Annotated in this window: 98 protein-coding genes and 2 pseudogenes (1 of these 100 cut by a window edge); 43 read left to right on the top strand and 57 right to left on the bottom strand. The window is 75.3% G+C overall.

Annotation, left to right across the window (positions count from 1 at the left end; genetic code table 11):
* A partial coding sequence (locus F1544_RS01865) for an MFS transporter (RefSeq protein ID WP_167581288.1) occupies nucleotides 1-1007 on the top strand: 1007 nt, incomplete at its 5' end.
* A 19-nt stretch (nucleotides 1008-1026) separates the two neighbouring features.
* Here F1544_RS01865 and F1544_RS01860 read toward each other — a convergent pair.
* From F1544_RS01860 to F1544_RS01830, 7 genes are all read right to left on the bottom strand, one after another.
* Entirely contained in the window at nucleotides 1027-1692 is a 666-nt protein-coding gene (locus F1544_RS01860; RefSeq protein ID WP_167581286.1) for an SPFH domain-containing protein, read from the bottom strand.
* Between the two features lie 323 nt (nucleotides 1693-2015).
* Complete coding sequence (locus tag F1544_RS01855; RefSeq protein ID WP_167581434.1) at nucleotides 2016-2963, bottom strand: DHH family phosphoesterase; 948 nt, start codon at nucleotides 2961-2963, stop codon at nucleotides 2016-2018.
* Between the two features lie 153 nt (nucleotides 2964-3116).
* A complete protein-coding gene (locus F1544_RS01850) occupies nucleotides 3117-5165 on the bottom strand; it encodes an alkaline phosphatase (protein ID WP_167581284.1) in 2049 nt (682 codons plus the stop codon).
* Nucleotides 5166-5377: 212 nt separating this feature from the next.
* Nucleotides 5378-6040, bottom strand: coding sequence for a GntR family transcriptional regulator (locus F1544_RS01845; RefSeq protein ID WP_208971057.1), 663 nt, complete (start codon nucleotides 6038-6040; stop codon nucleotides 5378-5380).
* Nucleotides 6041-6129: 89 nt separating this feature from the next.
* Nucleotides 6130-6552: an RbsD/FucU family protein gene (locus F1544_RS01840; protein WP_167581282.1), complete on the bottom strand. Its 423-nt coding sequence runs from the start codon at nucleotides 6550-6552 to the stop codon at nucleotides 6130-6132.
* Nucleotides 6543-7481: an amidohydrolase family protein gene (locus tag F1544_RS01835; RefSeq protein ID WP_208971056.1), complete on the bottom strand. Its 939-nt coding sequence runs from the start codon at nucleotides 7479-7481 to the stop codon at nucleotides 6543-6545. The genes F1544_RS01840 and F1544_RS01835 overlap by 10 nt, the downstream gene beginning before the upstream one ends.
* Entirely contained in the window at nucleotides 7471-8790 is a 1320-nt protein-coding gene (locus tag F1544_RS01830) for an L-fuconate dehydratase (RefSeq protein ID WP_167581280.1), read from the bottom strand. Before F1544_RS01830 ends, F1544_RS01835 begins: the two co-directional genes overlap by 11 nt.
* Before the next feature lie 243 nt (nucleotides 8791-9033).
* On the opposite strand from F1544_RS01830, the gene F1544_RS01825 reads away from it, so the two are divergent.
* Nucleotides 9034-9786, top strand: coding sequence for a FadR/GntR family transcriptional regulator (locus F1544_RS01825; RefSeq protein ID WP_208971055.1), 753 nt, complete (start codon nucleotides 9034-9036; stop codon nucleotides 9784-9786).
* A gap of 53 nt (nucleotides 9787-9839) precedes the next feature.
* Here F1544_RS01825 and F1544_RS01820 read toward each other — a convergent pair whose 3' ends face one another.
* From F1544_RS01820 to F1544_RS01805, 4 genes are all read right to left on the bottom strand, one after another.
* On the bottom strand, nucleotides 9840-10490 hold the full coding sequence (locus tag F1544_RS01820) for a FadR/GntR family transcriptional regulator (protein WP_244307716.1): 651 nt from the start codon (nucleotides 10488-10490) through the stop codon (nucleotides 9840-9842).
* Between the two features lie 113 nt (nucleotides 10491-10603).
* Nucleotides 10604-11491: a carbohydrate ABC transporter permease gene (locus tag F1544_RS01815; RefSeq protein ID WP_208971054.1), complete on the bottom strand. Its 888-nt coding sequence runs from the start codon at nucleotides 11489-11491 to the stop codon at nucleotides 10604-10606.
* Nucleotide 11492: 1 nt separating this feature from the next.
* A complete protein-coding gene (locus F1544_RS01810) occupies nucleotides 11493-12437 on the bottom strand; it encodes a carbohydrate ABC transporter permease (RefSeq protein WP_208971053.1) in 945 nt (314 codons plus the stop codon).
* Nucleotides 12438-12465: 28 nt separating this feature from the next.
* Entirely contained in the window at nucleotides 12466-13728 is a 1263-nt protein-coding gene (locus F1544_RS01805; RefSeq protein ID WP_167581274.1) for an ABC transporter substrate-binding protein, read from the bottom strand.
* A 395-nt stretch (nucleotides 13729-14123) separates the two neighbouring features.
* Between F1544_RS01805 and F1544_RS01800 the strand changes: the two genes are divergently transcribed.
* Nucleotides 14124-16106: an alpha-L-fucosidase gene (locus tag F1544_RS01800; protein ID WP_167581272.1), complete on the top strand. Its 1983-nt coding sequence runs from the start codon at nucleotides 14124-14126 to the stop codon at nucleotides 16104-16106.
* Between the two features lie 20 nt (nucleotides 16107-16126).
* On the opposite strand, the gene F1544_RS01795 is transcribed toward F1544_RS01800, so the two are convergent.
* Both F1544_RS01795 and F1544_RS01790 read right to left on the bottom strand, forming a co-directional pair.
* Nucleotides 16127-16288: a hypothetical protein gene (locus tag F1544_RS01795; RefSeq protein WP_167581270.1), complete on the bottom strand. Its 162-nt coding sequence runs from the start codon at nucleotides 16286-16288 to the stop codon at nucleotides 16127-16129.
* A 38-nt stretch (nucleotides 16289-16326) separates the two neighbouring features.
* Complete coding sequence (locus F1544_RS01790; protein ID WP_167581268.1) at nucleotides 16327-17370, bottom strand: NAD(P)-dependent alcohol dehydrogenase; 1044 nt, start codon at nucleotides 17368-17370, stop codon at nucleotides 16327-16329.
* 107 nt (nucleotides 17371-17477) lie between these two features.
* Between F1544_RS01790 and F1544_RS01785 the strand changes: the two genes are divergently transcribed.
* Both F1544_RS01785 and F1544_RS01780 read left to right on the top strand, forming a co-directional pair.
* Nucleotides 17478-18053 carry a TetR/AcrR family transcriptional regulator gene (locus F1544_RS01785; protein ID WP_167581266.1) on the top strand — a complete coding sequence of 192 codons (576 nt, stop codon included), beginning with the start codon at nucleotides 17478-17480 and terminating at the stop codon, nucleotides 18051-18053.
* Nucleotides 18054-18242: 189 nt separating this feature from the next.
* Nucleotides 18243-18686 (top strand): hypothetical protein, encoded by a 444-nt coding sequence (locus F1544_RS01780; protein ID WP_167581264.1) that lies wholly within the window; start codon nucleotides 18243-18245, stop codon nucleotides 18684-18686.
* A gap of 10 nt (nucleotides 18687-18696) precedes the next feature.
* Here F1544_RS01780 and F1544_RS01775 read toward each other — a convergent pair whose 3' ends face one another.
* Nucleotides 18697-19992 (bottom strand): HNH endonuclease signature motif containing protein, encoded by a 1296-nt coding sequence (locus tag F1544_RS01775; protein ID WP_167581262.1) that lies wholly within the window; start codon nucleotides 19990-19992, stop codon nucleotides 18697-18699.
* Nucleotides 19993-20108: 116 nt separating this feature from the next.
* Here F1544_RS01775 and F1544_RS01770 point away from each other — a divergent pair, with 116 nt between their 5' ends.
* Nucleotides 20109-20795, top strand: coding sequence for an ATP-binding protein (locus F1544_RS01770; RefSeq protein WP_208971052.1), 687 nt, complete (start codon nucleotides 20109-20111; stop codon nucleotides 20793-20795).
* Here the strand turns inward: F1544_RS01770 and mnhG are convergent.
* Genes mnhG through F1544_RS01740 form a run of 6 tightly spaced genes read right to left on the bottom strand, consistent with a single transcriptional unit; the run spans nucleotide 20780 to nucleotide 26932 of the window.
* Nucleotides 20780-21154: a monovalent cation/H(+) antiporter subunit G gene (gene mnhG / locus F1544_RS01765; protein WP_167581260.1), complete on the bottom strand. Its 375-nt coding sequence runs from the start codon at nucleotides 21152-21154 to the stop codon at nucleotides 20780-20782. The two genes, F1544_RS01770 and mnhG, sit on opposite strands and share 16 nt — an antisense overlap.
* Entirely contained in the window at nucleotides 21151-21414 is a 264-nt protein-coding gene (locus tag F1544_RS01760) for an MrpF/PhaF family protein (RefSeq protein WP_167581258.1), read from the bottom strand. The genes mnhG and F1544_RS01760 overlap by 4 nt, the downstream gene beginning before the upstream one ends.
* Nucleotides 21411-22007 carry a Na+/H+ antiporter subunit E gene (locus F1544_RS01755; protein ID WP_167581256.1) on the bottom strand — a complete coding sequence of 199 codons (597 nt, stop codon included), beginning with the start codon at nucleotides 22005-22007 and terminating at the stop codon, nucleotides 21411-21413. Before F1544_RS01755 ends, F1544_RS01760 begins: the two co-directional genes overlap by 4 nt.
* Nucleotides 22004-23617: a Na+/H+ antiporter subunit D gene (locus F1544_RS01750; RefSeq protein WP_308469826.1), complete on the bottom strand. Its 1614-nt coding sequence runs from the start codon at nucleotides 23615-23617 to the stop codon at nucleotides 22004-22006. Before F1544_RS01750 ends, F1544_RS01755 begins: the two co-directional genes overlap by 4 nt.
* Nucleotides 23610-24104: a Na(+)/H(+) antiporter subunit C gene (locus F1544_RS01745; protein ID WP_167581255.1), complete on the bottom strand. Its 495-nt coding sequence runs from the start codon at nucleotides 24102-24104 to the stop codon at nucleotides 23610-23612. The genes F1544_RS01750 and F1544_RS01745 overlap by 8 nt, the downstream gene beginning before the upstream one ends.
* Nucleotides 24101-26932 carry a Na+/H+ antiporter subunit A gene (locus F1544_RS01740; protein WP_167581253.1) on the bottom strand — a complete coding sequence of 944 codons (2832 nt, stop codon included), beginning with the start codon at nucleotides 26930-26932 and terminating at the stop codon, nucleotides 24101-24103. The genes F1544_RS01745 and F1544_RS01740 overlap by 4 nt, the downstream gene beginning before the upstream one ends.
* Nucleotides 26933-27028: 96 nt before the next feature.
* Here F1544_RS01740 and F1544_RS26040 point away from each other — a divergent pair, with 96 nt between their 5' ends.
* Entirely contained in the window at nucleotides 27029-27466 is a 438-nt protein-coding gene (locus tag F1544_RS26040; protein ID WP_208971051.1) for a helix-turn-helix domain-containing protein, read from the top strand.
* Between the two features lie 4 nt (nucleotides 27467-27470).
* Here the strand turns inward: F1544_RS26040 and F1544_RS01730 are convergent, their stop codons facing one another.
* The 6 genes from F1544_RS01730 to F1544_RS01705 all read right to left on the bottom strand — a co-directional run bounded on the left by F1544_RS01730 (nucleotide 27471) and on the right by F1544_RS01705 (nucleotide 32304).
* Nucleotides 27471-28475, bottom strand: a complete 1005-nt coding sequence (locus F1544_RS01730; RefSeq protein WP_167581251.1) for an aldo/keto reductase — start codon at nucleotides 28473-28475, stop codon at nucleotides 27471-27473.
* Nucleotides 28476-28492: 17 nt separating this feature from the next.
* The gene (locus F1544_RS01725; RefSeq protein WP_167581249.1) at nucleotides 28493-29245 is read right to left on the bottom strand and encodes an SDR family NAD(P)-dependent oxidoreductase; all 753 of its coding nucleotides are present in this window, start codon (nucleotides 29243-29245) and stop codon (nucleotides 28493-28495) included.
* Nucleotides 29242-30090 (bottom strand): fumarylacetoacetate hydrolase family protein, encoded by an 849-nt coding sequence (locus tag F1544_RS01720; protein WP_167581247.1) that lies wholly within the window; start codon nucleotides 30088-30090, stop codon nucleotides 29242-29244. Before F1544_RS01720 ends, F1544_RS01725 begins: the two co-directional genes overlap by 4 nt.
* A gap of 67 nt (nucleotides 30091-30157) precedes the next feature.
* The gene (locus F1544_RS01715; protein ID WP_308469825.1) at nucleotides 30158-30931 is read right to left on the bottom strand and encodes an SDR family oxidoreductase; all 774 of its coding nucleotides are present in this window, start codon (nucleotides 30929-30931) and stop codon (nucleotides 30158-30160) included.
* Nucleotides 30924-31964: a zinc-dependent alcohol dehydrogenase gene (locus tag F1544_RS01710; RefSeq protein WP_167581245.1), complete on the bottom strand. Its 1041-nt coding sequence runs from the start codon at nucleotides 31962-31964 to the stop codon at nucleotides 30924-30926. The genes F1544_RS01715 and F1544_RS01710 overlap by 8 nt, the downstream gene beginning before the upstream one ends.
* Before the next feature lie 91 nt (nucleotides 31965-32055).
* Complete coding sequence (locus F1544_RS01705) at nucleotides 32056-32304, bottom strand: hypothetical protein (RefSeq protein WP_167581243.1); 249 nt, start codon at nucleotides 32302-32304, stop codon at nucleotides 32056-32058.
* Nucleotides 32305-32539: 235 nt separating this feature from the next.
* Here F1544_RS01705 and kdpF point away from each other — a divergent pair, with 235 nt between their 5' ends.
* The 13 genes from kdpF (at nucleotide 32540) to F1544_RS01640 (ending at nucleotide 49472) form a co-directional block, all read left to right on the top strand.
* A complete protein-coding gene (gene kdpF, locus F1544_RS26035; protein ID WP_167581241.1) occupies nucleotides 32540-32629 on the top strand; it encodes a K(+)-transporting ATPase subunit F in 90 nt (29 codons plus the stop codon).
* A 33-nt stretch (nucleotides 32630-32662) separates the two neighbouring features.
* Nucleotides 32663-34324 (top strand): potassium-transporting ATPase subunit KdpA, encoded by a 1662-nt coding sequence (kdpA, locus tag F1544_RS01695; protein WP_167581409.1) that lies wholly within the window; start codon nucleotides 32663-32665, stop codon nucleotides 34322-34324.
* Complete coding sequence (gene kdpB, locus F1544_RS01690; RefSeq protein ID WP_167581239.1) at nucleotides 34321-36444, top strand: potassium-transporting ATPase subunit KdpB; 2124 nt, start codon at nucleotides 34321-34323, stop codon at nucleotides 36442-36444. Before kdpA ends, kdpB begins: the two co-directional genes overlap by 4 nt.
* Nucleotide 36445: 1 nt before the next feature.
* A complete protein-coding gene (gene kdpC / locus F1544_RS01685; RefSeq protein ID WP_167581237.1) occupies nucleotides 36446-37099 on the top strand; it encodes a potassium-transporting ATPase subunit KdpC in 654 nt (217 codons plus the stop codon).
* A 15-nt stretch (nucleotides 37100-37114) separates the two neighbouring features.
* Complete coding sequence (locus tag F1544_RS01680; RefSeq protein WP_308469823.1) at nucleotides 37115-39727, top strand: DUF4118 domain-containing protein; 2613 nt, start codon at nucleotides 37115-37117, stop codon at nucleotides 39725-39727.
* 55 nt (nucleotides 39728-39782) lie between these two features.
* Nucleotides 39783-40934, top strand: coding sequence for a magnesium and cobalt transport protein CorA (locus F1544_RS01675; RefSeq protein ID WP_167581235.1), 1152 nt, complete (start codon nucleotides 39783-39785; stop codon nucleotides 40932-40934).
* 103 nt (nucleotides 40935-41037) lie between these two features.
* On the top strand, nucleotides 41038-42972 hold the full coding sequence (locus F1544_RS01670; RefSeq protein WP_167581233.1) for a putative bifunctional diguanylate cyclase/phosphodiesterase: 1935 nt from the start codon (nucleotides 41038-41040) through the stop codon (nucleotides 42970-42972).
* Nucleotides 42973-43097: 125 nt separating this feature from the next.
* On the top strand, nucleotides 43098-43712 hold the full coding sequence (locus F1544_RS01665; RefSeq protein WP_167581231.1) for a DUF4956 domain-containing protein: 615 nt from the start codon (nucleotides 43098-43100) through the stop codon (nucleotides 43710-43712).
* Nucleotides 43709-44491, top strand: coding sequence for a polyphosphate polymerase domain-containing protein (locus F1544_RS01660; RefSeq protein WP_167581229.1), 783 nt, complete (start codon nucleotides 43709-43711; stop codon nucleotides 44489-44491). The genes F1544_RS01665 and F1544_RS01660 overlap by 4 nt, the downstream gene beginning before the upstream one ends.
* Complete coding sequence (locus F1544_RS01655) at nucleotides 44488-46038, top strand: carbohydrate-binding domain-containing protein (protein ID WP_167581227.1); 1551 nt, start codon at nucleotides 44488-44490, stop codon at nucleotides 46036-46038. Before F1544_RS01660 ends, F1544_RS01655 begins: the two co-directional genes overlap by 4 nt.
* Before the next feature lie 65 nt (nucleotides 46039-46103).
* On the top strand, nucleotides 46104-47606 hold the full coding sequence (locus F1544_RS01650) for an MptA/MptB family glycosyltransferase (protein ID WP_167581225.1): 1503 nt from the start codon (nucleotides 46104-46106) through the stop codon (nucleotides 47604-47606).
* Nucleotides 47607-47694: 88 nt separating this feature from the next.
* Nucleotides 47695-48054 (top strand): winged helix-turn-helix transcriptional regulator, encoded by a 360-nt coding sequence (locus F1544_RS25115; protein WP_167581406.1) that lies wholly within the window; start codon nucleotides 47695-47697, stop codon nucleotides 48052-48054.
* On the top strand, nucleotides 48051-49472 hold the full coding sequence (locus F1544_RS01640) for an MFS transporter (protein WP_208971050.1): 1422 nt from the start codon (nucleotides 48051-48053) through the stop codon (nucleotides 49470-49472). The genes F1544_RS25115 and F1544_RS01640 overlap by 4 nt, the downstream gene beginning before the upstream one ends.
* A 3-nt stretch (nucleotides 49473-49475) precedes the next feature.
* Here the strand turns inward: F1544_RS01640 and ligD are convergent, their stop codons facing one another.
* Genes ligD through F1544_RS01625 form a run of 3 tightly spaced genes read right to left on the bottom strand, consistent with a single transcriptional unit; the run spans nucleotide 49476 to nucleotide 52559 of the window.
* On the bottom strand, nucleotides 49476-50705 hold the full coding sequence (ligD, locus tag F1544_RS01635) for a non-homologous end-joining DNA ligase (RefSeq protein ID WP_167581223.1): 1230 nt from the start codon (nucleotides 50703-50705) through the stop codon (nucleotides 49476-49478).
* 19 nt (nucleotides 50706-50724) lie between these two features.
* Nucleotides 50725-51480: a ThuA domain-containing protein gene (locus F1544_RS01630; protein ID WP_167581221.1), complete on the bottom strand. Its 756-nt coding sequence runs from the start codon at nucleotides 51478-51480 to the stop codon at nucleotides 50725-50727.
* Nucleotides 51477-52559: a Gfo/Idh/MocA family protein gene (locus tag F1544_RS01625; RefSeq protein WP_167581219.1), complete on the bottom strand. Its 1083-nt coding sequence runs from the start codon at nucleotides 52557-52559 to the stop codon at nucleotides 51477-51479. Before F1544_RS01625 ends, F1544_RS01630 begins: the two co-directional genes overlap by 4 nt.
* Before the next feature lie 132 nt (nucleotides 52560-52691).
* Here F1544_RS01625 and F1544_RS01620 point away from each other — a divergent pair, with 132 nt between their 5' ends.
* The 5 genes from F1544_RS01620 to F1544_RS26015 all read left to right on the top strand — a co-directional run bounded on the left by F1544_RS01620 (nucleotide 52692) and on the right by F1544_RS26015 (nucleotide 58067).
* Entirely contained in the window at nucleotides 52692-52928 is a 237-nt protein-coding gene (locus F1544_RS01620) for a hypothetical protein (protein ID WP_167581217.1), read from the top strand.
* Nucleotides 52925-54910 (top strand): APC family permease, encoded by a 1986-nt coding sequence (locus tag F1544_RS26030; protein WP_167581215.1) that lies wholly within the window; start codon nucleotides 52925-52927, stop codon nucleotides 54908-54910. The genes F1544_RS01620 and F1544_RS26030 overlap by 4 nt, the downstream gene beginning before the upstream one ends.
* Before the next feature lie 65 nt (nucleotides 54911-54975).
* The gene (locus F1544_RS26025) at nucleotides 54976-55794 is read left to right on the top strand and encodes an IclR family transcriptional regulator (protein ID WP_208971049.1); all 819 of its coding nucleotides are present in this window, start codon (nucleotides 54976-54978) and stop codon (nucleotides 55792-55794) included.
* A gap of 24 nt (nucleotides 55795-55818) precedes the next feature.
* Complete coding sequence (locus F1544_RS26020) at nucleotides 55819-56808, top strand: PDR/VanB family oxidoreductase (protein WP_208971048.1); 990 nt, start codon at nucleotides 55819-55821, stop codon at nucleotides 56806-56808.
* A 26-nt stretch (nucleotides 56809-56834) separates the two neighbouring features.
* Nucleotides 56835-58067 carry a cytochrome P450 gene (locus tag F1544_RS26015; RefSeq protein WP_167581211.1) on the top strand — a complete coding sequence of 411 codons (1233 nt, stop codon included), beginning with the start codon at nucleotides 56835-56837 and terminating at the stop codon, nucleotides 58065-58067.
* Nucleotides 58068-58106: 39 nt separating this feature from the next.
* On the opposite strand, the gene F1544_RS01595 is transcribed toward F1544_RS26015, so the two are convergent.
* A complete protein-coding gene (locus tag F1544_RS01595; protein WP_167581209.1) occupies nucleotides 58107-58694 on the bottom strand; it encodes a TetR/AcrR family transcriptional regulator in 588 nt (195 codons plus the stop codon).
* 222 nt (nucleotides 58695-58916) lie between these two features.
* Between F1544_RS01595 and F1544_RS01590 the strand changes: the two genes are divergently transcribed.
* Nucleotides 58917-62066 (top strand): MMPL family transporter, encoded by a 3150-nt coding sequence (locus F1544_RS01590; RefSeq protein ID WP_167581207.1) that lies wholly within the window; start codon nucleotides 58917-58919, stop codon nucleotides 62064-62066.
* Between the two features lie 10 nt (nucleotides 62067-62076).
* On the opposite strand, the gene F1544_RS26010 is transcribed toward F1544_RS01590, so the two are convergent.
* Nucleotides 62077-63114 (bottom strand): GGDEF domain-containing protein, encoded by a 1038-nt coding sequence (locus F1544_RS26010; RefSeq protein WP_308469821.1) that lies wholly within the window; start codon nucleotides 63112-63114, stop codon nucleotides 62077-62079.
* Between the two features lie 150 nt (nucleotides 63115-63264).
* Nucleotides 63265-65634 carry an MFS transporter gene (locus tag F1544_RS01580; protein WP_167581205.1) on the bottom strand — a complete coding sequence of 790 codons (2370 nt, stop codon included), beginning with the start codon at nucleotides 65632-65634 and terminating at the stop codon, nucleotides 63265-63267.
* A gap of 38 nt (nucleotides 65635-65672) precedes the next feature.
* On the opposite strand from F1544_RS01580, the gene F1544_RS26005 reads away from it, so the two are divergent.
* Nucleotides 65673-66428, top strand: a complete 756-nt coding sequence (locus F1544_RS26005; protein WP_208971047.1) for a TetR/AcrR family transcriptional regulator — start codon at nucleotides 65673-65675, stop codon at nucleotides 66426-66428.
* Between the two features lie 51 nt (nucleotides 66429-66479).
* Here the strand turns inward: F1544_RS26005 and F1544_RS01570 are convergent, their stop codons facing one another.
* Nucleotides 66480-67052 carry a helix-turn-helix domain-containing protein gene (locus F1544_RS01570; protein WP_167581391.1) on the bottom strand — a complete coding sequence of 191 codons (573 nt, stop codon included), beginning with the start codon at nucleotides 67050-67052 and terminating at the stop codon, nucleotides 66480-66482.
* A 118-nt stretch (nucleotides 67053-67170) separates the two neighbouring features.
* Between F1544_RS01570 and F1544_RS01565 the strand changes: the two genes are divergently transcribed.
* The gene (locus tag F1544_RS01565; RefSeq protein WP_167581203.1) at nucleotides 67171-68325 is read left to right on the top strand and encodes an SDR family oxidoreductase; all 1155 of its coding nucleotides are present in this window, start codon (nucleotides 67171-67173) and stop codon (nucleotides 68323-68325) included.
* A 229-nt stretch (nucleotides 68326-68554) separates the two neighbouring features.
* A complete protein-coding gene (locus F1544_RS01560) occupies nucleotides 68555-68905 on the top strand; it encodes a manganese efflux pump MntP (RefSeq protein WP_167581201.1) in 351 nt (116 codons plus the stop codon).
* Between the two features lie 2 nt (nucleotides 68906-68907).
* On the opposite strand, the gene F1544_RS01555 is transcribed toward F1544_RS01560, so the two are convergent.
* Nucleotides 68908-70368, bottom strand: a complete 1461-nt coding sequence (locus tag F1544_RS01555; RefSeq protein WP_208971046.1) for an ATP-binding protein — start codon at nucleotides 70366-70368, stop codon at nucleotides 68908-68910.
* Nucleotides 70365-71042 carry a response regulator transcription factor gene (locus F1544_RS01550; protein ID WP_167581199.1) on the bottom strand — a complete coding sequence of 226 codons (678 nt, stop codon included), beginning with the start codon at nucleotides 71040-71042 and terminating at the stop codon, nucleotides 70365-70367. The genes F1544_RS01555 and F1544_RS01550 overlap by 4 nt, the downstream gene beginning before the upstream one ends.
* Before the next feature lie 66 nt (nucleotides 71043-71108).
* Between F1544_RS01550 and F1544_RS01545 the strand changes: the two genes are divergently transcribed.
* From F1544_RS01545 to F1544_RS23770, 6 genes are read left to right on the top strand one after another with little or no spacing between them, the layout of a single operon-like run.
* A complete protein-coding gene (locus tag F1544_RS01545) occupies nucleotides 71109-72110 on the top strand; it encodes an ABC transporter ATP-binding protein (RefSeq protein WP_167581197.1) in 1002 nt (333 codons plus the stop codon).
* Nucleotides 72107-72997 (top strand): ABC transporter permease, encoded by an 891-nt coding sequence (locus F1544_RS01540; protein WP_167581195.1) that lies wholly within the window; start codon nucleotides 72107-72109, stop codon nucleotides 72995-72997. The genes F1544_RS01545 and F1544_RS01540 overlap by 4 nt, the downstream gene beginning before the upstream one ends.
* A gap of 2 nt (nucleotides 72998-72999) precedes the next feature.
* Nucleotides 73000-73458: a hypothetical protein gene (locus F1544_RS01535; protein ID WP_167581193.1), complete on the top strand. Its 459-nt coding sequence runs from the start codon at nucleotides 73000-73002 to the stop codon at nucleotides 73456-73458.
* A 38-nt stretch (nucleotides 73459-73496) separates the two neighbouring features.
* Entirely contained in the window at nucleotides 73497-74303 is an 807-nt protein-coding gene (locus tag F1544_RS01530; RefSeq protein WP_167581191.1) for a COG4705 family protein, read from the top strand.
* Complete coding sequence (locus F1544_RS01525; protein WP_167581189.1) at nucleotides 74300-74908, top strand: DedA family protein; 609 nt, start codon at nucleotides 74300-74302, stop codon at nucleotides 74906-74908. The genes F1544_RS01530 and F1544_RS01525 overlap by 4 nt, the downstream gene beginning before the upstream one ends.
* 54 nt (nucleotides 74909-74962) lie before the next feature.
* On the top strand, nucleotides 74963-75682 hold the full coding sequence (locus tag F1544_RS23770) for a M15 family metallopeptidase (RefSeq protein WP_244307595.1): 720 nt from the start codon (nucleotides 74963-74965) through the stop codon (nucleotides 75680-75682).
* Nucleotides 75683-75751: 69 nt separating this feature from the next.
* Here F1544_RS23770 and F1544_RS23765 read toward each other — a convergent pair.
* Both F1544_RS23765 and F1544_RS01515 read right to left on the bottom strand, forming a co-directional pair.
* Nucleotides 75752-76951 (bottom strand): annotated as a pseudogene (locus F1544_RS23765) (putative bifunctional diguanylate cyclase/phosphodiesterase); the annotation flags it as partial.
* 554 nt (nucleotides 76952-77505) lie between these two features.
* A complete protein-coding gene (locus F1544_RS01515; protein ID WP_308469819.1) occupies nucleotides 77506-78654 on the bottom strand; it encodes an ROK family protein in 1149 nt (382 codons plus the stop codon).
* A 70-nt stretch (nucleotides 78655-78724) separates the two neighbouring features.
* Between F1544_RS01515 and F1544_RS01510 the strand changes: the two genes are divergently transcribed.
* Nucleotides 78725-79966, top strand: a complete 1242-nt coding sequence (locus tag F1544_RS01510; protein ID WP_308469818.1) for an MFS transporter — start codon at nucleotides 78725-78727, stop codon at nucleotides 79964-79966.
* Here F1544_RS01510 and F1544_RS01505 read toward each other — a convergent pair.
* The 6 genes from F1544_RS01505 to F1544_RS01480 all read right to left on the bottom strand — a co-directional run bounded on the left by F1544_RS01505 (nucleotide 79950) and on the right by F1544_RS01480 (nucleotide 86491).
* Nucleotides 79950-80540: a TetR family transcriptional regulator gene (locus F1544_RS01505; RefSeq protein ID WP_167581181.1), complete on the bottom strand. Its 591-nt coding sequence runs from the start codon at nucleotides 80538-80540 to the stop codon at nucleotides 79950-79952. The genes F1544_RS01510 and F1544_RS01505 overlap by 17 nt on opposite strands.
* Before the next feature lie 31 nt (nucleotides 80541-80571).
* Nucleotides 80572-81831: a family 1 glycosylhydrolase gene (locus F1544_RS01500; RefSeq protein ID WP_167581179.1), complete on the bottom strand. Its 1260-nt coding sequence runs from the start codon at nucleotides 81829-81831 to the stop codon at nucleotides 80572-80574.
* 43 nt (nucleotides 81832-81874) lie between these two features.
* Nucleotides 81875-83188: an MFS transporter gene (locus F1544_RS01495; RefSeq protein ID WP_167581177.1), complete on the bottom strand. Its 1314-nt coding sequence runs from the start codon at nucleotides 83186-83188 to the stop codon at nucleotides 81875-81877.
* A gap of 233 nt (nucleotides 83189-83421) precedes the next feature.
* Entirely contained in the window at nucleotides 83422-85128 is a 1707-nt protein-coding gene (locus F1544_RS01490) for an MDR family MFS transporter (protein ID WP_167581175.1), read from the bottom strand.
* Nucleotides 85125-85802, bottom strand: a complete 678-nt coding sequence (locus F1544_RS01485) for a TetR/AcrR family transcriptional regulator (RefSeq protein ID WP_167581173.1) — start codon at nucleotides 85800-85802, stop codon at nucleotides 85125-85127. The genes F1544_RS01490 and F1544_RS01485 overlap by 4 nt, the downstream gene beginning before the upstream one ends.
* 137 nt (nucleotides 85803-85939) lie before the next feature.
* Entirely contained in the window at nucleotides 85940-86491 is a 552-nt protein-coding gene (locus F1544_RS01480) for an NAD(P)H-dependent oxidoreductase (RefSeq protein WP_244307689.1), read from the bottom strand.
* A 206-nt stretch (nucleotides 86492-86697) separates the two neighbouring features.
* Here F1544_RS01480 and F1544_RS01475 point away from each other — a divergent pair, with 206 nt between their 5' ends.
* The 3 genes from F1544_RS01475 (at nucleotide 86698) to F1544_RS01465 (ending at nucleotide 90535) form a co-directional block, all read left to right on the top strand.
* Nucleotides 86698-87180 (top strand): Fur family transcriptional regulator, encoded by a 483-nt coding sequence (locus F1544_RS01475; RefSeq protein WP_167581170.1) that lies wholly within the window; start codon nucleotides 86698-86700, stop codon nucleotides 87178-87180.
* Complete coding sequence (katG, locus tag F1544_RS01470) at nucleotides 87177-89393, top strand: catalase/peroxidase HPI (protein WP_167581168.1); 2217 nt, start codon at nucleotides 87177-87179, stop codon at nucleotides 89391-89393. The genes F1544_RS01475 and katG overlap by 4 nt, the downstream gene beginning before the upstream one ends.
* Nucleotides 89394-89506: 113 nt before the next feature.
* Entirely contained in the window at nucleotides 89507-90535 is a 1029-nt protein-coding gene (locus F1544_RS01465; RefSeq protein WP_167581166.1) for an AAA family ATPase, read from the top strand.
* 19 nt (nucleotides 90536-90554) lie between these two features.
* Here the strand turns inward: F1544_RS01465 and F1544_RS01460 are convergent, their stop codons facing one another.
* The 3 genes from F1544_RS01460 to F1544_RS01450 all read right to left on the bottom strand — a co-directional run bounded on the left by F1544_RS01460 (nucleotide 90555) and on the right by F1544_RS01450 (nucleotide 93196).
* Complete coding sequence (locus F1544_RS01460) at nucleotides 90555-91523, bottom strand: aldo/keto reductase (RefSeq protein ID WP_208971043.1); 969 nt, start codon at nucleotides 91521-91523, stop codon at nucleotides 90555-90557.
* 52 nt (nucleotides 91524-91575) lie between these two features.
* Nucleotides 91576-92451 (bottom strand): LLM class flavin-dependent oxidoreductase, encoded by an 876-nt coding sequence (locus F1544_RS01455; RefSeq protein ID WP_167581164.1) that lies wholly within the window; start codon nucleotides 92449-92451, stop codon nucleotides 91576-91578.
* Nucleotides 92452-92515: 64 nt separating this feature from the next.
* On the bottom strand, nucleotides 92516-93196 hold the full coding sequence (locus F1544_RS01450; protein WP_167581162.1) for an NADPH-dependent F420 reductase: 681 nt from the start codon (nucleotides 93194-93196) through the stop codon (nucleotides 92516-92518).
* A 138-nt stretch (nucleotides 93197-93334) separates the two neighbouring features.
* Between F1544_RS01450 and F1544_RS01445 the strand changes: the two genes are divergently transcribed.
* The gene (locus F1544_RS01445; RefSeq protein ID WP_167581160.1) at nucleotides 93335-94171 is read left to right on the top strand and encodes an alpha/beta fold hydrolase; all 837 of its coding nucleotides are present in this window, start codon (nucleotides 93335-93337) and stop codon (nucleotides 94169-94171) included.
* Nucleotides 94164-94760, top strand: a complete 597-nt coding sequence (locus F1544_RS01440) for a TetR-like C-terminal domain-containing protein (protein ID WP_167581158.1) — start codon at nucleotides 94164-94166, stop codon at nucleotides 94758-94760. The genes F1544_RS01445 and F1544_RS01440 overlap by 8 nt, the downstream gene beginning before the upstream one ends.
* A gap of 17 nt (nucleotides 94761-94777) precedes the next feature.
* Here F1544_RS01440 and F1544_RS01435 read toward each other — a convergent pair whose 3' ends face one another.
* From F1544_RS01435 to F1544_RS01390, 10 genes are all read right to left on the bottom strand, one after another.
* Nucleotides 94778-95635: a carbon-nitrogen hydrolase family protein gene (locus F1544_RS01435; RefSeq protein WP_167581156.1), complete on the bottom strand. Its 858-nt coding sequence runs from the start codon at nucleotides 95633-95635 to the stop codon at nucleotides 94778-94780.
* Nucleotide 95636: 1 nt separating this feature from the next.
* Complete coding sequence (locus tag F1544_RS01430; RefSeq protein ID WP_167581154.1) at nucleotides 95637-96776, bottom strand: MSMEG_0565 family glycosyltransferase; 1140 nt, start codon at nucleotides 96774-96776, stop codon at nucleotides 95637-95639.
* A gap of 2 nt (nucleotides 96777-96778) precedes the next feature.
* Nucleotides 96779-98104 (bottom strand): MSMEG_0569 family flavin-dependent oxidoreductase, encoded by a 1326-nt coding sequence (locus F1544_RS01425; protein ID WP_167581152.1) that lies wholly within the window; start codon nucleotides 98102-98104, stop codon nucleotides 96779-96781.
* 25 nt (nucleotides 98105-98129) lie between these two features.
* Nucleotides 98130-98429, bottom strand: coding sequence for an MSMEG_0570 family nitrogen starvation response protein (locus F1544_RS01420; RefSeq protein ID WP_167581150.1), 300 nt, complete (start codon nucleotides 98427-98429; stop codon nucleotides 98130-98132).
* Nucleotides 98422-99318, bottom strand: coding sequence for a carbon-nitrogen hydrolase family protein (locus F1544_RS01415; protein WP_244307593.1), 897 nt, complete (start codon nucleotides 99316-99318; stop codon nucleotides 98422-98424). The genes F1544_RS01420 and F1544_RS01415 overlap by 8 nt, the downstream gene beginning before the upstream one ends.
* Nucleotides 99315-100739, bottom strand: coding sequence for an MSMEG_0567/sll0787 family protein (locus F1544_RS01410; RefSeq protein WP_167581146.1), 1425 nt, complete (start codon nucleotides 100737-100739; stop codon nucleotides 99315-99317). Before F1544_RS01410 ends, F1544_RS01415 begins: the two co-directional genes overlap by 4 nt.
* Nucleotides 100739-101839, bottom strand: a complete 1101-nt coding sequence (locus F1544_RS01405; RefSeq protein WP_167581144.1) for an MSMEG_0568 family radical SAM protein — start codon at nucleotides 101837-101839, stop codon at nucleotides 100739-100741. The genes F1544_RS01410 and F1544_RS01405 overlap by 1 nt, the downstream gene beginning before the upstream one ends.
* Nucleotides 101840-101871: 32 nt before the next feature.
* Nucleotides 101872-102426: an MSMEG_0572/Sll0783 family nitrogen starvation response protein gene (locus tag F1544_RS23760; protein ID WP_308469817.1), complete on the bottom strand. Its 555-nt coding sequence runs from the start codon at nucleotides 102424-102426 to the stop codon at nucleotides 101872-101874.
* The gene (locus tag F1544_RS01395) at nucleotides 102423-103319 is read right to left on the bottom strand and encodes an amidohydrolase family protein (RefSeq protein WP_308469816.1); all 897 of its coding nucleotides are present in this window, start codon (nucleotides 103317-103319) and stop codon (nucleotides 102423-102425) included. Before F1544_RS01395 ends, F1544_RS23760 begins: the two co-directional genes overlap by 4 nt.
* A gap of 121 nt (nucleotides 103320-103440) precedes the next feature.
* Entirely contained in the window at nucleotides 103441-104610 is a 1170-nt protein-coding gene (locus tag F1544_RS01390) for an FAD-dependent oxidoreductase (protein ID WP_167581142.1), read from the bottom strand.
* Between the two features lie 94 nt (nucleotides 104611-104704).
* On the opposite strand from F1544_RS01390, the gene F1544_RS01385 reads away from it, so the two are divergent.
* Nucleotides 104705-105661, top strand: coding sequence for a helix-turn-helix transcriptional regulator (locus F1544_RS01385; RefSeq protein WP_167581140.1), 957 nt, complete (start codon nucleotides 104705-104707; stop codon nucleotides 105659-105661).
* Nucleotides 105662-105716: 55 nt separating this feature from the next.
* Here F1544_RS01385 and F1544_RS01380 read toward each other — a convergent pair whose 3' ends face one another.
* A complete protein-coding gene (locus F1544_RS01380) occupies nucleotides 105717-106649 on the bottom strand; it encodes an NADP-dependent oxidoreductase (RefSeq protein ID WP_167581138.1) in 933 nt (310 codons plus the stop codon).
* 224 nt (nucleotides 106650-106873) lie between these two features.
* Here F1544_RS01380 and F1544_RS26775 point away from each other — a divergent pair.
* Nucleotides 106874-107544: pseudogene (locus tag F1544_RS26775) on the top strand (MmyB family transcriptional regulator); it runs 185 nt beyond the window's last position.

Below are 107544 nucleotides of genomic sequence, written 5' to 3'. Positions count from 1 at the left end.
CGGGCGCGCTGGTCGCCCGGGTCGGCGAGCGCCGCGCGATGCTCGCCGCGGGCGCCACGAGCGCGGTCGCCCTGGCCGCGGCCGGGCTGGCCCCGTCCGTGCTCCTGCTGGCGTGCGCCGTGGTGGTCGTGGGCCTCGGCTCGGCCGTGTGGGCGCTCGCCCGGCAGTCCTACCTGACCGCGGCCGCCCCGCCGCACCTGCGGGCCCGCGCCCTCTCCACCCTCGGCGGGGTCGGGCGCATCGGTGCGTTCGCGGGCCCCTTCGCGGGGGCCGCCGGCAGCCACCTGGGCGGGACCCGCGGCGCCTACGCGGTGGCCGTCGTCGCCGTGGCGCTCGCGGCCGGGGCGCTGCTCGCCCTGCCCGAACCGGCCGCCGTGGACCACGACGTCGTCCCCGGCCCGGCCCCCACGCTGCGCACCGTGGTGCGCGAGCACCGGCGGGTCCTGCTGACCCTGGGGGTGGCGGCCCTGACGGTGCAGGCGGTCCGGCAGTCGCGCCAGACCGTGCTGCCGCTGTGGTGCGAGCACCTGGGCCTGGACGCGACCGCCACCAGCCTCGTCGCCGGGGTGTCGGGCGCCGTGGACATGCTGCTCTTCTACCCGGCCGGCTCGGTCATGGACCGCTTCGGGCGCCGGGCCGTCGCGGTGCCGTCGCTGCTGGTGCTCGCGGCCGCGCACGCCGTGCTGCCGCTGGCCCAGTCCCTCGGCGCCGTCCTCGCGGTGGGCGTCCTCATGGGCTTCGGCAACGGCATGGGCGCGGGCCTCGTCATGACCCTCGGCGCGGACGCGTCCCCGCCGGGCGGGCGGGCGGTGTTCCTCGGCGCGTGGCGGCTCGTGACCGACGCCGGGGTCGCGGCGGGTCCGCTGCTCGTGGGGGCGCTCGCCGCGGCCGCCTCGCTCGCCGCGGCGTCGGGCGGGGTGGCGCTGCTGGCGGTGGCCGGCGCGGCGGGGCTGCTGCGCTTCGTCCCCCGCCGCGCCGGACCGCACGACCCGCGACCGTCCTCCTGACCGGCTGCCGCGCAGACGCTCAGGCGGCCGGGCCGCCGACGTGCAGGACGACCTGACCGCCGTGCTCGACGGCGGTCTGGACCGTGCGCAGCTGCAGCAGCGCCGGGTTCTCCGCCAAGGCCCGGGTGCCGTTGGCGAGGGCCCGCAGCGCCGCCGTCTCGCCGCGCGCCCGCTCGAGGCGGGCCGCGCTCTCGAGCCGGGCGACCGCCGTCTCCAGCAGGGCCCGGCGGACCTCGCCGGGGACGCCGAGGTCGCGCAGCGACACCTCGAGCACCTCGGTGCCCAGGCGCAGCGCGGCGGCCGCGACCACCGGGGTCAGGGCCGCGGTCGCGTCGGCGCGCTGCGCGAGCACGTCGGCGAGGGGCCGGGCCGCGATCCAGTCGCGGGCCGCGAGCTGGGCGGCGAGGCGCAGCTCGTCGCCCGGGGCCGTCGACACCTGCAGGTGCGCGACGGGGTCGGTGACGCGCGAGCGGACGACGACGGAGAACCGGACGCCCGGGACGTCGGCGGCCGCGGCCTCCTGCCCCGCGAGGAGCAGGACCTGCTCGCGCACGTCGACCGTCGTGGTGGTGCGCCGGTGCCGGCGTCCGGGCAGCCGGTGCCGGCCGGCGGCCAGGACGGCGACGACGGAGCCGTCGACGCCGACCACGAGCCGCGTGCCCTCGGACACGGTGGCGGAAGCCATCAGGGGTCACCCTCCTCGTGCGCTGCGGAACGCCCCGGGCGGCAGCGGAGACGACCGCCACCACCCCACCGGGCGGACGGGGACCACCGCTGGTGCGTGGTGGCCCGCTGGTCCGTCCCGGTGTGCGCGGGTGGCGGCGGCCGTCGGAGAGGGAGTCGAACCCCAGCGTCCGCAGCGCTGTGCCGGTGAGGCGTCGCTCCCGCCGATGCGCGGGACGCGGCCGGCGACGCCGGTGCGCCGCTGGCGGGAGCGGTCCCGAGCATGACCGGCCGGCGGCCCGTCACGCCAGCGGGTTTCCTCCGTCCGGGCGCAGGGGACCCCGCTCAGCGCGGGGTGCGCAGCGCCTCGACGACCGCCGTGAGCGTCTCCTCGGCCTGCAGGTGCGGGACCTGGCAGGTCCCGGCGGCCAGGTGCCCGCCGCCGCCGTAGCCCAGGCACACCGCGCCCACGTCGACGGGGGAGGTGCGGTCGACGATGGACTTGCCGATGGCCAGCACGGTGTTCTGCTTCGCCTTGCCCCACAGCACGTGCACCGACACGCGGGCCTCGGGGTAGAGCGCGTAGACGAGGAACCGGTTGCCGGCGTGGATGACCTCCTCCTCGCGCAGGTCGAGGACGACGACGTCGCCGTGCACCGTGGTGACGCGCTGCAGCTGGGCGCGGAACAGCTCGGCCTGGGCGCGGTACAGCTCGACGCGCTCGGCGACGTCGGGCAGGGCGAGGATCTCCTCGACGTCCTGGTGCTCGGCGCACGCCTCGATGAGCTGCATCATCAGCTGGTAGTTCGAGATGCGGAAGTCGCGGAACCGGCCGAGGCCCGTGCGGCTGTCCATGAGGAAGTTCAGCAGCGTCCAGCCGGTCGGCTCCAGGACCTCGGAGACGTCGTAGGCCGCGGAGTCCGCCTGGTCCACCGCGCGCATGAGCTCGTCGGACACCTTCGGGAAGGCCGCGGCGCCGCCGTAGTGGTCGAAGACGACGCGGGCGGCCGACGGGGCGTCGCCGATGATGACGTGGTTCGCGGCCGTCCCACCGGTGCGGAGCGTCTCGGAGTGGTGGTGGTCGAAGACCAGGTGGGCCTGCGGCGCGTACGGCAGGTTCGTGAGGATGTCGCGGTCGGTGATCTCGACCGTCCCGTCCTGGACGTCCTTGGGGTGCACGAAGGAGATCTCGTCGATCAGGCCGAGCTGGCGCAGCAGGACGGCGCAGACCAGGCCGTCGAAGTCGCTGCGCGTGACCAGGCGGTGCGTCGCGGGGGCGTCCAGGGGCGTCATGACAGCGTTCACCCCGGTCCCATCGGCGAGCGGGGCCCCACTCCTGAGCCCTCGAGGGTGCCGTCCTGACGTGGACGTGCCCGGGAGCGCGGCGGCGCTCCCGGGCACGTCCCGGTCGGGATCCCTCAGGCGGGGTCCCTCAGGCGGGACCCGTCAGGCGGAGGCGGGGGCGGCGGCCGGTGCGGCCGCGGTGCCCTCGAGCGCCGTCAGGTCCATCTGCGCGACGCCCGCCGCGCGGAACTGCGGGACGCGCAGCTGGATCGCGTCCATGATCGCGTGGAACACCTGCGTGTTGTCCAGCACGCCGCCGAAGCCGGCGGACCCCGGGCCCGAGGCCACGAGCGCGACGTCCTCGACGGTGTGCACGCAGTTGGTCTCGTCCAGCGGCAGGTTGCCGATCTGGACGACGGAACCCGGGTCGCGCTTCGGGTTCACCACGGCGAGGCCGGTGGTGGCGTCCGCGAGGGCGGGCTGCGCCAGCACGGTGTTGTGCACGAAGTCGTCGGCGTGGTCGGGGTGGTTGGACCAGCCGAAGAACAGCTGCACGTCGGGGTTCGGGTCGTCGGGGAACCCGTCGCCGTTGCTGTCGACGTAGGTCGGGAACCCGGCGTCGGCGTAGACCCCGTTGGCCTCGCGGGCCGGGTCGTCGGTCTTCCGGCGGTCGTGCGTGCCGGCGATGCTCATGGCGTGGTTGTGGTCGGCGGTGACGACGATCAGGGTGTCGCCGCGCTTCGCCGCCCACGCCTTGGCCGCGCCCACGGCCTGGTCGAACTCGATGGTGTCGTACAGGGCGCGGGGCCCGTCGAGCGGGTGCTCGGACTTGTCGATCGAGGCGCCCTCGACCATGAGGAAGAACGGCTCGTCCTTGGCCTCGAGGACCTTCAGCGCCGCCTTCGTCATCTCCACCAGACCCGGCTGGTCGGGGAAGTCGCCCAGGACCTCGGGGTTCGGGGTCACCTGGCGGTCCAGGTACACGTTGAGGTTGCCGGTGTGGAACGACCCCAGCAGCTTCTCGGGGGTCCCCTTCGCCAGCACGGCCTCGAGCTCGGTGCGGGTGCCCGCGTAGGAGAACCCCTGCGCCTTGAACTCCTGCACCAGGTCGCGCTCGTCCTTGCGCTTGGAACCCTTGACCGACTTCGGCAGCAGGGTGGCGCGGCCACCGCCGAGGATCACGTCGGCCTGCTGCTCGGGCCGCAGCGCCTGGTCCATGATGTCGACGTAGGAGGAGCGCAGCCGGGTGTGGGCGAAGACGCCCGCGGGGGTCGCGTCCTGGATCTCCGCGGTGGTGACGATGCCGATCGCCATGCCGGCGGCGCGCTTGAGGATCTCCGCCATCGTCTCGACGTGCGGGTGCTTCGCCGGGTCGGGGTCGTTGCCCGCGTAGACGCCGAGCGCGTTGACGGCGGACTTGTGGCCCGTCATGTAGGCGGACATCGAGTTCGCCGAGTCGGTGGCGATCGAGTCGGACCCGGAGGTCGTGACGATCGCGCGGTGGTCCATGCGGTCCATCTCGAGGAGCCCGTCGTACTTGCCCTCGGTGATGCCCTTGGACAGGATCCGCGCGCCCGTGATGGCGGCCTGGCCCATGCCGTCGCCCAGGAAGAAGATGACGTTGCGGGCCTTCTTGCCCTTGGCCTTCGCGACGACGACCTCGTGCGCCACCGAGGCCTTGGCCGTCCCGCGGGCGGAGCTCACCTCGGCGGAGATGGTGAACGTCCCGGCCTCGGGGTAGGCGAGCCCGGGGTAGGTGACCTCGACGCTGGTGGGGGTGGTGCTGGTGCGCAGGGGCGCCGGGCTCAGCAGCGGCACCGGGCCGTGCTTGCCCGCGACGCGCAGCAGGATCCGCGTGGTCTCGGGGTCGACGCCCGTGGCCTCGATGCGCAGGTCGAACTTCGCGCCGGCCTGGAACTTCGCGCGGGCGATGGGGAGGATCCGCACCGCGGTGGTCGTGGTCGCCGTCGCGGCGGCGTTGACGATCCGGCGGCCGGTGAAGGCGTGGGGGTCGCGGTGGTTCAGGACGCTGACGGCCGGGGCGGTGACCGTCGGCGCGGCGGACGCGGACCGCAGCCCGGAACCCCAGACGACGGCGGTGGCCAGGCCGCCGAGGCCCGTGCCCAGGACGCCGCGGCGGGAGAAGCCCCGCCCCTTGGTCGCGTCGCGGGTCTCGTCGCGGCCCTCGTCAGGGCGTCGTTCGTTGCTCACGTGTCTACCTCTCGCTGGTCCGCTGGCCCGGCGCGGCCCCGGCGGGGCGGGCGCGGGCCCTGCTGCGGCACAGGCTGGCAGCGCCGTCGGCCCAGCGGGACAACGGTGGGCGAGCGCCCGGCCACGATCCGGGGTCCTCCCGGTGAACGCGACCGGGAGGACCGGTGAGCGGTGGGTCGAGCGGCGGACCAGGCGGTGGATCAGGCGGTGGATCAGGCGCCCGCGGAGCCCACGCGCCCCTCGGCGTGGCGGCCGAACGCGGCCGCCGCTGCGTCGGCGTCCCCGGCGGCGAGGACGGCCACCAGGTCCTCGTGCCAGCCCACCGCCTCGACCAGGCGCCCGACGCTGAACGGGTCGCCCAGCACCTGCAGGACGTACAGGCTCGACTCCAGCTGCGACCACGCGCGCAGCAGGAACGGGTTCCCGCCGAGCTCCACGACCGCGCGGTGGAAGGCGAGGTCCGCCTCGCGCACGGCGACCGGGTCGTCGCGGCGGGCGGCCCGGTCCATCTCGGCGACGACGGCCGCCAGGCGGTCCCGGGCCGCCGGGTCGAACGCCTCGACGGCCTCCCGCGCGGCCAGCTCCTCCAGCGCCACCCGCACGCGCCGCGCCGCGCGGGCGTCCTCGGCGGAGACCTCCGCGACCGTGCTGCCCCGGCGCGCGACGGAGTTCACGAGGCCCTCGTGGTGCAGCTGGCGGATCGCCTCGCGCACCGGGGCCTGGCTCACGCCGAGGCGGCGGGCGATCTCGGACTCGACCAGCCGCTCGCCCGGGGCGAGCTCCCCGGCGACGATCGAGGCGCGCAGCCGGCGGTGCACCTGCTCCGAGAGCAGCCCGGAGGAGGGGTCCACGGGTGGGGCAGCGTTCCCGGACACGGGTTCCCTCGACCTCCTCGGCGTTCCCCGGCGCGGCGGCGGGGAGCCCACCCACCGTACCGAGCCGGCCCCCGCCCCGGCGGGGCCGCTCAGCCGAGCCGGCGGACGCCGATGGTGAGCAGCAGGTTCGCGTACTGCCGGACGTCGGCCGTGACCACGGCGACGGCCAGGTCACCGGCCCGCGCCTGGTCGTAGAAGGCGAAGCGGTCCACCTCCTCCAGCGGCACGGCGCCGAGCGCGCGCCGGTGCGCCCCGAGCGCCTCGGGCTCCGGGTCGCCCACCGGGGGGACCATGACGGTCGCGGCCTCCACGGGCACGGCGCGCAGCAGGACGTCCAGCACGGTCGAGACGTCCAGCAGCCCGGGCGCCAGGTTCAGGTGCACCACCTCGGCGTGCGGGCCGACGGCCGTGCTCGCGGGGTAGTGCCCGTCCGCCAGGAGGATCCGCCCGCCGTGGCCGGCGCCGGCCAGCGCGGACAGCAGACCCGGGTGCAGGAGTTCGGTCAGGAGCACGGGACCTCCGCGGTCGTGGGGGTGGTGGGGGTGCGGGCGCGCAGCCCGTAGGTGCGCACCGCGGTGGCGCGGAGCACGTCGTCGAGCTCGCCGGGGGAAAGGCCCGCGAGCAGCCGGCCGGCCGCCGCGGCCCAGCGCGCCCAGCCGCCCGCGGCGACGCAGACGGGCCAGTCGGAGCCGAACGCCACGCGCGCGGGGCCGAAGGCGTCGAGGACCACCTCGGCGGCCGGGCGCAGCACCTCGTCGTCCCAGTGCTGCGGATCGGCCTCGCTGACCAGGCCGGACAGCTTGCAGTGCACCTGCTCCGAGGCCGCCAGGGCGCGCAGGTCGCGCTCCCAGCCGCCCAGGGAGGTCTCGCGCAGCGCGGGCTTGCCGGCGTGGTCGAGCACCAGCGGGACGTGCGGAGCGAGGCGGGCGAGCTCCGCGGCGGCGGCCAGCTGGTGGGGGCGGACGAGGACGTCGTAGCGCAGGCCGCGCGCCGCGACCTCGTCGAGGCCGCGGCGCACGTCGTCGCGCAGCAGCCAGCGGGGGTCGGCCTCGCCCTGCACCAGGTGCCGGACGCCGACGAGCAGGTCGCCGCCCGGCAGGGCGGCCAGGCGGTCGAGCTCGTCGCCCACGCCCGGGGCGGTGAGGTCGGCCCAGCCGACGACCCCGAGGACGAGGTCGTCGCCGGCCGCGGTGGCCAGCAGCTCCTCCGTCTCCCCCGTCGAGGGCAGGCACTGCACGACGACCGTGCCGCCCACGGGACGGCCCAGCACCCCGCCTGCGGCGTCCACGCGCAGGTCGGCGGTCGAGAACGACCGCCGCAGCACCTCCAGGCCGGGTTCGGCGAGCCACCCCTGGTCGCGGACGGCGAGGTCCCAGAGGTGGTGGTGGGCGTCCACCACCACCCCGGGGGCGAGGGGCCCCGCCCCCGCGTCAGGCGCCACGCGCCGACCAGACCGGCCCGTCGGGGTAGGAGTACTCGTCGAGCGACTTCTCGTGCATCTGCGCGCTCAGCCCGGGGCTGGTCGGCGCCAGGTAGTGGCCGTCCTTGATGCGCACGGGTTCGAGGAAGTGCTCGTGCAGGTGGTCGACGAACTCGACGACGCGGTCCTCCGTCGTCCCCGAGACGGCCACGAAGTCGAACATCGACAGGTGCTGGACCATCTCGCAGAGGCCCACGCCCCCGGCGTGCGGGCACACGGGGACGCCGAACTTGGCGGCCAGCAGCAGGATCGCGATGTTCTCGTTGATCCCCGCGACCCGGGCCGAGTCGATCTGCACGACGTCGACGGCCTGCGCCTGCAGGAGCTGCTTGAACACGACGCGGTTGGCGACGTGCTCGCCCGTGGCCACCTTGACCGGGGCGATCTCGCGGCGGATCGCGGCGTGGCCGAGGATGTCGTCCGGCGACGTGGGCTCCTCGATCCAGTACGGGTCGTAGGGCGCGAGCCGCTTCATCCACGCGACGGCCGGGGCCACGTCCCAGCGCTGGTTCGCGTCCACGGCGATGCGGATGTCCGGCCCGACCGCCTCGCGGGCCAGCCGCAGGCGGCGGACGTCGTCCTCGACGTCGGCGCCGACCTTGAGCTTGATCTGGGTGAACCCCTCCGCGACGGCCTCGCGGGCCAGGCGCTGCAGCTTCTCGTCGGAGTAGCCGAGCCAACCCGGGCTCGTCGTGTAGGCCGGGTAGCCCTTGCGGCGCAGCAGCTCCGCGCGCTCGGCCCGCCCCGGTTCCGCCCGGCGCAGGATCTCCAGGGCCTCCTCGGGGGTGAGGGCGTCGCTCAGCCAGCGGAAATCGACGACCGCGACGAGCTCCTCGGGCGTGAGGTCGGACAGGAACTGCCAGACCGGCTTGCCGGCCCGCTTGGCGGCCAGGTCCCACGCCGCGTTCACGACGGCCCCGATCGCCATGTGCATGGCGCCCTTCTCGGGCCCGAGCCAGCGCAGCTGCGGGTCGTGCACCAGCCGGCGCGAGAACCCGCCCAGGTCGCCGCACACGTCCGCGAGGTCGAGGCCGACGACGAAGCCGGCCAGCGAGGCGATCGCCGCGGCCTGCACGTCGTTGCCGCGGCCGGTGGTGAACGCGAGGGCGTGGCCCTCGTGGCCGTCGCCCGCGTCGGTGCGCAGGACGACGTAGGCCGCCGAGTAGTCGGGTTCGGGGTTCATGGCGTCGGAACCGTCGAGGTGCTCGGACGTCGGGAAGCGGACGTCACGGACCTCCAGCGCGGTGATCCGTGTGCCTGGTGCGTGCATGGGGTGACTCCTGGGGGACCGGGGTGGCGCACGACGGTGGGCGCGGACGGTGCGGCGGGCGCCCGCGGTCGGGTCGCCGCAGCGCACCTCACGCTAACGGGGCAGACATCTGCTGTCTATCGGCGGCCCCCCTCCGCTGCCTACGATGGCGGAGGTGCCGGGGCCCGGGGACTCCTCCGGGGCGGTGCCGCGGTGCCGCGCCGGCAGGCCGGGTTCCGCACCAGGACGAGCCGGGGAGGCGACGTGGCGGCACCGCTGATCGACGCGGCGATCGAGAACATCCGGCAGCTCATCGCCTCCGGGGCGCTGCGACCGGGGGAGCGGCTGCCGTCGGAGGGCGACCTCAGCCAGCAGCTCGGGGTCTCGCGCAGCAGCACCCGCGAAGCCGTCCGCGCGCTCGTCTCGGCGCGCGTGCTCGACGTCCGCCGCGGCGACGGCACGTTCGTCACGAGCCTCACGCCGGAACTCCTGCTCGAGGGCATCGGCGTCGCCGTGGAACTCATGCAGGAGGACGCGGTCCTGCAGCTCGTCGAGACGCGCCGGGTCATCGAGCCGCAGGTCACGGCGCTGGCGGCCGCCCGGGCGAGCGCCGAGCAGCTGGCGGAGATCCACCACCACCTGACCCTGATGCGCTCGGCGACGGACTACCAGGAGCTCGTCACGCACGACAACGACTTCCACGCGAGCGTCGCGCACGCGGCCGGCAACCCGACCCTGGCGGCGATCCTCATCGGCATCTCCAGCCCGACGGTGCGCACCCGGGTCTGGCGGGGTCTCGTCGACACCGACGCGGACCAGCAGACCGTCGCGGAGCACGCCGCCATCTACGACGCGATCGCCGCGCACGACACCGCGATGGCCGCCGCGGCCGCCCTCGTCCACGTCGGCACGACCGAGGCCTGGGTGCGCCGCGTCGCCGGGGCGGCCGAGGAGGAGGAGGCCGCCGAGGTCAGCCTGGTCCCGGACGTGGCCGCGGGGGCGACCGCCGCGTCCTGACCGCGGACCGTCCTGGCGTGCGGAACCGGACGGAGCAGACGTCTGGCCTCTGATCACGAGGCTTCCGCCGTCCCGGCCGCCGAGGCGAGCCACGACTCGACGCCCGCGACGTGCAGGACGGCGGCGGCGCGGGCCCGCTCCGGGTCGCCCGCCTCCACGGCCTCGAGGATCGTGCGGTGCTCCACGAGGGTGCGGTCCAGGTTGTGGCCGTCGCTGAGGCCGCGCCACACGCGCAGGCGCACGGTCGGGGCAGACAGCCCGTCCAGCAGCGAGGCCAGCACGGGGTTCCCGGACGCGTCGGCCAGCCGGCGGTGGAAGTGCAGGTCCTCGTCCACGAGCTGGGCCACGGTGGTGCAGCGGACGCTGCGGTCGCAGCTGGCCCGCAGGTCGTGCAGCAGCGCCGGGCTGCGTCGCGCCGCGGCCAGCGCGGTCGCCTCCGGCTCCAGCACCCGCCGCACGGCGACGACGTCGAGCAGGGTGTCGTCGCGCTGCAGGTCGACCACGAGGCTGAGGGCGTCCAGCAGCATCGCCGGGCCGAGGCTGGAGACGTAGGTGCCGTCGCCCTGCCGGGTCTGCAGCACCCGCAGGAAGCACAGGGCCCGCACCGCCTCGCGCAGCGACGTCCGGCTCAGCCCGAGGTCGGCGGCGAGGTCGGCCTCCGGGGGCAGCCGGTCCCCGGGGTGCAGCCGACCGTCGAGGATCATGGCCTTGAGCTGGTCGATGGCCGAGGAGGTCACCGTGCCCCGTCCGCGGTGCCGCGGGCGCGCGGCAGCTGAGACGGCCGGTGCTGCGGCCACCTGTCCAGTGGCCGCCGGCATCAGCGGCCTCCCAGCCCCGACAGCGCGATCCCGCGGACCAGGTACTTCTGCAGGGCCAGGACCAGCAGGATCGTCGGGGCCATCGAGATGGTGGCGGCCGCCATGAGCAGCTGCCACTCCTGCCCGTTCTGCCCGAGGAAGAGGTTCAGGCCGAGGGGGACGGTGGTCGTCGAGACGTCGTTGGTGACGATCAGCGGCCAGAGGAAGCTGTTCCAGTAGTTGATGAAGGTGAAGACCGCGAGGACGGCGAAGGCCGGCGCCGTGACCGGCGCGATGACGCTGCGCAGGATCCGCCAGTGGCCGCAGCCGTCGATCTTGGCCGCCTCCTCCAGCTCCATGGGCACGGTGAGGAAGAACTGCCGCAGCAGGAAGGTCCCGAAGGCCGTGAACGCCCACGGCAGGATGAGCGCCTGGAACGTGTTCACCCAGCCGAGCTTCTGCATGATGAGGAACATCGGGACGACCACGACCTCCTGGGGGACCATGAGCGTGCCCAGGTAGAGGAAGAAGATCCCGTCGCGGAAGCGGAAGCGCAGCCGGGAGAAGGCGTACGCCGACAGCGCCGAGGTCGTCAGGGTGATGAGGGTGCCGAGCGTGGCCACCACCATCGTGTTGAGCAGGAAGCGGCCGAAGGGCAGGTAGTCGAGGGCGTCGGAGAAGTTGCCGAACAGCAGCGCGTCGCCGAAGGGGCGCGGTGGCGTCGAGAACACCTCGCCACCGGCCTTGAGCGCCGTGAGGACCATCCAGATCAGCGGCGAGAGGAAGAGCAGCGCCACGACCGTCAGGAGCGCCTGGGAGACCCACCGCGGGCGGCTGCGCCGGGGGGCGGTCGCGGGTGCCGGGTCGTCGGTCGCCGGGGGCAGGGCGCCGGAGCGGGCGCTGGCCACGTCACTGGTCATAGTGCACCCACTTCTTCTGGGCGAGGAACTGCAGCCCGGTGATGAACATGATGATGACGAAGAGGACCCAGGCCACCGCCGACGCGAAGCCCAGCCGGAAGAACTGGAAGCCCGACTGGTACAGGTACATGACGAGCGTCGTGGTGCTCGAGCCCGGGCCGCCGCCGGTCAGGACGTAGGCCTGCGTGAACACCTGGAACGAGGAGATGAGCGTGAGGACGGTCGCGAAGAAGATGGACGGGGACAGCAGCGGCAGCACGATGCTGAAGAACTGCCGCACCGTCCCGGCCCCGTCGATGGAGGCCGCCTCGGTCAGGCTGGGCGGCACCGCGTCCATCGCCGCCGAGAAGACGAGCAGGTTGTAGCCGAAGCCCTGCCACACCGACATCATCACGACCGCGGGCAGCGCCCACGACGTCGAGCCGAGGAAGTTGGGCGCCCCGACCCCGAAGAGCGACTTCATGGTCGAGTCGATGAGCCCGTTGGGGGTGAGCAGCAGGCTGAAGACGACCGCGTTGCCGACGATCGGGGTGACGGCCGGCACGAAGAACACGACCCGGTAGAAGCGGCGGCCCTTGATGCGCGGGGAGATCCAGGCGGCCAGGCCGAGCGACAGGACGATGTTGATCGGCACGTACAGCACGACGAAGACCAGGGTGTTGACCAGCGCCGTGCGGAACGTGGTGTCGCTGAGGAGCTCGGAGTAGTTGCCGAACCCCAGGAAGCTGGGCGAGCCCAGCACCGGCCAGTCGAAGAAGCTCATGGCCAGCGAGGCGAAGACGGGGAACAGCGTGAACGCGAGGAACCCGATGGCCCCGGGCGTCAGGAAGGGGATGGCGGACCTGCCGTCGCCCTTGCGGTAGCCGTGGGAGGGACCGCCGCGCGCGGTCGCGGTCGTGTCACCCCCCACGACGATGGGTGCGGTCACCGCCACGACGTCCTCCTCCCCGCCGGCCCGTGCGTCACTTGCTCTGCGCCTGCACGCGGCTCACCAGGTCGGCGACCGTGCTGTCCCCGTTGAACGCCGACACCGCGTAGCGGCTGAAGGTGTCGTTCACCTGGGTCCACTTCGCCGTCGTGCGGAAGGGCACGGAGTTCTCGATCGAGAAGTCCATGACGTCCTTCGCGCTCTGCAGCTGGTTGCCCTCGTACCAGGCGGTCTGCTGGGCGGTGCGCGACGGGAACGCGCGGCCCTGGGTGCCGAGGTAGGTCTCGGCCTCGACGCCGGTCAGGACGGCGACGGCCTTCTTGGCCCGCTCCGGGTCCTTGCAGGACGTCGAGACGCCGAAGCCCGAGCCGGCGGTCACCGTCTTGGAGCCCGAGGCGCCGGCCGGCATCGGGGCGATGCCGACCTCGAACTTCGCCGTGGCGCGGGCGTTGATGAGGCTCCAGGGGCCGTCGATCGTCATCGCGGCGTTGCCGGACAGGAACTGGTTGGTCGCGGCCGCGGAGCTGTTGGCCGAGGGGACGGGGGCGGCCACCTTCTCCTTGGTGATCAGGTCCGCGTACCACTGCAGCGTCTGCTTCCACGCGTCGTTGTCCACGTCCAGGTCGCCGGCGTCGTTCACCGCCGCGACGCCGTTCTGGCTGAGCACCCACGGCACGACGCCGTCGATCACGCTGCCCGCGTTGTACCCGTAGAAGCTGTCCTTGGTCAGCGCCTTGGCCGCCGTCATGAAGTCGTCCTGCGTCCAGCCGATCGCGGGCTCGGGCAGGCCGGCCGCCTGGAACGCCGTGCGGTTGTAGAAGATGACCGAGGGGCCGAAGTCGTAGGGCAGCGCGACGAGCTTGCCGTCGACCTTCATGCCGTCGTAGATCTTGCTGTCGAACTCGGAGCCGTCGACGCCCATGGCGGCGAGGCTGTCGTCGAGCGGGACGAGCAGCTGCTGGAACTGCGGGGTGCGCTGGGCCTGCATGCCGACGATGTCGGCGGACTTGCCGCTCGCGGCCTGCGAGGTGAGCTTCGTCCAGAAGTCGTTGAACGTGCTGGTCTGGAACGTGATCTTCGTGGTGGGGTCGGCCTTGGTGACCAGGTCGCCGACGTACTTCCACGCGTCGGCCTCGGCGTTGGAGCCGGACCACATGTACCAGGTGAGGGCGCCGTCCGAGGACGAACCGCCGCTGTCGCTGCCCCCGCACGCGGCCAGGGCGAGCGCGGCGGCCGAGGCGCCGGTCATGCCGAGGAGCCGGCGGCGGCTGAAGGCGGAACTGCTGGAGACGGACATCTCGCTCCTCGATGACGTCGTTGTCATCCGCCCCCGGACGACCGGGGCGCGGCGGCCTGAGGCTGAGCACCTCAGATGTCAGAGTGGACCACCGGCGCGAGGAGCTGTCAACGATCTGCCGGTGCCGTTCCCCCGGCTCAGGAGCAGGCCGCTGAGAGCGTGGTCACCTTCCTGGACGAGACCTGCTGCGGCGCAACGATTCATCGAGTCCAAGCCCTCTCGTGTCGATCCCCCTGGTCACGGTCTGGTCGCGGACGGCGGCCGACGCTTGCGCCGCCGCGTGCCCGGGATGTTGGATGGAGTCATCGGAGGTCTGGGCGCTGCTGCCCTCGACCTCCCGCCCGGCGGCCGCCGCCCGCGCCGGGCCCGCCGACCGAAACCCCGTGAGGCCCGCCGTGCCAGACCCGACCACCGCCTTCCCGCGCCGCACCGTCCACCTGGACTTCCACAACGGGCCGCTGATCCCGGACATCGGCGCCGACTTCGACCCCGCGACCTTCGCGCAGCCGTTCGTCGACGCGGCCGTCGACAGCGTCACGGTGTTCGCCAAGTGCCACCACGGCCACCTCTACTACGACACCGCCCGTCCCGAGCGGCACCCCGGTCTCGCGCCCGACCTCGACCTGCTCGCGGGGCAGGTCGAGGCGCTGCACGCGGCCGGGATCCGGGCGCCGATCTACCTCAGCGTCCAGGTGGACGAGTGGGCCGCGCGGGAGCACCCCGGGTGGGTGGCGCTGGACGACGAGCAGCGCATGGTCAAGCGAGGCGGCTCCGCCTACACCGCCGGCTGGCACGTGCTGGACATGTCGAGCCCCTACGCTGACCACCTCGCCGAGCAGATCGAGGCGGTCGTGCGGCGGTTCGCGCCCGTCGACGGCGTCTTCCTGGACATGTGCTGGGACCAGCCGAGCAGTTCCCGGTGGGCGCACGACGGGATGCGGCGGGCCGGGCTCGAGCCGACGGACGCCCGCGACCGCGCGAGGTACGCGCGCCGCAACGCCCTGGAGTACATGCGCCGCTACCGCGACCTCGTCGAGAAGGCCCTGCCCGACGACGCCGTCCAGGGGGTCTGGTTCAACTCCCGGCCGAAGACGAACCTGGCCGAGGAGCACCGCCTCCTGCGCCACGTCGAGGTGGAGGGGTTGCCGACCGGCGGGTGGGGCTACACGTACCTGCCCTACGTCGCGCGCTTCGTCCGGCCGCTCGGCCTGCCGACGCTCAGCCACACCGGCCGCTTCCACGAGAGCTGGGGCGACAACGGGGGCTTCAAGCCGCAGGCCGCGATGGACTACGAGTGCAGCCAGATCCTGTCGCTGGGCCTGACCAACGGCGTGGGTGACGTCCTGCCGCCGCGCGGGGTCCCGTCACCGGCCGCCTACCAGCGGATCGGGCACGCGTTCCGCCACGTGCGCGACTGCGAGCCGTTCGTGGCCGGTGGTGTCGCCGTCGCCGAGGTCGCGCTCCTCGTCGACCCGGAGCTGGGCGACGCGCCCGGCCCGAGCGGCACGGGTGCGGTCCGCGCCCTGCAGCAGCTGCGCCAGCAGTTCGACGTGGTCCCGCCGTCGTCGGACCTGTCGGCGTACCGCGTGGTCGTCGTGGGGGAGAGCACCGTCGTCACGCCGCAGGTGCGGGAGGCGCTCGAGGCCTTCCACGCCGGGGGCGGCGCGGTCGTGCTCGTCGGGGCGGCGCTGCGCGGCAGCGACGGCGAGCCCGCGCTGGCGAACCTCCCGGTGGACCTGCACGGCCCGTCGGAGCACCCGGTCGTGTTCGTGCACCGCGACGGTCCCTGGGCCGACGGGCTGCAGGCCGACGTGGTGCTGCCCGTGCGCCCGGAGCGCGCGACCGCCCGGCCCGGCGCGCAGGTCCTCGCGACGGTGGCGCTGCCGTACGTGGACCGGAACTGGGACACGTTCAGCGGGCACGCGTACGCGCCCGTGGGTGCCGTCACCGACGACGTCCTCGTGGCCGTCGGCGACCGCCTCGTCGCGGTCGCGGCGAACCTCCTCGAGGCGTTCGCGGCGCACGGCCACGAGCAGCACCGCGAACTCCTCGGCGAGGCGCTGGACGCCGTGCTCCCGGACCCGCTGGTGCGCGCGGGCGGCCCCCGCCACCTGGAGACGACGGTGGTGCGCGCGCCGTCGGCCACGGTGGTCCACCTGCTGAGCTACGTGTCCTCGCGCGAGACGCCGGAGCTCGACCTGGTGCACGACGCGTTCCCGCTCGTCGGGGTCGAGGTGTCGCTGCGCACCGGGTCCCGGCCCTCCCGGGTCCACCTGGAGCCGGCCGGCGAGGAGCTGGACGTCACGTGGGCCGACGGCCGGGCGAGCGTGCGGGTCACCACGACGGACGGGCACGCGATGGTCGTCGTCGACGACTGATGCGGCGCCCGCCGCAGGAGTCAGCCCGCGTTGCGCAGCAGGAAGTCCTGGTCGGGGTCGCGCCCCATCGTCGGGTCGGCGGGGGGCAGGGGGTCGTGGCTCTCGACCGTGTCCTCGAGGCGGATCCCCGCCGGCAGGGTCCGGAAGCGGCTGCGCGGGTCGGCGGTGCTCGCGGCGTCCATCCCGGCAGTGTCCTCCCGGGCCGCCGCGAGCGCAGCCCTCACGGGCGGGGCAGGTCGGAGAGGTCGAGGACGAAGCGGTAGCGCACGTCGCCCCGCCCGAGGCGCTCGAGGGCCGTGCCCACCTGCGCCGAGGGCAGCGCCTCGACGTCGGCGGTGCTGCCGTGCAGACCGCAGAAGTCGAGGAGCTCCTGCGTGTGGCGGGTGCCGCCGCTGCCCGCGGAGGCCAGGGACTTGCGGCCGACGAGCAGGTCGAGGGTCTCCACGGTGACCGGCCCGAGGTGCCCCAGGGAGCAGAGCGTGCCGTCGAGGGCGAGCACGCGCAGGAGCGGTGCGAGGTCGTGCGGCGCGGAGACGCAGTCGAGGACGAGGTCGCACGACCCCGCGGCCGCGGCCATGGCGTCGGCGTCGGTGGAGACGACGGTGCGGTGGGCGCCCAGGGCGGTCGCGTCGGCCGCCTTCGCGGGGGTGGTGGTGAACACCGTCACCTCGGCCCCGAGGGCGACGGCGAGCTTGACGGCGAGGTGCCCGAGCCCGCCGAGGCCGACGACACCCACGCGGGTCCCCGGCCCGGCTCCCCAGCGCTGCAGCGGTTCCCAGACGGTGATGCCCGCGCACAGCAGGGGCGCGACGCCCGCCGGGTCGAGGTGGGCGGGGCGGTGGTGGACGAAGCGGTCGCGGACCACGTGCTCGGTGGACCAGGCGCCGTCCGTGGTCGTCCCGTCGTGGCGGTCGCGGCCGCCGTAGGTGAGGGTCGGGAACTCCCGGCAGTAGTTCTCCTGCCCCGCGCCGCACATGTCGCACTCCCCGCAGGAGTCGACGATGTTGCCGACCGCGACGGCGTCCCCGACCGCGAAGCCGGACACCGCGCGGCCGACCGCGCTGACGTGGCCCACGAACTCGTGGCCCGGGACCAGCGGGAACGCGCCGCCGGCGTCGTGGAGGGCGTGCAGGTCGCTGTGGCACACGCCGCAGTGGCTGACGGCGACCGCCACGTCGTCGTCGCGCAGCTCCCGCCGCGTGATCGGCGTCGGGTGGAGCGGGGCGTCGGCGGCGTCGGCCTGGTAGGCGGTCGCGGTGCGCATGGTGGCTCCAGGGTCTCGGAGACGAAGCAACAGACTGGTTGGTAGTGACCGTACGCGGGGATCCGCTATGGAGCAACCAACCGGTCGGTCGTCGCTAGGCTGACCCGGTGCGGGATGCGGCGGCGACGCGGAGACGACTGCTGGACGCGGCGACCGACGAGTTCGCGGCCCACGGGATCGCGGGCGCGCGCGTGGACCGGATCGCGGCCGCCGCCCGGTCGAACAAGGCGCAGATGTACGGGTTCTTCGGCAGCAAGGACGGCCTCTTCGACGCCGTGCTGGCCGAGCACTTCGACCTCATCGTCAACGCGGCCCCGCTGGACGGCGCGGACCTGCCGGGCTACGCGACCGCGCTCTACGACGCCTACCTCGAGCACCCCGAGGTGGTGCGCCTCGCCACGTGGGCCCGGCTCGAGCGGCACCCGAGCGGCGACCTGTTCGCCGACGGTGTCGACCACAGCGCCCCCAAGGTGGCGACGGTCGCCGCCGCGCAGCAGGCCGGTCACGTCGACGCGAGCCTCGACCCCGCCGACGTGCTGTCGCTCGTCGTGGCCATGGCGATGACCTGGAGCCCGGCCAGCATCCTCATCGCCGCCGGCGCGCAGGACCCGGAGGCGGTGCACGAGCGGCGCCGCCGCGGGCTCGCGACCGCCGTGCGCCGGGCGCTCGTGGCCTCGGACTGAGACAGCGCCACCCGGATCAGCCGGCCGTCGACGCCCAGCCCAGGGCGCGGACCACGGCCCGCGCGACGTCCGCGGCGGTGTCACCCGGGCGACGGGGACGACGACGTCCCCGATGCCCGCCGCGTCGAGGATCCCGTCCAGCTCGCCGCTGCGCCGCAGGTGCCAGTCGAGGCCCGCGGGGTCGTCCGCGTGCCGCCGCTGCAGGCGCGCCGCGACGGTCGCCAGGTCGACGCGCAGGCGGCACACCGTGAGGGGAACGCCCAGGACTTCCTCGTACCGCGCCCGGACGGACGGGTCCTCGAGCACGTCCGCGAGGACGAGGCGCTCGGCGCCGGCGGCCCGGTGGTGGCGCGCGACGTCGCGCAGGTTCCTCAGCGCCAGTTCCAGGTGGAACGGGTCGCCGTCCGGGCTGGGCCACGCGCTGCGCAGGGCGTCGACGTCGATCACCGCGTGCGGGACGCGGTCGTGGCGGAGCAGGTCCGCGACCGCCCAGGCCGTCGTGGTCTTGCCGGAACCCACCGTGCCGGTGATGAGGACGGCGGCCTGAGCGGTCGGCGGGCGGTTCGGCACGACGGGACGCTACCGAAGGGCGCTGGTCGACGTGGAGGGTCCGGTGGTCGCGCCCCGGCCTAGGAGCCGCAGGTCAGTAGGGCGGTGGGTCGGTGTTCGTGTCGTAGGTGTGACCGGTGGGTGAGGTCCACCGCCAGCCGCGCGTGGGCAGGGGTTCGACCTGCCAGCGGGTGTGGGTCTTGAGGCGGTGGTGGTGCCGGCACTCCGGCGCCAGGTTCTCCACCGTCGTGGGTCCGCCCCGCGCGTGAGGCATCACGTGGTCCAGGTCGCAGTTCTGCGCTGGTCGGGTGCAGCCGGGGAAGATGCAGGTCGAGTCACGGGCTCGAACCCTGCGAGCGGTGGCCGCTGACGGTTTGTAGGTGCGGGGTCCGACGTCCACGACGTTCCCGGCCGGGTCGGTGAGGATCCGCCGCCAGGTCCCGCAGGCCGCGAGGTCGCGGGCGACCTCCGCGGGAACGCTGAGCGCGAGAGTAGGGGTGACGACCTCGGAAGGTTCGTCGTCCAGGCCGAGCAGGGTGGTGGCCGCGACGGTGACGTTGACGTGCATCGACGGGGAGGTTCCGCTGCCGGCTTTGAGGTCGAGGAGGGCGTCGACCCGCCGGGCGGCGTGGGAGCGGCCCTCGCCGTCGATGCCGCGGGGGTTCTCCGGGTTGGTGGCGTCGGCGCAGCCGGTCAGGAACGCGTCGAGCCGCAGTGCCTCGGTCAGGGGGAGCGGTCCGGACAGGTGCGCGGTGAGCCCGTCGTCGCAGACGTCGATGCGGACGAACTGACCCGCTTCGCGCGTCACTCTCGTGCGCAGGGTGTGTCGCGAGGAGAGCCGGGCCAGCGTCCGGCGCAGGCGGCGTCGGAGTTGCCGCACGGACAGGTCCTCGGGACCGGTGAGGCAGGTCTTCTCCAGCTCCGCGCGGGCCCGGCGCAGCGCGTCGTCGGCGTAGAGCGGGTCCTGGTCGTTCCCGTCGCCGTCGACGACTCGTTCCGCAAGCAGCTCGCTGGTGGCCAGGACGGCCTTCACGTGTCCGATGTGCAGGTCGCCCGCGGCGTAGGCCTCGAGCGTCGCGGGCAGCTCCTCGGTCAGGGTGCGGGCGGTGGAGATGCGCTGCGCGGCGGTGGCGTCCGCGATGCGCAGGGCCGCGCAGAGTTCGGAGGCGAGGACCTGCTCCCCGGTGAGCTGTACGAGATCGGTCTCGTCGGCCGCAGCGAGACCGGGGTGCTCTGCGACGCGCCGCTGCCTTAGTTCCTCCACGGCTCGCAACCCGAGCGCGTCGAGGCGGCAGCGTTCGCGGTCGAGGGTGATCAGCAGGTCCACCAGCGCGGCGTCCCGAGCACCCGGGAGGATGTCGGGTGCGGGCAGCGCAGCAGGTTCGAACACGTGTACGAGTCTACGGGAACCGCTGCCTCGCAACCAGAGCCAGTTCTGTGACCGGTGAGTACGATCTGGAGTCCCGGCGCGGTGCGCGGCCGCCGGCGAGACGGCGGGAGGCCAGCGTGTCGAGGATCGACGGGCACGACGGGTCCGCCCTCGACCTGGCGCGCCGCCTGCGCCACGTCCGCTGGCTGGGCGGAGGCAGCGGGGCCGGAAAGTCGACCGTGGCCCGCCGGCTGGTCGCCGAGCACGACCTGGTCGTCTACGCCACGGACGCGCACCTGACCGACCACGCGGAACGCTGCCCCCCGGGCGACTGCCCGGACCTCGAGGCCTTCTCCGCGATGAGCACGGACGAGCGGTGGCTGCTCCGGACGCCGGAGGAGATGCTGCGGACGTTCCCCTGGTTCGGGGGCGAGGGATTCGGGCTTGTCGTGGAGGACCTGCTGGCTCTCCCGACGGACCGGGTGGTCCTGGTCGAGGGTTTCCGGCTGCTGCCGGCGCTCGTGGCGCCGCTCCTGAGCGCTCCGCGCCAGGCGGTGTGGCTGCTGCCCACCCCGGAGTTCCGGCGCGCGGCCTTGGCGTCCCGCGGCGGGCTGTGGGAGATCGCCGGCCGCACGAGCGCTCCGGCGCGTGCGCTGGAGAACCTGCTGACGCGGGACCGGATGTTCACCGACGAGCTGCGCCGGCAGGCACGACTGCTGGGGCTGACCGTCGAGGAGGTCGACCGCGGGAGGTCCGAGCGGGACTCGGTGGACCGTGTGGCGCAGGCACTGGGCCTCACCGCGGGCGGTCACGCGCCGGTGTGACCGCGGTCGTGCTCCTCCTCGGCCAGACGGTCGGCGAGGTCGTCGGCGTCGATCTGCGAGACGTCCACCTGACCCGAGCGGTAGGCCGCCCGGCCCACGAGCTGCGCCGCCACGGGAACGGTGAGCAGCTGGAACACGCCGATCGCGACCAGCATCGCCACGTCGGCGTCGTCGGTGAGCTGCAGGCCGACGCCGAGCAGGGCGAGGAGCACGCCGAGCACCTGGGGCTTGGCCGCGGTGTGCAGCCGCGCGAGGACGTCGGACAGCCGCAGCAGCCCGACCGCGGCGAGCAGGGTCAGCAGGCACCCGAGCAGCAGGAAGGTGGCGGACGCGACGTCGAGCACGGTGGAACCGTTCACCGCTCCTCCTCCTTCGCCGCGTAGCGGGCGATCGACACCGCGCCGAGGAACCCGACGAGGGACAGCACGACGATGGCGGGCAGCGTCGTGGCGTGCCGGTTCACGGCCGCCTCCACGCACAGGGCGATGACCACGACGGCGACGATGATGTCGAGGGCGACGACGCGGTCCAGCATCGTCGGCCCCCGCGCCACGCGCAGCAGCGCCAGCGCGGCCGCCACCGTGAGCATCGCCAGGCAGGTCCCGACCACGACGCTCACCGGGAGGCCTCCTCGCGACGATCCGCGACGTCGGCGGCGCGGCAGCGCTCCTCGTAGGAGGCCAGGGCGTCGCGCGTCGCCAAGGCCCGGACGACCCGGCGCTCGGTAGCGCGCACCGCGGCGCGCGCCCGGTCCCGCGCCGCGGGGTCCGCGACACCCAGCGCGTGCACGTAGATCCACACCGGCTGCTCCTCCCCGGGCCGCGGCCCGATCTCGACGATCACGCTGCCGGGCACGAGGGACGTCAGCTGGGCCGTCGCGGCCACGAAGAGGTCCGACCCGCTGTGCAGGGGGACGCCGACGACGGAGTTGCGGGGTTGCTGCCCCGGCCGCACGGCGAGCCAGGCGACCTGCGCGCTGGCCCGCACCAGGTCCACGGCGAAGCGGGCCAGGAGCGCGAGGACGCGCAGCGGCCGCAGCCGCACGGGGGCCCGCAGCGCGGGCAGCGGCAGGACCAGCGTCGCGAGCAGCCCGACGGCGAGGCCGGACAGGACGTTGGCCCAGGACACGTCGCCCCACAGCAGCAGCCACAGGACGACGAGCCCGGTCAGCAGCGGCAGGCTGACGCGCTCGCGCACCGGGATCCGGGTCACCGGCCCACCTCCGGCACCCGGTCGTGCAGGACGGTGGAGGTGTACGGCGTGCGCTGCAGCAGGTCCGCCGCGGCGCGGTCGCTGACGCCGAACAGCGGCCCGGCGATCGCGGTGAGGGCGACCCCGACGACGACGAGGCCCGCGGTCGGGGCCAGCAGGGTCGCCGACGTCCGCTCGCCCACGGTCACGGCCGTGGTCACGCCACCGCCGACGTCGCCGTCCTCGCGCACGGGCCGGTCCTCGGGGGCGGGGGGTTCCTGCCAGAACCCGCGGTTCCACACCTTCGCGATGGCGTAGAGGGTCAGCAGGCTCGTCACGACGCTGCCGGCGACCAGCAGGAGCGCCAGCGGGCTCCCGTCGTCCACGCCGGCCTGCAGCAGCCCCAGCTTGCCGAGGAACCCGGAGAACGGCGGGATGCCGGCGAGGTTCATCGCGGGCACGAAGAACAGGACGGCCACCAGCGGCGCGCGCCGGGCCAGACCGCCCAGCGCGTCGAGGTTCGTGCTGCCCGCGTGCCGCTCGACGAGCCCGGTGACCAGGAACAGCGTCGTCTGCACGGTGATGTGGTGGGCCACGTAGAACACCGCGCCCGACAGCCCGGCGGCGCTGCCCAGCGCGATCCCGAACACCATGTACCCGATGTGGCTGACCAGGGTGAACGACAGCAGCCGCTTCACGTCGCTCTGGGCGATCGCCCCGAGGATGCCGACGAGCATCGTCGCCAGCGCCGCCCACATCAGCAGCCGGTCCGCCTCGCCGCCGGGAAACAGCAGCGTCTCGGCCCGGATGATCGCGTAGACGCCCACCTTCGTCAGCAGCCCGGCGAACACCGCGGTCACGGGGGCGGGCGCCGTCGGGTAGCTGTCCGGCAGCCACGCCGAGAGCGGGAACACTGCGGCCTTCACGCCGAACCCGACGAGCAGCAGCAGGTGCAGGACGAGCCGGACGTCCGGGTCGATCTCCTGCAGCCGCACCGACAGCTCGGCCATGTTCACCGTGCCCGTCGCGGCGTAGATCAGGGCGATCGCCGTCAGGAAGATCATGGAGGAGAGCAGGCTGACGACGACGTACGTCGTGCCGGCCCGCACGCGGGCTCGCGTCCCGCCCAGCGTCAGCAGGATGTAGCTGGCCACGAGGAGGATCTCGAAGCCGACGTAGAGGTTGAACAGGTCCCCGGACAGGAACGCGTTGGAGACGCCGGCGGACAGCACCAGGTACGTCGGGTGGTAGATCGAGACGGGGGTGCCCCGCTCGCCGTCGGCGACGCCCTGGCCGAGGGAGTACACGAGGACGGCGAGCGTGACGAGCGAGCTGACCACGAGCATCAGCGTGGAGAGGCGGTCGGCCACGAGCGGGATGCCCAGGCGCGCGGGCCACCCGCCGACGTCGACGGAGTAGGTGCCGGCGCCGCGGTCGGTGAGCACCAGCATCGTCACGGCCGCGGCCAGCACGATCGACAGGACGCTCACGCTGATGGTGCGCTGGGCCCGGGGCCGGTGCGCCAGCGCCAGGGTCAGCCCGGCGCCGAACAGGGGCAGCACGACGGGCAGCGGGAGCAGGACGCGGGCCCACTCGGCGGTGCCCTCGACGAGGGTGGCGGGATCAACCACGGCCGACGGCCTCCGAGTCGTCGGGCCGCAGCGCGTCCGCGAGCGGCGGGGTGTCGCGGTGCCCCGGGACGGCCCGGGGCTCGGGGGTGTCGCGGGTGTCGTCGTCGTAGCTGGCGGAGGCCTCGTCGAGCTCGGCGCGCCGCACGATGCGGCGGTCCTCGACGTCGTCCTGCACCTCGTCGTGACCGTTGAGCTGCCAGCTGCGGTAGCTCAGCGCGAGCACGAACGCGACCATCCCGAGGGTGATGACGATGGCGGTCAGCACCATCGCCTGCGGCAGCGGGTCGCTCATGTCCGCGGCCTCGCTGACGCCGAGGATCGGCGCACCTCCGGGGCGCCCGCTGGCCACGAGGAACAGCACGTTCACGCCGTTGCCGAGCAGCACGACGCCGACGAGGACCCGGGTGAGGGTGCGTTCCAGCAGGAGGGAGACCCCGCACGCGACGAGCACGCCGGAGACCAGGACCAGGGTGACGTTGGGGCTCATCGGGCGAGCGCCTCCTCGGGGACGTCGTCGTCGGACGGGTCTGCTTCGTCGTGCTCCTCGATCTGGCGGTCCACCTCGGTGCCGAGGCTGCGGATGACGTCGACCACGAGACCGAGGACGAGCAGGTACACCCCCACGTCGAAGAACAGCGACGTCACGAGCTTCACGTGCCCCAGGACAGGCAGGTCCCACTCGATGATCGCGGTCTGCAGGACGTTGCCCCCCAGCAGGATCCCGACCAGGCCGGTGCCGGCGGACAGGAACAGGCCGAGCCCGAGCAGCCAGCCGGCGCTGATGGGCACGGCGGTGTCGAACTCGCGGCGCCCGCCGGACAGGTAGCGCACGACGAGGGCGAGCCCGGCCACGAGCCCGCCGGCGAAGCCCCCGCCGGGCGCGTTGTGCCCGGCGAACACCAGGTAGACGGAGAACACGACGACCGCGTGGAACGTCAGCTGGGTGACGACCTCGAACACGACCGAGCGGCGCTCGGGGGAGACGGTTCCGTCGCCGGACACCCGCTCCGGCGCGGGTTCGGGCGGAGCGGCGGCGACGGCGCCCGGACTCCGACGGCGGTGGAACACGAGGCTCGCGACGCCGGTGGCGGCGACGAGCAGGACGGAGATCTCGCCCATGGTGTCCCACGCGCGGACGTCGACGAGGGTGACGTTGACGACGTTCCGGCCACCGCCGTAGTCGTAGGCCCACTGCGGCAGGTCCACCGACGTCGGCACCGCGACGCGGGCCCCGGCGGCCACGAGGGCGAAGGCGGAGGTGCAGGCCCCGACGAGGACGCCGATCCCGACGCGGACCCCGCGCGAGGTCAGCAGCGGCCGGGCGGAGAAGTGCGGGGGCAGCCGCCGCAGCGCCAGCACGAAGACGACCAGGGTGAGGGTCTCGGCCAGCGCCTGGGTGAGCGCGAGGTCCGGGGCGGAGTGCAGGACGAACAGCAGGGTCGTGCCGTACCCCGTGACACCCGCCAGCAGCACGGCCCGCAGCCGCCGCCGCGCGCGGACGGTGAGGACCGCGGCGGCGATCACGACGGCCCCGACGAGGACCTGCCCCGCGCTGTCGGCCACGACGACGTCGGCCGGCCACGGCCGGTTCCAGACCAGCGCCCCGCCGGGCACGACGACCACCACGAGCAGGATCGAGGCCAGGTAGAGCGGCAGCGACCCGCGCTGGGTGGCGCCGGTAACCTCGACCGCGATCCGGTCCACGACGCGGACGGTGCGGCGGTAGGCGCGGTCCGCGTCGGCGACGACGGGAACGCGGTCCTGCGCCCGCGAGACGCGCTCGCGCAGCAGGAACAGCGCGGCCGCGGCGGCCAGCGTGAGGGCCGTCAGGCCGAGGGCGGGGGTGAACCCGTGCCACAGCCCCAGGTGCTGCAGCGGTTCCCCGTCGTCGGGCAGCTGCTGCGCGACGAGCGCGGCGGGGACGTCGAGGAACCCCGACAGGGGCCCCAGCAGCAGGGTCGCGGCGGCCAGCAGCAGCGGCGGGAGGAGCAGGGCCGCACCCGGGCGCGCCGCGGTGGTGTCGGCCACACCCGGCTTGCGGCAGAACGCCCCCCACACGAAGCGGGCCGAGTAGGCGGCGGTCAGGACCGAACCCGCGACCAGGACGGCGAGCACCCAGGGCCGCTCGTGCAGGAACGCCTCGTAGGCCGCCTCCTTGGCGACGAACCCCACCGTGACCGGGACGCCCGCCATCGACAGCGCGGCGACCGTCCCGACCGCGCCCAGCAGCGGCATCCGGCGACCCAGCCCGGACAGCTCCCGCAGGTCGCGGGTGCCGGTCTGGTGGTCGACGATCCCGACCACGAGGAACAGGGCGGCCTTGAACGTGGCGTGGGCGACGAGCAGGGCGGTGCCCGCGAGCATCGCCGCGCGCGTGCCGGCACCGACGAGGACGACGAGGAACCCGAGCTGGCTCACCGTGCCGTAGGCGAGCAGCAGCTTGAGGTCGTGCTGGCGCAGCGAGCGGTAGCCGCCGAGCAGCATCGTCGTCAGGCCGAGGGCGAGGACGGTGACCTGCCACGCGGGCAGCTGCGCGGCGGCCGGGGCGAACCGGGCGACGAGGTACACGCCCGCCTTCACCATGGCCGCGGCGTGCAGGTAGGCGCTGACGGGCGTGGGGGCCGCCATCGCGGCGGGCAGCCAGAAGTGCAGGGGGACGAGCGCCGACTTCGACAGCGCGCCCGCGAGCAGGAGGACGACGGCGACGGTGGCCCCCGTGCCGGTGGGGAACGCGGCGAGCACCTCCGAGACGCGGTACGTCCCGGCCGCCTGCCCGAGCACGACCATCCCGACGAGCATCGCGAGCCCGCCGAACGTCGTGACGACCAGTGCCTGCGTCGCGGCCCGCCGCGCCGTCCGCTTCGCGGCGTCGTGGCCGATCAGGAGGTAGGAGAAGACGGTCGTGAGCTCCCAGAACACGTAGAGCTGCACCAGGTCGTCGGCCAGCACCAGCCCCGTCATGGCGCCGGCGAAACCCGTCAGCACGGCGGCGAAGCGGGCGGTGCGGGGGTCGCCGGCGGGGAAGTAGCCGCCGCAGTAGACGAGCACGAGCGCGCCGACGCCCCCGACGAGCAGGGTCAGCACCCACGACAGCGGATCGAGGCGGAACGCGAGCTCCGCGCCGAGGGAGGGCACCCAGGGCACCACCTGGACGGGGCCGCGACCGTCGAGCACGGCGGGTCCCTGCACGGCGGCCCAGACCGTCGTGGCCAGGGGGGCGAGGGCGAGCAGGGGGAAGGCGCGCCGGTCCAGCAGCCGCACCAGGGGGACGGCGACCAGCGCGGCGACGGTGTGGAGCACGAGCAGAGCGAGCACGGCCGGTCCTCACGTCGGGGGGCAGGTCGGTTCGTCCCCACTGTACCGGCGGTTTTCGTCTTGTTCGATTCGAGACGGCTGCGTTACCGTCGCGAGGTGTCCTCCACGCCTGCCCCGCACGGTGCCGAGGTGACCGTCCGCCCGGAGCTCGAGGGGCTCGACGACCTCGCCGACCTGCTGCGCGGCAACCCCTCCGCCGCCCTCGTCCTGCGGGCCGGCCGGCACTCGGCCGCGGTCCCGGCCGAGCTCGCCGGGGCGCTGCGGGTCCTCGTCACCGCCCTCGCCCACGGCGAGGCCGTGACCCTCACCCCGCACGAGGCCATGCTCACGACGCAGGAGGCCGCCGACGTCCTCGGCGTCAGCCGGCCGACGCTCGTGCGGCTGCTGGAGAGCGGCGCGCTGCCGTACACCCAGCCCGGAACCCACCGCCGCGTGCTGCTGGCGGACGTGCTGGCCTACGCCGCGGCGCAGCGCCACCTCGTCGTGCGCGCCCCGGAGGGTCCGCCCGCCCGCACCCGGGTGCCACGCGGCTGAGCGCTCAGGCGGTGGGGACCGGGGCGTCCTCGCGCAGCAGGCCCTCGGCGCGCAGCTCCTCCCACACGGCCGGCGGGACGGTCTGGGTCACGAGCCCGGCGTTGCGCTGCACCTGGTCGGCGGTCCGCATGCCCAGGGTCACGTTGACGACGCGGGGGTGGGCGAGCGGGAACGCCACGGCCACGGCGGGCAGGGTCGTGCCGCGCCGCTCGCACACGTCGGCGATGGCGTGCGCGCGGCGCAGGAGCTCCGGGGGAGCGTCCGCGTAGTCGAACTTCGCCCCCGGCGCGGGCCGGTCGCGCGAGAGCAGACCGGAGTTGAAGACGCCGACCGCGACGACGCTGCCGCCGCTCTCCTCGGCCGCGGGGAACACGTCGTCGAGGGAGTCCTGCTCCAGCAGGGTGTAGCGCCCGGCGAGCATGACGACGTCCGCCGCGGTCTCGCGCAGGAACCGGGCGAGCATGGCGGACTGGTTCATGCCGGCCCCGATCGACCCGACGACCCCCTGGTCGCGGAGCTCCGCGAGCGCGGGCAGGGCCTCGTCGGCGGCCTGCCGCCAGTGCTCGTCCGGGTCGTGGACGTACACGACGTCGATCCGGTCCAACCCGGTGCGCTGCAGCGTCGCCTCGATCGAGCGCAGGACCCCGTCGCGGCTGTAGTCGAGCTCCCGCCGCACGTCGCCCGGGACGGCGAACCCCTCGGTGTCCTGCTCCGTCGGCTCCTCGTTCGGGACCAGGAGGCGACCCACCTTGGAGGAGAGCACGAACTCGTCGCGCGGGCGCCCGGCCAGGGCCGCGCCGAGCCGCCGCTCCGACAGGCCGAGCCCGTAGTGCGGGGCCGTGTCGAAGTAGCGGATGCCCGCCTCCCACGCCGCGTCGACGGCACCGCGGGCGTCCTCGTCGGACGTCTCGCGGTAGAGGTTGCCGATGACGGCGGCGCCGAAGCCGAGTTCCGTCAGCTCGAGCCCGGACGTGGGCAGGGTCCGCGTGGGCAGCGTCGTCGTCGACATCGGGGCTCCTGGGGGGATCAGCGGGTGATGAGCAGGCTGTGCGAACCGCCGTCGACGCCGAGCAGGGTTCCCGTGGTGGAACCCGACAGCGGGGAGGCGAGGTAGCAGATGGCGTGCGCGACCTCGTCGGCGGAGACGAGGCGGCCGAGCGGCTGGCGCGCCTCCAGGGAGCGGCGCTCGACCTCGGGATCGGGTGCGCTGGCGAGCAACCGCTGCACCCACGGGGTGTCCGCGGTGCCGGGGGCCACGGCGTTGACGCGGATCCCCTCGCCCACGTGGTCGGCCGCCATCGACAGGGTGAGACCGTGCACCGCGCCCTTCGAGGCGTCGTAGGCGGCCCGCTGCTGCAGGCCCGTCCAGCCGCCGATCGAGCCGGTGTTCACGATGGCCGCGTGCTCGGAGCGCCGCAGGTGCGGCATGGCGGCGCGGCTGACGCGGACGATGCCGAGGACGTTGACCTCGAACAGCTTCCGGTACTCGTCGTCCTCGGTGTCCTCCACGGTGCCGCGCGCCCCGACGCCCGCGTTGTTCACGACGACGTCGAGACCACCGAGCTCCGCGGCGGCGCGCCCGACGGCCGCCCGCACGGACGCGTCGTCGGAGACGTCGGCGAGGACCTCCACGATCCCTGGCGTCTCCTCGGCGGGGCGCAGGTCGAGCGAGGCCACGCGCGCGCCGCGCGCGACGAGCATGAGGGCGGTCGCCCGGCCGATGCCCGACGCGCCCCCCGTGACGAGGGCCGCGAGACCGCTGAAGTCCCCGCCGCTCACGCCTGCCCCACCACCTGGCGCTGCACGCCGAGGCCGTCGATCCCGAGCTCGACCACCTGGCCGGCGCGCAGGTACGGCTTCGGCTCCGGGTGGCCCAGCGCCACCCCGGCCGGGGTTCCGGTGTTGATGACGTCACCGGGTTCCAGCACCATGAACTGGCTCAGGTAGCGGACGATCTCCGCGACGCCGAACACCATGTCGGAGGTCCCGCCGTCCTGGCGCACCTGGCCGTCGACGCTGAGCCACAGCCGCAGCGCCTGCGGGTCGGGGACCTCGTCGGCCGTGACCAGCCAGGGGCCCAGCGGGTTGAACGTCTCGCAGCTCTTGCCCTTGTCCCACTGGCCGCCGCGCTCGAGCTGGAACTCCCGCTCGGACACGTCGTTGCTGACGGCGTAGCCGGCCACGCACGCGAGCGCCTCGTCCGCGTCGGCGAGGTAGCGCGCCCGGCGGCCGATGACGACGGCCAGCTCGACCTCGTAGTCGGTCTTGGTGCTGCCGCGCGGGACGAGCACCTCGTCGTGGGGGCCGACGACCGTGTCCGTCGTCTTGAGGAACACCACGGGTTCCCCCGGGATGTCCGCGCCGGACTCCTTGGCGTGCAGCGCGTAGTTCAGCCCGATGCACACGACCTTGCCCGGGCGCGCGATCGGGGCGCCGAAGCGGTGCTCCGCGGCGGGCAGCTCCGGCAGCCCGGGGACGGCGGCGGCGATCGCGGCCAGCCCCTCGGGCGACAGCGCCGCGCCGTCGATGTCGGCCACGACGCCCGAGGCGTCCAGCAGGCGACCGTCGTCGGTCAGGACGGCGGGCACCTCACGGCCCGCGGGACCCACGCGCACCAGCTTCACGACGGTTCTCCGATCTCGTGACCTGCGGTGCGGGGACCCCCGCACCGGGGTGGAGCCTCTCGCGTCCTCACCGGCCGAGCCACCCGCCGTCCACGGGCAGGACCACGCCGTGGACGTAGTCCGAGGCGCGCGAGGCCAGGAAGACGGTGGCGCCCGCGAGGTCGTCGGCGGTGCCCCAGCGCCCGGCCGGGATGCGCTCGAGGATCGAGGCGCTGCGGGCGGCGTCGGCGCGCAGGGCCTCGGTGTTGTCGGTGGCGACGTAGCCGGGCGCGATGGCGTTGACGTTGACGCCGCGCCCCGCCCACTCGTTGGCCAGGGCCCGGGTGAGCCCGGCCACGGCGGACTTCGCGGCGGTGTAGCCGGGGACGTTGATGCCGCCCTGGAAGCTCAGCAGCGACGCCGTGAACACGACCTTGCCGGAACCCCGGGCGAGCATCGCGGCGCCGAGGCCGCGGGCCAGCACGAACGGGGCGGCCAGGTTGACCTCGAGCACGTGGTCGAAGTCGGCGTCGGGGTGCTCGGCCGCGGGGGCCCGGCGGATGGTGCCCGCGTTGTTCACCAGCACGTCCACGGGGCGGTCGCGGGCGGCGAGGTCGGCGGCGAGCTGCGTCGTGGCGGCGCGGTCGGAGAGGTCGACGCGCAGGCCCTCGAAGGTGCGGCCGAGCCCGCGCACGGCCTGCTCCACCTCGCTACCGTCCTCCAGCTGCGCGCTCACCCCGATGACGTCCGCGCCGGCGGCGGCCAGCGCCGTCGCCATCGCGAACCCGATGCCGCGGCGCGCGCCCGTGACGACCGCGAGCCGGCCCGTGAGGTCGAACGGGTTCGCCGGTGCGTCAGCCACGGGGCGCTCCGGTGTCCTCGCGGCAGTCGACGAGGACCTTGACGACGCCCGCGCCACCCTCGAGGGCGGCGAACGCGTCCGCGGCCTGCGCCAGCGGCACGACGCGGGAGATCACGGTGTCGGCCGGGACCGCTCCCGAGGCGACGAGCTCGACGGCCCGCTCGAAGTCGCTGCGCTCGTACAGCCGGGCGCCGATGAGCGTCAGCTCCCGCCAGAAGAACCGGTGCAGGTTCACCTCGCGCGGCGTGGGGTGGATGGCCACGAGGCAGAGGCGCCCACGGACCCCCAGGACGTCGACGGCGGTCGTGACGCCGCCGGCGGCGCCGGACACCTCGAAGGCTACGGCCGCGCCGGCGCCCCCGGTCCACTCCTCGACCGCGGCGACGACGTCCTGCTCGCGCGGGTCGAGCGTCTGCAGCCCGAGGCCCGCGGCGACCGAGCGCCGGTGCGCGTCGAGCTCGACCACGCGGACGTCCGCGCCGGTGCTGGTGGCGACGAGGGCGATGAGCAGGCCGACCGGCCCCGCGCCGACGACGACGACCGTCTCCCCGGCCTGCACGCCGGCGCGTCCCACGTCGTGCACGGCCACCGCGGTCGGCTCGACCAGGGCGGCGTCGCGCAGCGACAGCCCGTCGGGTAGCCGGACGAGGGTGGAGGCGGGGACGTTCCAGCGCTGCTGCAGGCCGCCGGGGGAGTCGATGCCGATGAAGTCGAGGTGCTGGCAGACGTGCTGGTTCCCGGCGAGGCACGCGGGGCAGGTGCCGTCCCAGGCCAGCGGCATGACGGTCACGCGGTCGCCGACCGCCCAGCCCTCGACGCCCTCGCCGACGGCCGCGACGACCGCGGACACCTCGTGGCCGATGACGGCGGGACGCGAGACCCGCTGGTCCATGTCCCCGTGGAAGATGTGCAGGTCGGTCCCGCAGACCCCGGTGAACGCGGGGGCGACCTGGACCTGACCGGCGGCCGGCGGCGCGGTGTCGGCCGGGCCGACCTCCACGGTGCGGGCGCTGACGTAGCGCGCTGCGAGCATCGTCGCTCCTCTGATCGATAATCGATTGCCGAGACTACGACCGTCGTCCGGACGCGTCAACGGTCGGCGACGACGAGGTCGAGAGGTGGGCTCAGGCGTCGGCGGGAGGTTCCCGGAACGACGGCGTCAGGCCGTCGGCCGGGTCCCCGTCGGCGCCGTCCCGCGGCGTCAGGGCGGGCAGCGGGGCGTCGTCGTCCGCCGAGAGGCCGGCCTGCGGCGAGGCCTCGACGTGAGGCGCGTCCCCGCCGGGGGAGTCACCGGGGCCGGGACCACCCGGTTCCCCGGCGTCGCTGCCGGTGGCCATCGCGCTGTCCGGTGCGGGGTCCTGGATCTCGTCCACGGGCCGCTCCTACCCGGGGGGCGGCGGTCCACGCGTCAAGGACGCGTCAAGGAACGGGGTGCCCGCGTCAGGGGGGCGTCAAGACGGACGGGGCGGGGGTCCCGCGGTGCTGGACTCCGGACGTGCCACCGTCCACCCCCTCCCCAGGAGTCCCCGTGCTCGACCTCGGGTTCGTCGCCCTCACCCTCGTGCTCGCGCTGGTCGCGACGCTGCTCGTCCGCGCGCTGGAACGCCGGTGAGCGCGGGTGAGGCCGTGGGCCTCGTCCTCGCCGTCCTGCTCGCGGGGTACCTGCTGCTCGCCCTGCTGCGCCCCGAGAGGTTCTGAGGCGTCGTGAGCTCCCTGTCCGACGCCGGCTCCCTGTCCGACACGGCGGCCGGTCTCCTGCAGATCGGCCTCCTGCTCCTGCTGCTCGCCGCGGTCCACGTGCCGCTGGGCGACCACATCGCCCGCACGATGACCTCGTCGCGCCACCTGCGCGTCGAGCGGGCCGCGTACCGCCTGCTGCGCGTGGACGCCGACGCCGACACCCGCTGGCCCACCTACGCGCTGTCCGTCGTCGGCTTCTCGACCGTCTCGATCCTGCTGCTGTACGCGTTCCTGCGTCTGCAGGGCTTCCTGCCGCTCTCGCTCGGGTTCGGCGCGATGGAGCAGACGCAGGCGTGGAACACCGCCGTGTCCTTCGTGACCAACACCAACTGGCAGTCCTACTCGGGGGAGTCGGCCCTCGGTCACCTCGTGCAGATGGCCGGCCTCACCGTGCAGAACTTCCTCTCCGCGGCCGTCGGGCTGGCCGTCGCCGTGGCCCTCGTGCGCGGCCTGGTCAGCCGGGGGACGTCGACGATCGGCAGCTTCTGGGTGGACCTCGTCCGCTCGACCGTGCGCGTCCTGCTCCCGCTCGCGCTCCTCGCGGCCGTCCTGCTGCTCCTGACCGGCGTCGTGCAGAACCTCACCGGTGCGACGGAGTACACGACGCTGGCCGGCGGGTCGCAGACGATCGTCGGCGGGCCGATCGCCTCCCAGGAGGCGATCAAGGAGCTCGGCACCAACGGCGGCGGCTTCTTCAACGCGAACTCCGCCCACCCGTTCGAGAACCCGAACGCCGTCTCGAACCTCCTCGAGGTGTTCCTGCTGCTGGTCATCCCGTTCAGCCTGCCCCGCGCGTTCGGCACGATGGTCGGCGACCACCGGCAGGGCCTCACGATCCTCGCGGTCATGGGCGGGCTGTGGGGCGCGTCCCTGGCCGTCACGACGTGGGCCGAGACGCACGCGCTCGGCACCGTGCCGCAGGCCGTCGGCAGTGCGATGGAGGGCAAGGAGGTCCGCTTCGGCGAGTGGGCGTCGGCGCTGTTCGCGACCTCGACGACCATGACGTCCACGGGCGCCGTGAACTCCTTCCACGACAGCTACACCGCCCTCGGCGGCGGCGCCCTGCTGCTGAACATGATGCTCGGCGAGGTCACCCCCGGCGGGGTCGGTTCCGGCCTGTACGGGATGCTCGTCCTCGCGATCCTCACGGTGTTCCTGGGCGGCCTCATGGTGGGCCGCACGCCGGAGTACCTCGGCAAGAAGATCCGCCAGCGCGAGATCACCCTCGTCGCCCTGTACATCCTCGCGACGCCGTTCGCCCTGCTCGTCGGGGTCGCCGTCGCGCTGTCCGGCGCGTCGACCCGCTCGGCGATGCTGAACTCCGGCCCGCACGGGCTCTCGGAGCTGCTGTACGCCTTCGCCTCGGCGGCCAACAACAACGGCAGCGCCTTCGCCGGGTTCGGCGCGAACACGCCCTTCTACAACACCGCGCTCGGCCTGGCCATGCTGCTCGGCCGCTTCGTGCCGCTGCTCCTCGTCCTGGCGCTGGCCGGGGCGTTCGCCCGGCAGCGGCCCGCGGACGCCACCACGGGCACGCTCCCGACGTCCTCGGTCACGTTCGCCGGCCTGCACGCCGCGGTCGTCCTCGTCGTCGCCGGTCTCACGTTCTTCCCCGCCCTGTCCCTCGGACCCCTCGCAGAGGCTCTCGCATGAGCACGCCCACCCTCCCCGGCACCTCCACCCCCGCCGGCCCCTCGGAGCCGGCCGGAACCGCTGCGCCGCACCGCGTCGCCAGCGGGGCCTTCAGCCCCCGCCAGCTCGTCGCGTCGCTGCCGGACGCGCTGCGCAAGCTGGACCCGCGCCACCTGGTGAAGACCCCCGTCATGTTCGTCGTGGCCGTCGGGGCGGCGCTGTCCACCGTCCTCGCCGTCAGCGACCCGTCGGTCTTCGCCTGGGTCATCGTGGTCTGGCTGTGGATCACCGTCGTGTTCGCCAACCTCGCCGAGGCCGTCGCCGAGGGCCGCGGCCGGGCGCAGGCCGCGTCCCTGCGCAAGGTCAGCTCCGAGACCAGCGCCCGCCGGCTCCCGCCCGGCTGCGGCGCGGAGGAGAACGTCCGCTCCAGCGAGCTGCGCCCGGGCGACCTGGTGGTCGTCGAGGCCGGGCAGACCGTCCCCGGCGACGGGGACGTCGTCGAGGGCGTCGCGAGCGTCGACGAGTCCGCCATCACGGGGGAGTCGGCACCGGTCATCCGCGAGTCCGGCGGTGACCGCAGCGCGGTCACGGGCGGGACCACGGTCCTGTCCGACCGCATCGTCGTGCGGATCACCGCCAAGCCGGGCGAGAGCTTCGTCGACCGGATGATCGCCCTGGTCGAGGGGTCCGCGCGCCAGCGCACGCCCAACGAGATCGCCCTGAACATCCTGCTGGCGAGCCTCACGCTGGTGTTCCTGCTGGCCGTGGTCACGCTGCAGCCCATGGCCGTCTACTCCGGCCGCCCGCAGAGCGTCGTCGTCCTGGTGGCCCTGCTGGTCTGCCTCATCCCCACGACGATCGGGGCCCTGCTGTCCGCGATCGGCATCGCCGGCATGGACCGGCTGGTGCAGCGCAACGTGCTCGCCATGTCCGGGCGGGCCGTCGAGGCCGCCGGGGACGTCGGGACGCTGCTGCTGGACAAGACGGGCACCATCACCCTCGGCAACCGCCAGGCGCACGAGCTCCTCCCCGCCCCCGGGGTGGACGAGGCCGAGCTGGCCGACGCGGCGCAGCTGTCCAGCCTCGCCGACGCGACCCCCGAGGGCCGCTCGATCGTCGTGCTCGTCGAGGCGCACCACGGGCTGCGCGCCCGCGCCGAGGGCGAGCTACCGGGTGCGACGTTCGTGCCGTTCACGGCGCAGACCCGCATGAGCGGCGTCGACCTGCCCACGGCGGGCGACGGCGTGCGCCAGGTCCGCAAGGGCGCCGCCGCGGCCGTCACCCGGTGGGTGCGCGCCGAGGGCGGCGAGGTCCCCGCCGAGGTCGGCCGGTGCGTCGAGGAGGTCTCGACCGCGGGCGGGACCCCGCTCGTCGTGGCCGAGTCCGTCCGCGGCCAGGCCCGCGTGCTCGGCGTCGTCCACCTCAAGGACGTCGTCAAGGAGGGCATGCGGGAACGCTTCGAGCAGCTGCGCGCCATGGGCATCCGCACCGTCATGGTCACCGGCGACAACGAGCGCACGGCCCGGGCCATCGCCGCCGAGGCCGGCGTCGACGACGTCCTCGCCGAGGCCACGCCCGAGGAGAAGCTCGCCCTGATCCGCCAGGAGCAGTCCGGCGGGCGGCTCGTGGCCATGATGGGCGACGGCACCAACGACGCCCCCGCCCTGGCCCAGGCCGACGTGGGCGTCGCGATGAACACGGGCACCTCGGCCGCCAAGGAGGCCGGGAACATGGTGGACCTGGACTCCGACCCCACCAAGCTCATCGAGATCGTGGAGATCGGCAAGCAGCTGCTCATCACGCGTGGGGCGTTGACGACGTTCTCCATCGCCAACGACGTCGCCAAGTACTTCGCGATCATCCCGGCGATGTTCGTCACGACGTTCCCGCAGCTGGACCGGCTGAACGTCATGCGGCTGGCGACGCCCGAGTCCGCCATCGTCTCGGCGATCGTCTTCAACGCCCTCGTCATCGTGGCGCTGATCCCGCTGGCCCTGCGGGGCGTGCGCTACCGGCCCTCCAGCGCCGCCGCCCTGCTGCGCCGCAACATCCTCGTCTACGGCCTGGGCGGCGTCCTCGTCCCGTTCGTCGGCATCAAGCTCATCGACCTGCTCGTCTCGACCATCCCGGGGATCGGCTGACATGTCCTCCACCGCAAGCACCGCCACCCTCGAACCCGCGGGTTCGACGGAGAACGGCGGGGCTCCCACGGCCTCGCTCACCGCTCTCGTGCGCCAGGCGCGCACCGGCCTCGTCCTGCTTGTGGCCATGACCGCGCTGCTCGGCCTGGTCTACCCCGGCGTCGTCTACGCCGTCGGCCGGCTCGTGCCCGAGCGCGCCGACGGGCAGGTCGTCCGCGTGGACGGCCGGCCCGTCGGGTCGGCGCTGATCGGGCAGCAGTTCACGGGCGCGCAGTGGTTCGCGCCCCGGCCCTCGGCGGCGGGCGACGGGTACGACCCGCTGGCCTCCGGCGCCTCCAACCTCGGGCCGGAGAGCACCGACCTCGCGACGTCGGTGGCGGAGCGGCGGGCCGCGGTGGCCGCCGCCGACGGCGTCGACCCCGCGTCCGTCCCGGCCGACGCGCTCACCGCGTCCGGCAGCGGGCTCGACCCGGACATCTCGCCGGCGTACGCGCAGGAGCAGGTGGCGCGCGTCGCGCGGGCCCGCGGCCTCGACCTGACGGTCGTCGCGGGGCTGGTCGCCGCGCACACGTCCGGGCGGGCCGCGGGGTTCCTCGGCGAGGAGCACGTGAACGTCCTCGAGCTGAACGTCGCGCTCGCCGCGACGGCCGGCTGACGGCGGAGGGGCGACGTGGGCGAGCGCGGCCGGCTGCGGGTCTTCCTCGGCGCCGCCCCCGGGGTCGGCAAGACCTTCGCGATGCTCGACGAGGCCCACCGCCGGGCCGAGCGGGGCACCGACGTGGTCGTCGCGGTCGTGGAGACCCACGGCCGCGAGCGCACGGCCGCCGCCCTCGAGGGGCTCGAGGTCATGCCGCGGCAGCGCAGCACCCACCGCGGCGTGGAGTTCGACGAGCTGGACCTCGAGGGCGTCCTGCGCCGCGCCCCCGAGGTCGCCGTCGTCGACGAGCTCGCCCACACCAACGTGCCGGGGGCGAAGAACCCCAAGCGGTGGCAGGACGTCGCCGAACTGCTCGCGGCGGGGATCGACGTCGTGTCCACGGTGAACATCCAGCACCTGGAGTCCCTCAACGACGTCGTCGAGCACATCACCGGCGTCCGCCAGCGCGAGACGGTCCCCGACGAGGTGCTGCGCCGCGCCGAGCAGGTCCAGCTCGTCGACATGACCCCGGAGGCCCTGCAGCGCAGGCTCTCGCACGGCAACGTGTACGCCTCCACCAAGGTGGACGCGGCGCTGTCGAACTACTTCCGCCTCGGCAACCTCACGGCCCTGCGGGAGCTCGCTCTGCTCTGGCTGGCCGACCGGGTGGACGAGGGGCTGGAGCGCTACCGCGCGCAGCAGGGGATCGACGCGCCCTGGCCGGCGCGCGAGCGCGTCGTCGTCGCCCTCACCGGGGGAGCCGAGGGGGACACGCTCGTGCGCCGGGCCGCGCGCCTGGCCGGCCGCGGGGCCGGCGGGGAGCTGCACGCGGTGCACGTGGCCAGCGCGGACGGGCTCGTGCGCTCCTCCCCGGTCCTGCTCGCCCAGCAGCGGGCGCTGGCCGAGACCCTCGGCGGCACCTACCACCAGGTCGTCGGGGAGGACGTCGCGCAGTCGCTGCTGGAGTTCGCGACCGGGCTGAACGCCAGCCAGATCGTCGTGGGCGCCAGCCGGCACGGGCGCCTGTCGGCCCTGTTCCGGCGCAGCGTCGGCGACGGCGTGGTGCGCGGCTCCGGCGCCATCGACGTGCTCGTCGTCACCCACGACCAGCACCCCGAGGGGTTGCGCCTGCCGCGCCGCGCGCGCGCCGCGCTCTCGCCCAGCCGCCGGCTGCTCGGCTGGCTCGTCGCCCTCGGCGGTCCCGCGGTCCTGACCGCGCTGCTGCTCGCCCTGCCGCCCCAGGACCTGTCCACCGATCTCATGCCGTTCCTCGTCGTCGTGGTGGCCGCGGCCCTCACCGGCGGGGTGTGGCCCGCCCTGGGCGCGGCCCTGCTCGGCAGCCTCCTGGTGAACTGGTTCTTCACCGTGCCCCTGCACCAGCTCACGATCGCCCAGCCGGCCAACGCCGCCGCCCTCGGCGTGTTCCTGCTCGTCGCCGTCGCGGTGTCGGGCACGGTCGACCGCGCCGCCCGCCGCAGCCAGGACGCGGCCCGCAGCCGCGCCGAGACCGAGGCGCTGTCGGTCCTCACCCGCACCGCCCTCGTCGCGGCCCACCCCCTCGACGAGGCGCTCGAGCACACCCGCCAGACGTTCGCGGTCGACGCCGTGAGCCTCCTCGAGCGCGACGACGCGGCGTCGCCCTGGCGGCTGGTCGCCGCGGCCGGGGACCCCGCGTGCGGCGCACCGGCCGACGCAGACGCCGAGGTGGTCGTCGAGGACACCGTCTGCCTCGCCCTGCGCGGCCGGCTGATCAGCGCCGACGACCGCCGCGTCCTGGTGGCCTTCGCAGGGCAGCTCGCCGCGCTGCGCCAGCGCCAGCGGCTGCGCGCCGAGGCCGCGCAGGTCCGGCGCCTGGAGGAGGGCGACGCCGTGCGCGGTGCCCTGCTCACCGCGGTCTCCCACGACCTGCGCACCCCGCTGGCGACCCTCAAGGCGTCCGTGGACAGCCTGCGCGCCACCGACATCGAGCTGTCCGCGGCGGAGCGCGCGGAGCTGCTCGCCTCGGTGGGCGGCTCGGCGGACCGCCTGCAGGGGCTCATCGACGACCTGCTGGACCTCACGCGCGTGCGCAGCGGCGTCGTCGAGCCGCGGATGGTCGTCGTCGGCCTCGACGAGGTCGTCGACCTCGCCGTCGCCGGCCTCGACGTCCCCGGTCTCGACGTCTCGGGTCGGGAGGGCGCGCGGCTCTCCGTCGACGTGCCCGCGGACCTCCCGCCGGTCTGCACCGACCCCGGTCTCCTGCAGCGGGTCGTGGCCAACCTCGTGCAGAACGCCCAGCGCCACGGCGGCGGCGCCGGCCCCGGCGCCGCGGCACCCGCGCGGGTCGAGGTCGTCGCGAGCGTCTCCGTGGACGACGGCCGCCGGCAGGTGCGGCTGCTCGTCGTCGACCACGGCCGGGGCCTCGCCGGCGCCGCGAAGGAGCGGGCCTTCACGCCGTTCCAGCGGCTCGGCGACCGCTCCGGCGCGGGGCTCGGGCTGGGGCTCGCCGTGGCCCGTGGCCTGGCCGAGGCGGTCGGGGGCCACCTCGTCGCGGAGGACACCCCGGGCGGCGGGCTGACGATGGTGCTGGACCTGCCCCTGGCCGGGCACGCCCACGTGCTCGTCCCCGACGAGGCGGCGCGACCCGTGCGCGAGGAGGAGGTGTGACAGTGGGAACGTGTCCGGCGGCCCGCCCGCACCGTCCGCCCCGAGGAGGAACCCCGTGACCGCTCGACCGCTGTCGCTGCGCCGCCGCGCGGGCGCACCCCCGGCCGCCGCTCCGCCGCCGGTCCCGGCGGAGGCGGAGGCGGAGGCGGAGGCCGACCACGCCGCGCCGCGCGGGCGGGGCGACGGGCTGGCCATGCTGCCCGTCGTCGACTGCAAGCTCTACGACGCCCAGGGCGGGCACTGCCGCGTCGACGACCTCGACGGGGCGCTGGCGACCGCCCGCACCGACGGCGGGTTCGTCTGGATCGGCCTGCACGGCACCAGCGCCCGGGACCTGGAGCGGCTCGCCGGGTTCTTCCAGCTGCCGGCGCTCGCGGTCGAGGACGCCATCAACGCCCACCAGCGGCCGAAGTTCGAGCAGTACCCCGGCATGACGTTCGCGGTCCTCAAGCCCGTGCGCTACGTCGACCACGACGAGGTCGTCGACGTCAGCGAGATCGCGATCTTCCTGGGGGAGCACTTCCTCATCACCGTCCGCCACGGCGAGTCGACCGTCGTCGCGGGCGTGCGGGCCGAGGTGGACTCGGACGCGCAGCACGCCCCGACGGGCCCGGGTTCCGTCCTGTACCGCCTCCTGGACCACGTCGTGGACGGCTACACCGAGGCCGTCGACGAGATCGCGATCGACATCGAGGAGATCGAGGCGGCGGTGTTCAGCGGGGGCGAGGACGACCACGCCGAGCGGATCTACAAGCTCAAGCGCGAGGTGCTCACGTTCAAGCGGTCCGTCGGGCCGCTGGTCGGGCCGCTGCAGCGCCTCGTCGAGGGGGACCCGGGCTCCACGGCGTCGGCCACGATCGCCGCCGAGAAGCGCCCGTACTACCGCGACGTCCTCGACCACCTGCTGCGCGCCGTGGACGCGATCGACGGCTACGACCGGCTGCTCACCGATGTGCTGCAGGCGCACCTCACGCAGGTCAGCGTGCGGCAGAACCGCGTCGCGGCCCGGCAGAACGAGGACATGCGCAAGATCTCCGCGTGGGCGGCGATCGCCCTGGTGCCGACGGCGATCGCCGGGATCTACGGCATGAACTTCCAGAACATGCCGGAACTGAGCACCCGGTACGGGTACTTCGTCGTGCTCGGGGTCATCCTCAGCGTCTGCGTCAGCCTCTACGCGGTGTTCCGGGCCAAGGACTGGCTCTGACGACCCGCCGTCCGGCCACCGCCCGCTGCGCACCGGCTGCAGTACGGTCGGAGCGACGGTAGGGGCGGGCGCCCCGCGGGGCGGGGGCTGGAGGGGTTCGCTCGTGGATCTCGCTCAGATGTGGCGCGCACTCGCGCCGCTGGTCGCGGCCGAGGTCGCCGACGACGTGTTCACCCGCCGCAGCCTGGCCCGCGTGCTGGGCCTGCAGTACGTCCTCGGCGGTGCCCTGGCCCTGGCCTTCGCCCTGCTGGTCCTGCCCGACGCGACGCGGACGCCGGTCCTGGCCTGCGCCCTCACCGCCTTCGGCGCCGGGACCGCGATGGGCGTCGTCAGCGTGGTGCGGGTGTCCTCGTCGACGCTGACGGTCCTGTCCCACGCCTGCATCCTGTCCGCGCAGGTCGTCGTCGCCGTCGCGCACGTCGTGGCCCGGGCCCCGGGCGGCCCGTTGCTGCTGTTCCTGCTGTGGACGGCGCCCTACGCGGGGATCTTCTCCGCGCGCGCCCGCTGGCTGCACGTCGCCGCGGGCTGCACCGCCCTGGTCGTCGCCTCGTGGTGGGTCCCCGGCGCACCGGCCGCGAAGGCGGTGGGTGTGGTGATCTTCGCTGCGACGGTGCTCATCACCAGCATGCTGACGTCGCGGATGACCGCCCGGCTGCGGCGCAGCGCCACCCAGGACCCCCTGACGGGGCTGCCCAACCGCCGCATCCTCACCGCCGCCGCCCGCGCGGCCCTCGCCCGGCGCGCCGCGCGCGGCGGCACGGTGGCCGTCCTCCTGATCGACCTGGACCGGTTCAAGCACGTCAACGACACCTTCGGCCACGAGAGCGGCGACGCGCTGCTGCAGCAGGTGGTGCCCCGGCTGCTGGCGGCGCTGGAACCCGGCGACGTGCTGGCCCGCCTCGGCGGCGACGAGTTCGCCGTGGTCTGCGAGGGCCTCGGCGCCGGGCGGGACGCCGTCGGGGTGGCCGCCCGGCTCACCGCGGTGTGGGGCGGGGCGTTCGCCGTCGGGGGGCGCAGCCTGCACGTCAGCGGCAGCACCGGGGTCGCGGTCGCCGGGGAGGGGGCGACGCCGCGGACGCTGCTGCGCGACGCCGACGCCGCCATGTACGAGTCCAAGCGCAGCGGCCCCGGGGCCTTCCGGCTGTTCTCCGACGACGTCTCCGCCCGCGCCGAGCGCCTGCTGATGCTGGAGCAGGGCCTGCAGCAGGCCGTGGAGCGCGACGAGCTGACGGTCCACTACCAGCCGGTCGTCGCCCTCTCCGGCGCCGCCGCCGGCTGCACCCTCGGGGCCGAGGCGCTGCTGCGCTGGTCGAGCCCGGAGCTCGTAGCCGTCGGTCCGGACGAGTTCGTCCCCGTCGCCGAGGGCGCGGGGCTCGTGGCCGCGCTGGGGGACTGGGTGCTGGACCGCGCCTTGGGCGACCTCGCGGGCTGGCGGGCGCGCGGCGAGGTGGACGAGGACTTCCAGGTCGCCGTCAACGTCAGCGCCCACCAGCTCACCGCCGCCCTGCCCGACCGGGTCGCCGAGCTGCTGGCGCGCCACGGCCTGGGGGCGGCCAGCCTGGGCCTGGAGCTCACGGAGACCGCCGTCGTCACCGGCGGCACCGCCGCGGAGGTGCTGCAGCGCCTGCGCGACCTCGGCGTGACGCTGCTGCTGGACGACTTCGGCACCGGCTACTCCTCGCTGTCGCAGCTGCAGGAGCTGCCCTTCCACGTCGTGAAGGTCGACCGCTCCTTCGTCGCCGGGATGGCCTCCTGCCCGCGCGACCGGGCGCTCGTGCTGGCGGTGCTGTCCCTGGCCGGGGCCCTCGGCATGTCGGTCGTCGCCGAGGGCGTGGAGGACGCCCGCCAGGCCGAGCAGCTGCGCGCCGCGGGCTGCGGGGCCGCGCAGGGCTGGTACTTCGCCCGCGCGGTGCCCCGCGTCGACCTCCCGGCCGCGGTGGTCGAGGCGGGCGCCCGGCTGGCGCTGCTCGCACCGCCTGCGTCCCTCGCCCCGCAGTTCCGCCGGAGGAGCCGGGTCCCGACCGGCCGGGAGGGCTGACCCGGGTCCCCCGACCCGGGACCTGCCCGCGGCTCACAGGAGGCGCACGGGAGGGTCAGCGCAGGGGGACAGGCGGTTCCGGTTCCGTGGTGTCGTCCACCTGCCGCTGAACCGGAGGGCATCCCATGGCCCCGTACGTCCTTCCCCTGGCCGACCTCGCCGGGATCACGATCCTCGTCTTCGGGCTCTTCCTGCCCCGCCACCGCCGCCCGGAACTGGTCGTCGCCTTCCTCACGACCAACGTCGGGGTCCTCGCGGTCTCCGCGGCGCTCGCGAGCAGCACCATCGGGGCCGGCCTCGGGCTCGGCCTGTTCGGCATCCTGTCGATCATCCGGCTGCGGTCGGAGGAGCTGTCCCAGCACGAGGTCGCCTACTACTTCGCGGCGCTCGCGCTGGGCCTGCTCGGCGGGCTAAGCGCCGGCGCCGACCTCGTCGACCTGGCGCTCATGGCCGCCGTGCTCGCCGCCGTCGCGATCGGCGACCACCCCCGCGTCAGCCCGCGCACGCGCTCCCAGCAGCTCCTGCTGGACCGCGCCCACACCGACGAGACGGCGCTGCGCCACCACCTCGAGGCGCTCGTGGGCGGACCGGTCCTCGCCACGAAGGTCCTGCGCACCGACCTGGTCAACGACACGACCCTCGTCGACGTCCGCTACCGGCCGCCCGCCGCCGCGGAGACGGCTCCCGCCGTCGTCCCGGCCGAGCGGTTCGAGCCTCACCGCGTCGAGTCGCTGCGGTGAGCCCGGCCCCGGTCCGGCTCCGCCACCTCCCGGCGGTCGGGCTCGACGACCTGGTCCGTGAGGCCGAGCTGCTGGTCCGGGTGGACCGCAAGTACGTCGTCGGGATCGACGAGGTCGACGCCCTCCTGGGGCAGGTGCCCCCGGGCACCCGCGTCCTGCGCATCGACGGGGAGCGCGACTTCGGCTACCGCTCCACGTACTTCGACACCCCCGACCTGCGCAGCTACCTCACCTCCGGCCGCTCCTCCCGCGGCCGGTGGAAGGTCCGGGACCGGACCTACGAGGACACGGGTGGGACGTGGCTGGAGGTGAAGACCGCCGGCCCGCGGAACCAGACCGTGAAGCGGCGCCTCGCCCGTCCCGGCCCGGCGCAGGGAGCCTTCTGCCCCGAGGGGACCGCCCTGCTCGACGGCGTGGTGGGGCCCGGGACCGCGGGAGCCCTGCGGCCCGTGCTCGTGACGACCTACCGGCGCAGCACGCTGCTGCTCCCGGGCGCCGCCGCCCGCGTCACCGTCGACGTCGACCTCGGCTGGGCCTCGCTCACCAGCGGTCGGGAGCTCACGCGCCCGCGGCTCGCGATCGTCGAGACGAAGACCGGGTCGACGCCCTCGCCGGTCGACCGCCTGCTCTGGGCGCGGGGGCACCGGCCCGTGCGGATCTCGAAGTTCGGGGCCGGCATGGCCGCCCTGCACCCCGGGCTGCCGCGCCTGAAGTGGCACCGCGCCCTCGAACGCCACCTGTCCTGCCCGACCCGGCCCACCGGAGGAACCACCTCATGACGCACCCCGCCCCGCTCCGCCGCCTCGTCGCCGCGGGCGCCGCCGCCCTCGTCCTCGCCCTGGGGGCGTGCACCGCCGGCACCGACGCGGTCACCGGCTCGACCAGCGCCTCCAGCAGCAGCACGGTCGACGCGAGCACGATCGCCTCGACCGTGCCCACCCTCGCCGACACCCACGCCCAGGCCGACGACGGGGACGTCGACGTGTCGACCGCCACGGCCGTCTCCCTGGCCGACGGCGCCAGCACCGTCGACGGGGCGGGCGCGAGCGTGGACGGGGACGTCGTCACGATCACCCAGGCGGGGACCTACACGCTGTCCGGGACCCTCACCGACGGCCAGGTCGTCGTCGACAGCGCGGGGGAGGGGAAGGTCGTCCTCGTCCTGGACGGGGTCGACCTCACGTCCTCGACCACGTCGCCACTGGTCGTGACCGCGGCGGACGAGGCGGTCGTGGTCCTGGCCGACGGCTCCACCAACGTCCTGGCGGACTCGGCCGCCTCCGCCGCGGACGACGACCAGGAGGACGCCCCCACCGCCACGCTCTTCTCGATGGCCGACCTGACCATCGCGGGCACCGGCTCGCTGACGGTCACCGGGGCGAGCAACGACGGCATCGCCAGCAAGGACGGGCTGGTCGTCCTGTCCGGCACGATCACCGTCGACGCGGTCGACGACGGCCTGCGCGGCAAGGACTACCTCGTCGTCGAGGGCGGGGACCTCACCGTCCGCGCCGGCGGCGACGGCCTGAAGTCCGACGACGACACCGCCGGGGAGCTGGGCTGGATCCTCGTCGACGGGGGCACCCTCACGGTCTCGGGCGAGTCCGACGGCGCCGACGCGGTCGGGGCCGTCTACGTGACCGGCGGCAGCCTCACGGTCCCCGCCTCCGGCGAGGGCCTCGAGGCGGCGGTCATCACCGTCACCGGCGGCGCCGTCGACGTCACCGCCTCCGACGACGGCCTGAACGCGACCGACGGCAGCGTCAGCGGCGGGGGCGAGGACGCGGAGGACGGGGTCCTGCTGACCGTCAGCGGCGGAACGGTGCTCGTCACCGCCGGCAGCGACGGGATCGACTCCAACGGGTCCGCCACGATCAGCGGGGGGACCACGGTCGTGAGCGCCGCGGCGGGCGGAGGCGGCGGCGACGGCGCCTTCGACGTCAACGGCACGCTGAGCGCGCCGGCCGCGGTCACCGTGGCGACGGACGGGGTGAGCGCCGGGCAGCTCGTCGCCCTCGCCGACGCCGACGGGAACGTCGTGGCGAGCTACCCGCAGCCCGCGGCGACCTCCGTCGTCGTCGCCGCGACCGGCCTCGTCGCCGGGCAGACGTACACCGTCTGGGCCGGTGGCACCGGGGCGACGAGCACGACGACCGTCGACGGGCTCACCCAGGTCGGCACCGCGACCGCGGCGACCGTCGAGACGGCCGCGGCCGGCGGCGGCGGCGGGCGGGGCGGGTTCGGCGGCGGGACCCGCCCGGCGCCCGCGGACACCGGCACGGGGGACACCGGCACGGGGGGCACCGGCACCGCGGCGACCACCTGACGTCCGCGGCCCGCCCCGGCACGGCGCCCGGGCGGGCCGCGAGCGCGTCTGGGATCGTCCTCAGCGTGCAGAGCGAGAGCGCCGGCGGCGCGGAACCCGACCTCGCCCGGCCGGGGCTCGTGCGGCTCGCCGTCGCGGGGGCCGTCAGCGTCGCCGCGTCCGTCGCCATGCTGGTGGTCGGGCCCATGGGCGCGGCGCGGGCCCCGTGGCTCGCGGTGCTGCTGGCCTCCTGGGCCGCGTTCGGGCTCAGCGCCTGGTGGGCGCTGCGGGCGCCGGCCCCCGCGACGCCCCGCAGCCGGCGCCGCGCGCTCGGGCTCGTCCTGCTCGTGGCGGCGCTCTGCCAGCTGCCGGGGCTGAGCTCGATCCCGCTGTCGTCCACCGACGCCTACCGCTACGCCTGGGACGGCCGCGTGCAGGTCGCGGGCGTCTCGCCCTACCGCTACGCACCCGCCGACGACGCGCTCGCGCGGCTGCGCGACCCGATCCTCTTCCCCGGCCTCGGCCCGGACGACAGCAGCGGCCTCACCACGGTGCGCGACCTGCCCCGCGAGCGCGCCGCGTTCGACGCCGTCATCCACGACGACCCGCGGGTGCGCATCAACCGGCCCCGCACCGTGACCATCTACCCGCCGGCGGCCGAGGCCTGGTTCGCGGCCGTCGCGCTCGTGACGCCGTGGTCGGCGGGGACCCTGGGCCTGCAGATCAGCTCGGCGCTGCTGGCGCTGCTCACCACCCTCGTCATCGGCCTCGTCCTGGCGCGCCGGGGCGGCGACCCGCGCTGGGCGCTGGTGTGGGGGTGGGCGCCGGTCACCCTGGCCGAGACGGGCAACGGCGCCCACGCCGACGTCCTCGTGGCCGCCGCGGCCGTGGCCGCCCTCGCGCTGCTCAGCCTGCGCCGCAGGGTGCTCGCGCCCGTCCTCGGCGGCATCGCCCTCGGCCTCGCGGTGTCCGCGAAGCTGCTGCCGCTCGCGCTGCTGCCCGTGACCGTGCCGCTGCGGCACCGCTTCGGGCCCTGGCTCGCGGCGCCCGTCGCGCTGCTCACCGTCGCCGCCACCTACGTCCCCTACGTGCTCGGCGCCGGGGGACTGGTGTTCGGCTACCTCGGCGGCTACCTCGACGAGAACGGCTTCGACTCCGGCGCCACGAAGTTCTCCGTCCTGGCCGTGCTGCAGGTGCCGCCGGCCGCGCGCTCGGCGCTCGCGGTGGCGGTGCTGCTGGCCGTCGCCGTCGTCGTCGCGTGGCGCACCGACCCGGAGCGGCCCTTCGTCGGGGCGGTCGTCCTGTACGGCACGACGCTGCTCGTGCTGACCCCGAACTACCCCTGGTACGCGCTGCCCGTCGTCGCGCTCGCCGCCCTGGCCCGCCGGCCCGAGTGGCTCGTCGTCGCGCTGCCCGGCGCCGTCGTGAACTCGGTCGTGCCCCCCGCCGAGGTGGTCGTCGCCGTCTGGGGCGCGGCCGCCGGGGTCGTCGCGGTCGCGTCCCTGCTGCGCGCCGTGCGGTCCCGGACCCCGCTGCCCGCGGCGGGGCCCGCGCCCGTGCTGCGCGGCGAGGCGGTTCCCGAGGGGTAGTCGCTGCGTGGACGGAAGCGCCCCCGCCTGGTACCTGTGGGGCGTGCCCGACCTCGCGAGCCCCCCCTCGCCGAACCCCGCCGCCCCCGTGCCCGCGGGCGACCCCTACCGGCAGGCCTGCCCGACCCGCCGGGTGCTCGACCGCATCGGCGACCGGTGGACCGTCCTGGTCATCGGGGCGCTCGCGGAGGGGACGCTGCGGTTCTCCGAGGTGGCCCGCCGCGTCGAGGGCGTCTCGCCCAAGGTGCTGACGCAGACGCTGCGCGCCCTCGAGCGCGACGGCCTCGTCACCCGCACCGTGCACCCCGTCGTCCCGCCGCGCGTGGAGTACCGCCTCACCGCGGCCGGCACCTCCCTGCGCGAACCCCTGCGGGCGCTGGAGGAGTGGGCGGTCGAGCACCTCGGCGGCGTCCTGGACGCCCAGCGCCGCTACGACGACGGCCGGTGAGCGGACCCGGCGGCAGCTCCCTGCCCTCCACGCTCGGCGACCCCGCGGCCCGCGGCTGGTCGCGCTCCGTCGCCCTGGTCGTCGCCGCGGCGTTCTTCATGGAGAACCTCGACGCGACGATCCTCGCGACGGCGACCACCTCGATCGGCCGCGGCTTCGGCGTGCCCGCCGCGCAGGTCAGCATCGCCATCACCGCCTACCTGGTCGCGGTCGCGGCGTTCATCCCGCTCGGGTCCTGGCTCGCGGAGCGGTGGGGTTCCCGGCCCGTGTTCCTCGGCGCGGTGGCGCTGTTCACGCTGGCGTCGGTGGCCTGCGCGCTGAGCCCGGACCTGCGGACCCTGACGCTCGCGCGCCTGGTCCAGGGCTTCGCGGGCAGCATGATGGTCCCCATCGGGCGGCTCGTGGTGCTGGCCGAGACGGGCAAGGCGGACCTGGTGCGCGCCATCGCCTACCTGACGTGGCCCGCCCTCGTGGCGCCCGTGGTGGCGCCGCTCGTCGGGGGCCTGCTCACCGAGTACGCGGGCTGGCCGTGGATCTTCCTCGTCAACGTGCCCGTCGGGGTGCTGCTGCTCGTCGTGGCCTGGCGGGTCGTGCCGCACGTGGCGACGCGCCGGCGCCCCCTGGACGTCCCCGGCCTCCTCGGCAGCGCCGTCGCGATCGCCGCGCTCGTCCTGGGGTTCGAGGCCGTCACCGACCCGGCCACGGCGGGGCGCGGGAGCGCCCTGCTCGTCCTCGCCGCGGTCAGCGGCCTCGCGTCGTGGTGGTGGCTGCGCCGCGCGGAGCACCCCCTCCTGGACCTCACGACCCTGCGGATCCCCACCTTCCGGGTCTCCAACGGGTCCGGGTCCGTCTACCGCGCGGCCGTCAGCGCCGCGCCGTTCCTCGTGCCGCTGCTGCTGCAGGACGGCTTCGGCTGGAGCCCCGTCGACGCCGGGCTGATGCTCATGTGGGTCTTCGTGGGCAACCTCGGGATCAAGCCGTTCACGACGCCGCTGCTGCGCCGGTTCCCCGTCGTGCCGATCGCGCTGGTCGCGGCCGTCGTCCTCGCGGCCACGTTCGTCGCGAGCGCGGCGCTGCAGCCCGGGACCCCGCGGGCGCTGGTCGCCCTCGTGCTGCTGGTCTCCGGGGTCGCCCGCTCGGTGGGGTTCACGGCCTACAACACCCTGCAGTTCGCCGACGTCCCGCCGCCGCGGATGGGCCCGGCCAACGCCCTGGCCGCCGTCAGCGCCCAGCTCGCCACCGGCCTCGGGGTGGCCGTCGCGGCGCTCGCCGTCCGCAGCGCGCAGGCCCTGACCCCCGGCGCCGCAGCACCTCACGGGTACCGGGTGGCGCTCCTCGTCATGGCCGTGGCCGCCCTGGCCAGCACCGTCGGCGGCCTGCGGCTGCCGCGCGGGGCCGGGCACGTGCTGCGCCGCTGAGGGTCAGCGGCGGCGCTGGCTCCCGCGGTAGGTCGCCCACGGGTCGTAGTCGACCTCGAGGGCGGCCTGCTCGGGCCGCAGCTCCTCGGGCACGTGCTGCAGGTTGATCCGCACCCGGTACCAGAGGGAGCTGCTGCCCCGCATGCCGTCGACGAGCACGTCGCGCTCCTCGAGCAGCGGCACGACCTCGGGGTGGCGGCCCTTCCACGTCTCCAGGCCCGCGAGCACCTCGGGCTTCGTGCGCGCCCGGGCCACCTCGATCACGGGGACCGTCATGGTGCGCGACCCCTTGCCGCGCGGGGCCTTCTCGGCCGGCCCGAGCCGTTCCGCGAGCTCCAGCAGCGGGCCGAGGGAACCTCCGAGGCCGTCCATGCCGGCCCAGGGGTCGCCGCGCTCGGCGAACCGGCGCGGCACCGTCGTCAGCGTGTGCTCGGCGGGGTCGACCTCGCGGACCTCGTCCCACTCCAGCGGCGTCGAGACCCGGGCGTCGGCGCGGCCGCGCACGGAGTAGGCGCTGGCGACCGTGCGGTCCTTGGCGTTCTGGTTGAAGTCCACGAACACGCCCTGGCGCTCCTCCTTCCACCACCGGCTCGTCGCGAGCTCCGGCACGCGGTTCTCGATCTCGCGCGCCACCGTCTCCGCGGCGAGGCGCACCTCGCGGTAGGCGTGCACGGCGTCGAGCGGGGCGTAGACGTGGATGCCGCGGGAGCCGGACGTCTTGGGCCACGCCGTGAGGCCGTGGTCGGTGAGGACCTCGCGCGCGACGAGCGCCACGTCGACGATCTGCTGCCAGTCCACGCCCGGCATCGGGTCGAGGTCGATGCGCAGCTCGACGGGGTGTTCCAGGTCCTCGGCCATCACCGGGTGCGGGTTCAGGTCGACGCACCCGAGGTTGACCACCCAGGCGAGCCCGGCCTCGTCGCGGACGACCGTCTCGGCGGCCGACGTCCCCGACGCGTAGTGCAGCTCCGCGACCTCGACCCAGTCGGGGCGCTTGGCGGGGGCGCGCTTCTGGAACACGGCCTCCTCGCCGATCCCCTTGACGAACCGCTTGAGGACCATGGGCCGGCCGCGGACCCCGCGCAGCGCCCCGTCGGCGACCGCGAGGTAGTAGGCGACGAGGTCGGCCTTGGTGTGGCCGGCGTCGGGGAACACCACCTTGCCGGGGTTGGTGATCGTCACCTCGCGGCCGGCGAGCTCGAGGACCTGCGCCGCGGTGGGGGACGTCGCCATCCCCGCAGCCTAGGTCGGGTCAGTCCCCGGAGGGGGAGAACGGTCCCGTGGCGGGGTTCGTGACGGCGGGGACGGCGCGCTCCAGGCCGGGCTGGTGCGCCCACCGCACGCCGTTGGCGAGGATCCGCCGCACCTGGGGGTGGTGGTAGACGGGGTACTCCTGGTCGCCCGGGCTGAAGTAGAAGATCCGCCCGCGCCCGCGCAGGTACGTCATGCCGGAGCGGAACACCTCGCCGTCCGGGAACGCGCTGATGAAGATCAGCTCGTCGGGCGCCGGCACGTCGAAGGGCTCGCCGTACATCTCCTGCTGCTCGATGACGAAGGGGTTCGGGACCCCCGCCGCGATCGGGTGCGCGGTCGCGACGGTCCAGACGACCTCGCGCTTGCCCTCGTTGCGCCACGCCAGCGAGCACGTGGTGCCGAGCAGCCGGATGAGGATCTTCGAGAAGTGGCCCGAGTGCAGGACGACGAGGCCCATCCCGGCCAGCACGTGCCGCTGCACGCGGTCGACGACCTCGTCGGCGACGTCGCCGTGCGCGACGTGCCCCCACCACATGAGGACGTCGGTCTGCGCGAGGACCTCCTCGCTCAGGCCGTGCTCCGGGTCGGAGAGCACCGCCGTGCGCGTCTGCGCCCCGGGCACGAGCTCCGCGACGGCCTGGGCGATGGCGCCGTGCAGGCCGTCGGGGTAGTCCTGCGCCATGCTCGGCGGGTTGCCCGTGGACTCGTGGACGTTCTCGTTCCAGACCGTCACGCGGACGGGAGCGTCGTTCACCGGGGGACCTCCGTGCGGGGGGTGGGCGGGACGCGCAGGTCGGCGGGCACGACGACGTCCTCGACGCGCCCGGACGCCGCGGACCGGGTCGCGGCCTCCATGAGGGCCACGCTGCCGAGGTTCCCGCGGGCGTTCGCCTCCGACGCGGGACCGCCCTCGACGGCGCGGGCGAACTCCTGCAAGCCGGCGGAGCGTCCCCACAGGGGCATCTCGGGCAGCGGGACGGGTGCCGGGTCGGCGCCGGGCCGGAACACGGTCACGGCGTCGCCGTCCGGGCCCGCGGGCCCCCCGGCGCGGGTGGTGAAGGTCAGCGCGCCCTCGGACCCGTCGACCGTCCAGGTGCCGCCCCAGTTCGTCTGCGGCAGGCGGCTGACCCAGCTGCCGCGGTAGCTGACGACGAGGCCGTCGGCGAGCTCGATGGACATCACCGCGGCGGCCTCCTCGGCGTAGCGGCTCCAGTCCGGGTCGCTCGCCCGCGCGAACACGCGCACCGCCTCCTGGCCCGTGATCTTGCGCAGCAGGTCGAAGTGGTGGATCGCCATGTCGTGGATCAGCGGGTGCGGGAAGTCGTAGTGGCCGTAGGTGCCCGCCGCCGCGTCGTGGTCCCAGCGGCGGAAGTCGACGCTGATGCCGGACAGGTCGCCCAGCTCGCCCGCCGCGAGGAGCTGCTGCGCCGCGCGCGGGGCCGGGTAGAACCGGTAGTTCTGGCTGACCTGCAGCACGAGCCCGAGCTCCTCCGCCCGCCGCACCGCGACCGCGGCCTCCTCGACCGTGCTCGCGAACGGCTTCTCCACGAGGACGTGCTTGCCGGCCTCGAGGGCCTGCAGCGCCATCGGCACGTGGGTGCGCACGGGCGTCGTCAGCAGCACGGCGTCGGCGTCCACGCTCGCGAGGGTCTCCTCGAACGACGTGGAGCACGCGGCGTCCGGGAGACCGCGGAGTTCCTGGAACCGGCGCAGGGTGGGCTCGTGGGGCTCGACCACGGCGACGCGGTCGACCTCCGCGACCGGCCCGATCGCGTTCGCCTCCCAGTCCCCGCCCCAGCCGCCGAGCCCTGCGTGGATGAGCCTGATCGTCACTGCGTCCCCGTCTCCGTCGACCGTCGCGGGAACCCTACCGACCCGCCTGGCGGCCGGCGTCCCGAGGGCGGGGGGCGGTCACCGCGGCCGCGACGTGTCGCCGCGTCCGGCCCCCGGCGGCAGACTCGGGCCATGGACGACCACCTGGGGGACGACCCCTTCGCCGACCGCGTCGCCCCGCGGATCGGTGAGCTCACCGCCGAGGCGCAGCGCCGCGGACTGGCGCTCGAGCCGCGCCTGGACGGCGACTGGGACCTCTTCGAGCAGACCCCGGACGGGCGCCGTGCGATCACCGTCGAGGGCGCCCCGCCCGGCAGCGGCCTGACGCAGGAGCTGGTCGCCGCGTACCTGTCCTCGACCGAGCGGTGAGCGTCGGGGAGGACTACGCCGTCCCGGCCGAGGTGGACTGCCCCGCGACAGGCCCCCGGCCGCCCGCGACCGGGTTCCGGCACTGGCTGCTGGCGAACCGCGTGCAGCCCGCAGGGCCCGCCGCTCAGGGCGAGCACGTCCACCCGCAGGCCTGGTGGAAGGTCATGTGCCTGACGGGTGTCGACTACTTCTCGACGCTGTCCTACCTGCCCGGCATCGCCGCCCTCGCCGCCGGGGCCCTGTCCCCGGTGGCGACCCTGCTGATCGTGGCGCTGACCCTGCTGGGGATGCTGCCGATGTACCGCCGCGTGGCCGCCGAGAGCCCGCACGGGCAGGGTTCCGTGGCGATGCTCGAGGACCTCCTGCCGTTCTGGCGGGGCAAGGTGTTCGTCCTCGTGCTCCTGGGTTTCGTGGCGACCTCGTGGATCATCACCATCACCCTGTCCAGCGCCGACGCGAGCGTGCACCTGCTGGAGAACCCCTACCTGCCGGCCGCGCTCGACGGCCACGCCGTGCTCATCACGGTCGCCCTGCTGCTCGTGCTGGGCGGGGTGTTCCTCCTCGGCTTCAACGAGGCCGTGACGGTGGCGATCCCGCTCGTCGCCGCGTTCCTGCTGCTGAACGCCGCCGTCGTGGTCGTCGGCGTCGCGGACGTGGTGGCCGACGGGGCGTCGTTCAGCGCGTGGACCGACCGGCTCACGGCGGGCGGCGGCGGGTTCGGCGGGGTCCTCGGTCCGGCCGTGCTCGCGTTCCCCCTGCTGGTGCTGGGGTTGTCGGGCTTCGAGACCGGCGTCTCGATGATGCCGCTGGTCGCGGCGGAGGGCCGCACGCCCGAGGAGCAGCTCGCCTCGCGGGTGCGCAACACGCGCCGGCTGCTGACGGCGGCCGCGCTGATCATGAGCGTCTACCTGCTCGCGACGAGCTTCGTCACGACCGTCCTCATCCCGCCCGCGGAGTTCGCCGACGGCGGAGCGGCCAGCGGGCGCGCGATGGCCTACCTGGCGCACGAGCGGCTGGGCAACGGTTTCGGCACCGCCTACGACGTCTCCAGCGTCCTGATCCTGTGGTTCGCGGGCGCCTCCGCGATGGCCGGCCTGGTGAACATCGTGCCCCGCTACCTGCCCGGGTACGGGATGGCCCCGGAGTGGGGCCGCGCCGTGCGGCCCGTCGTCCTCGTCTACACGGCGATCAGCGTCCTGCTCACCATCGCGTTCCACGCCGACGTCGACGCCCAGGCCGGCGCCTACGCGACGGGCGTGCTGGCGATGATGGTCTCGGGCGCCGTGGCCGTCACGGTGTCCTCGGCCCGCAGGCGCCAGCGGGTGGCCACCCCGGCGTTCGGGCTGCTGACCGCGGTCCTGCTGTACGCGCTGCTCGACAACGTCTGGGAGAAGCCCGACGGCATCGCCATCTCGGGGTTGTTCATCGCGGGCATCGTCGTCGTCTCCCTCGTGTCCCGCGTCTCGCGCACCACGGAGCTGCGCGCCGAGCGGATCGAGTTCGACGAGGAGGCGCGGCGCATCATCACCGAGTCCCTGGAGTTCGACGGCGCCCTGCACCTGATCGGGAACCGCCCGGGCAGCGGGACGCCCGAGGAGTACGCGGCCAAGGAGGCCCGCATCCGCGGCATGGACCCGGTGCCCGGCGGGGCCGACGTCGAGTTCCTCGAGGTGGCCGTCGTCGACCCGTCGGCGTTCTCCGACGTCCTCTGCGTGCGCGGGGTCGTGGTCGGCGGGTTCCGGGTCCTGCGCACCGAGGCGCCCGCCGCCCCGAACGCGATCGCGGCGATCCTCCTCGCGCTGCGCGACGCGACCGGCGTCCGGCCGCACGCCCACTTCGAGTGGACCGAGGGGAACCCGCTGGGCCACCTCATGCGGTACCTGATCCTGGGCCGCGGGGACACGGCCCCCGTCGTGCGGGAGATCCTCCGCTCGGCCGAGCCGGACGCCGCGCGCCGGCCCAGCATCCACGTCGGCGGCTGAGGCCCGCGGAGCCCGTCGACCGGCGGCTCGTGGACAGGACGCCCCCGCGCCCGCACGCTGAGCGGGTGCCGGGGGAGTCCGTGGTGTCGCGGGTCGTGCGGCTGCTCGACGCCTTCGCCCCGGGCGACACCGCGCTGGGGGTGTCCGAGATCGCCCGGCGCTCCGGGCTGCACGTCGCGACCGCGTCCCGGCTGGTGGCCGAGCTCGTGCAGCAGGGTCTGCTCGTCCGGCTGGACGACCGGCGCGTGCGGCCCGGGGTGCGCCTGTGGGAGCTGGCCTCGCGGGCCTCGCCGACGCTGGGCCTGCGCGAGGCCGCGATGCCCTCCCTGCAGGACCTGCACGGCGTGGTCGGCCACCACGTCCAGCTCGCGGTCCTCGACGGCCACGAGGTCCTGCACCTCGAGCGGCTCAGCGCGGCCGGCGCCGTCGTGAACCTCTCGCGCATCGCGGGCCGGCTGCCGCTGCACCTGTCCTCCTCGGGGCTGGTGCTGCTGGCCGCCGCCCCCGAGGAGGTGCGCGCGCACGTGCAGGCTGCGGAGCTGCCCGGCCTGACGCCCGCGTCCATCACGACGGCCGCGCGGCTGCGGGCCGAGGTCGCCCGCGTGCGCGCGCAGGGCTACGCGCTCTGCGTCGGGCACGTCCACCCCGAGGCCACGGGCATCGCCGTGCCCGTGCGCGACGGGCGCGGCGACGTCGTCGCGGCCCTGTCCGCGATCGTGCCCGCCACCTCGGCGGCGCGGCGGCTGGTGCCCGCGCTGCAGGCCGCGGCCCGCGGCACCACCCGCCGGCTGTCCGCGGGGGTGCCGGGCGACGGCCCCGGGCGAGCCGGTCTCTCACTGGGTGAGAACCCCCTGGCCCCGGACCCGGCGCTGCCCGCACGCTGACCTCCCCGAGCTCGAGGAGGAGACGTGGGAGAGCAGCGCGACGCCCGGACCCGTCCGGGGGCAGGGTCCGAGGCGGGCGGCACCGTCCTGCGGGTGGTGGCCCGGGAGCTCACCGCGGGCGACGTCGTCGTCCTGGTGCTCGCGGACCCCGCCGGCGACCGGCTGCGCGACTGGGCGCCCGGCGCCCACGTGGACCTCGTGCTGCCCGGCGGGGTCGTGCGCCAGTACTCCCTGTGCGGCGACCGGTACGACCCGCTGACCTACCGCGTCGCGGTCCGCCGCGAGCCGGCCGGCCGCGGCGGGTCGGCGCACGTGCACGACCACCTCGCGGTCGGCGACCTCGTCGGCGTCGGCGGCCCGCGCAACACGTTCCCCCTCGTGCCCGCGCAGGAGTACCTGTTCCTCGCGGGCGGCATCGGCATCACCCCGCTGCTGCCCATGATCGAGCAGGCCGAGCGCCTCGGCGCCGACTGGCACCTGGCCTACGGCGGGCGCTCGCGGGCGGCCATGCCCTTCCTCGCCGACCTGCCCGGGGACCCGGCGCGGGTCTCGGTCCACGCGCGCGACGAGGGCCGGCGCCTGGACGTGGCCGCGCTCGTGGCCGCCGCCGGCCCGCAGGCCCGCGTCTACTGCTGTGGGCCCGCGGGCATGGTCGCCGACGCCGAGCGCGCCGCCGCCGGCCGCCCCCCGGGGTCCGTCCGCACCGAGCGGTTCAGCGCCGCGGCGCAGGCCGCCCCCGTGCGCAGCGACCCGTTCGAGGTCGTCCTCGCCCGCAGCGGCACGAGCGTCGTCGTCGACGCGTCGACGACCGTGCTGCAGGCCTTGGAGGGGGCGGGCGCCCGCGTGCTGTCCTCGTGCGGGCAGGGGCTCTGCGGGACGTGCGAGACCGCGGTGCTGGAGGGCGTGCCCGACCACCGCGACAGCGTGCTCGACGACGCCGAGCGCGCGGCGGGCGACTGCCTGCTCGTCTGCGTCTCGCGGGCCTGCTCCGGGCGCCTCGTCCTCGACGTCTGACCGCCACCACCAGCCCAGGAGGACCCGTGAGCACGACCGCCCCCGCCACGACCACCCCCGCCACGACCACCCCCGCGCCGCTGCCCGTCGACGACACCGACGCCTTCGGCGAGGAGGTGCTCGGCGACCCCGGCCCGTTCCACGCCGCCCTGCGCGACGCCGGCCCGGTCGTGCACCTGTCGCGCTACGACGTCTACGCCCTCGGCCGCTACGAGCAGGTCCACGCCGCCCTGGTGGACTGGCAGGCGTTCGCGTCCGGCGCCGGCGTGGGGCTCAGCAACTTCCGCCGGGAACCGCCGTGGCGACCGCCGAGCCTGCTGCTGGAGACCGACCCACCGCACCACGACGCGCCCCGCGTCGTGCTGGAGAAGGTGCTCTCCCCGCGGGCGCTGCGGCGGCTGCGGGAGCAGTGGGCGGCCGACGCCCGCGACCTCGTCGACGAGGTGCTGCGGGAGGAGGAGTTCGACGCGGTGCCGGCGATCGCGGAGGCGTTCCCGCTGCGCGTGTTCCCCGACGCGGTGGGGATCGGCACCGAGGGCCGCGAGCACCTGCTGCCCTACGGCGACCACCTGTTCAACGCGTTCGGCCCCGCGAACTCCCTCGTCGCGCGGGGCGCCCCGCGGCGGGCGGAGCACGGGGCGTGGGTGGACGCGCAGTGCGCGCGGGAGGCGTTGCGGCCCGGCGGTTTCGGCGCCGCGATCTGGGCTGCGGCCGACCGCGGCGACATCACCCCCGCGCAGGCGCCGCTCGTCGTGCGCTCGCTGCTGTCCGCCGGGGTCGACACGACCGTGCAGGGCCTCGCGGCGCTCCTGCACGCCGTCGCGACCCACCCCGCGCAGTGGGCGCGGCTGCGCGCGGAACCCCGGCTGGCCCGGGTCGCCTTCGACGAGGCCGTGCGCTGGGCCTCGCCCGTGCAGCTGTTCTTCCGCACCGCCACGGGCGACGTGCGGATCGGCGGCGCCGTGGTGCCCGACGGCGAGAAGATCGTCATGTTCCTCGGCGCCGCGAACCGCGACCCGCGCCGCTGGGAGCGGCCCGACGAGTTCGACCTCGGGCGCGACCCGTCGGGGCACGTGGGTTTCGGCATGGGCCTGCACCAGTGCGTCGGGCAGCACGTCGCCCGGCTCGAGGCCGAGTCCGTGCTCCAGGCCCTGCTCGAGCGGGTCGAGACGGTGGAACTCGCGGAGACGCCGCGGCGGCACCTGAACAACACCATGCGGGCGTGGGCCTCACTGCCGCTGCGGGTGCGCCGCCGGTGACGGGCCGCGGTGCGGCCACCCGGCCCGGTCGGGGGCCGCTCAGGCGCGCGCGGCCCGGCGGGGCAGCAGCAGGCGGCGGCCGAGGTCGAGCAGGGTGCGGCGCATCGTGTCGTCGGCGACGTCGGCGCAGTCGGGCGCGCGCAGGGGCCCGACGAGGCCCATGAGGAAGAGGTTGACCGTCACGCACGTCTCCTCGTCCGGCTCGGGCCCGGACAGCAGGGCGACCAGTCCCTCGCCGACCCCCTGCAGCAGCGGCTCGTGCGCCGCGAGCGCCGGGTAGCAGGGGTCGCTGGCCATCACCCGGTACACGCGGCGCGCGTCGATGACGAGGTCGACGAGCCCCTCGAGCACGGCCTCGACCTGCGCGCGGCGGCCCCGCTTGGCCTGCGCGTCCTCCAGCACGGGCTGCAGCCGCTCGACCAGCGGCGTCACCACGCCCAGGACGATCTCGTCCTTGGTCTTGTAGTGGTGGTAGACGGCGGCCTTGGTGACCCCCACGTCGTCGGCGATCATCTGCAGCGACGTGCCGCTGACCCCGTGCTCGGCGAACAGGCGCAGCGCCGCCTCCTGCAGCCGGGCGCGGCCGGCTCCGGTGCCGGCCCGGTCGTCGTGGACTGCGGTGGTCACGGTGCTCCTGTCGGCGGTCGGGCGAACGGGCGGGTGGGGCGTCCCGGGTCTCGGACCCCGGTGCCGAGCGTAGCCCCTCCGCAGCCTCGCCCGCTTGCCGCTCGGCAAGGCGGGAACTAGCCGATCGGCAGCGCCCGCGCTTGCCGCTCGGCTGGTTCCGCGGTTACCGTGCGACGTCGCCACCGGAGCCGACGGACGTCCGTCCACCCCTGAGGAGCCCCGATGGCCACCCTGCTCTACCGCCTGGGCCGCTTCAGCGCCCGCCGCCACCGCCTCGTCCTCGGCGTGTGGGCGCTGCTGCTGGCCGCGGTCGCCGCGCTGGCCTTCGGCCTGCCGCGCAGCGCGTCTCCCGACACCTCGTTCTCCATCCCCGGCACCGAGGCCAGCCAGGGCCTCGACGTCCTGGGGCGGGAGTTCTCCAACGGGGCCGACCGGGCGAGCGCGACCGTCGTGTTCCAGGCGCCGGCGGGGCAGACCCTCACGGGCGCGAACGCCGCGGCGCTCGAGGACGTCCTCGCGCAGGTGCGCGCCGTCGACGGGATCGCGGCCGTCAGCGATCCGCTGGCGCCGCAGATGCCGCGCGTCAACGCCGACCAGACCATCGCCGCCGCCACCGTGACCTTCGCCACCGCCGCCGGGGACGTCAGCGCGGACACCAGCGCCGCCTTCGAGGCCGCGACCGACCACGACGCCACCGCCGGCGGTGCCGACGTCCGCGTCGAGGTGACCTCCGACCTGCCCGAGGGCGGCGGCGCGCACAGCGCCGAGGCCGTCGGCGTGGTCGTGGCGTTCATCGTGCTGCTGCTGACCTACGGCTCCCTGGCCGCCGCGGGCGCGAACCTGCTGACCGCCGCCATCGGCGTCGGCGTGGGCGTCCTCGGCATCACCGCCCTCGGCCGGGTCGTCAGCCTCTCCACCACGACCCCGGCGCTGGCCTCGATGCTGGGCCTCGCCGTCGGGATCGACTACGCGCTCTTCATCTTCGCCCGCACGCGCACCGAGCTGCGGGCCGGTGCGCCCGTGGCCCAGGCGGTCGCCAAGGCCACCGGGACGGCGGGCACGGCCGTCGTCTTCGCCGGCACCACCGTCGTGGTCGCGCTCGTCGGCCTCGCCGTCGTGGACATCCCCTTCCTGACCCAGATGGGCCTCGCCGCCGCGGCCACCGTCGCGGTCGCCGTCCTCATCGCGCTGACCGCGGTGCCGGCGCTGCTGACGGTCCTCGGCCGCCGGGTGCTGCCCGCGCGCGAGCGCCACCGCGACCTGGCCGGGCTCCGCGCGGCGGACGCCGTCGCGCAGTCGGGGCAGCAGGCCGCGGACGTGTCCGACGCGACGCTGGCCGGCCCCGGGTTCCTCGGCCGCTGGTCGCGCTCGGTGACCCGCCACCCCGTCCTCGCCCTGCTCGCCGCGGTCCTCGTCGTCGGCACCGCGGCCGTGCCCGTCCTGAGCATGCGCACCGCCCTGCCGTCGGCCGAGAACGCCGACCCGGACAGCTCCGCGCGCCAGGCCTACGACCTGCTCGTCGAGGGCTTCGGCGAGGGCAGCCAGTCGACGCTGGTCGTCCTCGTCGACGGCCGCAGCGGGTCGGCGCCGGAGGCCGTGGCCACCGCCGCGGCCACCGTGACCCGGCAGGTGCAGGCCCTGGGCGACGTCGTCGCCGTCACGCCGGCCGTGCCCTCCGCGGACGGCAGCACGCAGCTGATCACCGTGGTCCCCGGGTCGGGCCCGACGGACGCCGCGACGGCGGACCTGGTGCGCGACATCCGCTCCGCGGTCGCCTCGACGCCCGGCGCCGACGTCCTCGTGACCGGTCAGACGGCCCTGAACATCGACGTCACCCAGGCCCTGAACGACGCGCTGCCGGTCTACATCGCGCTCATCGTCGTGCTGGCGCTGGCCCTGCTCGTGATGCTGTTCCGCTCCCTCGCGGTGCCGGTGCTGGCCACCCTCGGGTTCCTGCTGTCGCTGGGCGCGAGCCTCGGCGCCACCGTCGCGATCTACCAGTGGGGCTGGCTCTCCGCCGTGTTCGGCGTCGCCCAGCCCGCTCCGCTGCTGAGCTTCATGCCGGTCCTCGTCGTGGGCATCCTGTTCGGGCTCGCGATGGACTACCAGATGTTCCTGGTCTCGGCGATCCACGAGGCGCACTCCAAGGGGCACAGCCCGACCCACGCCGTGCTGGCCGGCTTCCGCCGCTCCGCCCCGGTCGTCGTCTCGGCCGCCTTCATCATGTGCGGGGTGTTCGCCGGGTTCGCGTTCTCGGGCGAGGCGACCATCGGCACGATCGGGATGGCGCTGACCGTGGGCGTCCTCGTCGACGCGCTCGTCGTGCGGATGGTCCTGGTGCCGGCCGCTCTCACCCTGCTGGGCGAGGCGGCGTGGTGGATGCCGCGCTGGATGCAGCGCCTCGTGCCGAACGTGGACGCCGAGGGCCGCGGGCTCGACGCGCTGCTCGCGGCCGAGGACGGCGGGCAGGTCCCCGCGGCCGCTGCGGTGCCCGCCCCGCGCACCCCGGCGCACGCCGCCGTCGAGGGCCCGGCCGTGCACGGCACCGTGCTGGACGGCGCCGGTCGCGCCCTGGCCGGGGCGGCGCTCACCGTCACCGATTCCGCGGGGCGCCAGGTCGCGCGCGGGGCGAGCGACGAGCACGGCCGCTTCGCCCTGCCGCTGACGGCCGGGGGCACCTACGTCCTCATCGTGGCCGCGGGCGGGGTGCGGCCCGCCGCCGCCTCGGTGGCCGTCGCCGACCGGCCCGTGCGCCGGGACCTGCGCCTGGCCGGGGCCGCCGCCCTCACCGGGCGGGTCTCGGCCGCCGACGCCCCCGCCGCTCGTCACGGCGTCGCCGGCGTCGTCCTGACGCTGCTCGACGTCCGCGGCGCCGTCGTGGCCACGACCCGCACGGACGCCGGCGGGGCCTACCGGGTCGACGGCCTCACGGGCGGTTCCTACGTCCTCAGCGCGCTGTCGGACTCCCACCGGCCGGTCGCGCAGGGCGTCGAGGTCCCCGAGGCGGGCGAGGCGACCGCGGACGTCCGGCTCAGCGCGGGCGGTCGCCTCGTCGGCACCGTCAGCGCCTCCGGGCGGCCCGTGCGGGAGGCCACCCTCACGCTCGTGGACGCCGCGGGCGCCGTGGTCGACACGGTGGCCAGCGACGAGGACGGCGGCTTCCGCTTCGACGACCTCACCGGCGGCCCGTACACGCTGACCGCGGTCGGCTACGCGCCCGTGGCCAGGACGGTGCGGGTCGAGGACGGCGTGGCGGGGACCGTCGACCTGGTGCTGGGCGCGACCCGGCCGGCGGACGACGGCTCGCACGACGTGGCGCACGACGGCTCGCACGACGCGGCGGCGGCCGGGCGGAGCACCGCGGACCGCTGAGCCGCGCCCGTCAGCGGGTGGCGGGGTCGGTGGCGCGCAGGTCGAGGGTCTCGCGCCGCCGCCGCTTGTCGGCGTACATCGCCTGGTCCGCGGCGTGCGTCAGGCCGGCCAGGTCGGCCGCGTCGCGCGGCCAGACGGCCCCGCCGCCGCTGACGCCGAGGTCCGGCAGCTGCTGGCGGACGCGCTGCAGCACCTGGTGCAGCAGGAGCGCGTCCCGGGGCTCGCCGGGCACGTCGTGCAGCAGGACGGCGAACTCGTCCCCGCCGAGGCGCACGACGTGGTCGCCGGGGCGGACGGCCTCCTGCAGCGCGCCGGCCAGCCGGCGCAGCGCGGCGTCGCCGTGGGCGTGGCCGAAGCGGTCGTTCAGCTGCTTGAACCGGTCGAGGTCCACGAGCAGCAGGGCGTGGCGCCGCCCGCCGGCGGGGTCGCGCAGGGCCCGGGCCGCGAGGCGCTGCAGCTGCCGCCGGTTGCCGGCACCCGTCAGGGGGTCGACCAGGGTGATGCGCTCCTGCTCGGCGTGGCGGCGGCGGCTGACCCACAGGCCGCCCGCGGCGAGCACCAGCAGGGTCACGACGAGCACCTGCAGCACGGCGTGGCGCCAGCGCAGCGCCGCGAGGTCCGCGGGCTGGGCCACGCTCACCTCGATGAGGTAGCGCTCGCCGTCGAGGTACTCGTCGACCGGCGCGAGCGGCCGGCTGACCTCGTCGTCCGGGGGAGTGTGCCGCCGGTAGACCACCACCCGGGGGCCTTGCGTGATGCGGACCTCGGTGACCAGCCCGGCGCCGATGAGCTTGCCCGCGTCGAGGTTGAGCTGCTGGTCCAGGGGCACCCGGGTGGGGTCCGCCGCCCGCCCGGCCGCGCCCGGGGCGTTGCGCACGTCCTCGGCGAAGAGGTCGGGCAGGCCCCGGCTGGGCGGCGGTCCCGGCCGCGTGGGGCCGGTCAGGACCAGGGCCGCGCACGCCAGCGACAGCACGACGAGGGCGCCCGCCAGAGCGCGCCAGGCGCCCAGCCGTCGCGCCCGCTGCCACCGCCGACCTCGCCGGACCACGTGCCCTCCCCGGGGACCAGCGCGGGCCGCCTGCCCGTCGCTCTCACCGATTGGAGCACCTCGACCACAGCGCGTCACCGGCAGGGGCGTCGACGGGCTGCGCGCGGACGGTGCCGCACGCAGCCCGGGGCCGACGCCGGGTGGTGGCCGTCAGGCGGTCGCGGGCACGTCCGCGGGCACGTCCGCCGGCTCGGCGCCGAGGTGGACGTCGGTCGCGTGCACGCGCCCGCCCGCCAGCGACACCCGCCGGGTGGTGGGTGCGTAGCTCGCGGCGGTGAGGACGTACTCGCCGTCGGGCAGGTCGGCGAAGCGGTACCCGCCGTCGCCACCGGTCGTGGCGCGGGCGACCACCTGACCGTCCTCGTCCACGAGCGTCACGACGGCGTCGGCCAGCGGCTGCTGCCCCGGCCCCGCCGTCACCGTGCCGGCGAGGTGGGCGCCGGGGGTCAGGACGAGGTCCAGCGTCGAGGCGCTGTCGTCGCCGAGGTCGACGCCGACCGCCGTGGGGCGGTGCCGGGTGGCCTGGGCGGCGAGGACGTAGGCGCCGCCCGCCAGCGAGCTGAACTCGTAGGTGCCCGAGCCGTCCGTCGTGCTGGTCGCGACGACGTGGCCCGTGGCGTCGGTGAGGCTGACCAGCGCCCCGGGCACGACCGGGACCGTGTCCGCGGGGTCCTGCGCGGTGGGCGCGAGGACGCGTCCGGTCACGGTGGAGCGCCCTGCGAGGCGGACGTCCTGCGTGACGGGCCGGTCGGCCACGGCGACGAGCGTCGCGTGCGGCGCGAGCTGGGGTGCCGCCGTGATGAGCAGGTACGTCCCGCCCGTCGGGACGGCGAGCTCGAAGCGGCCGTCGGGGCCCGTGGTGGTGCGGGAGACCTGTCGTCCCGCGGCGTCGGTCACGGTGACGACGGCACCGGGCAGCGGGCGCGCGCCCGCCGCCGAGACGGTGCCCCGGACGCCCGGGGCGGTGGCCGCGGGAGCGTCCCCGGCCGTGGAGTGGCGGACGCGGGGGCCGGGAACGGCGGCGCCGGTGGGGGACCCGGTGGTGGGGGAGGCGGGGTCGGGTGTCGCGAGCGGGGCCGCGGGCTGCGCGGTCGCCGTGCGGCGCGGCAGGAAGGCCGCGACGACCAGCGCGACGAGGGCGGCCCCGGCCGCGACGAGCAGGACCGTGCGGAAGCCGTCCTGCGAGGGGACGGTGACCGTGCCCAGGGTCGTGGCAGAGGCCGCGAGCACCGCGCCGGCGACGGCGCTGGAGACGGAGCTGCCGACCGAGCGGACGAGGGTGTTGAAGCTGTTGGCCGAGGCCGTCTCGCTCGCGGGGACGGCGGACATGATGAGCGCGGGCATGGCCCCGTAGGCGAACCCGATGCCGGCGCCGATGACGCCCGAGACGACGGAGAGCTGCCACACGGCGTCCATGAACACCGCGCCCAGCACGTAGCCCGCGGCGACGACGACCGCGCCGATCATCAGGCTGACCTTGGGCCCGTGCGCGCGGGTGACCTTCGCGGAGGCCCCGGCGGTCACCATCATGACCAGTCCGCCGGGCACCATCGCGAGGCCCGCGACGAGCATCGACTCGCCCAGGCCGTACCCGGTGGCGGCCGGCAGCTGGATGATCTGCGGCAGCGCCAGGGACATGCCGAACATGGCGTAGCCGAAGACCAGCGAGGCGACGTTGGTCAGCAGCACCTGGCGGCGGGCGACCGTGCGCAGGTCGACCAGCGGGTGCGCGGTGCGCAGCTCCCAGGCGCCCCAGGCGATCGCGAGGACCACCGCGGCGGCGAGCAGGCCGAGGGTCGTGGCGCTGGTCCAGCCCCAGTCCTTGCCCTTGGAGACGCCGAGCAGCAGGGCGACCAGGGCGGCGGAGAGGCCGATCGCGCCCGGCACGTCGAAGCGCGCGGCCGGTCGGGCGGCGCCGCGGGGCGCGGGGATGAGGGCGGCGATGAGGACGAGGACGACGGTGCCCAGGCCGGCGGCGACCCAGAACAGGGCGTGCCAGTCGGCGTTGTCGGCGATGAGCGCGGCGGCGGGCAGGCCGAGCGCGCCGCCCACGCCGAGGGAGGCGCTCATGAGGGCCGTGGCGGGCCCGAGCTTCTCAGCGGGAAGGACATCGCGCATGAGGCTGATGCCCAGCGGGATGACGCCCGCCGCGAAGCCCTGCAGGCCGCGCCCGACGATCATCGGCAGCAGCGAGTCGGCGAAGGCGCAGACCACGGAGCCCGCGACCATGACCGCGAGGCTGGCCAGCAGGACGGGCCGCTTGCCGAGCATGTCGCCCAGCCGCCCGGCGATGGGCGTGACCACGGCGCCGGCGAGCAGCGTGGCGGTGATGGCCCAGGCCGTGTTGGTGGGCGTCGAGCCCAGCAGCACGGGCAGCTGGCCGACGATCGGGATGACCAGCGTCTGCATGAGCGAGACGGAGATCCCGGCCAGCGCGAGGATCCCGACGACCAGCCCGGGCTGGGGGCCGTGGTGCGGCGCGGAGGTCGCCGGCGCGGCGGCGGGGGAGGAGGACGACATGCTGGTCCTTCGGTCGGGTGGGGCTACAGTTAAGTCAAGTGCTTGACTTAGTGGAGCACACCCGGCAGGTCGTTTCAAGAGGCAACCAGAGAGGGGCGCTCGCGGTGGCGCGCAGGACGCAGGCCGAGCACGACGGGGGCGCCCCCGGGGCGCGGCCCGTCCCGCGCGGGCAGGCCACCCGCGAGGCGATCCTCGACGCGGCCGAGCGCCTGTTCGCCGAGCACGGCGTCGACAACGTCTCCCACCGCCAGATCAGCGCGGCCGCCGGGCAGGGCAACAACGCCGCCGTGACCTACCACTTCGGCGCGGCCGCGGACCTCGTGCAGGCCGTCGTCGCCCGCCACGCGGGCGCTGTCGAGGAGCTCCGCGCGCTCCACCTCGCCCGCGTCCAGGGCTCGACCGAGCTGCGCGACTGGGTCGACGGGCTCGTGCGGCCCACGGCGCAGCACCTGCAGCAGCTGGGGAACCCCACCTGGTACGCCCGGCTGTCGGCGCAGCTCGCCGCCGACCCCCGCCGCCACGCCCTCGTCGTCGAGACCGCGATGCGCTCCCCGTCGCTGCGCGGCATCGTCGACGGCCTCCAGACCTGCCTGCCCGACCTGCCCGCCGCGGCGCGGGCCGAGCGCAGCGACATGGTCCGGCTGCTCGTCACGCACGTGCTGGCCGAGCGGGAGACGGCGCTCGCGGAGGGGCGCCGGCCCGCGCGGGCCAGCTGGTCCGACTGCGCGGACGGGCTCGTGGACGCCCTCGTCGGGCTCTGGCTCGCGCCGGTGCGGTCCCCCGCCGGCGGCTGACCGGTCTGCGCCGCAGCCGGTCCCGTGACGGGACCGTCGACGGGGCAGGCGTCAGGGGCGGCGCCGGGACACCGCGACGAGGTAGCGGCTGGCGGCCCGGCCCGGGTTGGCGAAGCTGCACTCCGCGGCCGGCCCGAGCTCGATGCAGTCCCCGGCCCCCAGGTCGTGGACCTGCGCGCCCTCGCGCAGGCGCAGCGTCCCCTTGAGCACCCACAGCTGCTGGTGGAGGTCGGCGTAGGCCTGGGCGGGGTAGGTGGCCTGCGCGCCGGCCGGCAGCAGGATCTCGGTGAGCTCCAGGGTCGAGGCCGAGCGGGGGGAGAGGTTCCGCCGCACGTACCCGGTGCCCGGGTCGGTCCAGACGGGCTGGTCCTGCGCCCGGGACACCCGGTCCGCGGCGGTGCCCGGACCCTCGACCCGGGCGAACAGCTCCGACAGGGTCAGGCCCAGCGGCGGGCAGAGCCGCGCCAGCAGGGCGGCGCTCGGCTGGGAGTCGGCCCGCTCCACCTTCACGATCGAGGCGCGCGACACCCCGGAGGCGGCGGCCAGCGCGGCCGTGCTCAGCCCGCGCGCGAGCCGGGCCCCGCGCAGCACGCGGGCGAGGGCCTCGTCGAGCGCGGCGGTCATGCCCGCGCCGTCAGCCGTTGCGGCAGTGGGCTCGTGCGCGGTCACGGGCGTCAGCGTAGTGCGCCCCGGGAGTTCCCGGCGGGGTGGCGGGTCCTCGCGCACTGGATACGATGCTGACATGAGTGGATACTCCGAGATTCAGGCGAGCGGCCGCGACGGCGCCCCGGCGCCCGACCGCGCACCGACTCCGGTGCGGACCCCGCCCCCCGGGGCGCACGCGCTCGTGGTCGGTGCCACGGGGATCACGGGGACGGCGCTGGGCGAGCAGCTCGTCGCGGCGGGCTGGCGCACGGCGGGCATCTCCCGCCGGACGCCCACGGTCGAGGGCGTCGCCCACGTGCCCGCGGACCTCTTCGCGGGCGACCCGGAGGCGCTCGCCGCCGCCCTCGCGGACCTGCGCCCCACGCACGTGTTCATCACCGCGTGGGCGCGGCAGGACACCGAGGCGGAGAACATCCGCGTGAACGGCGGGATGGTCCGCGACCTGCTGCGCGTGCTGGGGGAGCAGGGCTCGCTGCAGCACGTCGCGCTGGTCACCGGGCTCAAGCACTACCTGGGGCCGTTCGAGGCCTACGCCCAGGGCGAGGTGCCGGACACCCCGTTCCTCGAGGACGCCGAGCGCCTGCCCGTGGAGAACTTCTACTACGCGCAGGAGGACGAGCTGTTCGCCGCCGCGGCCCGCCACGGGTTCACGTGGTCGGTCCACCGCTCCCACACCGTGTTCGGCTTCGCGGTGGGCAACGCGATGAACATGGCCTCGACGCTCGGCGCCTACGCGGCGGTGGTGCGGGCGACCGGCGGGGAGTTCGTGTTCCCGGGCTCGCTCGCGCAGTGGAACGGCGTCGTCGACGTCACCGACGCCGGTCAGCTCGCCGACCACCAGCTGTGGGCCGCGACGACGCCCGCGGCCGCCGACACGGCCTTCAACGTGGTGAACGGCGACGTCGTGCGCTGGCGCCGGCTCTGGGTGCGCCTCGCCGCCGACCTCGGGGTCGAGCCGGTGGGTCCGGGCGAGGAGCCCCAGCCGCTGGAGGAGCAGATGGCGGGCGCGCAGGAGGTGTGGGACCGCCTCGTCGCGGAGCACGGGCTCGCCGAGCCGGACGTCACGCGCGTCGCGTCGTGGTGGCACACCGACAGCGACCTCGGCCGGCCGATGGAGGTCATCGCCGACATGACCAACAGCCGGCTGGCGGGGTTCACCGGCTACGTCAGCACCGAGCGGGCCCTGCTCGCCACGCTGCAGCGCTACCGGGACGCGCGCCTGCTGCCCTGACGCCCGCCGGTCCGCCGCCCGCCGGTCCGCCGCACGGCGGAGTTCGGTGCACCGCACTCGCGGCGGACGGCGGGCCGACAACGCGGTTTCGCCGTGACGGACGTCAAGCTGTTGCGGGACAACGGTTCTGGATGGCGCCGGGGTTTCGGGGAACGGCCCCGGGTGTGGCAGGATCCCGGCGGGCGAGCGACTGCTCGCCGGCCCCGCACCGGATCGGCTCCCGCGCTCCATGTCCCTCCTCACGCTCCTGGTGATCGCCGTCGGCGTGTCCGCCGACGCCTTCGCGGTCGCGCTGGCCAAGGGCCTGCACCTGCGGCGGCTGACCGTCCGCGACGCCGTCGCCCTCGTCCTCGCGTTCGGCGGGTTCCAGGCCCTCATGCCGCTGCTGGGCTGGGCGCTGGGCCGGGGGTTCCGCGACCGCATCGAGGCCGTCGACCACTGGATCGCCTTCGGCCTGCTGCTCCTCATCGGGGTGAAGATGGTCCACGAGGCGGTCACCGCCCGCGAGGACGACGCCGCGGACGAGGACCGCATCGGCACCCGGATCCTGCTCGAGCACCTCGGAGTCCTGGGCGCCTGACCTCAGCGGCCGGAGGCGCTGCGCGGCAGGAGGACCACGGCGGCGGTGACGTCGTCGGGGTGGGTGCAGGCGACGTCGTGGCGCTGCTCGAAGCGGTGGTGGACCCCGCCGGAGCAGAGGCGGAACTCACCTCCGGAACCCGCCACGACGGCGTCCACGAGGGCGAGGCCGAGCCCGGAACCCGGGCGGGAGCGCGCCTCGGCCGTGCGGGCGAACCGCTCGGCGGCCTGGGGCAGGAACGCGGGAGGAACTCCGGGTCCGGCGTCGGTGACGGTGAGGACGACCACGTCTCCCGCGGCGCCGCGGGCGGTCCCGACGGTGACCGCGACGGGGTCCGCGCCGTGCCGCTGCGCGTTGGTGAGCAGGTTCAGCAGCACCTGACGCAGGCGCGCCTCGGGCACGTCGACGGCAGCCGTGCCCCCGTCCGGGCCGGTGAGCGACCACGTGGCGGGCAGGTCGGGAGAACCGTCGCGGGTGGAGCGCGCCAGGTCGCGGGCGAGCCCCACCACGTCGGTCGCCCCGGCCTGCGGGGTCCCGGCGTCCGCGGCACCGAGGGCCAGCAGGTCCTCGGAGAGCTCCACGAGCCGGGCGACGTCGGTCTGCAGCTCGCGCAGCACCGCCTCGTGCTCCGCGACGGACCTGCTGCGCCGCAGGGCGAGCTGCACGCGCGTCAGCAGGACGGTGAGCGGGGTGCGCAGCTCGTGGCTGGCGTCGTCGACGAACCGCCGCTCGCGCGCCACCGACGCCTCGAGGTTCGTGAGCATCTCGTTCAGGGTGCGCCCGAGGCGGGTCACCTCGTCGTCGCGCGCGGGCGGCACGTCGAGCCGGACGCCCGTGGCGCCGGCGGCGATGCGCTGCGCCTGGGCGCGGTAGCGCTCGACGGGCGCGAGGGCCGCCTTGGCGAGGCGCTCACCGACCACGGTGGAGACGAGCAGGGCCCCCAGCCCGGCGATCGTCAGCTGCAGCACGAGTTCCCGCAGCGCCTCGTCGCGGTCGTCGCGCCGCACCCCCACGACCAGGACGAGGCCGGCGTCGCCCAGGGGCTGCGCGAGCAGCCGCAGCGGGCGCGCGCTGATCGGGAGCAGGGAACCCACCTCGACGGTCACGGGACCGCGGCGGGCCTGCGCGAGGGACGCCGCGCTCAGCAGCGGTGCGGGGCCGAGGTCCGTCCCCGCGCTGACGACGTGGCCCGTGGCGTCGACGACCTGCGCGTCCCGCAGCTCGGGCACGCCGGCGGCCGCGGCCCGGAAGGTCCCGTCACCGGCGAGGAGCGGGCGCACCTCGTCCGCCGCGGCCCGCAGGTCGACGTCGAGGCCGCGGTCGAGCGCGTACCCGACGCGCCAGTACACGAAGGCGCCGGCCGCGGTCAGGAGGACCAGCATGGCCGCGCCGAACCCGGCGACCAGCCGCAGCCGCAGCGGCAGTCGGGCGAGCACGCCGCGCGGCCCGCGCAGGCGGTTCACCCGCCCGCGGGGTCGAGGCGGTAGCCGACGCCGCGCAGCGTCTGGATCGCGCTGCGCCGGAACGGGGTGTCGATCTTCGCCCGCACCTTGGCGATGTGGACGTCGATGACGTTGCTCGCGATGTCGGTGTTCCCGTCCCACACCTCCTGGAGCAGGACGAAGCGGCTGACGTGCTCGCCCGCGCGGTCCATGAGCACCGCGAGCACGTCGAACTCCCGCGCCGAGAGGGCGACGGGACTCCCCGCGCGGGTCACGGTGCGGGCGGCCGGGTCCAGGTGCAGGTCGCCCGCGCGCAGGGTCCCGGCGGACGGCGGCTGCGCGCGCCGGTGCAGGGCCCGCAGCCGGACGACGAGCTCCTCGAGCTCGAAGGGCTTCGCGAGGTAGTCGTCGGCCCCCGTCTCGAGCCCGGCGATCCGGTCCTGCAGGCCACCGCGGGCCGAGAGCATGAGGACGGGGACGAGGTTCCCCTCGGCGCGCAGCGCGGCGACCACCTCGGGGCCCTGCAGGCCCGGCAGCATCCAGTCGAGGAGCACCACGTCGACACCCCCGGCGCGCGCGGCCGCGAGGGCCGCCGTGCCGTCGCCGACGACCTGCGGGCGCCAGCCGACCTCGGTCAGGGCCTGGTGCAGCAGCTCCGCGAGCCGCACCTCGTCCTCCGCGATCAGCACCCGCACGCCGGCCAGTGTGACCCACCCGCGGCCTTCATCGTGGCTTCACGTGGCGTGCCTACCGTCGTGCGGGTGACGAGCGAGCCGACGACCGCCGAACGGGCCGTCGCCGCGCCCCGCGCCGGGTGGGCGGTGCGGGCCGAGGGGCTGACCAAGCGCTACGGCACCCTGACCGCGGTGGACGGCATCTCGGTGCACGTGGCCGAGGGCGAGGTGCACGGGATGCTCGGCCCGAACGGCGCGGGCAAGACGACCTTCCTCCGGATGCTGTTCGGGCTGGTCCGCCCCGACGCCGGGGTCCTGGAGGTGCTGGGGCGCAGCTGGTCGCGCGACGGCAACGCGACGCTGGACGGCGTGGCCGGGTTCCTCGAGAGCCCCCGGTTCTACCCCTACCTCTCCGGGCGGCGGAACCTGCAGCTGCTCGCCGGCCTCGACGGCGGCACGGCGCCCGGGCGCGTCGAGGAGGTCCTCGACGTCGTGGACCTCACGGGGCGGGAGACGGAGGCGGTGGCGGGCTACTCCTTCGGGATGCGCCAGCGCCTCGGGGTCGCGGCCTCGCTGCTGCGCGACCCGCGCCTGCTCGTGCTGGACGAGCCCGCCAACGGCCTGGACCCCGCGGGCATCCGGGACATGCGCGCCCTCGTGGCGCGCCTCGCGGCGTCGGGGCTCACGGTGCTGCTGAGCAGCCACGACATGGACGAGGTCGAGCAGGTCTGCGACGACGTCACGATCATGAAGCGGGGTTCGGTGGCCCACCACGGGCCGATCGCGGAACTCCGGCGTCAGGCCCCGCCGCAGGCGCACCTGCTGCGCACCAGCGACGACACCCGTGCCCTCGAACTGGCGCAGGGGCGTCCCGGCCTGGAGGTCGCGCGGGCCGGGGCGGAGCTGGCCGTGCGCGGGACGCAGGGGGCGGTGGACCTGTACGTCTCCGTGGTCGTGCGGGCCGGCCTGGCCGTGCGCAGCCTCACGCTCGGCGAGGCGCCGCTGGAGGCGCTGTTCTTCCTGCTCACCGAACCCGCCCCCGCCGAGGGTCCGCCCGCCGGCCCCGACGGGCAGGAGGTGCACCCGTGAACCCCTCCCCGGTCCGGGCCGTCGAGAGGTCGACCGCCGCGCACCTCGTCCCCCGTCCGTCGCGCCCGCCGCGTCCCCCGGGCACGTGGACGGCCTACCGGTGGGAGCTGGTCAAGCTCGCCGCCCTCGTGCGCACTCGGGCGGTCCTGGCCGGGGTGCTGATCGCGCCCCCGCTGGTCGTGCTCGTGCTGCGGGGCCAGCGCCCGCCCGCGGACACGCTGTTCGGCCGCCACGTGCACGACAGCGGGTTCGCGGTCCCGCTGCTGCTGCTCGGGTTCGCCACCCAGTACCTGTTCCCGCTGCTGACCAGCATCGTCGCGGGGGACGTGTTCGCGAGCGAGGACCAGCACGGGACGTGGAAGACGCTGCTGACCCGGTCGGTGAGCCGCACGCAGGTGTTCCGGGCCAAGACCCTGGCGGCCGTGACGTTCGCCGCCGCCGTCCTCGTCGTCTTGGGCGGCAGCGCGATCGCCTCGGGCGTGCTGCTCGTGGGCACGCAGCCGCTGACGGGGCTGTCGGGGCAGAGCATCGGCGCGCCGCAGGCGGCCGCCCTCGTCGCGGCCGCCTGGGCGAGCACGGCGGCACCGCTGCTCGGGTACACGGCGCTGGCCGTGCTGCTGTCGGTGCGGACCCGCAACCCCGCGCTGGGGGTGGTCGGGCCGCTGGTGCTGGGCCTGCTCATGGGGCTCGTGGGGTCACTGGGCGGGACGGGCCGGCTGCGCCGCGCGCTGCTGAGCACGCCGCTCGAGGCGTGGCACGGGTTGTTCACCGCCACCCCCGTCACGGGGCCGCTCGTCCAGGGCGCCCTCGTGTCCCTGGCCTGGACGGCGGTCTGCCTGGCCGTCGCCCACCGCACCCTGGTGCGCCGCGACATCACCGGAGGCTGATCGTGAGGAACCTGAGGACCGTCGCGAGGCCGGCGGCGGGGCTCGCCGTCGCCGCCGCGCTCGTGGCCGGGCTGAGCGCCGCCGGCCACCCCGACGTCACGCGGGCGCGCGTCGAGGACTCGCTGACCCCGGCGTTCGGCCGCCTGTACGTGGACCAGCAGCGGATCCTCGGCCACGACGTGAGCGTCGCCGCCGCCGCGGCGCGGAGCACGTGCGACCGCGGGGGTCCCGCGGTGGCCGACGTGGGTGCCGGCAGCGACTGGATCTGCCTCGTCGACTTCACCGACCAGACGGGCGCCGCGCAGGAGGGGAAGTTCGAGCTGCAGGTGCACGCGAACGCCTGCTACACCGCGGCCGGCCCCGCCAAGCTGCTCGGCGGGTTCACGATCCCCGACGCCCGGGGTGTCGACGTCGCCAACCCCCTCAGCGCGTTCGACGTCTGCTTCGACCCGGACGCCTGATGCGGTACCGGACGACCTCACTGCCCGATCGATCGGAGATGCCCGTGACCCCCGCCCCCCGCTCCGCCGCACCCGCCGCGGTGCTCGCCCCCAAGGTGCCGGAGATCACCGCGGTGTTCTGGCTCGTCAAGGTCCTCACGACCGGGATGGGCGAGGCCGCCTCGGACTACCTGGGGACGACGAACCTCGTCCTCGGCGGCGTCGTGGGCGTCGGGGGTTTCCTGCTGGCGCTGCGGTGGCAGCTGCGCTCCCCGCGGTACTCACCGCCGGTCTACTGGACCTGCGTCGCGATGATCGCGGTGTTCGGGACGATCGTGGCGGACGTCCTGCACGTGGCGACGGGGTTGTCGTACGACGTGACCTCCGCGGTGTACGCCCTCGCCGTGGCCGTCCTCCTCGCCTGGTGGTGGCGCAGCGAGGGGACCGTCGACGTCCACAGCATCACGACGCCGCGCCGCGAGCGCTTCTACTGGGCCACGGTCATCGCCACCTTCGCGCTGGGCACCGCGGTGGGCGACCTGACGGGGCTGACGCTCCACCTCGGGTTCCTCCCGTCGGGGCTGCTGTTCCTCGCCGCCATCGCCGTCCCGCTCGTCGCGTGGCGGGCGGGGGCGAACCCCGTCCTGACGTTCTGGGCGGCCTACGTGCTGACCCGCCCGCTGGGCGCCTCGTTCGCGGACTGGGTCGCCAAGCCGCACGACGTCGGGGCGGGTCTCGGCGTCGGCGACGGGCCGGTCGCCCTCGTCGCGCTCGCCGCGATCGCCGTCCTCGTCGCCCTGGTGACGGTGCGGCACCGCGACGCCGGGCGCAGGACGCCGGCGGAGGCCGGGGCGGACCGGGCGTGAGCGGCCTCCTCGACCCCACCCACCTCCTCGCCTCCTACGGCGCGCTGGGGGTGTTCGTCGTCCTCTTCGCGGAGACGGGACTGCTCGTGGGGTTCTTCCTCCCGGGCGACTCGCTGCTGTTCACGGCGGGGCTGCTCACCGCCACCGCCTCCGGGTCCGCCGCGCACCTCTCGCTCACCCCGGTGCTCGTCGCGGCCGGGGCGGGTGCGCTGCTGGGGGCCGAGGTGGGGTACCTCATCGGGCGCCGCGCCGGCCCCGCGCTGCTGCGGGCCGAGGGGCACCCCCGCCGGGCCGCCGGGATCGCCCGCGCCGCCGACGTCCTGGACCGCTACGGCCACGGCAAGGCCGTCGTCATCGCCCGCTTCATCCCGGTCGTGCGGACGCTCATGAACCCGCTCGCGGGGACCGTGGGCGTCCCCGCCGCGCGGTTCACGCTGTGGCAGGTCGTCGGCGGGCTCGTGTGGTCGCAGGGCGTCGCGCTGGCGGGTTCCGTGCTGGGCGCCCGCATCCCCGGGCTCGACCGCTACCTGCTGCCGATCATCGCCGTCGTCGTGGTCGTCTCGCTCGTCCCCGTCGTGGTGGAGCTGCTGCGCTCGCGGAGGTAGCGGGGCCGAGCAGGGTGCGTGCGTCGAGGTGGTCGCCGGCGCTACGGTCGGGCGATGGGACGACTCCGCTCCGTCACCGTCGCGCTGGGTCTGGTCGCCGGCGCCCTGTCTGCGGTCGCCGCCGCGTCACCGCAGCCGGCCGCCGTCGCCGCCACCAGCGCTGACGCCCCCGTCGTGGCACGCCACGCGCGGGTGCCCGCGAAGGCCCCGCTGCCGGGCTACACGTGGGCCGTGACGCGGGTGACGGCGGCCGACCTGCCGGCGAGCTGGCGCCCGGGGTGCCCCGTCGGGCCGGCCGACCTGCGCGCCGTCAGCGTCACCTACCTCGACCCCGCCGGGCACGCGCGCCGCGGCACGATCGTCGTCGCGGCGTCGGTCGCGCAGGCGACCGCGCACGTGTTCGGCCGCCTCTACGAGCTGCGCTACCCGATCGCGTCGATGCGGCCCGTCGACGTGTTCGGCGGTTCCGACGACGCGTCCATGGACGCGGACAACACCTCGGCGTTCAACTGCCGGGCCACCACGGGCGGGACCTCGTTCTCCGAGCACTCCTACGGCACCGCGATCGACCTGAACCCGGTGGAGAACCCCTACGTCAAGGGCACGACGGTGCTGCCCGCCGCGGGCCGCGCGTTCGTCGACCGCTCACCGCGGCCCGGGGTCGTCGTCGCGGGCGACGCGGTCGTGCAGGCCTTCGCCGCGGCGGGCTTCTCCTGGGGCGGGTCGTGGCGGACCCTGAAGGACTACCAGCACTTCTCGGTGTCCGGGAACTGACGCGGGCACGGGCGGCAGGTTCCCGGGGTCGCGCCGGACGAGGTCGGCGACCGGCAGCGGGCGGTGGAACAGGTAGCCCTGCGCGAGGGGACACCCCAGCTGCCGCAGCAGCTCCGCCTGGTCCGCCCGCTCGACGCCCTCGGCGACCACGGCCAGCCCGAGGGAGGAGCACAGGTCCAGCACGGCGCGCAGCACCGCCGCGCGCCGCGGGGACGTCGTGATGTGGGCGATGAAGTCGGCGTCGAGCTTGACGACGTCCACGGGCACCGTGTCCAGGCGGCTCAGCGCGGAGTAGCCCGTGCCGAAGTCGTCGATGGCCACCGCCACGCCCGCGTCGCGCAGCTCCTTCAGGCTGTTCGTCGCCGCGGCGGTGGTCGCGTCCAGCAGGCTCTCGGTCACCTCGACCACCAGGGCGGCCGGCGACCAGCCGGTGGCGGCCAGCACCGACAGGGCGCGGGCGGCGAAACCCGGGGCGACGAGCTGACGTCCCGAGACGTTGACGGTGAGCAGGAGCGGGAGGCCCCAGGCCTCGCCGAGCAGCGACGTGTCGCGGCAGGCCTGCGCGAGCACGGCCAGGCCCAGCTCGTCGATGAGCCCGGCCGCCTCGGCGACGGGGATGAACTCGGCGGGGGACACCGGCCCCCGCACGGGGTGCGTCCAGCGGGCCAGCGCCTCGACCCCGATGACCGTGCGGTCGCTCAGGCGCAGGATCGGCTGCAGCACGACCGCGACGTCGCCCGCGCGCACGGCGTGCGCCAGGTCGAGCGCAAGGCTGGGGGAGCCGGCGTCGGCGAGCGAGCTGCGGTCGCGGCCGCCCCGCTTGGCGGCGTACATCGCGGTGTCCGCGCGCCGCAGCAGGTCCGCGCCGCTCTCGCCCGCCGCCAGCTCCGCGATCCCGCATGACAGCGTCGCGTCGCCGCCCGGCAGGCGCAGCCCGTCCACCACCTCCAGGGCCCGCTCTCCCGTCAGGCCGGGCAGGAGGACGAGGAACTCGTCACCGCCGCACCGCGCCACCACGGCCGGTGCGGGGAGGGCGGTGAGGAACCCCGCCGCGAGGCCGCGCAGGAGCTCGTCGCCCGCCGCGTGGCCGAGGCCGTCGTTGACGGCCTTGAAGTCGTCGACGTCGATGAGCGCCAGCGACAGCGGCGCGCGCGTCCGCTCGGCGGTGCTCAGCAGCTCCTCGTAGGCGCGGTCGAAGCCGCGCCGGTTGAGCAGTCCGGTCAGCGGGTCGCGGGTGGCGCCGGAGGCCGTCGCGACCAGCCGTCCCACGACGAAGGCGATGCAGGCGAGGACGACCGCCACCCCCGCCGCGGTGCCCAGCCCGACGTCGGCGTGCGACAGCAGCGAGGTGGTGGAGGCGGCGACGAGCAGGGACAGCTGCGCGACGGCTTCGCGCACGCGGAAGAAGCAGAAGGCGTCGATGGCGATGAACGTGAACACCGTCGAGAGCGCGACGGCGGAGGCCTCGTCGGGGCACACCACCACGGCGACGGCCACGAGCCCCGTGCCGGCGGCGACGACGACGTGCCACACCGGCTCCGGCAGCGGGCGCCGCCAGGCGAGCAGGACGGCCCCGACGGTGAGGGCCAGGGCGGCGACGACGGTGAGGAAGCGTCCCTCGGGCGTGCCGAAGCCGACGGCACCCCAGGTGACGAGCAGCGCGGTGACCCCGCCGCCGAGGTAGAAGCTCCCGGACGTCACCGCGAGCCCGCGGGGCGTGGACGCACCGCTGGCCAGCGGGGAGGTCGCCGACGGTGGCGTCGGCTGGAGCACGGCCACGATCAGGTGTCGACACGCCCGGGCCGCGCTTGAGGCGGCCGGGGTCACCCGAGCGGGGACCCGCCGTCCGTCGGGTCGCCCAGGACCCGGGACCAGACCTCCTCCGCGGCGCCGACCAGCGGCCCGTCGACGCCGAGCGCGGCCGCCGCGATCTCCGGCGGGGCGTCGCGCCGGAAGCTCATCAGCCCGGCGGTGAACGCGGCCCGGACCTCGCCGGGCACGTGGTGCAGCAGGTCGGTGCCCAGCCCGCCCAGCGTGACGAGGTCGGGGTCCAGGCCGGTGACGAGGCCCGCGATGCCGCGGCCGAGGGCGGTGCCCGCGTCGCGGAGCGCCCGGTGCGCGGCGGGGTCCCCGCCGCCGGCGCGGTCGAGGACGCGGTGGGCGTAGGCGACCGGGTCGCGCGGCGGCCCGTCGCCGAGGGTGCGCGCCATCGCCGAGCCGTCGACGGCGGTGCCCCAGCACCCGCGGGCACCGCAGGCGCAGCGGACGGCGGGGTCGCCGAACGGCATGTGCCCGAACTCGCCCGCGAGGCCCCGCGCCCCGGCCAGGACCCGCCCGGCGACGGTGACGGCCCCGCCGAGGCCGGCGTCGACGTGCAGGTGGATCGCCAGGGCGGTGCCGACGGCCGCGCCGCGCCGGGCCTCGCCCACGGCCGCGAGCGTGGCGTCGTTGCCGGCGGTGAGCTCGACGCCCGCGGGCGCCGCGGGGCGCAGGTCCAGCGCGTGCCAGTCCAGCATCGGCGCGTCGAGCAGGTGGCCCGCCTGCACGAGCCCGGGGACGGCGAGGCCCAGCCCCCGCACGCGGCCCGGGAACCGGCGCTCGAGGCGCCGGCCCGCCGTGCGCAGGGCGCGCAGGACGGGCGCGGCGTCGGTGCCGGGGTGGGTCCCGGCCGAGGTGTCGAGGACGGCACCGCCGAGCTCGACGGCGACCAGCCGCCAGGACTCGTGCGCGAGCACGCCCGCGAGGACGACGGGCCCCTGCGGGTGGGCCGCGAGGCGGCGGGTCGGCCGTCCGCGGCGGCCGGCCTGCGCGACGGGCTCCTCCGCGAGCAGGTGGGCCTGCGCCAGCGCGGTGACGAGGTCGGTGGCCGCACCCGAGCTGAGGCCCAGCAGCGCAGCGGCTCCCGCGCGCGTGAGCCCCGGCTGCTCGTGGGCCAGGCGCAGCAGCTGCCGCCCGCGGGCGCTGATCGGCACGGTCCCCCCTGACGTCGTGGAGCGGCTGGTCGCGGAGCAATTGACTCGAACGGCGAGTATATTGCCAGACGTGGGTCCCACCGAGCAGGTCGCCGTCCCCCTCGCGCCGGCCGCGGCCGAGCGCCTCCCGTGGGCGCGGCTGGCCGTGCTGGCCGCGGCCGTCTTCGCGGCCGTCACCACCGAGGTGCTGCCCGTCGGCCTGCTGCCGCAGCTCGCGGACGCGTTCGCGGTGAGCGAGGCCCGCATCGGGTGGTGGATGTCGGGCTACGCCCTGGTGGTCGCCGCGGGTGCCGTCCCGGTCACGGCCGTGCTGGCCCGCTGGCCCAAGCGGCGCGCCCTGCTCGTCCTGCTGGTGACGTACGCGCTGAGCAACGCGCTCGTGGTCGCCGCGGAGGGGCGCTTCTGGCTCGCCCTCGTCGCCCGGCTGCTCGGGGGCCTGGCCCACGCGGGCGTGTTCTCGGTCGTGGTGGCCACCGCCTCGGCGCTCGCCCCGCCCCGGCGCACGGGGCGGGCCATCGCGGCGGTCAGCGCCGGGTCGACGTTCGCGCTCGCCTTCGGGGTCCCCCTGGGCACGGCGCTCGGAGGTGCCGTCGGCTGGCGGTGGGCGTTCGCGTCGGTGTCGCTGCTCCTCGTGCTCCTCGCCGGCGCCACGGCCCTGGCCCTGCCCGCCGACGCGGGAGGCGCGCCTGCGGGCGCCGCACCGGGCCGCGCGGTGCTCGCGGCGCTGCGCGGACCGGGGCTGCTGCTCGTGGCCATCACGACCGCCGTCTTCGCCCTGGGCCACTTCAGCGCCTACACCTACGTGACCCCGCTGGTGCTGCGGGCCGGGGTCCCGGCCGGCGCCGTCAGCCTCGTGCTGCTCGGGTACGGCGTCGCGGGCTTCGCCGGCGTGCTGGCCTCGGGTGCGCTCGCCGACCACCACCCCGTCGCGACGCTGCGCACCGCGATCGTGCTGACCGTCCTCTGCCTCGCGGCGCTGTCGGTGTTCCGGGACTCGGGGACGGGCACGGCGGTGACCGTCGTGGTGTGGGGGGCCGCCTTCGCCGCCATGCCGTCGCTCCTGCAGACCCTCGCCATGCGGTGGGCCAGCAGCCCCGACGCGGCCCCGGCGGTCGTCAACGCCATGTTCAACGTCGGCATCGCGACCGGCGCAGCGGCCGGGGGCCTGTTCCTCGTGGGCGGGCACACGTCGGTGCTCACGACCGCCTCGGCCGCCCTGGCGCTGGGGGCCCTGGCGCTGACCGCGCACCGCCGGCTGCGGCACCCGGGCCCCGGGACGGGCGACGCAGCGGTCCTCAGAACGGGACGGTGAGGGCCGCCGCGATGCAGCGGCGCACGCTCGCCAGCACGTCGACGCCCGGCAGGTCCGACAGCCACAGCAGCTGGGCGCCCTCGGTCAGGCTGACCGTGTCCACGGCCGTCTGCCGGGGGTCGACGCCGGGCCGCAGGACCCCGTCCTCGCGGCACTGCACGAACGCCCGCTCGGTGGCGTCGACGATGACCGCGAACCGGTCGACGAAGTAGGGCCGCGCGGGGTGGTCGGGGACCGTGGCCTCCGCCGCGAGGATCGCGTAGAGCTGCACCACCCCGCGCCGTCCGGTGTTCCGCCGGTTGATCTCGAGCAGCCCGGCCAGCCACTCCACCCCGCGGCGGCCCTCGAGGACCTCCCGCGCGTCGCGGTCGCGACGTTCCAGGACCGCCTGCAGGAGTGCGAGCTTGCCGTCGAAGTGGTGCAGGAGACCGGTCTGCGTCATCCCCACGGTCCGGGCGATCTCGCTGACCGAGGACGCGGCGTAGCCCGAGCGCGAGAACACCTCGAACGCGGCGTCGAGGATCTCCTCGCGCCGCTGGGCGCTCTTGCGGTACTCACCCCGTGGTCCCGGCACGGGGGTCGACACTACGGTCGCGCCGCGGCGCTCAGCCCACCGGCACGGCGCGGTGCGCCCGGACGACGTCCGCGTACACGGCCGCGCTCGGCTTCGGGACGCGCGCGAACGTCTCGCGGTCCACGGCCACGAGGCCCAGCTTCGGCCCGTACCCGAAGATCCACTCGAAGTTGTCCAGCAGGGTCCAGTGGCAGTAGCCCAGCACCGGGGTCCCCGCCGCGACCTCCGCGGCCAGCAGCCCCAGGGCGGCCGGGAGGAACGCGGCGCGCACGGAGTCGTCGTCGGTCTGCACGCCGTGCTCGGTGACCAGGACGGGGACCCCGGACACCTGGTGGGCGTAGCGCACGGCTCCGGCGAGCGAGGCCGGGTCGACCACCGACCCCATGCCGTTGCGGGGGCCGCCGGGGACGACCTCGCCGTCGGGGCCGTGGAAGAGGCGCTCGTAGTTCTGCACCCCGACGAAGTCGTCCTCGCGGGCCACGCGCAGCCAGTGGTCGTAGACGGCCGCGCGCTTGGCGTCGCGGTGCGCCTCGCCGCCGGGCAGCGCCACCTCGTCGGCGACGGCGAGGGAGACCCCCACGGGCAGGTCGCCGCGACGGGCCTTCACCGCGGCGCGCGCCGTGCGGTGCGCGCGCGTCATCGCCTCCTGGAACTCCTCCTGCACGGCCGCGGGGACGACGTTGGAGGAGAAGTACCTCGGGGTCCCCGCGGCGCGGGCCGCGGCCGCGAGCATGGCCTTCTTCAGCTGCTCGGCCTCGGGCGGGAGCTTGTGCCCGGCCTGCAGGAGCTGCTCCAGGTTCGGCTCGTTGAACGTCACCGCCGCGGCGATCCGGTCCCCGACGCGGGCCGTCACGCGGTCGCACTGCGCCGCGAACACCTCGGCCGCGTCGTCGGCGAGCCAGGAACCGGCCGCGGAGAACCAGTGCGGCGAGGTGAAGTGGTTGTACGTGACGAGCGGGGCGAGGCCGCGCTCGAGGCAGCCGTCGACGACGCGCTCGTAGTGGTCGAGCGCCGCGGCGTCGACCTGCCCGCGCACGGGCTCGACGCGCGCCCACTCCACCGAGAACCGGAACGCGTCCAGCCCGAGCGAGGCGGCCAGGTCGAGGTCCTCCGCCCACCGCTCGAGGGACCGGCAGGCGGGTCCGCTCGGCTCGCGGAACAGCGTCGGCGTGGTGTGCTCCAGGAACCAGGTGTCGCTGGCGACGTTGTCACCCTCGGTCTGGTGCCCCGCGGTGGCCACACCCCAGAGGAACCCGGCGGGAAGCTCTGCGGCGGCGGACGTGTCGGTCATCTCGTGCTCTCTCCTGCGGTGCGGTGGTGGACGGGTGCGGTGGTCAGCGGGTGCCGCGGACGAACTGGATGAGCAGGCCGCCGACGACGGCCGAGAGGGCGCCGGCCAGGAACAGGGCCGCGAAGTTCCTGCCGCCGCCCGCCCCGATCGCCAGCAGGGCGGGGGCGAGGGCCGCGACGATCGTCACGGGCAGGTTGTCGGCGACCTTGATGATGGCCAGGTCCTTGGCGGGGTTGTCCACGTCGGGCAGCACGCGGGTCGCGAGGGCGAGCTCGACGGCGAAGTACACGCCCTGGCCGAGCGCCACGACGCCGCACGCCACGAGGTAGGCGGGGAAGCTCGACGCGGTCGCCGCGGCCACCAGCCCGGCGGCCAGGATCAGCGCCGCGACGAGGATGAACGGCTTGCGCACGCCGAGGCGGTCGCTGAGCCGGCCGACTGCGGGCGCCACCAGCATCGAGATGCCGGCGTTGACGACGACGGTCAGCAGGATCGCCGAACCGAGGCCGGCGGGGGCCAGGCCGAGGTGCTGCAGCAGGTACACGGCCTGGAACCCGTTGAGCGCCGCGACGCCGGAGAACACGAGCATGCGGCTGGCGAAGACGAGGCTGAAGTCCGGGTACCGGCGCGGGTTCACCCAGAAGATCCCGGCGACCTCGCGCACGTCGAGTCGCGCGCGCCGCTGCGGGGCCTGCGGATCGCGCAGCACGGCCGCGAGCAGCAGCATCGAGACGACGGCGAAGGCCGTGGGGATGCCGACGAGCGGGACGAGGTCGGCGCCGAACGGCTGGGACACCGCGATGCCCAGCAGCGCGCCGACCGCGACGGACAGGCTGAGGAAGGCGGCGGCCGGGCCGCGGCGGTCGGCCGGCAGCTGGTCGGCGACGAGGGCGGTGGTGGTGACGCCCGTGGCGACGAAACCCGTGGTGATCAGCACGTGGGCGAGCACGAAGACCGGGAGGTTCGGCGCGGCCACGAGGAGCACGCCACCGGCGACGAAGGCGAGGGCCCCGCCGAGCAGGTAGGGGCGGCGGCGCCCGCGGCGGGAGCGCGAGCGGTCGCTGAGCGCCCCGACGACCGGCAGGGCGAAGAGGGTGAAGAACCCCGCGATCCCGCTGGAGACCGCGATGGTGGTGGTCGCCCCGGCGGCGTCGAGGACGTTCGCCTTGAGCGTCAGGGTCAGCAGGGCCGCGGACATCTCCGCAGCCCCGGCGCCCACGGCCGCCAGGACCAGGAAGAACAGGAACCCGCGGCGCTGCGGGGCGTGCGTCGGGGGCGTGAGGGGGGCGCCCGGCGGGACGGCGGCCGCGCGGAGCGGGCCGGTCTGCGTGCGGGCGGAGTCGGACGAGAGGGCCATGGGCTTCCTTGCCGGACGGGGCCGAGCGGGTCGGCCGGTGTCGTCGTCGACGTTCACCCCGTCGTCGGGGTGGCAGGAACGCTAAGCCCAAAATATGAGGACGTCAATGTTTTCGCGGATGCGTGCGGAGAGGTCCCGGACGCGGCGAACGCCGGGTGCCCGCGTGGGCACCCGGCGTCCGCCGGTGGTTCGTCGACCGCAGGTTCGCCGACCGCAGGTCCGTGGACCGGAGGTCAGCTGCGCCGGTCGTGCTCCCGGGCGCCCCGCCCGTCGCCGACCGCGTCGACGCCGGGCTCCCGGGCCGCCGCGTCACCGGTGGGAGCGGGACCGTCGGTCCCGAGGACGTCGCCGCGCCGCTTGGCGGCCTCGAGCGTCTCGGCCTCCTCGCCGCCGATCGCCTCGCCGCGGGCGACGAGCCCGGCGACGTCGGCCAGCGGGATCTCCTTGAGCAGCAGGGCCAGCAGGAAGGCCAGGCCGATGAAGGGCAGCAGGTACCAGAACACGGGGGCCAGCGCGTCGGCGTACGCCGTGACCACGCCGTCGCGGACGGCCGGGGGCAGCTGCGCCAGCGCCTGCGGGTCGAGGGTCGCGGTGGCCTGGGCGGCGTCGCCGGCCGAGGCGCCGGCGCCGGTGAACACCCCCGTCAGGTTCTCGGTGAGCCGGGTGGTGAAGATCGTCCCGAAGACGGCGATGCCGAGGGCGGCCCCGACCTCGCGGAAGTAGTTGTTGGTGCTGGTGGCCGTGCCGACCACCTCGGGCGGCACGGCGTTCTGCGCGACGAGGACGACGACCTGCATGATCAGGCCGAGACCGGCGCCGAGCACCAGCAGGTAGACGCAGATCAGCCAGATCGCCGTCTGCGCGCTCAGCGTGGTCATGGCGAGCATCGCCAGCGCGACCAGGACCGTCCCGGCGATCGGGAAGAGCTTGTAGCGCCCGGTGCGGGTGATCGCCTGGCCGGAGAGGATCGAGGTGGCGATCAGGCCGACCATCATGGGCAGCAGGAGCAACCCGGACACGGCCGCCGAGGTGCCCGAGGACATCTGCAGGAAGGTCGGCAGGAAGCCGATCGCCGCGAACATCCCGATCCCCAGCGCCAGCCCGATGGCGGTGGCGTTGACGAACGTGCGGTTGCGGAACAGGCGCAGCGGGATGATCGGGTCCGCGGCCCGGGACTCCGCGAGCACGAAGGCGATCACGGCGACGACCAGACCCGCGGCGAACAGCCACGTCTCGACCGCGTCCCAGCCGTGCGCGGTGTCCCCGCCGAAGTCGGCGAAGACGATCAGGCAGGTCGTGGCGATGGAGAGGAACACCACGCCCGCGACGTCGATCGGCTTGGTCGCCCTCTTGTCGGGCAGGGTCAGGGCGACCAGGGCGATGACGAAGGCGGCGATGCCGACCGGGATGTTGATGTAGAACGCCCAGCGCCAGCTCAGGTGGTCGACGAAGAACCCGCCGAGCAGCGGGCCCGCGACGGCGGAGAGCCCGAAGATCGCGCCGAGCGGGCCGAGGTACTTGCCCCGCTCGGAGGCGGGCACGATGTCGGCGATGATCGCCTGCGACAGGATCATCAGGCCGCCGCCGCCGAGCCCCTGGCACGCGCGGAACACCACGAACGTCCAGAAGTCGGTGGCGAAGGCGCAGCCGACGGAGGCGAGCGTGAACACCGCGATCGCGAGGATGAACAACCGGCGCCGGCCGAGGACGTCGCCGAACTTCCCGTAGACCGGCATGACGATCGTCGTGGCCAGCAGGTAGGCGCTCGTGATCCACGCCTGGTGCTCGACGCCGCCGAGGTTGCCGACGATGGTCGGCATCGCGGTCGAGACGATGGTCTGGTCGAGGCTGGACAGGAGCATGCCGGCGATGAGGGCGCCGAAGATGATCCAGATCCTGCGCTGCGTCAGCAGCAGCGGTCCGGGCTGGGTGCTGGTCATGACGTCCGTTCGGTCCGGGCGGGTTCAGTGGCGGTGGTGCTGGTGGGAGTCGCGAGGACGCTGCGGGCCGCGGCGAGGCGGCGGGCGAAGGCCTCGCGGAACGCCTCCTCGGTCGTGGGGTCGAGGAACGCCTCGACGCTCATGCGCAGCACCGCGACGAGGACGTGGACGGCCGCGGCGGCCCGGAGGTCGCCGGGGGCCAGGTGCTCCCGGCGTTCCACGAGCACCGTGTCGCCGCGTTCGCGGGCGCGGTTCAGCTCGTGCACGCGGGCGATCAGGCGGGGTTCGCGGTCGAAGGCGGCGACGAGGTCGCGCGCGTCCTCCAGCGTCAGGTCCATGACCTCCCACCGGTCGATGAGCAGGTCCGCCAGGTCGTCGACGAGGGTGGGGGAGAGCGCGCCCCCGGTGGGGGGCGAGGTGTCCGGACCGCCGGCGAGGAAGCGCTCCTCGGCGTCGGCGTGGTCGGCGTGGGCGGGCAGGCCGAGGACGGCGTCGTCCTTGGAGGCGAAGTGGTTGAAGAACGTGCGGCGGGACACCCCCACCAGCTCGCACACCTCGTCGACGGTGAACCCGGCCAGACCGCGCTCGGCGGTGAGCCGGCGGGCCGTGGCGTTCAGCTGTCCCGAGGTCTCGACGCGGCGCCGCTCGCGGAGACCGGGTGCACTCGACTGCATGGAGTGCATCATTGCACCCTGGCGCGCCGAGTGCAGCGAACGCGGGGGGACGTCACCCGGACGGATCCCCCCCGACGCAGGACGTCCCGCCCGCCGGGGATCGGCGGACGGGACGGTTCAGCGGACCTGCAGCGGGATCACTCGCCCGCGAGGCGCCCGGCGATCGTCACGACGCGGGTCGCGAGGTGGTCGAGCGCGTCCAGCTCGGCCTGGCCCAGCGGCTGGTCGTTGTTCGCGCCCGTGACGTGGCTGACGCCGTAGGGGTTGCCGTCGACGAACTTCAGGCCCGCGGTGTAGCCGGGCGGGACGATGATCCCGCCGAAGTGGTAGATCGAGTTGTACAGCGCGAGGAGGGTGGTCTCCTGGCCGCCGTGGGCGGTCTGCGACGACGTGAAGCCGGCGTAGACCTTGTCGGCGAGCTGGCCCTGGGCCCACTGCGCGCCCAGGGAGTCGAGGAAGATCTTCAGCTGCCCGGCGATGTTGCCGTAGCGGGTGGGCGAGCCGAAGAGCACGGCGTCGGCCCACACCACGTCGTCCGCGGTCGCGCCCGGGGCGCCCTGCGCGGCCTCGGCCTCGGCGGACTGCGCGTCGGTCGCGGCCTTCTCCCCGCCGGTGGCCTGGCGCTCGACCTGGCGCAGGCGCACCTCGGCGCCGGCCTGCTCGGCGGCCGCGGCGAGGCGCTCGGCCATGCCGCGCACGGTGCCGGTGGCGGAGTAGTAGATGACGGACAGCTTGACGGTCACGGGTCCTCCAGAAGATGAGTGTTCAACCTCTTGGAGTGTGACTGACGGGATGCCGGCTGTCACCCCCGGGCGTGGTGAGCGCGGCCACCCGTGGCCTGGTCGTCCGGATGCACGATCTTGACTCGTTCAAGTCCGGTGGGCAGGATGACCGGATGCCCACCACCCAGGACCTCGAGCGCGTGCTGCGCGGCGCAGGTCTGCGGGTGACCCGGCCGCGCCTGGCCGTCCTCGACGCGGTGCACGCCCAGCCCCACGGGGACACCGAGGCGCTCATCGTCGCCGCCCGCTCGCGCATGGGCGCGGTCTCGCACCAGGCGGTCTACGACGTGCTGCGCGTGCTCACCGACAGCGGCCTGGTGCGCCGCATCCAGCCGCAGGGTTCCGTCGCGCGCTACGAGGCGCGGGTCCACGACAACCACCACCACCTGGTGTGCCGGGTGTGCGGGGACATCAGCGACGTCGACTGCGCCACCGGGCAGGCGCCCTGCCTCACCCCGCCCCCCGTCGACGGCTTCGTCGTCGACGAGGCCGAGGTCATCTACTGGGGCCGGTGCCGGTCCTGCGCGACGGCCCCGGCCCCCGCCACCGACCCCTCAGCCCCCGGTCGTCCTTCAGCAGAGAGAGGCACTCCGTGACCGAGCTCGACAAGGCCCAGTCCCAGTCCACCAGCGAGAGCGAGAACCCGGCGATCAAGGCGCCGGAGGCGGCGACGAACGGCCGTCCCCGCACCGCGCAGGACTGGTGGCCGAACCAGATCGACCTGTCGGTCCTGAACAAGCCGTCGAAGGACTCCGACCCGCTGGGCGAGGACTTCGACTACGCGGCCGAGTTCGCGAAGCTCGACGTCGAGGCGCTCAAGCGCGACCTCGTCGAGGTCATGCACACCTCGCAGGAGTGGTGGCCGGCCGACTGGGGCCACTACGGCCCCCTGTTCATCCGCATGTCGTGGCACGCGGCCGGCACCTACCGGATCGCCGACGGCCGCGGTGGTGGCGGCGAGGGCGGGCAGCGCTTCGCGCCGCTGAACAGCTGGCCCGACAACGCCAACCTCGACAAGGCGCGCCGCCTGCTGCTGCCCGTCAAGCAGAAGTACGGCCGCAAGATCTCCTGGGCCGACCTGCTCGTGCTCGCCGGCAACGTCGCGCACGACGACATGGGCCTGAAGACGTTCGGGTTCGGCTTCGGGCGCGCCGACAACTGGCAGCCCGGTGAGGTGTTCTGGGGCCCCGAGGACACCTGGCTGGGTGACGAGCGCTACGCCGCCGACGCGCCGCTGGACCTCGAGGAGGGCCACCTCGCGGCCGTCACGATGGGCCTGATCTACGTGAACCCGGAGGGCCCGAAGGGGCAGCCGGACCCGCTGGGCTCGGCCCACGACATCCGCGTCACGTTCGGCCGCATGGGCATGAACGACGTCGAGACCGTCGCGCTCGTCGCCGGCGGCCACACCTTCGGCAAGACCCACGGCGCCGGGAACCCGGAGCTCGTCGGCCCGGAGCCCGAGGGCTGCCCGGTGCACGGCAACGGCCTGGGCTGGAAGAGCGAGTTCGGCACCGGCAAGGGTGCGGACGCCATCACCAGCGGCCTCGAGGGGGCGTGGACGCCCACGCCGACGACGTGGGACAACACCTACTTCGAGACGATGTTCAGCCACGAGTGGGAGCTCACGGAGAGCCCCGCCGGCGCGAAGCAGTGGACCCCGAAGGACCCCGCGGCCGCCGACCTGGTGCCGGACGCGCACATCGAGGGCAAGCGCAACGCCCCGATCATGCTGACGAGCGACCTCGCGCTCATGGCGGACCCGGCGTACCACGAGATCTCCGAGCGCTTCTACCGCGACCCGGAGTACTTCGCGGACCAGTACGCCCGCGCCTGGTTCAAGCTCCTGCACCGCGACATGGGCCCGAAGAGCCGCTACCTGGGCCCGGACGTCCCGGCCGAGGAGCTCGTCTGGCAGGACCCGACGCCGGCCGTCGACCACGAGCTCGTGGGCGAGGCCGAGGTCGCCGACCTCAAGCAGCGCCTGCTGTCCGCGGGGCTGAGCGTCTCGCAGCTCGTGCACACGGCCTGGTCCGCGGCGGCGTCCTTCCGCAGCACCGACAAGCGCGGCGGCGCCAACGGCGCCCGCCTGCGCCTGGAGCCCCAGCTCGGCTGGGCCGCCAACGAGGGCGTCCAGGACGTCCTGCCGGTCCTCGAGCGCGTCAAGGGCGAGTTCGAGGCGGCGACCGGCAGGAAGGTGTCCCTCGCCGACCTCATCGTCCTCGGCGGCACGGCCGCGGTGGAGAAGGCGGCCGCCGACGCGGGCGTGACGGTCACGGTGCCGTTCTCGCCCGGTCGCACCGACGCCAGCCAGGAGCAGACCGACGTCGAGAACTACCGCTGGCTCGAGCCGCGGGCCGACGGGTTCCGCAACTGGATCACCCCGGGCAGCAAGCTGCCCGCGGAGACGCTCCTCCTGGACCGCGCCGCCATGCTCGAGCTGACCGCCCGCGAGATGACCGTCCTCGTCGGCGGGCTGCGGGTGCTGGGCGCGAACACGGGTGGGGTGACGCACGGCGTGTTCACCGACACCCCGGGCGTCCTGTCGCAGGACTTCTTCCGCAACCTCCTCGACCTGGGCGTGCAGTGGCGCTCGGCGCGCGAGGGTGAGGGCGTCTACGAGGGCCTGGACGCCGACGGCACCGTCACGCGCACGGCGACCGCCGTCGACCTGGTGTTCAACTCGAACTCCATCCTCCGCGGCATCGTCGAGGTCTACTCCTCCGACGACGCCCAGGAGCTGTTCGTGCGGCACTTCGCCGCGGCGTGGCAGAAGGTCATGGAGCTGGACCGCTTCGACCTGCGCTGAGCAGGGACTGAGCACGACTGAGCACCACCGGGACGCCCCGGCCCGCACGCTGCGGGCCGGGGCGTCCTGCCGTCCGGGAGGTCGCCCGCGCCCGGGGCGCCTAGGGTCGCGGCATGCCCCTGAACCGCAACCCCCTCGACGAGCTGCGGGAGACCGTCGGCCGCCTGAGCGACCAGCTCGGACGCTCCGGCCTGCGCGGCAGCGAGGACGGGACGGGCGACCGCCTCGGCACCCGTCCCGCCCCGGCGCGCCCGCTCGCCGAGGTGCAGGCCGAGCTGGACGGCCTCATCGGGCTGGAGTCCGTGAAGGAGCAGGTGCGGGGGCTCGTGGCCTTCCTGCAGGTGCAGGCGCGCCGCAAGACGCACGGCCTGCCCGAGGTGGCGACCTCGCAGCACCTCGTGTTCCTCGGCAACCCCGGTACGGGCAAGACGACCGTGGCGCGGCTGCTGGCCGAGATGTACCGGGCGGTCGGCCTGCTGCAGCGGGGCCACCTCGTGGAGGTGGACCGGGCCGCCCTCGTCGGGCAGTACGTGGGCGCGACCGCGATCAAGACGGACCGCGTGATCCGCCGGGCGCTGGACGGCGTCCTGTTCATCGACGAGGCCTACTCGCTGTCGCCGGAGGGTGAGGGCCGGCTCGACTTCGGGGCGGAGGCCATCGAGGTCCTGCTGAAGCGCATGGAGGACCACCGCCACCGCCTCGTGGTGATCGTGGCCGGCTACCCACGGCTGATGGAGGCGTTCCTGCTCTCCAACCCCGGGCTGCGCTCCCGGTTCGCCCGGGAGATCGAGTTCCCGGACTACTCCACCGACGAGCTGCTGTCGATCTTCTCGATCATCGCGGCGCAGCACGAGTACGAGCTGGAGGCCGGCGCCGAGGTGGTGCTCCGCCAGATCCTCGGCGGTCTGCGCGCCGGGGAGGAGTCGGGCAACGCGCGCTTCGCCCGCACGCTGTTCGAGCAGGCGCTGAACCGCCAGGCGCTGCGGCTGACGCGCGACGGGGACCGCGCGGACCAGCTCGACCGCGCCGACGTCTCGACGCTCACGGCCGAGGACGTGGCGGAGGCCGCCCGCGCGCTGGGTGAGGAGCCCCTGCCGGAACCGCTGCCCGACCCGACGGGGTGGCGGCGCTGGCTCGGCTGACCTCCCGCCGCCCGCGGCGTCAGCGGTTGTACTTCGGCACCGGGCCGCGCAGCGCCGCGTAGACCTCGTCGCACGCGTCGAGGACGTCCTGCCCCAGCGCCGGGCCCGCGGCCGCGTCGAGGTTGGCGCGCAGCTGCTCCGGCGACGAGGCGCCGAGCAGGACGGCCCCGACGGCGGGGTGGTGGACGGCCCAGCGCATCGACAGCTCCAGGAGGCTGCAGCCCGCGTCGGCCGCGATGCCCGCGAGCGCCTCGACCGCGGAGAACTGCTGCTCGTTCCAGTACCGGTCGCGGTAGGCGGCCCCGCTGAACCGGGTGCCGGCGGTGGGTTCGGCGTCGCGGCGGTGCTTGCCGGTGAGCAGACCGCCGGCCAGCGGGTTGTAGACGACGTTGAACCAGCCCTTCTGCGCGGCCGCCGCCGTGTACTCCTCCTCCAGGGAGCGCGCGAGCGGGTTCAGCATCACCTGCGACACCGTGACGGGCGCCCAGCCGTTCAGGCCCGCGAGGCGCTCCGCCTCGACGAGCTGCCAGGCCGCGTGGTTCGACATCCCGACGGCGGTGACCTTGCCCGCCTGCACGAGCTCGTGCATCGCGGCGAGCGACTCCTCCAGCGGCACGGTCCAGTCCGGAGCGTGGAGGTAGTACAGGTCGAGGTGGTCGGTGCGCAGGCGCCGCAGGCTGGCCTCGACGGCGCGCACGATCGCGGCGCGGGACAGGCCCCGGTCCTCGGGCCCCGGGCCGTGGGCCCCGAAGACCTTCGAGGCCAGGACGAACTCGTCGCGGCGGCCGGCGAGGAGGTCGCCGAGGATCTCCTCCGAGCGGCCCTCCTCGTAGGTGATGGCGGTGTCGAGGTGCGTCACGCCCGCCTCGGCGGCCATGTCGACCATCGCCCGCGAGGCGTCGGCGTCGGCCTGCCCGCCGAAGGTCATGGTGCCCAGCACGAGGCGGGAGGTGCGCAGGCCGGTGCGGCCGAGGTCCACGGTGTCCACGCCCTGACCGTAGCGGCCGGTCGCCGTGGCGGCCGCGCGAGCTCCGGGACGCTCAGAGCAGGGGACGGACCTCCCGGCCGAGCAGGTGCACCAGGCCGTCCAGGTCGGGTTCGTCCCGGGTCGGCTGGGCGACGACCGAGGTGATGCCGAGCTCCGCGAGCCGCTGCAGCCCCGCCGCGATCTCCTCCGCGTCCCCGGCCAGGCCGATGCCCTCGTCGGCCCGCCGGCCCCACCGCGGGACCTCGCGGTCGACGCGCTCCCGGGCGCCGGGCCCGGTCGCGACGATGACGGTCACCACGACCGGGTGCCGCACCCCGTCCCGCGCGGCGAACACCGTCTCGCAGGAGGAGCGCACGTCCTCCTCGGTCATGGCGGTGGCGAGCAGGGTGCCGTCGCCCAGCCGGCCCGCCAGGGCCAGCGACTTCGGCCCGGTCCCGCCGACGAGCAGGGGCGGGGGTGTGGACGGCGGCCAGTCCAGCGCGACGTCGTTCAGGGTGACGTAGCGCCCCGCCGTGGTGACCCGCTCACCCGCCAGGAGGGCGCGCAGCGCACGCGCGTGCTCCTCGAGCAGCGTCATCGGGGAGGCCGCGCGGGCGCCGACCTGCTGCATCCAGTCCTGCACCCCGTGACCGACCCCGGCGCGGAGCCGGCCCGGGAACAGCCGCTCCAGCGTCGCGATCTCCATGGCCGTCAGGGCGACGTTGCGCAGCGGCACCGGCAGGAGGCCGATGCCCACGGCGATGCGGTCCGTCCACGCGAGAGCGGCTGCGGCGGTGGCGATCCCGCTCTCCTTGAAGCAGTCCTCCCACACCCAGAACTCGTCCAGACCGGCGAGCTCCGCGGTCGTCACGAGCGCGCGCAGCCGTTCCGGGGGCAGGTCCGGCACGAACGCCAGACCGAGCGAGAGGGGGGTGGCGGTCCTGGACACGGGGCTCCTCGGGTGCGGGGTGGGACCGGCCCGCCGCCGGTGCGGCGGCGGGCCGGGCCGGTGGTCAGCGGATCGAGCGGTCCGCCTGCTCGAGCAGGGGCAGCAGGTCCTCGCGGGTCATCCGCCGCGGCTCGGCCGGGTCGCCGTTCGCGGTGTACGCCGCGGCGTAGGCGGGCTGGTCCCGCTGGAAGCGCCAGCTGTCGGCGAGGCTCCCGGCGTCGGCGACGTCGTAGCCGATGGTCTCGACGAACTCCGCGACGACCTCCTCCGCGCCCTCGTCGTCCCCGGCGACGAGGAGCGTCGTCCGCTCGGGATCGCCTGCGGGACGCTGCATCTCGGCCAGGTTCTGCGCGAAGATGTTGTTGAACGCCTTGACCACGCGAGCCCCGGCGAGGTGGTGCTGGACCAGCTCGCTCGTCGTCTGCGTGTGGTCGTCGAGGACGGCGATGTCGCCGTCGCGCTCGGGGTAGTAGTTGCAGGTGTCGATGACGACCTTGCCCGTGAGGAGGTCCGCGGGCAGGTCCTGGACCTTCCCGAGGGGGATGGTCACCACGACGAGGGTCGGGGCCGCCGCGGCCTCCGCGGTGGTGCCCGCGCGGGCCCGGGGCCCGAGCCGGTCCACGAGCTCCGTGAGCGACTGCGGCCCGCGGGAGTTGGCGATGACGACGTCGTGGCCGGCGTCCACCGCGAGCTGGGCCAGCGCGCTGCCGATGTTGCCGCTGCCGATGATTCCGATGCTGCTCATGCTGGTGCAAGGCGCGGCGGGACGCCGTCCATTCCACGGCGGGCGCGCCGCCGGCGCCGCCGGGGAGACCCCTTGACGCGTTGGGCGAATGCGACTAGCTTTTAGCTATCAGCATTAGCCAGCACCCAGGAGGACACCATGACCGAGCACCTGAGCATCGACGGCGGCACCCTCGCCTACGACCTGACCGGCGAGGGCCCGCTCGTCGTCCTGGCCCACGGCATGGGGGACAGCCGGCACTCCTACCGCTTCGTCGCCCCGGCCCTGGTCGCCGCCGGCTACCGGGTCGCCAACGTCGACATCCGCGGCTGCGGCGAGTCCAGCCTCGACTGGGAGGGCTACAGCCGCACCGACATCGCCGGCGACCTCGTGGCCCTCGTGCGCCACCTGGGCGGCCCGGCCGTGATCGTCGGGCAGTCGATCAGCGGCGGTGCCGCCACCATCGCGGCCGCCACCGCACCCGGCGAGGTCGTCGGGGTCGTCGAGCTCGCGCCGTTCACGCGCAAGCAGTCGATCGACCTGACCGGGCTGCTGCGGACCGGGCGCTACCGGGCGGGGTCCACGCAGCTGGCCCTGACGATGGCCCTCGGCCGCCTGTCGAGCTGGCGCAAGTACCTCGACCTGGCCTACCCGGCCAAGCCGGCCGACTGGGACGCCGAGATGGCGCGGATCACGACCACGATGGGGCAGCCTGGCCGGATGAAGGTGCTGCAGGCCATGTGCGGGACGAGCCCGGCCGACGCCGGTGCGCAGCTGGCGAACGTCCCCTGCCCGGTCCTCGTCGTCCAGGGCGGCGCCGACCCCGACTGGGCCGACCCCCGCGCCGAGGGCGAGAAGATCCTCGCCGACCTGCCCGACGGTCTCGGCGAGCTCGCGGTCATCGACGGGGCCGGCCACTACCCCCACGCGCAGACCCCGGACGAGGTCGTCGCCCTGGTCCTGCCGTTCCTGGCCCGGACGACCGCCCGTGCCTAGGGCCGGGCTCACGCCGGCCGCGGTGACCGCCGCGGCCGCCGACCTGGCCGACGAGATCGGGCTGACCGGCCTGAGCATGGGCCTGGTCGCCGAGCGGCTCGGGGTCAAGACGCCGTCGCTGTACAAGCACGTGCCCAGCCAGGCGGACCTCACCCACCGGGTCGGCGTCCTGGCCATGGTGGAGCTCGGCGACACCCTGCGCGACGCCCTGCAGGGCCTCGCGGGCCGCGACGCCCTGGCCGCGGGCGCGCAGGCGATGCGCGCGTGGGTGACGGCGCACCCCGGCCGCTACGCGGCCGGGAACGCGGCCCGCTCGAGCGGCCCCGACGACCCGCTGCAGCCGGCCGTCGAACGGGTCCTCGCCTCGTGGGGCGCCATGGTGCACGGCTACCGGCTCGACCCCCGCCAGGAGATCCACGCCCTGCGGATGCTGCGCAGCGTCCTGGACGGGTTCGCGACCTCAGAGGCGGCCGGCGGGTTCCAGATCGACGCCTCCGTCGACGAGAGCTTCGCGTGGGTGATCGACTTCCTCGACCACGGCCTGCGGGCCGTCGCCGCGGCGGACGCCCCGGCGCTCGCGCGCTCCTGACCGCCCCGGCCCGCGGGTCACCGGGGTGGCAGGTCGACGCGGTAGGCGTCGGGACGACGTTCCGCGAGGTGGTGCAGCGTGCGGCGGGCCCGGGCGACCTCGTGCTCGACGTCGAGGGAGACCTCGGCCAGCCCACCCTTGGACCCGGTGCGCGCCAGCACGTCCCCGCCGGGGCCGACCACCTTGGCCTGGCCCAGGAACCTCAGGTTCCCCTGGATCCCCGTCTGGTTCGAGGAGATCCACACGACCTGGTTCTCGGCCGCCCGCGAGGAGTCGTACAGGTCGAAGAGCCGCGACTGCCGGTCCGCCGACAGGCGCGAGACCCGGTCGGTGATGCTCGCCGGCCACGCGGACAGGCACGCGATCGCGTGCGCCCCGGCGAGGGCCAGCGAGCGGCTCGCCTCCGGGAACGTCTTGTCGTAGTCGATCAGCATCCCCAGGCGCCCGGCGGGCGTGTCGAACGCCGCGAAGCCGTCGCCGGCCGAGAGCACCTTCGCCTCGCCCGCGGGCTGGTGGACCTTGCGGTGCCGGCCGAGGACGCCGTCCCCGCTGACGCACACCGCGGCGCTGAACCACGCGGGAGAACCGTGGACGACGTCGACCTCGGTGAAACCCAGGCAGACGGTCATCGGCCCGGCGGCCCGGGCCACCGCGGCGATCTCGGGGGCGTCCACGGCCAGGGCGGGCGGGAGCTCGTCGGCGTGCGGGTCGTCGAGGTCGGAGAGGTAACCGCCCAGGGTGCCGTGCGGCAGCACGAGCAGGTCGATCCCGCCCTCCCGCGCGCCCGCGACGATGCCCAGCGCCTTCTCCACCCCGCGGTCGAGGTCGCGCCCGAAGTGGGCGGCCGCGGCGGCGATGCGGACGGGGTGCGACACCTCATCGAGCGTAGTCGGCACCCGTCGTCCTCCCGGCCGCCACCAGGCGCCCGTAGAGCTCCAGGTGGGCGAGGGCCGCCGCGGACCAGGTGTGGCGGGCCACCAGTTCCGCGCCCGCCGCGCGCCGGCGCCGCAGCTCCCGCGACCCCGGGTCGGTGAGGACGTCGTGCAGCGCGGCGGCGGTGGAGGCCGGATCGGTGGCGAAGGCCGCGGCGCCGTCGAACACCTCGCGCAGGACGGGCAGGTCGCGCGTCACCAGCGGGACCCCGGCGGCCAGCGCCTCCATGGCGGCCAGGCCGAAACCCTCCTTGGTGGAGACGAAACCCATCGCGGCGGCGCCGGCCACGAGGGAGGGCAGGTCGTCGACCGGCACCGGGCCGAGCACGTGCGGGTCGACCCCGAGCTCCCCGGCGAGCCGGTCGAACTCCGCGCGGTAGTCGCGGTAGTCGAACAGGGTCTCGCCGCCGGCGACGACGAGGGAGACGTCGGGCAGGTCGCGCCGCAGCAGGGCCACGGCCCGCAGGAGGTCGGTGCTGCCCTTACGGGGTTCGATGCCGCCCACCGCGACGACGTAGCGCCCGAACCGCGTGCGCCACGCGGAGCGGGCGGCCCGGGCGGCGGGGGTGTCCGCGGCGGCGGCCGCGAACGGGGCGCCGTCCACGCCGTTCGGGATGACGGCGGGGGAGCGGCCCCAGCCCGCGCGCACCTCGGCCGCGACGGCGGCCGAGACGCAGACCAGGGCGTGCGGGGCGACGACGGCCCGCTCGTGGCAGGCCGCGAGCTCCGGCGTCGTGAACGTGTCGAGGTGGTGGACCGTGCGCACGCAGCGCCCGACGGCGTTCGCGCTGATGCAGTCCTGGGCGTGCACGACGTCGTAGCCCGCCGGGTCGAAACCCGCGCGCAGCACCTCGATCGAGCGCAGGATGCGGTGCCCGACGCTCTCGTGCGGCGACGCCTCGAACGGCACGACGCGCACGTCGACGCGCGGGTCGACGGGGCGGAAGAACGTGCCGTCACCGCCGCGGCCGAGCGTCCACACGCTGACCTGCGCCCCGGCCTCGACGAGGGCCTCGGCCAGGGCCAGCGTGTGGACGACCCCGCCGCGGGGCTTGGTGGAGTAGGTGGTCAGCGCGATCCGCACGGTCAGCGCGCGTCCGCGGTCTCGCGCTGCGCGTGCTGCGGCTGGGGGACCCGGGCCGTGGGGCCCGCGACCGGACCTGTCGCGATCTGGTGCGCGGTGATCTGGTCCGCGGTGAACTGCGCGTCGCGGGCGATGCCGGCGAAGCGGCCGGAACCCCACGTGTGCATCCACGGCAGGCCGAGGAAGAACAGTCCTGGGGTTCCCGTGACGCCGCGCGTCTGGCGGGGGCGGCCGCGGCCGTCGAAGACGCCGGGCCCGACCCAGCGGTGGTCGGCGCGGTACCCGACGCTCCAGACCACCGAGGTGATGCCGGCGGCGGCGAGGTCGAGGTCGAGGACCTCGGGGCCCGGCCGCCAGACCGGCCGGTAGCGGTCCTCGACCGGTGCGTCGATGCCCTGCAGGGCGATCCACCGGTCGATCGCGTCCTTGATGCTCTCGGCGACGGAGTCGGCGTGGTCGAGCGCGGCCCCGAGGGTGGGGGAGAACCGGGCCACGCCGTCGCGGACGTCCTCGAGGCGGCCGTGCAGCTGCATCCCCTCGAGGGCGAAGCCGCGCAGGTCGATGTCGCGGCCGCCGTCGCGGCCCGTCATGTAGTGGTTCGTCTTCTCCTGCGCCGCAGCACCACCCGGGACCTCGACCGCCGTGACGTCGTAGGTGCCCATGTCCTCCAGCCAGGCGATGCAGTCGCGCCCGCGGTAGGTGCGGGCGCAGCGGGGCGCGGCGCCCACGGCGAGGTGCACGGTCCGGCCGGCGAGGTGCAGGTCCTCGGCGATCTGGGCCCCCGACTGCCCCGACCCCACCACGAGCACGGCGCCCGCCGGCAGCTGCGCCGCGCCGCGGTAGGCGGAGGAGTGCAGCTGCCGCACGTCGGGGGAGATCCGCTCGGCCGCCCGCGGGACGACGGGCGTGTGGTACCCGCCGGTGGCGATGACGACCTGGTCGGCCGTGAACGTCCCGGCCGTGGTGGCCAGCGTGAACGCGGCGGGGCCGCCCTGCTGCAGGTCGGTGACCTCGACGCCCTCGCGCACGGGGGCCCCGAACGAGCGGGCGTAGGCGGTGACGAAGCGGTGGACCTCGTCGCGGCGCATGAACCCGTCGGGGTCGGTGCCCCCGAACTCCCCGCCGTAGCTCCAGCCGGGCAGGCGGCACTGGAAGTTCGGGGTGACGAGGGTGAACTCGTCCCAGCGGCCGTCGCGCCACTCGTGCGCGACGGTGTCCCGCTCCAGCAGGACGTGGTCGGTGCCGCGCCGGGTCAGGTGCCAGCTGAGGGACAGTCCGGCCTGGCCGGCGCCCACGATGACGACGGCGTGGTGCTCGGGAGTGCTCACGGGGGGCTCCGAGGGGGAGGGACGGTCAGGTCGGGGGAGGCAGCGGCGGTTCGAGGCCCAGGACGCGCACGGGCGCGTCCGGGGCGAAGGTCGCCGCGCGGGCGGTGAGGTCGTCGAGCTGGGCCAGCGCCGAGGTGCAGGTCATGCCGTACCGGGCGCGGACCCGTTCGCTCGCGGTGGTCAGGGCCGTCGCGGCCCGGGCGAGGAACTCGCTGACGGGGTACTCGGCGCCGACGTCGAGGTGGTCGTGGACGACGAGGGAGGGGGAGTAGCAGTGCTGCACGCTCGCATCGGGCCAGCGGACCGTGAACGTCATCTCAGGCAAGGCTCGGGGCCTCCTCGCGGACGGCGTGACCGTTGGGTTCCACGACCGCCCCGTAGACGTCCGGACGGCGGTCGCGCAGGTTGAACATCGCCCGCCGCGCGAGGGCGAGCTCCTGCTCCACGTCGACGTCGGCCACGGCGACCCCGGCCTCGGTGCCCGTGCTGGCCAGCACCTCCCCGCCGGGGCCGACGACCTTGGCGTTGCCCACGAAGCGCAGGGAGCCGAACTCCCCGGCCTGGTTCGCCGCGACCCAGACGACCTGGTTCTCCAGCGCCCGCGCCTGGTCGTAGAGGTCGAAGCGCCGGCGCCAGCGGTCCTGGGCGAGGTCGGCCGCGGCGGCCGTGCGGGACCCGGGCCAGGCGGAGATGCTCACGACGATCCGGGCCCCGTCGAGGGCCGCGGCGCGGGCGGCCTCGGGGAACGCCTTGTCGTAGCAGATCTGCATCCCCATGCGGCCCACGGGCGAGTCGAACGCCTCGAACACCGAACCCGCGGCGTAGGAGAGGTTCTCGCCCAGCGGCTGGTGCACCTTGCGGTGCACGCCGAGGATCCCGTCACCGGTCAGCGCGACGGCGGTGTTGTAGCGGTCGTCGCCGGCGTCCTCGCAGAACCCCACGACGACCACGACGTCCCCCGCGAGCCGGGCCACGCGCCGCAGCTCGGGCCCGTCGAGGCGGAGCGCGGGCGGACCGGAGCGCGTGCGGCGGCTCGAGGCCGTCCCCCGGTCCTCGGCGGAACCCAGGCTGGACAGGTACCCGCCCAGGCACGCCTCGGGGAACGCCACCAGAGCGGTGCCCTCGCCCCGGGCGGTCTCGAGGATCGCGGCCATCCGGGCGTAGGTCGCGTCCAGGTCGCGCCCGAAGTTGTCCGCGACTGCGGCGAGCCTCATGCCTGTCCCCATCCGGTCACGGTGTCCCGGACGGTCCGGGTCACCTCTCCGTCAGGCCAGCGCAGGCTGACCCCGGCCCCCGCCACGAGGCGCCCGCAGGCGGCCGTCGTCGCCGGCCCCGCGGGTTCCGCCCGCCAGCCGGGCCGGGAGGCCGTGACCATCCCGAACCCGGGGAAGCAGGTGAACCAGTCGCCGACGCCCGCGCCGGCGGGGCGGGGGACGGCGGCCACGTCGATCTCGGCGGCGCACCCGCTCGCCTCGGCGAGCATCCCGGTGGTGCCGACGAACCCGGCCATCGAGACGTCCTTCGCGGCGTCGGGCCGCGAGCGGGCGACGAAGGAACCCATGGCGCGCAGCTCCTCCCGGCTCCGGCCGGACGTGGAGTCCCACTGCCCGGAGTGCCCGGGCCGCCAGCCGCCGCCCAGGTCGGCGGTGAGGGACACGACGTCCCCGGCGCGGCCGCCCCCGGCGGGCACCGGGTCGGCCGTGCGGCCCAGGGCCGTGACGGACAGGGCGGCGGCGACGCCGAGCTGGGTGTGGCCGCCGAGGACGCTCACGCCCCACGCGTCCGTCGCGGCCCGCAGGCCGCTGACGATCCGCCGGGCCGCGGCCGCGTCCTGCGCGGCCAGCGCGTCGAGGATCCCGACGGGTTCCGCGCCCATGGCGGCGAGGTCGTTGAGGTTCACGAGGACCGCGCACCAGCCGGCCCACTCCGGGTCGCGCTCGACCAGGGACGGCAGGATCGCGTCGCAGGCCGCCACGAGGTCGCTACCGGGCACGGGTGCCCCGTCGTCGCCGCGGAACCCCCGGCCGCCGAGGGCGTCGGGACCGGTGTCGAGGGCTGCGAGCACCCCCGCCAGCGGGGCCTTCGTGGCGTCCACGAGCCGCTGCACGCGGGCCGTCGGGTGCTGCACCAGCACGTGGGGAGCTCCCTGCACGACGACGTCGCGCAGCCGCTCCCAGCCCAGGCGCCGGAACAGCACCTCGTTGGCCGCCTGGACGGTCGCGTCGAAGCGCAGCGCGCCGAGCTCGTCGGCGTGGGCGCACGCGGCCCGCACGAGGGCGGAACCCGTGCCGCCGAGGGTGCGGGCCTCGCGGCGCACCACGAGGCGGCTGCCGCGCCACCAGCCCAGGTCGGGGCCGGGCACGGCCGGGGCGAGCCGGACCCCGCCCACGACGGTGCCGTCGGGCGCCCGGGCGACGAGGACCCGGCGGCGGGGGTCGTCGTCGACGTCGTCGCGGTCGTCGCCCGCGAACAGGCCCTGCTCGGCGACGAACACCTCCCGGCGCAGCGCCAGGTAGGCCGCCTCCCCGGCACCGTCGGCCACGGTGACCGTGAACGGCGGCCGCTGCCGGGGCAGGCCCGCCAGGACGCTGACCTCGGGAGGCCGCACGAGCGCGTGCGGCGTGAACAGCTGCATCAGGCGCTCAGGTTCTGCAGCACGGAGCAGGCGCCGCACGCCGCGCACCCGGCCATCTGGTCGGCGCCCCGCATCCCGCCGGCCCGCAGCGCCTCCGCCACCCGGCGCGAGACGTCCTCGAGCACCGCGGCCTCCGGGGCGAGGGCGCCGTCCTCGTCGACCGCGAGCGTTCCCGCGAGCGGCCGGAACGGCACGACGAACGGGTAGACGCCCATCTCGACGAGTTCCGCGGCCCCGGCGACGAGCTCGTCCGGGTCCTCGCCGAGGCCCACGAGCAGGTAGGTGGAGACCTGGTTGCGGCCGAAGACGCGTACGGCCTCGCGCCACGCGGCCCGGTACTCGGCCAGCGTCACGGTCGACTTGCCGGGCATCCAGCGGCGCCGGACCGCGTCGTCGAGGGACTCGACGTGGATGCCGATCGAGTCGGCTCCGGCCTCCTTCAGCTCGGTGAGGGTCGCGAGGTCGGCGGGCGGTTCGCACTGCACCTGGACGGGGAGGCCTGGCACCGCCTCCCGGATCGCCCGCACGCACCGGGCCAGGTGCCGGGCGCCCCGGTCCGGCGCCGTCGACGTCCCCGTCGTCAGGACGACGTGCTTGACGCCGTCGAGGCGGACGGCCGCCTCGGCGACCTCGGCCAGCATCGCCGGGGTCTTCACCGCGATGGTCGCCCCCGACTCCAGCGAGGACTCGATGGCGCAGAACCGGCAGCGGTCCGCCGGGTCGTAGCGCGAGCAGGTCTGCACCACGGTCGTGGCCAGCACCTCGCTGCCGTGCAGCCGGGCGATCTTCTCGTAGGGGACGCCGTCGGCCGTGCTCAGGTCGTAGAACGCCGGCCGTCGCACGGGCTCGACGTCGACGCCGAGGTCGGTCACGGCGCCCAGCTCCTCGCGGAGGATGCGCCCGTCCCGGACGAGGTAGGGGCTGTCCGCACGCAGCGGCAGCGCGGTGGCCAGGCCGTCCAGCACGACGTGGCCGTCGTCGCTCGGCCCGGCCCCGCCCGTGCGGCGCACGGGCGCGGCCAGCCGGACCCCGCGGATCGCCAGGTCCACCCGCGTCCTGACGTCCCCGCCCGGGGCCGGGGTCGCGTTCGCGCAGCTCACGGGTTCCTCCCCGTCCTCGTCCGTCCCCCTCCTCAGACCATGTAGGTGGAGTTGATGATCGCGCCCTTGCGCGCGTAGTGGATGACGGCGTCCTGGACGTCGAGCGGGTGGCACGGGATCACGCCGGCGATGAGGTCCTCCTCGCGGTTGCCGTGCAGCGCCAGGCCGAAGCGGCAGCAGTACACCGTCCCGCCCTCGGCGATGAACGTCTCCAGGGCGCCGTTGATGTTCTGCTCGCCGGGGAACCCCGAGTCGCCGACGGTGGGGAACCCGCGGGTGGCGATGCAGTTCATCGACCCGGGCCCGTAGAAGTAGATGGCCGAGTCGAACCCCTTGCGCAGGGCGCGGGTGGCCTGCAGGACGGCGACGAAGCTGACCGAGGACTCGTGGGCGATGCCGTGCACGAGGGTGAAGTAGGTCTCCCCGCCCTCGGCCTGGTAGTCGGGGAACACCTTGGTCGTGCCGTAGATGTTCGTGCCCTTGGGCTGGCTGGGGTGCGGGATCTCCGCGAGGGACGCGGCGATGTTCGCCGCGATGAGCGCGTCGACCTCGGTGGTGGTCGCGGGGGAGGTGGTGGTCTGGGTCACGTCGAGCTCCTCGGGGTTGTCGCTGCTGCGGTCGTTCCGGTGGTGCCGCCCGTCGCGCGGGGTGGACGGGAGTACAGGGTGGAGAAGTTGTCGCGCAGGAACATCCGCGCGAGCTCGCCGTCCCCGGCGGCGGCCTGCAGGCGGGCGAGCTCGCCCGCGTGGTCGCCCCAGGGCTCGTCGCTGGCGAACAGGACGCGGTCGGCGCCCATCCCACGCCGCTCGACCTCGCGGGCCAGCCAGCGGGGGGCGAACCCGATGGCCCAGCTCGTGTCGGTGTAGACCTTCTTGCCGGCCTCGATCCAGTCGAAGAACCGGCCGCTGATGAGCTTGATGTGCGCGCTCATCCCGCCGCCGAGGTGGACGAGGTGGATGCGGACGTCGTCGCCGTAGCGCTCGACGAGCTTGCCGACCTCGTCGATGTCCGAGGCCGCGCCGGGGGAGGTGTGGACGTGGACGACGAGGTCCCGGTCGCGGGCCGTGGCGAAGATCCTCTCCAGCTGCGGCTGCGAGGTGGGGTCGTCGACGCCACCGCCCAGCAGGAAGCTCGTCTTCAGGGCGACGACACCGGCCTCGCCGGCCAGGGCCAGGGCGGCGTCGGTGAGGGCCGCGTCCTGCGCCCGCGGCGACGTCCACAACCCGCACACGAACCGGTCGTCCTTCGCCGTGGTCTCCAGGACGAGGTCGTTGAGGGCGAAGGAGGCCTCCGCGACGGGGACGCCGTAGTTCGGCAGCAGCAGGGCCCGCTCGGTGCCCTCGGCGTCGAGGTCCGCGAGCAGGTCCGCGATCTCCTCGCGCGCCGTGGTGTCGGGGTTCACGGGCGGGCCGCCGTAGAACGGGTACGCGGGCAGCCGGCCGAGGTGGCGGTGCGCGTCGTGCGTCCGGGACGGGGTCACGACGAGCAGTCAACGCAGGAACTGTTTCCGGCTGGTCACCACCGGATCAAGTCTGGGTTTCGTGCGCCTCACACCCTCCGCGGCGGCCGGTACGTCCGTCCTCCGCGGAGGGTCGCCCGGGTCAGGCGCTGGAGGGTGCGGAGCGGCTCGCCGCCCCGGCCGCCGCGAGGCCCGCGACCGTGAACCGGGCGGGGCCGCCGGAACCGGTGACGACGTCGGCCGCCAGCTCGCCGAGCACGGGGGCGAACTTCGCCCCGTGACCCGAGCACGGCGACAGCAGGGTGATCCCGTCGACGCGGTCGATCAGGAAGTCCTCGGTGGGCGTGCTGGTGAACAGGCACGTCGACTCGGCGTAGGGCTCCGGGACGAGCCCGGGCAGGTACCGCTCGACGTGGGCGGTGACGCGCGCGCGGTTCGCCGGGTCGACGACGCCGTCCTGCGCGGCGGCCGAGCGCAGCGGGCGGCCCGCGGCGAACTCGGCGACCTTCTGGCCGCGGAAGCCCGCGTCGCGACCGCCGGGCAGGGTGTAGTGGTCGACGCCGTCGTCGCCGTGGATCGTCGTCGGCCAGCCCCGGCCGTCGGCGACCGGCTCGCGGTAGGGGAAGTGGAAGGTCTGCTCCTGGGTGACGCGCAGGGGCGGGACCCGGTCGAGGAAGCCCGCCGGCAGGGGCAGGCGCCCGAGCAGGCCGGGCAGCCAGCCGCCGGCGGCGACCACGACCCGCTCGGCGTCGAGCACCCGGCCGTCGGTGCTCGTGAGCCGGTACCCCGTCGCCGTCGCGACCACGCGCTCGACGTCCCAGCCGGGGAGGACCTGCGCCCCGTGCCGCGCGGCGAGCTCGAGCTGCGCGGTCACGGTGCTCTCGGCGTCGACCACCCCGGCGCCCGGGTGCCAGAGCACGTCGGTCTCGACGGCGATCCCCGGCCAGCGCTGCTGCGCGGCGGCGCGCCCGAGGAGCTCGTGCTCGACGCCGCACGCGGCCAGCACCGCGGCCAGGGCCACCGGGTCCCGGGTGGCGCCGTGGTCCAGCGACCCCGTCGGGGTGACGAGGCGCCGGCCGCTGAGGCGTTCCAGCTCGTCGAAGCCGTCCTTCGCGCGGACGACCAGGTCGGTCCAGAAGCGGTCGCGGTAGGCGTAGCGGAAGATGCGCGCGGAGCCGTGCGAGCTGCCGTCCGGGGCGGCGGGCCGGGTGCGCTCCAGGACGGTCACCTCGTGCCCGCGCCGCGCGAGGCTGTGCGCCGCGGCCGAGCCGGCGAGCCCCGCACCCACGACGACGTGACGGGTGCTGGTCATGGCGTCATCGTCCCCTGCGCCGCGAGGGGTGCCCCACCGGTACACCCCTGCGCAGGGACTCGCCGGGGCCCGGACCGGCGCCTACCGTCGCAGCATGGACAACCGCGCCGAGGTCCGCGACTTCCTCGTCACCCGCCGCGCCAAGGTCAGCGCGGCGCAGGCGGGGCTGCCGGAGGGCGGGCCGCGGCGGGTCCCCGGGCTGCGCCGGGCGGAGGTCGCCTCGCTCGCCGGGGTGAGCGTGGAGTACTACGCGAAGCTCGAACGCGGTGCGCTGGGCGGGGTCTCGGCCTCGGTGCTGGAGGGCCTGGCCCGCGCGCTGCAGCTCGACGAGGCGGAGCGCGCCCACCTGTTCGCCCTCGCGCAGGCCGCGGAGGGCACCAGCGCCCTGGCCCGGCCGCGCCGGCGTCCCACCGCCTCCTGGGTCCCGCGCCCGAGCCTGCAGTGGACCCTGGACGCCATCACCGCCCCGGCGATCGTCGTCAACGGGCGGATGGACCTGCTGGCCGCCAACGGCCTGGGCCGGGCCATGCACTCCTCGGTGTACGAGTCCCCGCACGCCGCCCCGGCCGGGGGCCCGCCCAACTTCGCCCGCTACACGTTCCTGGACCGCGACGGGCGCCGGTTCTACCCGCACTGGGACACGGCGGCCGCCATCTGCGTGGCCATCCTGCGCACCACCGCGGGCCGCGACCCCGCCGACAAGGAGATGCACGACCTCGTGGGCGAGCTCTCGACCCGCAGCGAGGAGTTCCGCCGGCTCTGGGCCTCCCACGACGTGCGCCACCACGGCACGGGGACGAAGACGTTCCACCACACCGCCGTCGGGGACCTCGAGCTCGCCTACGAGTCCACGGACGTGGTCGCCGAACCGGGGCTCGTCCTGACCGTCTACACCGCCGAGCCCGCCAGCCCCACCGCGGAGCGCCTGGGGCTGCTGGCCTCCTGGGCCGCGACCGAGCTCGCCGCCACGCCGCCGGACGGTCCGCTCGCGCTCGACGGGACGCTGACGCGGTCCTCCCGCGCCACCCCGACGGCGCACCCGGACCGGTGACGCCGCCGCGGGTCGGCCCCCGGCCGCGGTCCGCCGCCGGAGGCTGACCCGCCGCTCACCCGGCCAGGACGACGACCTTCCCGGCGATGCGGCCGGCGGCCGCCTCCGCGTGCAGGGCGGGCAGGCCGGCCAGCGGGATGCGGCGGGTGACCTCGACGTGCAGCGCCCCGGCGTCCACCAGGGACACGAGCTCGGCGAGGCGCTCGCGCTGGGGCCGGACGAAGACGGTCGCCGCGCGGACGCCGCGCGCCTCGTCGCCCGGCGTGGGGATGAAGGCGGTGGTGCTGACGACCGCGCCGCCGTCGCGCACCAGGGACACGAGCGCGGTGAAGCGCTCCGGCTCGAGGGGCGCGAGGTTGAGCAGCACGTCCACCTGCTCCCCGACGACGTCGAGCAGGTCGTCGCGGGTGTGGTCGACGACCTCGTCCGCGCCGGCGGCCCGGACGGCGTCGGCGCTGCGCGGGCTCGCGGTCGCCACGACGTGCACGCCCGCGCGCTCCGCCAGCGCGACGGCGTACTTGCCGACGACCCCGCCGGCCCCGACGATCAGTACCCGCTGACCCGCCTGCAGGCCTCCGTCGTCGAAGAGGGCCTGCCACGCCGTCAGCGCCACCGACGGCAGGGCGGCCGCGTCGGTGAGGGGGATGCTCGTCGGGGCCGCGACCAGCGCCCCGGCGGGCGCGACGACGTGCTCCGCGGCGCCGCCGTCGCGCTCCATGGGCAGGAACCCGATCACTTCGTCCCCGACCGCGAGGCCCTCCACGCCCTCCCCGAGCGCGTCGACCGTGCCGGAGACGTCGTAGCCGGGCACGTGCGGGAGGACGACCGGGATCGGCAGGAACCCGCCGCGCATGCCGTTGTCGGCGGCGTTGTAGGCCGAGGCCGCCACCCGGACCCGCACCTGCCCGGCCGACGGGGTGGGCACGGGGACCTCCTCCTCCCGCAGGACCTCGGGGCCGCCGACCTCGTGGAAACGGACTGCCTTCATCGCTGGACTGCTCCTGTCGCGGGGTGGTCGTGGGACGTCGCCTCCGCGGGACGGGTCACGGGTGATCACCCGGTCCTGCGCGGTGCGACGGCGTCACCGTGGCAGGTCGCGGCGCTCTGAACCTGGGCCAGACCGGCCCACCCTGAGGACCGCCGGTCCGCCGTCCGGGGCACCCGCCGCCGGGGACGCCTCCCGCCGCTGCCGGGCCCGGGCACACTGGCGCCGTGGAGCGTCACGAGTTCGGGGCCGCGGTGCGTCACCTGCGGGAGGCGACGGCGCCCCGGACCGTCGGGCTGGCGGAGGGTGGCCGGCGCGTGCGCGGCCTGCGGCGCGAGGAGCTCGGCGAGCTCGCGGGGATGTCCGCGGACTACGTCCGCCGGCTGGAGCAGGGGCGCAGCCACCCGTCGGCCGCGGTGGTCGACGCCCTCGCCCGGGCCCTGCGGGTCGGGCGGGCGGACTACGAGCGGCTGTGCGGCCTGGCCGGGTACGCGGCCGCGCAGGGGCAGGTGCCGACCGACCTCGGCCCGGGGTGCCACGCGGCTGCTCGAGCGGTTCGCGGACACCCCGATGTTCGTCTCCGACGCGGCGATGAACCTCGTCGCGGTCAACAGCGCGTTCCTGGCGCTCGGGCACTGGAACCTCACCGGGGAGCGCTGGCAGTGGAACGTCGCCTGGCGCACGTTCTGCGACCCGTTCGCCGCCTTCCAGCAGGTCGCGGCCGACGCGACCGAGCACGAGGCGGTGCTCGTCGCCCAGCTGAGGGGTGCGCGGCTGCGCTACCCCACCGACGCCCCGCTCGCCGAGCTCGTGGACGAGCTGCGCACCCGGAGCCCGCGGTTCGACGCCGCGTGGCGCACCCCGCGTCCCGTGGGGGCCTACGAGAGCAGCGCGACGT

Origin of the sequence: Kineococcus rubinsiae, from assembly GCF_011839805.1 — a bacterium.
Classification (GTDB): domain Bacteria; phylum Actinomycetota; class Actinomycetes; order Actinomycetales; family Kineococcaceae; genus Kineococcus; species Kineococcus rubinsiae.
Note: the sequence above shows the minus strand (reverse complement) of the source record. Positions and strands in the feature narration are given on the sequence as shown.

Coding starts and splice junctions, on each gene's coding strand:
- F1544_RS01620 (WP_167581217.1), top strand. CDS start 52,692: ATGGACGACCACCTGGGGGACGACCCCTTCGCCGACCGCGTCGCCCCG.
- F1544_RS01495 (WP_167581177.1), bottom strand. CDS start 83,188: ATGGCCCTCTCGTCCGACTCCGCCCGCACGCAGACCGGCCCGCTCCGC.
- F1544_RS01445 (WP_167581160.1), top strand. CDS start 93,335: ATGACCGAGCACCTGAGCATCGACGGCGGCACCCTCGCCTACGACCTG.
- F1544_RS23770 (WP_244307595.1), top strand. CDS start 74,963: ATGGGACGACTCCGCTCCGTCACCGTCGCGCTGGGTCTGGTCGCCGGC.
- F1544_RS01830 (WP_167581280.1), bottom strand. CDS start 8,790: ATGCACGCACCAGGCACACGGATCACCGCGCTGGAGGTCCGTGACGTC.
- F1544_RS01390 (WP_167581142.1), bottom strand. CDS start 104,610: ATGACCAGCACCCGTCACGTCGTCGTGGGTGCGGGGCTCGCCGGCTCG.
- F1544_RS01560 (WP_167581201.1), top strand. CDS start 68,555: ATGTCCCTCCTCACGCTCCTGGTGATCGCCGTCGGCGTGTCCGCCGAC.
- F1544_RS01665 (WP_167581231.1), top strand. CDS start 43,098: ATGGCCCCGTACGTCCTTCCCCTGGCCGACCTCGCCGGGATCACGATC.
- F1544_RS01805 (WP_167581274.1), bottom strand. CDS start 13,728: ATGTCCGTCTCCAGCAGTTCCGCCTTCAGCCGCCGCCGGCTCCTCGGC.
- F1544_RS01580 (WP_167581205.1), bottom strand. CDS start 65,634: ATGTCGTCCTCCTCCCCCGCCGCCGCGCCGGCGACCTCCGCGCCGCAC.
- F1544_RS01500 (WP_167581179.1), bottom strand. CDS start 81,831: ATGACCGACACGTCCGCCGCCGCAGAGCTTCCCGCCGGGTTCCTCTGG.
- F1544_RS01410 (WP_167581146.1), bottom strand. CDS start 100,739: ATGCAGCTGTTCACGCCGCACGCGCTCGTGCGGCCTCCCGAGGTCAGC.
- F1544_RS01655 (WP_167581227.1), top strand. CDS start 44,488: ATGACGCACCCCGCCCCGCTCCGCCGCCTCGTCGCCGCGGGCGCCGCC.
- F1544_RS01530 (WP_167581191.1), top strand. CDS start 73,497: ATGCCCGTGACCCCCGCCCCCCGCTCCGCCGCACCCGCCGCGGTGCTC.
- kdpC (WP_167581237.1), top strand. CDS start 36,446: ATGTCCTCCACCGCAAGCACCGCCACCCTCGAACCCGCGGGTTCGACG.
- F1544_RS01475 (WP_167581170.1), top strand. CDS start 86,698: ATGCCCACCACCCAGGACCTCGAGCGCGTGCTGCGCGGCGCAGGTCTG.
- F1544_RS01565 (WP_167581203.1), top strand. CDS start 67,171: ATGAGTGGATACTCCGAGATTCAGGCGAGCGGCCGCGACGGCGCCCCG.
- F1544_RS01855 (WP_167581434.1), bottom strand. CDS start 2,963: ATGACGCCCCTGGACGCCCCCGCGACGCACCGCCTGGTCACGCGCAGC.
- F1544_RS01745 (WP_167581255.1), bottom strand. CDS start 24,104: ATGAGCCCCAACGTCACCCTGGTCCTGGTCTCCGGCGTGCTCGTCGCG.
- F1544_RS01415 (WP_244307593.1), bottom strand. CDS start 99,318: ATGAGGCTCGCCGCAGTCGCGGACAACTTCGGGCGCGACCTGGACGCG.
- F1544_RS01465 (WP_167581166.1), top strand. CDS start 89,507: ATGCCCCTGAACCGCAACCCCCTCGACGAGCTGCGGGAGACCGTCGGC.
- F1544_RS01590 (WP_167581207.1), top strand. CDS start 58,917: ATGGCCACCCTGCTCTACCGCCTGGGCCGCTTCAGCGCCCGCCGCCAC.
- F1544_RS01480 (WP_244307689.1), bottom strand. CDS start 86,491: ATGGCCGAGCGCCTCGCCGCGGCCGCCGAGCAGGCCGGCGCCGAGGTG.
- F1544_RS01860 (WP_167581286.1), bottom strand. CDS start 1,692: ATGGCTTCCGCCACCGTGTCCGAGGGCACGCGGCTCGTGGTCGGCGTC.
- ligD (WP_167581223.1), bottom strand. CDS start 50,705: ATGGCGACGTCCCCCACCGCGGCGCAGGTCCTCGAGCTCGCCGGCCGC.
- F1544_RS01820 (WP_244307716.1), bottom strand. CDS start 10,490: ATGATCCTCGACGGTCGGCTGCACCCCGGGGACCGGCTGCCCCCGGAG.
- F1544_RS01385 (WP_167581140.1), top strand. CDS start 104,705: ATGGACAACCGCGCCGAGGTCCGCGACTTCCTCGTCACCCGCCGCGCC.
- F1544_RS01795 (WP_167581270.1), bottom strand. CDS start 16,288: ATGGACGCCGCGAGCACCGCCGACCCGCGCAGCCGCTTCCGGACCCTG.
- F1544_RS01730 (WP_167581251.1), bottom strand. CDS start 28,475: ATGTCGACGACGACGCTGCCCACGCGGACCCTGCCCACGTCCGGGCTC.
- F1544_RS01450 (WP_167581162.1), bottom strand. CDS start 93,196: ATGAGCAGCATCGGAATCATCGGCAGCGGCAACATCGGCAGCGCGCTG.
- F1544_RS01485 (WP_167581173.1), bottom strand. CDS start 85,802: ATGCAGTCGAGTGCACCCGGTCTCCGCGAGCGGCGCCGCGTCGAGACC.
- F1544_RS01490 (WP_167581175.1), bottom strand. CDS start 85,128: ATGACCAGCACCCAGCCCGGACCGCTGCTGCTGACGCAGCGCAGGATC.
- F1544_RS01710 (WP_167581245.1), bottom strand. CDS start 31,964: ATGCTCGCAGCGCGCTACGTCAGCGCCCGCACCGTGGAGGTCGGCCCG.
- F1544_RS01570 (WP_167581391.1), bottom strand. CDS start 67,052: ATGACCGCCGCGCTCGACGAGGCCCTCGCCCGCGTGCTGCGCGGGGCC.
- F1544_RS01380 (WP_167581138.1), bottom strand. CDS start 106,649: ATGAAGGCAGTCCGTTTCCACGAGGTCGGCGGCCCCGAGGTCCTGCGG.
- F1544_RS01790 (WP_167581268.1), bottom strand. CDS start 17,370: ATGCGCACCGCGACCGCCTACCAGGCCGACGCCGCCGACGCCCCGCTC.
- kdpB (WP_167581239.1), top strand. CDS start 34,321: ATGAGCACGCCCACCCTCCCCGGCACCTCCACCCCCGCCGGCCCCTCG.